The following is a 115,343-nucleotide window of genomic DNA, read 5'->3' as shown; positions in this document are numbered from 1 at the left end:
CGATATCGAAACAGATCACTTTAAGATGAATACAAAAACACGTGAAGCTTATTTAAATAAAGCACCAATCGAAGGTTTGACACCGAAAGAGTTTGATCTACTATTTACACTAGCTAAAAAACCACGCCAAGTATTTTCTCGGGAACAATTACTGGAATTAGTGTGGGATTATCAATACTTTGGTGATGAACGAACGGTTGATGCGCATATCAAAAAGCTTCGACAAAAAATCGAAAAGGTTGGACCACAAGTCATTCAAACGGTTTGGGGCGTAGGTTATAAATTTGATGATTCTGGTGTGGCCTAATGCGCTATCTTTACCAGCAGTTATTAGCCTTTTGCGGAATGATCGCGATGATCATTTTGATCGTAGGTGTTTCTTTTACGCAACTGACTAAGCAAACCATTGAAGAAAATAATTACCAACAACTTTTTGGCTATGCAGAATCTGTCGAGAAGACAACACAGACATACACAGACACGTTTCCTCAATTAAGCCAAGATCAAGCGTTTCAAAATGCATTATTATTAACGGAACAAGTCTTATCAGAACAAAATGTCAATTTTATTTTTATCGATAAGAACGAACGGGTCATTTATCCTACTGATAATGTGGTATTGAACTTTACGATTAAAGCGGAACAATGGGATAATCTGCGTCATGGAAGACAAGTAAAATTTACCTCCAACAAAAATATACTAGGACAAAATCAAGCGACGTCTTATGCCTTAGTACCTTTTAATTTAAATCATGAATTTTATGGTGGCTTGGTTGTTAGTCAACCGGCTAAAAATATCGATAATAGTGTTCGGTCGGTCACATTGAATCTGTTTAAAGGTTTTATTTTTTCAAGTATTGTTGCTATATTAGCGAGTTATGCGTTTGCTGCTTTTCAGGTTAAAAGGATCAATCGTTTACGTAATGCAACGAAAGAAGTCACGAATGGAAATTTTGATGTCCAATTGCCAGTTCATGATAAAGATGAATTTGATGAATTAGCGGATGACTTCAACAAAATGACGAATTCTTTAAAAGAATCTCAGGCTGAAATCGAAGAGCAAGAAAACCGCCGAAGACAATTTATGGCAGATGCTTCTCACGAAATGCGTACGCCGCTAACCACAATCAACGGGTTACTTGAAGGTCTAAAATATAATGCAATTCCTGAAGACCAAAGAGAAAATGCGATCAACTTGATGAAAAATGAAACAGAACGACTGATACGCTTAGTTAACGAAAATCTAGACTATGAAAAAATCAGAACCAATCAAATCAGTATGGTTATTAAAAGATTCAATGGTACAGAAACATTGAAAAATATTGTGGCACAGCTTGAAACAAAAGCAGAAGCTGCAGGGAATGTTTTAGTTTTACAAGCAGAAGACGATGTGGAAGTGTATGCAGACTATGACCGATTTGTGCAAATCATGGTGAATATCATCCAAAATGCGATTCAATTTACAGAAAATGGAACGATCACGATCTCTTTAGAAAAAGGTTATCTAGAAACGATTATCCGAATTAAGGATACAGGTATCGGAATGACTGAACAACAAATGAAGAGTATTTGGGACCGTTATTATAAAGTTGATCCCTCAAGAAAGAATACAAAATACGGGGAATCAGGTCTAGGACTTCCAATCGTTCAACAGCTAGTTCGGCTTCATAAAGGAAAACTGGAAGTAGAAAGCGAACTGGGGACAGGAACAACATTTACAGTTAAATTACCAGATGTAGAAATAAAATAAACAAAGAGACTGATCCGAAAATTGGTTCAGTCTCTTTTAGTATCCCTAAAAACGAATAAACGGCGTTCAAGAAGCAATTCCTCAACAATAAGCGCTTCTTTCACAGCCTCTTGCTAAACGGCGTTCAAGAAACAACTCCTCAACAATTAAGAGAGGAGCTAAATAGTGTTCAAAGAGCTGATCTTCGGCAATAAGGATGAAACTCTCAAAACATAGGAAGCTGTGAGTTTCATCCTTATTACATAGGTTGAGTTGCTCTTTCCACGACCTCTTTTTATCGTTCATCATAGATTTGGTCGACATACTGACTATGAGCAATGGTTTCATCATGAGTCAGTAATAGAATGGCGATTTTTTTGTTTTTGACTAGATAATCAAATAGATCAAGAATTTCTTGTGCTTCAATTACTTTAAGTTCATCCAGCACTTCTTCAATGATGAGTTTGTCTTTTTTAGCAAGTAACGCATGCAACAATTGAAGTTTGATTTTATCAAAAAGAGAGAGTTGATCAGGTTCTCTGTTAAGAAGTGCTGGATCAATCTTGAGCATTTCTTGAAAAGATAAACGTTCTTTTTTATTTTCAGATAAATTCAGTAGTACTTGATCTTTGGTTTTTAAATAAGGGAAGAGAGGCCAATCTTTTTGGACGATAAGTAATTGTTTGGGACTCGATACAATCGCTTGCTCTTTTAGCGCTGTTAATAGTTCTTCTTGTTTTGCTTTTGGGCAAAGAATAACAGCTAATTCTCCTAAAGACATTATTGGCTTACATGTATTCATGAAAGATCACCTTACCTTTTTTTAAACGTTGATAGAAAATCGTAAATTGTAAGAGACTAATGCATAGACTGATGGAGATAAGAAGGCCAACCGTTTGTAGGAAACTCTTAAACGTATCGAAGAAAAAAGCATCGTTTACAAAATCAATTTTAAAAAAAGTTTGTTGATCCATCGGTATGGCTAATGGTCGAGTAGTCGATATAAGTGAATGGGTGTCAGGCAATTCAAATAATCTTAGACTCCAAAAATTAAGATGTTGTAACAGTGCTTGATAAATGTTTTGAAAAAGCACAATTCCAATAAATAAGAGTGTGCAACAGATCAGTAATGGTAAGATCATTTGCCAGATGATCAAAAGAAAAATTCTAGTTTTCGATAAACCAGCTAAACGCCAGTTGATCAATTCACGTTGGTCTTGTTTTAATGTTCGCTGAAAGAAAAAGATAAATGCGCCAACAAACAAGAACAGTAACAACAAGATCAGCTCGACATAAAATTGTTTCACTGATAGAAAAGACGGAAAGTGTACTTTTAAGGACGTCGTGTCCAAGAAACTAAGACGATCTTCAATTTGTGCATAAAGTGTTGATTGTAAATGATATAAGTTACACACAAGCATCAATAAAAAAGCAGTGACACTTGTAAATAAGCAACTAAAGAGTGTCTGTTTTTTATAATAACGCATTCTTGCAACTGAATAGCGGAGTATTCTCATCACTTTCACCTCATTTTAAATTATAGAAAATGAATATGAATAAAGTATGAAATTCATATAGTAAAATCAGGAAATCCCTATTTTTTAATAAACGAAAATGACGATAAATCAACTGTTCCGCTATATTTTGTGAATAAAATCCAATGTTCATGGATGGTTCTAATACGTGAGTTTAAGCTCTATTTTCTAGAAAAACGCCAGAGTAACTCAAATTAAAGTGCATGAAAAAAGCTAAGAATTAACGAAAAACAAGAATTGGTTTTCGTCAATCTTAGCTTTTATAATCATTACTTCTATGGGCACGTAATCCTTTTGAAAGAAAGGCTAGCTATTTATCAGATTCAGAAGAAGGAACTGAATCACTCGTCTGTGTCCCATTTATTTGTTGGTAAGTTTTGGTTTCATATAGATCTTTTGTTGATTGGTTATTGTTTTGACTAAAGACACTTGTTGATTTGTCACCTAGTTCTTTTTCTTTTTCAAGCAACTGTTTCATGCCGTTTTTGTAATCAAATTGACTTGCTTCAATTGGGTCTAACCCAGTATCTGTAGAAAAGCGGAGTAAGTCACCATTGTTGATTTGATCTGAAACAGCTAACTGTTTATTCGCTTTTTCTTTCAATGCATCAATTTCATTTTGAACTTCTTGAGTCGGTTCTGTAATGGCTTGTCCGGTTTTGTTATCGTAAATCGTTCCGCCATAATAAGTGTATTTAGGAGTAATAAAATCACCATCACGGAAAGTAACAAGTTGATCATGTTGCTTAGAAAAGAGATCTTGTCCTAGCTGATTGTAATTTTTGGTATCTACTCCTAACAGATGGAGTAGAGTAGGTAATGCATCCACTTGTCCGCCATAGGTATGATTGATTCCACCATTTGTTTGTCCAGGAAGATGGATCATGTAGGGAACTCGTTGCATTTGTGCATTGTCAAAGTTGGTCCATGTATCACTGGTTTTACCCACTAGTTCCGCTAACGATTTATTTCTAGAGTTAGAAATTCCGTAGTGATCACCATAAAGGACGATGACAGAATTATCATAAAGACCACTAGCTTTCAAATAGTTGAAAAATTCTTCAACTGCTGTATCGAGATAATTCGCTGTTGCAAAGTATCCGTTGATCGTTTCATCATTTGTCGTAGCTAGCGGGAAGCCTGCTTCTTCGTTTGTGAACTTAGAATAAGGATAATGATTAGATACCGCAATAAATTTAGAATAAAAAGGTTGTTGTAAATGTTCTAAATATTGTACTGATTGTTGGAAGAACGGTTTATCATGCAATCCATATTGGAATGAATTGTCGTCATTGACATCATAATAAGAAGCATCAAAGAAATAGTTGTAACCTAATTTTTTATAGGTCTCATTACGATTCCAGAATGTACCAGCGTTACCATGGAAGGCAGCACTCGTATAACCTTGTGTCTGACTCAAAATATCAGGAGCAGCTTGGAAGGTATTCTTTCCACCTAATTGAGTGAATAACGATCCTTGATTTAAACCAAATAGTGAATTTTCAAATAAGGTTTCAGCATCACTGGTTTTACCTGCTTTAACTTGATGGAAGAAATTGTCAAAGCTAAATGTACTGTTACTATGATATAAACTATTCAGAAATGGCGTTACTTCATGTTCTACACCATTGGCATCTTTTAGTTTATAGTCGATCAAGAATTGTTGGAAACTTTCTAAATGGATATAAATCACATTTTTTCCTTTAGCAATACCAAATGTTTCATCATTTGGTTCAGCATAGTGATCTTTGATATAACTTTCTACTTCTTTCAGATCATTAGGACTTGCTTCTGCTCGTACTTGGTTCGTTTGGTAAGTCTGGATACCATCATAGACGGTAAACGCATTGATACCTAAATATTTGACTAAATAATCTCTAGAAAAAGTACGAGTCAATAATTCTGGGCGATCGGCTTCTGCTAAAAATAAATTTCCAGAAAAAATCATGACTGACAAAGTCGAGATCGCAAAAGCCATTCGTGCACGAATCGGTTGTGGATCCATTTTGATTTTTTTGGTTATCAATAATGCAGCGACAATGATAAAGTCGATCCAATAAAGGACGTCATATGGTCTAAATAAGCGAATAGCACTTTCTCCAAGCCCGCTAGCTACTTTTCCTGCCCCCAAGATGGTATTGATCGTAATAAAATCCGTAAACTCACGATAATAAGTTACGTTGGAGAACACCAGTAAAGTCAATAGGAAATAAATGACCATCATTGTAATATAAGACGCTTTCGTCCGTCTCACATATAACGCAATCCCCATTAACAACAACGTGGTAGCGATCGGATTGATAAACAGTATAAAGTATTGTATGCCACTTTCGATGCCTAAATTGAAATCAAACAAATAGGCAAAAATTGTTTTTAGCCAAAGTAAAACAGCTAATAAAGAAAAAAATCCGAGCCTTTTATTCAAAAAGGCGGGTGTTTTTATTCGTCTCAATGTAATCTCCCTTTCCCCACTCTTCTCATTTACAGAGTGTTATGAAGTTATGATTGCTCAAACTACATATTCCATCCTATTTTACTAGTACGCAAATCCAGTGTCAATCGAAACCAAACGCTTACACCGGTGATTAAGGATTTCTTATTCTTTTGTGAACGCTAGCACTAAGACAGCCTGCTTAATATTTGGTATACTGATTAATGATAAAGGTAAAGTAGGTGAGTCAATGAAAGTACAAATTAAGAAAAAAGCAGGAAATCGTATCAAGAACGGTTATCCATTGATTCAAAAGGAAGATTTGGTTCAGTCGTACAATGAAACCACGCAGTGGATCGAATTGGTTGATCAACAAGATAATTTCTTAGCTAAGGGCTATTTAGGTAAACAAAACAAAGGAATCGGTTGGGTTTTGAGTCAACAAAATGAAACGTTTGACCAGGCATTTTTTGAGAAAAAGTTTTCTGAAGCTAAAGCAAAAAGACAAGCTTTTTTCATAGATGAACAAACAACAGCATTTCGTTTATTTAACGGAGAAGGGGATGGCATCGGAGGTCTGATCATTGATTATTATGAACATTATGCAGTATTTTCTTGGTATAATGAAACTCTTTATACTTACCGCCATTTGCTCTTCTCAGCGTTTCAACAAGTTTATCCTGAGATAAAGGGTGCTTACGAAAAAATCCGTTTTGAAACAAATGAATTTCCTGAAAGTCAGTATGTTTATGGAGAAACAGCTCCTGAACCTTTAATCATCAAAGAAAATGGCGTCTCTTACGCCACTTATTTGAATGAAGGGCTGATGACAGGCATCTTTTTAGATCAAAAAGAAGTCAGAGGAGCTTTGATCGATGGACTTGGTCTAGGAAAGTCTGTTTTGAATATGTTTAGCTATACTGGGGCTTTTTCAGTTGCGGCAGCAATGGGTGGTGCTTTGGAGACCACGAGTGTTGACTTAGCAAAGCGAAGTTTGAAAAAAACACAGGAACAATTTGAAATCAACGGTTTGGATCTTCAGACACAAAAAATCATTGTGATGGATGTTTTTGCCTATTTTAAATATGCTAAAAGAAAGCAGCTGACCTATGATCTCATTGTGCTTGACCCTCCAAGTTTTGCGAGAAACAAAAAGAAAGTGTTCCGAGTAGCCAAAGATTATGGCGAATTGGTTAAAGATAGCTTGGCTATTTTATCGGACGAGGGAACGCTTATCGCTTCAACGAACGCAGCTAACGTGAGTACCGATCAGTTCAAAAAAATGATTGAAAATGAACTAATGCTAGCCAATGTTGAATATGAAGAAATCACTCGTTTTCGATTACCACAAGATTTCCAAACCATTGAAGCCTTTCCAGAAGGGGATTATTTAAAAGTATTTATCTATCAAATTAGGAAATAAGGGGGGGAGGACAGATGGTGCAAGTGAAAGGACTAAACTTAGGAAAAGGACATCCTAAAATTTGTGCGCCAATGATCGGAGACACTCGTGAAGAACTTTTGCGAGAAGCAATTTTAGCCAAAGAAGCTGGTGCTGATTTAGTGGAGTGGCGAATTGATTATTATGAAGATGTCTTTCAATATGAAAAAGTCACAGAAACGTTGGTACTGATCCATGAGATGCTCGACGGGTTACCGGTGCTTTTCACTTTTAGAACAATAGCAGAAGGTGGCAAACGAGATATAACGATCCGAGCATATCACGAGTTGTACCTACAGATGATCCGCTCTGGTTTAGTCGATATGGTTGATTTAGAATTAGACAAAATTGAAAGCCTTGAAAAAGAGTTGTTAGCAGAAATCAAACAGCGCAACATCCCGATGATTATCAGCAGTCATAATTTTAAAGAGACCCCAGCTGATCCAGTCTTATTGTATCAATTGAATATGATGGAACATCTTGGTGCAGATATCGGTAAAATAGCGGTAATGCCCCATAACGAACGAGATGTGTTACGTTTGATGGAGCTAACGAGACGGGCAGGAGCGTTTGTGTCCATGCCTCTGATTACAATGTCAATGGGACAGCTCGGAATGATTTCGCGCTTATCGGGAAATTTGACTGGTTCGGTCATGACCTTTGGTGCGTTAACCTCTGAAAAAGCATCAGCACCTGGACAAATCACTGTAAAGGAACTAAAATCAATAATCAAATTATTAAATTGAAACAATCTAATTTGAAGGTGAAAATGTTGGCAAAGAAAAAACAAGTGAAAACAAATGCGATCCGCTTAGTAGAACAAAAGAAAATCAAGTATACTGAACATGAGTATGCTTGGGATGAAGCACATTTAAGTGCATCTTCTGTCGCTGAGCAACTTTCTGAAAGTGAACACCGCATTTATAAAACACTCGTAGCGGTTGGAAACAAAACAGGAACGATCGTAGCGGTCATTCCTGGTAATCGAGAGTTAGATCTAAAAAAATTAGCAAGAGTATCTGGAAACAAAAAAGTAGAAATGTTACATCTGAAAGACTTAGAAGCTACCACTGGTTATATTCGTGGTGGTTGCTCGCCAATTGGGATGAAGAAATTATTTCCTACTTATTTAGAACAAACAGCACAATCACAAGAAACGATCATTGTATCAGCAGGAAAAAGAGGACACCAAATGGAGCTAGCACCTCAAGCCATTTGTGATTTAACTAAAGGGACTTTTGCTGATCTTGTACTGTGATGCAGTCGGCAATTCATCAGTTTATCAACTAAAAAAAGAAAAAACAGTAACGAAAAGAGTAAGACATCTTCTACTCCCTTCGTTACTGTTTTCGTTTAATCAGCTAAGAAAAGCGGCATTCATTCCTGCTACATGTCCAGTTGCAAAAGCCGCAGTAATATTGAAACCACCAGTATACCCATTAACATCTAACAGTTCACCAGCAAAAAATAATCCATTGACCAATTTGCTTTCTAATGTTTTTGGATTGATCTCTTTTAGTGAAACGCCACCACCAGTCACAAAAGACTTTTCGATGGCAAAAGTTTTGGTTATTTTGAAAGAAAAACTTTTGCAAAGCTCCGCAAATTGTTGGATCTCTTTTTCTGTCGTTTGACTACCAGTTTGTTCCGTTAATCCACTTTTTTCAAGGAAAAAGAGAAGCAAGCGTTCAGGTAAAAAGCCATGCCAAGCATTACTCAATGTTTTCTTCGATTGTTGGCTTTTAGCAGTCAATTCGTTGATCAATTCTTGAAGCGAACGATTCGGAAAACAGTCTAAGACGACCGTGACAGGTTCTCCAGTCGTTTGCAACTCTTGATTGATGAAACTTGAACATCTCAATGCCGCAGGTCCAGAAATCCCAAAATGCGTGAAAAGCAAGTCCATAACATGTTCGGTGATGACTTTACCTTTCTTGTTTAATACGCTTAAAGAAATATCTTGTAAAGATAATCCTTGCAAGGTTTTATCCTTGATAAAAGTTTCTTCAGAAACCAGTGGAGATTCTGTTGCATACAAGGGAGTGACAGTGTGACCGACTTTTTTAACGATTTTATAGCCATCACCTGTAGAACCAGTCGACGGATAGGTTCGCCCCCCAGTAGTTAATACGACACAAGAGGATTGAAATTCTTCAAATTCCGTTCGTACGCCATAGATTTTTCCGTCGCTATGCACTAATTTTTCGACTCGAGTGCCAAAGAGCATCGTAACATTTAATTCATTTAAACGATGGATCAAGGCTTCGATAATCGTTTTTGACTTATTCGTCACAGGGAACATCCGACCATGATCTTCTTCTTTTAGATGAACACCTTGAGATTCGAAAAATTCCATGATATCAAAATTATTCCATTGGGAAAATGTACTGTATAAAAATTTGCCATTTCCAGGAATATGAGCAATCAAATCATCAACTGGACGGTTATTCGTGACATTACATCTTCCGCCACCTGTCATTAATAATTTTTTTCCAGCTTTTTTATTTTTTTCAATTAAGAGAACCTTTGCGCCATATTCAGCCGCACTAATTGCAGCCATCATACCACTAGTTCCAGCACCGACTACAATCACATCATAGGTTGTTTCCATTTCCTCACCTCAGAGAAAGTGTAGCATATTTATGAAAAGAAAGCAGGAAATGTTTTGAGCATCTAATAAAAATAGGCTAAAATAAAAGAAGATTATAAAAGGAGTGTGAAACAATGACAAACGCAACAGAATACGTCCAACGAATTCAAAATAATATTCATCAAAAAGACACAGGACAAGTCGAATTTTTACAAGCCATTGATGAATTTATGCCTTCAGCTACTCAATTTTTAGAAAAACATCCTGAATACATCAAACGTAATATTTTAGGATTGTTGTCAGAACCAGAAAGAATCATTCAATTTCGCGTGCCGTGGCAAGATGACGAAGGAAACTGGCAAGTCAATCGTGGATACCGCATTCAGTACAATTCAGCAATCGGCCCTTATAAAGGTGGGTTGAGATTCCATCCGAGTGTGAATTTAAGTATTCTTAAATTCCTAGCTTTTGAACAAATTTTCAAAAATAGTCTAACTGGTCTACCAATCGGTGGAGGAAAAGGCGGAAGTGACTTTGATCCAAAAGGAAAATCAGACGATGAAATCATGCGTTTTTGTCAAAGTTTCATGCTGGAGCTATCCAAGCATATCGGTCCATCCATCGATGTACCTGCTGGAGATATCGGAGTCGGTGCCAGAGAAATCGGTTATTTGTTTGGAGAATATAAACGATTAAAACAATATGATGCCGGTGTCCTTACTGGAAAACCATTAGATTTTTGGGGAAGTAAGATTCGTACGGAAGCAACTGGTTACGGATTGGTTTATTATGTCAAACATCTTTTACAAGCAGAAAAAGACTCTTTTGAAGGAAAAACAGTTCTGGTATCTGGTAGCGGAAACGTTGCCATCTATGCTATTGAAAAAGTTCAAGAATTAGGTGGAAAAGTCATCACATGTTCTGATTCCAGTGGGTTTATCTATGATCCAGAAGGAATCGACCTGGCACTATTAAAAGAAGTCAAAGAAGAAAAAAGGGAACGGTTGACCGCTTATGCAGAAAAACGTGATTCTGCTGTCTATCATGCTGGTCAATCTGTCTGGACTTTGAAAGAAACTGCAGATATCGCTCTTCCTTGCGCTACTCAAAACGAGATAGACGAAACGCTTGCTAACAACTTGGTTGAATGTGGAGTGAAAATCATCGCAGAAGGCGCAAACATGCCATGTACTCTTGAAGCTGTCAATGTTTTTGAAAAAGCCAATGTGTGGTATTGTCCTGGGAAAGCAGCTAATGCCGGCGGTGTCGCTGTCTCAGCATTAGAAATGAGTCAAAATGCTCAACGATTGTCTTGGGAAAGTGAACAAGTGGATCGCCAATTAGATGAAATCATGAAAAATATTTATCAAACGTGTCGCCAAACGGCAGCAGCTTATGGCAATGAAAAAAATCTATTGCTAGGAGCAAATGTTGCAGGTTTTGAAAAAGTAGCGAAAGTGATGTATGCGCAAGGATTAGTTTAGTGTTTGAAATTTTCTTGTAAATATTAGCTTCAATTCATTTATTTGCTTGAAAAATTATAAAAAAAAACGTAAAGTATAAGCTGTATATTGATCTTTTAAAGGAGGAATAAAAAATGGCACATATTCATTTTGATTATTCAAAAGTAGCACCATTTGTTAATGAACATGAGTTAGGTTACATGCAAAGCCAAGTATCAATGGCAGATAAAGTATTACGTGAAGGTACAGGCGCAGGAAGTGATTTCCGTGGTTGGATCGATCTACCTACTAATTACGACAAAGAAGAATTTGCTCGTATCAAAGAAGCAGCGAAAAAAATCCAATCTGATTCTGAAGTTTTAGTAGTTATCGGAATCGGTGGTTCTTACCTAGGCGCTCGTGCAGCAATCGATTTCTTAAACCACACTTTCTTCAATTTATTAGATGGTGAACAACGTAAAGCACCACAAATTTTCTTTGCAGGAAACTCAATCAGCTCAACTTATATCGCTGATTTGATTGAAGTAATCGGAGATCGTGACTTCTCAGTAAACGTGATTTCAAAATCAGGTACAACGACTGAACCAGCTATCGCATTCCGTGTCTTCAAAGAATTACTTGTTAAAAAATATGGTCAAGAAGAAGCGAATAAACGTATTTATGCAACAACTGATAAAGCAAAAGGTGCAGTTAAAGTAGAAGCCGACGCAGAAGGTTGGGAAACATTCGTGATTCCTGATGACATCGGTGGACGATTCTCTGTCTTAACAGCAGTAGGATTACTACCAATCGCTGTTAGTGGAGCAGATATCGATGCGTTGATGCAAGGAGCTGCAGATGCAAGCAAAGCTTATTCAAGTGATAAACTAGAAGAAAACGAAGCTTATCAATATGCAGCAATGCGTAACATCCTTTACCGTAAAGGGAAAGTAACTGAATTATTGATCAACTATGAACCAGGAATGCAATATTTCTCTGAATGGTGGAAACAATTATACGGTGAATCAGAAGGTAAAGACCAAAAAGGAATCTACCCTTCAAGTGCGAACTTCTCAACTGACTTACATTCACTAGGTCAATATATTCAAGAAGGACGCCGTAACATCTTTGAAACGATCGTTAAAGTTGAAAAACCACGTAAATCAATTACAATTCCAGAACAAGCTGAAGACCTAGATGGTTTAGGATACTTGGAAGGAAAAGAAGTAGATTTCGTCAATACAAAAGCTTTTGAAGGAACTTTATTGGCTCATACAGATGGCGACGTACCAAACTTATTAGTTAAAATTCCAGAAATGGATGCTTACACATTAGGTTATACAATGTACTTCTTTGAAATTGCTGTAGGTATTTCAGGTTACTTAAATGGAATTAACCCATTTGACCAACCTGGTGTTGAAGCATATAAGAAAAACATGTTCGCACTTCTAGGCAAACCAGGCTTTGAAGACCTTGCCAAAGAATTGAACGAACGTCTTTAAGATAAGGAGTTTTAGGTAATTATTAAAAATAATTATCCAAAACAATTTGCCTTTAAAATGAAAAATGATACTCATTGAGGTATTTATAAAAAAGGAAGGCTAATTATAGCCATCCTTTTTTGGTTTGTTGGCAGAGAAATATTTTGTCCAGAAAATTTTCGTTGTTGATTATTGATATAGTCATTGGACTTATCGAAGTTCGTTCAATACTTTCATATGACACTTGATCATATAGTTGAATAATAGAGATATCTTTATGACTTATATCTTCATGCTTCATGCCAACTTTTCGGTTAGGCACTGCTTACACATATCTACCATTATGGACAGTTAGGAGAGAGATGGGCACGTTTGTCAATTCTGTGGGCAATAGTATTCACAGTTTAAATTTTTTAAATCAATCAAGCTTACTTTGCTCGGTTGGTCAGAGATTGTGAGCATACATCAAATGTGATTTTTATGTCGTCTGTAATGATTAAATCTTTGTTCAGATCTTTTTAATAGCTTTTATCCGTGCACGAATACTATCATTGACAAATATATCATTATTTTGATAAAATAATTATTGTTATTTAATAGCCGTTTGTTTTGATTTGTAATTAGCTGAAACATAGGTAAATCCAATTATAATAGTTTTACGACCAAATTTTAATAAAGTGAATGGAGAAATGATATGGATCAAAAAGCGTTTATTGAATCGATTGATTCTACAATTAATAAATTAAAAAAAGATATTCAATCGTATAATAGAATCATTGGCATAGGGAATATTATAAAAATCGTATTATCTGCTGCTATCCCTATTTTAATTCACGAGGCATCTGATCATAAGTCTTTGTTATTAGTCGTTTCGATTGCTTCCGCAATCATAACGATTATTCAAAGTGGAATGTCTGCGTTTAATTATCAAAACAAAGTACAAACCGCAACACAGGTTCTAATGAAAATAGAAAACGAGAAGCTACTTTATGTAACAAAAACATCCCCATATGATAAAACGGATGAAGAAAATTTTCATTTGATTGTTTCGACACTTCAAACGGAGTTGAATGATATCATTTCTGACTTTAATCAAGTAAGCAATTAACCATATCATCCGTTTAAAGATAGAAAGGTACTAAAGAGATAGGAACAACAAGTAATCCTAGAACAGCATTTATGTATAAATAAAAAATAAACCTAATTTTGCTGATTTAAAAAGGTATCCAAACCTACTCGCTGAGACAGATGGATACCTTTTTTCTTTTACAAAAAAGTTCTGATTTTTTTAGACGGGAGTTATATACTTCAAAACCAATTTTTATTTTTTACCAATAAATTCTTTCTTGATTTTTTTAAAATCAATCAGTATTTTCGTGGGACCGAGCACATGATATTCTTTGACGACCAATTGGTTTCTTTGATTATAATAGCCACTGATTACTAATTTCATTCCTTCATCTACTTCAGCAAGAAAGTTTAAACCATGACCAGCGATTAAACAGTTCGTATCATTCAAGCTAAATCTTATCAAGGGACGAGCCCCAATTTGTAGTATTTTTATTTTTGTTACTGTGCCATATTTCTTAATCATTGTGGACTCTCCCTTATGAGCGATTTCGAGGATGCCAATCCATAAATATTCTTTAATAGCATTGTACGAACAAACGTTCTTTTTGTAAAGGAGAAACGCAAAAAAATTTATGGTATTTAAGCTAATATCCGACTATTAATATCAGGGGAATGGCTGTAAAAATTTTCTGTTTTTTTGTATGACCATGCTTAAGTAAAGTTAGGAGAGACCGAACACCGGAAATGTTCACAATAAAAATAAATTAGGGAGATAAATCTTATTTTGTGCTTTGAAAATGGATAAACGGTGTTCAAAGAGCTGACCTTCGGCGATAAGTCAAAAAATCTCAAAACATGAGGAGCTGTTTCGAGATTTTCATCCTTAACGCTCAGGTCAAAACGCTCTTTTCACAACCTCTGATTCACGGTGTTCAAGCATTAACTCCTTGAAATAAGCCTAAATTTTTCAAAATATGAGAAACTATTTCAAAAAATTTTTTCTTATTGTCATAGGAGCTCCCCGATGTTTTCACAACCTCTTGCTCTAAACGGTGTTCAAAGAGCTGACCTTCGGCGATAAGTCAAAAAATCTCAAAACATGAGGAGCTGTTTCGAGATTTTCATCCTTAATGCTCCTGCGATTACTCGTCGCAGTTTTTACTTGGTGAGCGCTCAGGTCAAAACGCTCTTTTCACAACCTCTGATTCACGGTGTTCAAGCATCAACTCCTTGAAATAAGCCGGAGAGTCCAAAATAGTAGAGACTATTTTCGGATTCTCCGGCTTAGTTATCAGAGCTAGACATTGCTGTCACAGTTCATTTTATTATTTTAGATTAACCTCGCTTACACAACGTATATCCACGTGCTTGGGCCTCTTGCAGCGAGATAGCTACGACAGAATTTGCGTTGTTAAGTCCCGAACAGTTCGGATTTAAATGATATTTTGTACCATGATCTGGAGCAATATAAACCGTTTGTTCGTTGTTTTGTTGCGGTGTTTGTGCTGCTGCAACTTGATTGGCTTGTTCTTGTGCGGCCGCAGCTTGCCGTTGTCGTTCTGCTTCAGCTGCCTCATTTGCTTTGATCGTTGCATCTACTGTAGCTAGTCGAGCAGATAAGTGTTGATTGCCGTTTGGAATAGCCTGGATTAAAGTAGCTGCTGAGTTATAGTTTTCTCTAGTTGGATGAGCTTCAGCTTGTGATAGTGCTGTTGTTGCTTCATTTTCAGCTTGTTTTTGACGTTCTTCCTGTGCTTTACGCTCAGCTTCAATTTTCTGTTTTTCTTCTTCTTGTTTTTTGCGCTCAGCCTCAAGTTTCTGTCTTTCTTCTTCTTGTTTTTTGCGCTCAGCCTCAAGTTTTTGTTTTTCTTCTTCTTGTTTCTTACGCTCAGCCTCAAGTTTTTGTTTTTCTTTTTCTTTACGTTCAGCTTTTTGTTTCAGCTGCTCTTCACTAGAAGTACTTGATGTTCTTTTCGTTTCGATCTTTTTTTCAGATTGTGTGCTTGCTTTTGAACTATCGGAATGACTGGTAGGAGAGATAGACGCTCCGAAAATCATAAGAATAAATGCTGTTCCTATAATAATAAAGTTTCGTTTTTTATTCCCTTTTTTGAAAAATGATCGAATCAGTCCTACTAACCCCCAACAAATACCAATTAAACCTACTAACACTAAAAAAGTTCCCATTTTTTTCCTCCAAAAATAAAAATATTTTCCTTCCATGTAGGAATGAAAGAAATAAACCTCCTAATAAAAAAATATATCATTCTGTAATACTTGTCTAAAGATATACAAAGTTGTTTTTTATCTAAAAATTAAATTACAAAATAAAAAATGTGAATTTTTAATCACCTATTGATAAAAATAGATATATAAAGGAAATGATTTGCACAACAGCAGATTACGATAGTTACAAAGTGGAAAAGATCAGTCATTAAGTTAGTACAGTATAATTCTTGTTTTTAACGCTTAGAACCTGCTAAAAAAGCAATCAAACAAGTTAATAAGAATCTTTTAAGGTTAATATCAATGAAATGAATTTTTGCTATACTTATTAGAGGCTTATTGAATAAGGAGTTGAGTGAATTGGTTAAAAATAAATTATCAAATATGATTAGTATCAAGAAGAAAGGCGGAGGAAAGGTTAGGGTACATGGATAGAGTAAAGGAAATGCTTCAGTATGTTAGGCAAAAACAACTTTATTTTATTTGTGGTATCGCTCTAATTCTTACACTAATACGTCTTTATCTCTATTACAAAGCGACTTACAGCATCGATATGACAGCTAGCTATGATGACCAGCTTTTTATTCATTATGCCCGTAACTTAGTGGACGGGCAGTGGTTAGGAGAGTACAATGCTAAAACTTTATCAAAAGGTATTTCTTATAGCTTATTTTTAGCTTTTGCCAATAAAATTCAGCTACCATACTCGCTATTATTAGGTGGGTTTAATATTTTAGCTAGCGTGCTGATTACACTGAGTGTAAAGCCGATCGTTAAAAAGAATAGTATCTTGTTTTTTATCTATGTCTTTTTTTTATTTTCACCAATCGGTTTTACCCATGAATATTCGACACGTATTTATCGAAACGCCATTGTAATTCCATCTGTCGTAATTATCGTTGCTTGTTTATTAGCTATTTATTATCGTAAATATCGTGCAACAAAAACTATTTTACCTTGGTTTTTCTTGTTGTCTCTAATCTTTCCATTTTACTGGTATATTCGCGAAGATTCACTCTGGTTGTTGCCGTTTGTTCTGGCAGCCTTAATCATTAGTTTTGTTCAGATTTTATTAGGAGTGGATTTTAGACCAACGAAAACTGTTGAAAAGTTTCTTTCACAAATTACCTTTGATCGAAGAAAACTGATCAAGCTCAGTTTGTTTTTTCTTCCTATGATCAGCTTTATCGTGACAAACCAAATGATTAAGCATAAAAATGAAGAAGTCTATCATCTTGCAGTAGTCAATGATCGTACGAGCGGAGAGTTTGCTCAATTGATGAAGAACTTGATTCGAATAGATGATGGAACGAACATAAACAAAGAGAACAGTAGGATTTGGGTTTCTCATGAAGCGTTAAATAAAGCATTAGCTGTGTCACCTGCTTTTGCTAAAGAAGCTGCTAGAATCAAAGAATTATATACGACACATGCTTGGACTCAGGCAGGAAAAGTAAAGGAATTAAAGGGAGACATTATTTTTTGGGCACTGCGAGATGTGTTGAATGAGTCTGGCTACTATCAAAATAACGCAAAAGAAACCAATGAATTTTGGAAACAAGTCAATCAAGAGTTAAGGGCTGCTTATCGTAAGGGAGATTTGAAGAAGAAACGTGAAGTCTACTTAATGAGTACAGGAGATGGGAAGATTGCCGAGGATATTCCAGTACTCTTAGATTTTTTTAGGACAGCTTATAGTGACAATTTATTTTACAAAGATTTTCATCAAGGAGGGAATTACAGTTTTGGAACCCATGCGGATGTAGAAGCAGCGCAAAACTTTTTGCGAGTTCCTTTATTGAATAATTGGATTAATAGTGAAGATCCACAACCGCCAATTTTAGTTTTATCAAAAACAGCGAAAATCTCTAATATTATGATTGCGATTTATCAAAAGACAAGTGGTGTTGTTCTATGTTTAGCGATTTTAGGATTTTTATTTTTGATCTTAGGTTCAATCTATGCAAAAAAAGATCGAGGTTTTTATTGTTCTGCACTGGTCATTACTAGTGGTTTGATATTGACCCAGTTTTTATTTTTATTTGGGGTTTCATGGTTTTGTTCCTACTCGCCAGAGCAAAAAGATTATTTTCTAAGTGTGTATACGGGGGCAGGAGTACCAATCATGCAAATTGCGATGGTTCTAATCTTTCTGGGAATCAGCAAAATTTCATGGGGGAAAATAAAGCACAAACTCGAATTGAATAAATAATAAAAGACGTTTGCTAACTGTATTAGTTGCAAACGTCTTTATTCTTTTTTCGATCCCGAGTTGTTTTCGGTCATTAGAAATGATTCACTCCTTATTTGGATTCATTTAATGCACGGACAGCTTGTTCAATCGTGATACCAAATGCTACGTTGTTTTCATTTGTAGCATCAATTGCCATAAATTGATTAGATACAGTATCAAATGCAACTCGGTATTCAATATTTGTTTTAGTAAATGTCATGTAAGTCACCTCTTTTTTTATTAATGTAAATTGTGGTTGGAATTTTCTGTTAAATTTTCCTTCCTGTAATCAGTGTAGCACCCTTATTTTTTTTTCGCAATTAATTGCTATGTCAACAAGGGATTCTTAATTTTCTGTGAGTCCAATAAGCAATCCAATCAATAACAGGATAAATACAGTAGCTTGAATAACAATCATGAAATTCCCTCCTCACAGAATAGTTTAGATGCTTTTTCGGAGGTTTACACGAACAAAAGGCTAACAGTTTCAAACAAATCTGTCACTTATAAATTACAATTATATCTTGGTATTAGTTATGTGAGAAAAAGGGGAAACTAGATTGAAATCGTGTAATTCTAAGAAAAAATATAAAAAAATTCAATAAATCGTTTTCAAATCTTCTTTTTTTTGTTATTATAAATTAAAGATTAACAAAATAAAGGAGGGAATTGAGAAATGTTAAAATTAGAAATAGGCAAGTCATACATATGCAAACCGATTGGAGTGAACTATGAAGTGATTGGTTGCGTGGAACGTACATATACTAATACGGCTGTTATTTTTGTAGAAAGCTATGATCAGAGAGATCGGTTGGCTGTTTACGATAGTAAGTTTCGTCTACTAGTTAAACTGGACGAAATTTATACAGTAGCAGAATCTGCTTTGGTTTCATAAACACTTTTTTTGAGAAATATCGTAAACTTCTCTATAATTAGAGGAGAGAGAAGGGAGCGAAAAAACATGCAAAAAAGAAAGAGTTCAGGTAAAATGGGCATTATCTTAGCAGTTATTTCTGCTATTCCGGCAATCTTAGCAGTGGTTCGTGCGGTGAAAAGCGCGAGAGAAAGATAAAGTAATTGAAAAAGAACCCCATGGATTCAATCCATGGGGCTCTTTTTTTAACCAACACCTAAAACGAAATTCAATAATTTATCTGAATAGGTGATCTCTTCATCCATTGCTTTGATATTTTCATTTAAGATAGTCATTTGATCAGTAATGATCCCATCAACACCATAAAACATCATACGACTGATTCCATCTGAGTCGTTAACCGTCCAGACATACACTTTTTTACCATCTTGATGAGCTGAATCAATAAAATTCCGATTGATCGTACTATACTCCATCGTCAAAAAGTCGGCCGGAGTAACTGGTGGTCCAACAATATTGAATGGTAGGATGTAGCCTACATAAAAATTAGGATTGGCATTTTTCAGATCAGATACCGTCTGATACGTAAGACTTTGTAGAATATGCTGATGAGTTAAAATGTTTTCTTCATATTTTTTGACAAAGCGATCAACGATATCTTTAGAATCATTTTTTGAATTTTTGATTTCGATTAAAAGTTTTTGATTTAATTCATTGGCTCTCTTTAAATAAGTATCAAAGGAAACGACAGGTTCTTTCGCACCGTTTTCAGTTACTTTTAACTTTTCTAATTCTTTCAAGGTTAGATCTTGTGGTGCTTTATTTATCCCTGTTAATTTTTTTAAGTTAAAATCATGCATGACAACGAATTGACCATCTTTGGTTTCTTGTACATCCATCTCCACATAATCAGGATGGTAGGTACGACTTGTTTTTTCTAAAGCAGCTAAAGTATTTTGGGCACTGTTACCTCCACTGACACCACGATGAGAAATCGTTACAGGTTTCGTTTGAGAAGCAGAAGTCAAATAATCCATATTGTAGAGACAAACACCTACACCAAAAAATACAGCAAATAAAACTAAGCTTGTATTTTTAAGAACAGAAAAACGTTTGTTAGGAGATTCTAAACGAAACCAGTTAGGAGTCTCAGGAAGAAAACCTTCATCATCCATGAAATCAATAATAATGTAAAAAATTCCGACTGTTGACATAACGATGTTGAATAAAAGGATAGCTTGAAGAATCGTCATTGCAAAAACAGCGCTAATCAATGAATAATTAGGGAAAAATTGTTCTACAATTATTTGTGCGAGGAGCACAATTAAATAGCCGGCAAATGAAATGAGTAAAATACTACCACCAATAATGATGAACTGTCCAAGGATTGCAAAAAAACGTGATTTGGTTAAATACCAACTTTCTTTAACCGCTTGTTTAAATGGTCGATCACGTAGAATCATTTCTGGTAAGGCAAAAATGAGACGGATACCAATGTAAGCTAAAAAGATATAAAACAGAATGAAGCTGCTAACCACGATCCAACGATTAGTAAAAATAAAATCCATGATAAAAGCTGGGATTTTAACTTTAGATAGTAAATCAGAATTAAAACTTAACCCACTAATCGGTAAAATAAGTACGAAATAAGCTAAGAAAAAAAGAAAAGTCAATGGGCGTATTTTTTTTAATTGACGAAACGTTGCTTGAAGTAACTGTTTCAACGAGATAGGTGTTTGTTTCTTAATAAAGTAAACACTCATCAATAAAAAAGTAAACTCAAAATAAACTAGGAGTAAGATAGTTAATAAGACAGCAGTCAAAGACAATAAGACACCTGGGTGCTGTGAAAGGATCGTAGAGATATTATCACTAGATATATAATCAATGGCTCCTCGATTCAAGATGAATCTGGTCGTACTATTCAATAAGGGTAAACAAATAAATAAAATAAATAAATGCATAATCAAAACATCACGAAAATATGCTTGAGTTCCTTTAAGAAAGTCCCAAGCATTTCCTAAACTTCTTTTTAAATAAATTAACATTCAATCACCTACCATAAATATTATAACGTAAAAATAAAAATAAGTGGACAGATTGCGCAAATACTTAACGCAGTACGCCCACTTATAATAAACTATCCTAGTAATCCACTTAAGAAATGTCCACCATAAATCAAAGCCATGCTGTATAAGAAAATCGAGAGGGGTTTCGCCAATAAAATGATCCAAGTATATTTTTTTACAGAAATATTTGTTAGACCAGCCATTAAACAAAGCGCATCATCAGGGGCCACTGGTAGAAAAATTGCTAAAGCAAATAACTTTTCAAAGCGATTCTGGTTATCGAGCCAACCAACATACTTGTTATACGTCTTGTCACTGACCATAGATAAAATAAATGGTTTACCATACCGCCGACCAAGTAAAAAGATGATGATCGAACCGATACAAATCCCTACATAATTATAAATAAAACCAGCATAAGGTCCAAAAATTAATACACCGGCTGCTGTACTTATCCCTCCAGGAATGATTGGAATAACAACTTGCAGGATTTGGATTAAGATGAAAATAATAGGACCTAAGATAATTGAATCTCCAACTAATCCTCTTAAAGAATTTAAATCTTTAAATACACCCAAATTGATAAAATAAATCGTTAAGGCTATCGAAATTACTAATCCAATGATAGATATAAAATTGATCAATTTCCGTGATGCCGCAATGTTCAACGTCTATCAACTCCTTTGATACGTTTTCTTATATTACTAATGTACTTTATTAGTGACTCTTTGTGCCACTATTTTAAATGACAGTTATCAAACAATTTTGTAAGTTGTAATAAGTATAATTTAAAAACGATTCAAAAACATCCAACTAAAGATGTATTTGAAGTATTATTTTTGTGCCTGTAGTTTTAGGAAAAATATCCTCTATTAAATGAAAAATCGGCGTTCAAGTATTAAATCTTTAAAATAAGCTGAGGAAACTAAAAGAAGAAGTTTTTGCTTTACCTCTGATGCGTTTCTAGCTTACTTACGTGGATAGAATACTCTGAACGCCATAACTATATGAAAGCTAAAGGGAATATCTCAGGGGAGTGAAAATCAGTGTCTCATTTTGTCTTTTCACTAAGCCTGTTGAATCAAAGGATTCGTCTAAATACTTTTATATTTAAGATGGGAAGTTCGTACATGAGTTCCACATCATCAATCAGACTTCCAAGTAATCGGAAATCTGATTGATCCAGAAAAACATTTCCAAGCTCTTGGTAATATAGATCCATAGTAGGATTTCTTGGTTCATTGAGCATTTCCGCTAACTCATGCAAATCAGAAGGAGGAGAATAACAAGTTCCTTGAATTTCAATATATAATCCTTCGGGTGTTGATTCTAGCCCAATCCTTATTTCAGTGATCTCGTGAGAATAAAGATAGGTTAAAAATTCACTAATGATTCTTTTTGATAATTCTTTTTCCAATGCCATCCTTTTCCTTTCTGCCAACAGTCAGGCTGTCTAAGATCGGTACAAGAAAACCTGCAACGAATCCAGTTGAAAATCCACTATTATATAGGCTTAATCCGCCATGTAATGCACTGACGTTATGGACTAAGACAATATGCAAAAATCCAGCTAAAATACCAAAAATACTACCATAAAAACCACTAATAGGAGCAAGTGCAGTACCAAATATCGCTGCTACGATCATTGTTGTTTGAGAGGCATCATGGATAGTAGCCAGATATGAAGCAAGATAAATCCCTATAAGTATGGGGAAACTGTTCTTTAGATGACAACCGAAGGCACTGAATCCAACTGAAGATAGGATTGCCCCAATAATCGGGCCGTTGAATTCACCACCAATAAGAAGAACATAGATGGAAAGCATTAGCCCTACTAACCCCATGTTTAGTAAGGTGGCACCGATACTTGAGATCGCCATAAAATCAGTAGTTACTTTTCCTGAAGTTTGAAAAATGTCATGTAAACCAGTGAGCTTCCATGAATTAATAAAAAAACCAAATAGCGTAGTTAAACTAAAAAAAAGAAAAATGACTAATGTAAGTTCTTGATGGTAGCCTGTTGAAACGAACGATTGAACTTCAATTGAAAAATCAAATAACCGAAGGATACCAGCCACGACCATGGCGATCAATCCAGAAGTAAAACCAATATTATACAAATTGAATCCACGATGAAAAATAAGGGTATGCGATGCCAAAGGAGGGAGTAAAAAACCAACGAGTATACCAGTCAGATTACCAAATAAAATACCTAAGCCCAATGGTAAGTTCATACCGAAAGTGATATAACTAACTACAGGTGACAAGGCGCTAGCAAATAAGCCAACCATAATATACTGTGAAAATGGTTTATGTACAAAACGTGCATAGAGATAGACACCCAAAATAATGGAAAGAGAGTTATACAGATTTTTTCCAAAAAAAGAAAAGCCTGTGATGGTTAATACAGAAGCAAAGATTAGTCCATTTAGATAGACTTTATGATGATAGCAAAGAAGTACGGACAACAAAGTCAGAACACCAACATTGATAAATGCGCTTCCAAAACCACCTATTGCCAAATAATCGGTCATCAGATTACTAGGAGAAGTGAGGATATTGTTGAGTCCCTCAATAGTTTCAACCGGATGTCCAGAAACAAGCCCGATTATTAGAAAAAACAAGCCAGTAAATGTTAAATAAAAATACTTATTTTTTTGAGATGGCTTTTTTTTGATGGGGTGAATATAAATAACGTCGTTTTTATTAACCATTACATACCTTCTTTGTCGTTTTCTTTAACTATAACGTGAAAGAAATCTTTTGGTCAACTAACAGTTACAGAAAAATCAATTTTTGTAAGGGGAAACAGTATTTTTGTTTATTCTTAAATAATATTGTATCATTGTTAAAAATAAATAAGAAAAAAACTTAAAATATAACGTTTTGAGTAAATTATTTGCCAAAAACTGTGTATATCGGTTACAATAAAACAACATATACTGCAGTAAGAAGTGGGGGAGTTTTAATGAGAAGAAAAGTCTATACTAAAGATCAAATTCTAAAAGCTGCTTATGATGTTGTTGCAAAGGAAGGTTTTAAAGGGTTTACTGCGAGAAATATTGCTAAAAAAATGGGTATATCCACACAACCTATTTATTTAGAGTTCAAAAACATGGAGGATCTAAAAAATACTTTATTAGACTCAATTTTTGAACAACTCAAAGAAAATGTTTTTCCAGTTGAACGTACTGGAGATAAAATTATTGACCTAGGATTAAACTATATCTACTTTGCAAAAAAACATCATAGTCTTTACATGGCATTATATATCGACGAACATGGCGACGGACAAAAAATGCATGATTTTTCTTATAACTATTTCCGTGAAATCGTCAAACAAGATCATCGATACAACCAGTTGTCAGATGAATACGTTGATGCATTACACACTGGAACCTGGGTTGCAGTTACCGGAATTGCATCTTTAATGTCTTCAAACATCATGCACCCAACTGAAGAACAAATTATTTCGTTCATCAAGCGAACGATTGATTCTATTCTTTCTTTAGAAAATCCTGAAACAATTAGTTAGATCTACTTATGAAGTGTGATAACACAAGGTTCATTCCAATACTCTTTCTTACTTCAAATTGGGCACTATTTAAGAAGGAGCAGAAAATGATTCTTGTGTTTTTTTGTCTCCTCATAAAATAAATATGCCGGTTTTTGATTTCTATCGGGAAATAGGCTTGACTTTTTACTAAAAAAAGTTTAAAAATAATAGGTATGGAAGGTTGGCAGAGTGGTAATGCACCGGACTCGAAATCCGGCGAACCGGCTAATACCGGCGCGCAGGTTCAAATCCTGTACCTTCCTTTATACCAACAGTTAGACACGATTTAGGTCGTGTCTTTTTTGTTGTGTTTTTTAATCTGAATTATTTTTTGACTCCCCCGAAAGACTATTCTGATGGTGCGACATTAAACCCACACTTTACTCAAAAAATAAATCAATAGTGTTTAAGCTGCAGCTTCTTAGAATAAGCTTGAATTTTTCAAACATGGAAAGATGTTTAAAAAATTCTTTCTTATTGTCATTGGAGCTACCCAAAGTTTTCATAACCTCTTTTTGTATTCCGAATTTCCGTCAGATGCCTATCGATAGTTATTGTAACTTTTGTCTCTTCATGAACGATATCATTTAGAATGGAGAATTTATGAATGTTTCAAAAATTATGCGGTGTTATTTGTTTGGAGTACTTATTTTTCTTGTAAAGTTTTATTAACAAGTAATGAATCTTCTTTTAGCCGAATATGGTTGATCAAACGCTTTGGAAAACCAATGAATGAAACCTGTTAATTGTTATGTTTATTTTTGATAAAGTGACCATTTTATTCATTATTTAAAAATAAAAGGATGAAAAAAATATAGGAAACAGAAGCCTCTGTGTTATAATTGCTGGGATAAATTATAAAAAGGAGTTTAATAATGTACTGGAATAAAAAAAGAATTAATAAAGAATTATTTTTTTTGCTTTTAGTTATTTGGCTTGTTTTTTTATTTTTCAATCTATATATGCCATCATTTAGAGCAGACGATTTAGTTTACTCAAATAGATTAGACCAACTAGGGTATTTAGGAGCTTCGATCGAACATTATAAAACTTGGAGTTCGAGAATTATCATAGAGCTGTTTATGATGTTTTTCTCTAAACATTTTCTGCTGTGGAAATTTATCAATTCAATCATCATGTTGGGCACGGTCCTGATGATTTGTAAGTATGTTTTTGAAAAATTGGATGGTAAGAACGTGTTGCTAGTTACATCTGTCTACTGCTTAGTCCCACTTACCGTGATGGGGGAAACAGGCTGGGAGTCGACAACTTTGAATTATCAATGGTCCGTTTCATTTTGCTTATTCGCTTTTTTCCCATTCTTCCAACGCTTGAAAGGAAGAGCTATCACTCCTAGTATTTATTGGTTTAGTTTGCCTTTCCTGATATTTGCTGCTAACCAAGAACAAGTGAATGCGTGCTTTTTTACTTTAACGGCCATTATAACTGGCTATTTATTATATAAAAGAGCATATCATCGCTTATTGATTCTCCCATTGCTCATAAGTTTTATTGAGTTACTATTTTCGTTGACAACACCGGGGAATGCCATCAGGACATCTCAAGAAATTAGTAAGTGGTTTCCTCAATATGATCAATTTGGGTTTATTACTAAATTGGATTTGGGTATTTCTTCTTTTGGAAAGCCTTTTTTTCTAGATACAAATGTATTGTTCTTAATTTTGTTCTTATTTGTTTTTTTACTTTCTTATAACAAGTGCAAAAATTATTATGGCCGCTTATTATCTGCTATACCTTTTTTCTTGAATCTGATTATCTACCTAGGGAATACGATGGGTGAAAGTTTTATACACATACGTGGCAATAGTCGTGCACAAATATGGGATAGCAGTCACTTAACAAAGCTATTTACCGATACTGGAACGAATCTGTCACTTACTCGTCCTGGATCATGGATAGCGACTTTACTTGTTTTAGGTTTATTGGCTTGTTTACTCCTAGGGATTTACTTAAGTTTTGAAAATAAAAAAACAGCATCTTTTCTTATGTTGTTAATGATGATGGGCGCTTGTTCAAGAATAATTATGGGATTTTCTCCTACGATCTGGGCTTCAGGAATGAGAACTTATTATATTTTATATATTGTTGTAGGAATTTTAGTGTTAATGCTGGTAAAAGAATTGTTGAAAACCTGGAATCCGCAAAAAGCAGAACTCGTACAATTTAGTTTGACTATGCTGGGGATTGGGACCATTGTTTTGACCATCATAAATAGATGAAAATAAAAAAAGACTCAAGTTGTAGGAAATCCAACAGTTAGATCACTAACTATTGAGATCGTTACAACTTGAGTTTTTTTATTTCTCGCTTTGATAGTTTTTTGGATTAATTTTTTCAGTCTCTCTGATAATATACACTGGACGTTGTTTGGTTTCTAAAAAGATTTTTCCAATGTATTTGCCAATTATTCCAAGACACAATAATTGGATACCTCCGATAAACAAGAAAATCGAGACCATGGAAGGCCAGCCAGCTGTAGGATCACCATACAACAGGGCACGTAAAATAATAAATAAAATAGCAAGACCTGAACCAATACATGATAATGCCCCCACGAATGAAGCAATTGTTAATGGTGCATCTGAAAAGTTGACGATTCCATCAATAGAGTAATTAAATAATTTCCAAAAAGACCAAGAGGTTTCACCAGCTACTCGTTCACGGTTTTCAAAGGAAATATACTTGGTTTTAAAACCAACCCAACTGAACAAGCCTTTCGAAAAGCGGTTGTATTCAGTTAATTCCAAGATAGCATCAACCATTTGGCGAGTCATTAAACGGAAATCTCTCGCTCCGTCAACCATTTCAGTATCACTGATTTTATTGATTAGCTGATAAAATTTCTTAGCAAAAAAACTACGGATCGGTGGTTCACCGTCACGAGTCGAACGACGAGTACCGACGCAATCAATATCAGATTGCATAATTGTTTCAATCATTTCTGGTAATAGATCAGGTGGATCTTGTAGATCAACATCCATTACAGAGACAAGGTCGCCAGTAGAAGCTTGTAAACCAGCATATAAAGCAGCTTCTTTCCCAAAATTTCGAGAAAAGGAAATAAAGCGTACATATTCATGGTCATTAGCTAATGCTTTGATTGCTTGTAATGTATTATCTCTTGAACCATCATCAATAAACAAATATTCAAATTCATGTATTCCCTTAAATTTTTCGACCTCGTTAAAAAAAAGAGGAACTGTTTTTTCTTCGTTATAGCATGGAACCACAATTGATACTTTCATAACATTACCCTTTCCAATAAAGATCCTTCATAATAATAACATGAATGAATCAAAAAAAATATAGTTTTAGAGATAAGTAAACGAACAAAGTCTTCTTAGCTATGTTCGAAGAAATAGAAAAGAAAATATAAACCAGATACTATGCGAGATGAGGTCAGATCTAGTTAGGTTTATTTGTAAGTGGAAAATATATTCTTGTTTTTAAACGAGATTGTTCCAACGGAATTTCTTTCACGACAAGAAGGTTTAAGAGTAAAATCAAACAAGTCTTATTGGAAATCGCTCGTAACTTAATTAGAGCGGATTATTTAGTAAGGACTAAATTTTGATTGGTTAAATGATAGAGATGATTAAATAATAATGAATATTTTTCAAGTCTTTGCTAAACAAAATAGCTTCCTTAGTCAAAACATGTTAAATTAATTAATAGGACTACTTTTTTTATAGTAGAACTCAAAAATATTCACTGTTATTTCATGTGACGAAACTGTAAGAGAGCTATTATTTCAAGATTTAATAGCCTCTATGATAAGATGCTTATGGACGAAACAAAGTAATAGTAATTATTATCTAGGATGTGAAAAATAAAATGTGTGGAATTGTAGGATTTATTAACGACAAAGACAATAAAAAAGCAATCGTAAACGACATGATGGATCGAATCGTTCATCGGGGACCGAATAGTTCGGGTGATTATATTGACCAGCATGTTGCTTTAGGATTTAGAAGATTAAGTATTATCGACTTAGAGGGTGGAAAACAACCTATCTATAATGAAGATCGAACAAAAGTCATCATTTTTAATGGGGAAATCTATAATTACCAACCTCTTAGAGAAGAGCTGATTGCAGCTGGACATATTTTTCAAACACATGCGGATACAGAAGTATTGTTGCATGGTTATGAAGAATGGGGAACTGATCTATTACAAAAGGTTCGGGGTATGTTTGCCTTTGCAATCTGGGACAATAAACGCAATGAATTATTTGGTGCTCGGGATCATTTTGGAATCAAACCATATTATTATGCGGAAATGAACGGCACATTTATGTTCGGATCAGAAATCAAAAGCTTTTTACCACATCCAGATTTTCATAAAGAATTGAATAAAGAAGCCTTGAAACCTTATATGACATTTCAATATTCACCATTAAATGGAGAAACCTTTTTTAAAGGGGTTCACCGTTTGCCAGAAGGTCATTATTTCACTTACAAAGATAATAAGTTAGCGATTCATCAATATTGGGATGCTAATTTTGAAGAAAAACAAAACTATTCACGGAAAGAATGGATCGATAAGATTGATGAAACAGTTGAAGCATCGATTAAAGCACATACGATCAGCGATGTAGAAGTTGGCTCATTCTTATCTAGTGGGGTAGATTCAAGCTATGTGACTTCTGTATTAAAACCTGATCATTCTTTTTCAATTGGGTTTGATGATAAAACATATAATGAAGCTATTGAAGCTAGAAAGTTAACAGAACTTTTGGACTTAGATAATACAGCAGCTGTCATCGATGGAGATATGTCATTTAAAGCTTTTCCTTTGATTCAATACCATTTGGATGAGCCAGATTCGAATCCTTCATGTGTCCCACTTTATTTCTTAGCAAACTTGGCTTCGCAAAGTGTTCGAGTTGTCCAATCAGGTGAAGGGGCAGATGAACTATTTGCGGGATACCAAACTTATGGGTTCCATACGAATTCAAAAGTTATTCGTGTCATTGCTCAAGGGTTGAAGAAACTACCAAAAGGAACACGTTATAACTTGGGACGAAAAATTGGCAAGATGAAAAACTTCCACGGTAGAATCCACTTATATGAATCTTTAGCTCCTGCGAAAGAATATTTTATTGGTCATGCCCGAGTGTTTGAAGAAAACGAAGCGTCAGATATTTTAAAACAAGAATACCAAAAGGCTCCTTCCGTTCAGGAGATTATGGCAGTCCATTATGCTAAAACTGAAAAAATCGAAGATGAAGTGAACAAAATGCAATACGTTGACCTTCATCAATGGATGCCAAAAGATATTTTATTAAAAGCGGATAAATTATCAATGGCCAGCTCACTTGAAGTACGCGTACCGTTACTTGACATCGAAGTGATGAGATTGGCAGAACAGATCCCAAGTAAGTATCTGTTAAATCAAAATAATACCAAAGATATTTTCCGACAAGCAGCAAATAAACATTTGCCAGAAGAATGGTCTAACCGTGTAAAACTTGGTTTCCCAGTACCAATCAAAGCTTGGTTGAAAGAAGACCATGGCTATCAACAAGTCAAAGAATTATTTGAGGCTGATTTTGCCAAAGAATTCTTTGATCAAGAAAAAATTATGAAGTTGTTAAATGACCATCATGAAGGGCGTCATGAAGAACAACGAAAAATTTGGACGATTTTCAGCTTTTTAACTTGGTATAAAGTTTTCTTCGTTGACGAAGAAATCCCTAAGGCTGAAGCAATCGATTATGTAACAGTCTAAAAAGTAATCAGTTAGCGAAGCAAAAGAACATCCCGCTTCGAGTGGATTGATTTTATTCCTTTTTAACAGTGAACAACTCCTCCTTTATTGTGGAGGAGTTGTTTTTTATTAATAGTTTATTTCTCTTTCTTTCGTTCCGTCTTTTTTGTAGATAATTAATGATGTGTTTTTGTTTTGAGCAATTTCTTTCCCTTTTTCAATCGCTTTTTCTTTCGTATCAAAATGATTACTTGCTTTTTTAGCTCCTTCTGATTGGACAATCCACTTATCTTCTTCAAATTTTACGATCACGTTGGCTGTCAATAATTTAGAAGCTCTTGGATTTGTGTCGTGAGAATCATGCTTTGTTGGATTTTTTTCTTGAGAAAACTCTTTTTTTTCAGTAGAAGTAGCATCTTCTGACCATTCTTTGGCTTGTTTGATAGCAATCGGAATAGCACGATCATCAGGATAGCCTTCTGCAAGCAAGGCGTTACCGATATCGATTGCTTTCTTTCGTGTTAACTCTTCTAAATTTTTCATTGCAGGCGGATAATCTTTCATATTCCAAGGCATAAAATCTTCCTCCTCAAAAATTATTTATATTTCAAGTGTAAGCGCAATAGTTGGAAAAGGAAAAGATTTTGTTTAGCAAGTAGTTATTTAGATAACTTTCGTCAAGTAGTTTTACTTAACAAATTTTGTAAAAAGGCTAGCAATCTAGTGGAAATCATGGTAAGATAATCAAGTCTGAGAGTCATCTTAGAGGATTCTAGTAAAAAATGGGAGGGAAAAACATGCGCGTAAACATTACTTTAGAGTGTACTTCTTGTAAAGAACGTAACTACCTAACAAGCAAAAACAAACGTAACAACCCTGATCGTTTGGAAAAACAAAAATATTGCCCACGCGAACGTAAAGTTACTTTACACCGTGAAACTAAATAATTAGTTCAGCGTAAGTCTAGAATCCTTTTTAGGAAGCTAGACTTTTTTTAATAGTGAAGGTTGAATGAAACCATAAACCTGACAAGCGACTCTTTTTCTTGTAACAGGGTCGTTTTTCTTGTATGATTGAAATCGTTTGTTCAAATTCAGTTTGAGAGGATGAAACACATGTTTATTTCAATGTGGGCACAAGACAAGAATGGTTTGATTGGAAAAGATGGCCTGCTTCCTTGGAGGTTACCAAACGATATGCGTTTTTTTCGGGAACATACGATGGATAAAATATTAGTGATGGGGAGAAAGACATATGAAGGCATGGGCAAATTGTCTCTTCCTTATCGGCATATCATTGTGTTAACTACTCAAAAAGATTTTAAAGTAGAAAAAAATGCGGAAGTCCTTCATTCGATTGATGAACTTTTGGCATATGCCAAGGATATACCTGAAGATATCTATGTGTCAGGAGGAAGTCGAATTTTTCAAGCTTTGTTACCAGAAACAAAAATCATCTGGCGAACATTAATTGATGCAGAGTTTGAGGGGGATACATTTATTGGAGAAATCGATTTTACAAGTTTTGAATTAGTGGAAGAACATGAAGGAATTGTCAACCAAGAAAATCAATACCCTCATCGATTTCAGAAATGGCAAAAAATGAGCAAAGTGGTTTAGCACATAGTTAAATAAAAAAAGACGTTCACTCCAATTTGTAAAGAAAGGAAGGTGAACGTCTATTCTTGTTCAGATGATTTATTTCAAATTATTTTTGATATCATTGACCATATTTTGACTAGCTATTGGACCATTATAGAGCCAACTAGATTCAGGACCAAATTCTAAGACATGATTTTCTTTGACCGCTTTTAAATTTTGCCAAGTTGCTTCATTAAACATCGCAGCTTTTTCATCACTGTTGACTAAGATGAGATAGTCTGCATCTAACTCTGCTAATTTTTCTGCAGAGACAGCTGACCAATCTGAAGTTGCACTTTTAGAGATTTCAGTAACTAGATTTGGCACACCAAATTTTAGATCACCGTAAATGATTCTTCCACTTGAACGTGTTTCACTAACCATAAATGCTGAGTTATTCGTTACCCATAAAACAGCAGCCGTTTTGCCGTTGATTTTATCTGCGAGTTCTTGTCTAGTGGCTTTCACCTTTTTTTGGTAATCAGTAATGATTTTTTCTGCTGCTTGTTCTTTATTTAATGCTTTTCCGATATCTTTTAGTTGGGTTTCCCAAGTGACATCATTCCCATTTTTTACGACATAGGTTGGCGCAATTTTGTTGTATTGCTCGTATTTACCTCCTTCAACTGTAGCCGAAGAAGAGATCAATAAAAGATCGGGTTCATAACTTAAGACTTTTTCATACGGAAGATCATAAGAGATCGTGGGAACATCTTTTAATTCTTTTTGTAAATAATGTTGAATCGATCCACTACCAACTGTCCATTGAGCAACAGGTTTTTCACCTAAAGCGATAAGATAGTCTTCGAGGTAACTCCCGATGATTCGTTTTGGTTGATTAGGGATCTCGACTTTATGACCCAAGGCATCAGTCACTAGGTGAGTTTTTGCAGTTGTTTCATTACCTGCTGTGTCAGTTGAATTGGATGAATTATTTGAAGAAGAGCAGGCGCTAAGTAAACCAAGCAGCAACACTGTGGCCCCAATGGTAAAGATATTCTTTTTTAGTTTCATTTTTTCCTCCTGTAGGGATTTTCATTGATAATCATTCTCAATTGATATTATTCCTGACAATAGTGGTCATGTCAACTATTTTCGGGAATGAGCCATTTAGAGTAAAACTTGACGAATTTGTGAAGGAGCTTCATAATTGAGAATGATTTTCAGGGAAAGGATGAAAAATTTGACGACGATTGAAGCTGTTGATATTACAACGGGTTACTTAAATAAACAAGTGATTGAAAAAATGTCTATCAAGATACCAGAAGGAAAAGTGACAAGTTTGATTGGTCCTAATGGCAGTGGTAAATCAACTTTATTAAAAAGTTTTACTCGACTGTTACCTGTCAAAGAAGGAAAGATTATCGTAGATGGATCTGAAATTTCTACATATAGTCCTAAGATGTTAGCGCAAAAAATTGCACTGTTAGCCCAAAGTAGTGAACACCCTTTAGGCATGACTGTCGAAGAGGTGGTCTCTTATGGTCGTTATCCTTATCAAAAATTTTTTAGTGGATTAAATGAAGAAGATCTACATGCTATCCAATGGGCGTTGGAAGCGACGCAACTAACTAAGTTGAAAGAAAGAGAGCTTTCGAGTCTATCAGGTGGACAAGCGCAACGAGTTTGGATTGCGATGGCTTTAGCCCAAGAAGCGGATATTTTGATTTTAGATGAGCCAACCACTTTTTTAGATCCTGCGCATCAATTGGAAATCTTACATTTACTGAAAGAGATCAATCATATCAAACAGACAACCATTTTAATGTCGATCCATGACATCAATCACGCTTCTCGCTTTTCTGACTATTTAATTGGGATGAAAGCAGGACAAATAGTGGTTCAAGGCACACCTGATGAAGTAATCACAACGTCATGGATGAGGGAAATCTATGAAATTGAAGCGCAGATCATCGAATTGCCTGAAACGAATAAACCCGTTGTTTTGTCTTACGATTTAATCAATGATCGTAAGGAGGATGAACAATGAAGACAAAGAGGAAACGAATGATTCTTTCCCTATTGTTGCTAGGAGTAGTTAGTATATTTTTCTTTGCGTTAGCCAATGGAGCGGCGGTTGTCGACTTTTCTAATTTGTGGCAAGCGATTTTTAAATTTGACGACTCAGTTCAATCGCAGTTGATTATCCGAACGATTCGGTTGCCTCGAGTGCTGGGGGCTTTCTTAGTCGGAAGCTGTTTTGCTCTTAGTGGCGCATTGATGCAAGGGGTGACGCGGAATCCTTTAGCTGATTCAGGGTTATTAGGAATTAATGCAGGAGCATCACTTGCAATGGCTCTTTGTTTTGCGTTTTGGCCACATGCTTCTGCTTTTTCTGTTTTTTTACTGTCATTACTTGGTTCGTTGGTAGTTACATTATTTGTTTTTGGTTTCTTACGTTTTTCAAAAATGGGGATGAATCCACTTCAATTGATTTTAGCAGGTGTTGCGATCAGTACTTTTTTTACAGCTATTAGTCAAGCGCTGACACAACTATTCAATTTGCAACAAGACTTGGCGTTTTGGTTCGTGGGAGGCGCTGCGAACGTCACATGGCATCAATTGGAAATTTTGGCTCCAATTTACCTGTTGACAGTTAGTGGCTCCTTTTTGTTAGGTCGCTCCATCTCGTTGGTCAACTTAAGTGAGTCACATGCCTTGGCATTAGGAGGCAACCCTGGACGGATCAGATTTTTTGCATTTGTATTAGTGGCGGGGTTAGCTGCAATGGCGGTGTCGTTAGTTGGACCAGTTTCATTTATTGGATTGATGGTTCCACCAATCGTCCGAGGAATTATTGGTTCCGATTATCGGTATGTTTTACCAGCCTCTTTTTTAGCAGGTGGAGGATTAGTGATGTTGGCGGATTATGTTGCACGAATGATCAATCCGCCATTTGAAACGCCATTCGGCTTAATAATTTCCTTGATCGGTGTACCGTTTTTACTACTCCAAGTAAGGAGGGAACAAGGATGAAAAGAAGTTACCAATCACTAGTTGTTTTATTTCTTTTATTAGTTGTTAGTATAGTTGCAAGTTTAATGATTGGCACACCATTTATTCCATTTGATCAATTAGCTGAGGTGTTTCAAGGGAATGGTTCGGCAATCCAAGAGTTGATTGTTTATGAATTTCGTGCCCCTCGTCTATTAATCAGTCTTCTTGCTGGTATGTGTTTAGGTATTTCAGGCTTTATCTTGCAGGGAGTTACCAGAAATAGACTAGCTGATGCTGGCATATTGGGCATTAACGCTGGAGCAGGTTTTTTCGTTATGATTTATTTGGGCTTTTATGCCAACCAAACTTTTCCGTTTTTACTATTGATCGTGGCTTTTCTAGGCGGCTTGCTTGCAGCTTTACTTGTGTACTTGTTTGCTTATACGAGAAATAGTTTTTTAGGGATGAACCGGCTTTTACTATCAGGAATTGCAGTCAATGCTGGATTGTCGGCATTGATGCTTTTATTTACGATTAAATTGTCGAAAGAAAACTATGGTTTTGTTAATGCCTGGTTAGCAGGTTCACTTTGGGGAGCTAGTTGGCCATATGTTTTCTCATTGTTACCTTGGGCAGTCATTTTGCTTCCTTTCGTGCTGATTTACAGTCGACGAATTGGTTTATTATCTTTTGGTCAAGAAAGAGCGCAAAGTCTAGGATTAGACGTGCAGAAAAGTCAAAAAATCCTATTGATACTCGCTGTTGCTTTAGCCTGCGGAAGCGTTGCGGTAGCTGGCAGCTTATCTTTTGTCGGTTTGTTAGCTCCTCATTTGGCTAAATTTGTCGTCAGAAGAGAAAATCAACTGTCCTTGATCTTGAGTGGATTATTTGGGGCATTTTTTGTAACGATTGCAGATGTTCTTACACGAGTGATTCTACCAAGTGGTGAGATTCCTACTGGGATTTTAATTGCGGTCCTAGGAGCTCCATATTTCTTATATTTATTATTTTCCAAACAAACGATTGCTTAGAAAATAAATACGGGGAAGAAACGATTGTGTTGAGTAAGCAGTGTTTCCCAAAGTAGTTTCTCGTTATTTTGAGACTACGATTATTCTGTCTATTCAAATGAAAAGAGTGAATCAGAGGTCGTGAAGGCATCGGAAAGCTCCAATGACAATAAGAAAGAATTTTTTTTAACAGCTTCTCATGTTTTGAAAAATTCAGGCTTATTTCAAAGAGCTGATGCGTGAACACCGTTTACTCGTTTTTAGAATAAAGAGTGAGAGTGATGTCTTAAATTCTGTTTATAAAACTCTTTTTATTTAAAAAGTTAAATTGCTATTTTTACTATTTTCCGCTACCATTTTAACGAGAGGTGGGTTGATACGTTTGAGTCATATTAAAGAAAAACTTAGAAAACTTGGCATTGAAAATTTACAAAAGATTGCTAGAAGTGAACAGAAGCAGCAAAAAGAGCAAAAAATTTACCAACAACTCTTTCAAAGTAATGAATGGCAGCAAGCAAAAGTGGTTGGTTTGACGATGGCAAATGAGATAGAAGTGGCTACGACCCCAATTATTGAAAAGGCATGGGAAGAGGGTAAAACCATACTTGTTCCTAAGACATTGCCTGAACGTCAAATGTGTTTTTTTAAAATTGATCCGGATACCCGATTTGAACGCACCGCTTTTGGCGTACTGGAGCCATTATCTGATCATTCTTTTTCACCGGACGCTATCGATTTGCTGATCGTTCCAGGGGTTGTTTATCATCAAAATGGTTATCGGATTGGTTTTGGTGGAGGCTACTATGATCGCTATCTAGCCAATTATCCGAACCAGACATGTAGTCTGGTTTTTCAAGAACAAATAAACAATCAATGGGTACCAGAAAGTTTTGATAAAAAAGTGCAACACTTGTTTATCGATAAATAATAAGGAGGGTTACATGAATTATCAACAGAAATTAAAATTAAACGCTTGGCTAAGAAGACCAATTTTGACTTATTTGTTTTTAGCGATACAAACCATCGTGTTTGCAATGATGGAGTTCTTTCCATTTTTAAATATTCCAGCATATTTAGGCATGTTTGGGCCGTCTATTGTAGTTGGAAATGAATGGTGGCGGTTTATTACACCGATTTTCATTCACTTTGGACTGGTGCATTTTGTCATGAATTCTTTGATTTTATATTTTATGGGAGACCAAATTGAAACACTCTACGGTCATTGGCGTTTTTTCTTGATCTACTTGTTTAGTGGTATCCTTGGGAATGCAGCGAGTTTTGCATTCAACGATCTTGGCGTTCTATCTGGTGGAGCAAGTACTTCTTTGTTTGGTTTGTTTGGTGCGTTATTCGTTCTTGGATTTCATTTCAAAAATAACTCTCAGGTTCGCCAATTGATTCGTCATTACATGTTGTTTATTGTTATCAGTTTTGTATTTGGTTTGACGGATACCTCAGTCGATATCTGGGGGCATCTCGGTGGGATTGTTGGTGGCTTGCTTATAGGAAATATCATCGGCCTACCACAGAAAGTGACCAATTACTCGATTCATCAAAAAATCCTATCTACGCTTGTTTTTGGATTTCTTTTGATAATATGTGTTTTATTGGGTTTAAAAAACTACGGATTACTTGTATAATGTGAAGGAAGTGCTTTGAGATGGAGAGCTTATATGACGTGCAACAACTGCTCAAACGATTTGGCATCTTTGTCTATGTTGGGTCACGTATCTATGATATTGAATTAATGACGATTGAATTGAAGAATCTTCATGACAGTCGTTTGATCGATCATGATACATACATGACAGCGTGGCGCATACTAAAACGAGAGCACCGAGTGGAAGAAAGCCGAAAGAAAGGAAACTTGTAATGGACAAAAAAATTATTGGGATTGATTTAGGTGGAACAACAGCAAAATTTGCAATTCTAACACCAGAAGGAGAGATTCAACAAAAATGGAGCATCGATACCAATATATTGGATGACGGTAAACATATTATTCCGGAAATTATCGAGTCAGTAAATCATCGTATCAAATTATATAACATGAATGCTGAAAATTTCATCGGAATCGGTATGGGAACACCAGGAAGTGTCGATAGTGAAGCAGGTACAGTGATCGGAGCCTACAATTTAAATTGGACTGAACTTCAATACGTAAAAAAACAAATTGAAGAAGGAACTGGAATCAAATTTGCTATTGATAACGATGCGAACGTTGCTGCTTTAGGTGAGCGCTGGAAAGGTGCAGGGGAAAATGATCCTGACGTTATTTTTGTTACCTTAGGAACGGGTGTCGGTGGCGGAATCGTTGCTGCTGGGAACTTGATCCACGGCGTTGCTGGTGCAGGTGGCGAGATTGGACACATTACAGTGGACCCAGAAGGTTTTGAATGTACATGCGGTAAAAGAGGGTGCTTAGAAACAGTTTCAAGTGCAACAGGTGTAGTTCGCTTAGCACGTTTCTTAGCAGAAGAGTATGCCGGAGATTCAAAATTAAAAGCAATGCTTGACAATGGAGAAGAAGTAACAAGTAAAGATATTTTTGAAATGGCACAAGCAGACGATCCATTTGGTCTGATGGTCGTTGATCGTGTTTGTTTCTACTTAGGATTAGCTTGCGGTAATCTAGGGAACACTATGAACCCATCAAGTATTGTTTTAGGCGGCGGAGTATCTGCTGCCGGGGAATTTTTACGTAGTCGTGTTGAAAAATATTTCAACCAATTTACGTTCCCTCAAGTACAACAATCAACAAAAATCAAATTAGCAGAATTAGGAAATGAAGCTGGCGTGATCGGTGCTGCTTCATTAGCCTTGAAATTTGCGGAATAACGTGGAGGAATGACATGGTTTTATGGGTAATTAACATCATTTTGCTATTGATTATTCTTGCTATTGTGTTTTGGGAAGTTTATCTACGAGTAATGGCAAAACGTTCTGCAAAAACACTGGAAGAAGAAGAATTTCGTGATGGGATGCGTAAGGCACAAGTCATTGATGTTCGTGAAAAAGACGTGTTTGATGCAGGACATATTTTAGGGGCAAGAAATATCCCTTATACTGTTTTAAAAGATTCATTAGGATCTATCCGAAAAGATCAACCGGTGTATATCTACGACCAAAAGAAAAGCTTAAGTATTCGTACAGCGAATAAGTTAAGAAAAGCTGGCTACCAAGATATCTATATCTTAAAAGGTGGATATGATGGCTGGTCTGGCAAGATTAAAAGTAAAAAAGTATAGAACGTCATGACGTCATATTATCGGTCAATCCTGATGAGTCGTGTAAAGTCAAATCTGGGTCAGAATGAACCTCATTCTGTCTCAGATTTTTTGTTATTTCAATTGGAAGGAAAATGGGGCTGAAGGATCAACTTTGATTCTGTAGTAACCCCCAGAAGTTAGATTTTGGTCTTACTTTTTGGGATTGATACATTCATCAGTTCCACAAATGATAGAGCCAATTTATCAGAAGTTTTTGTATATAAAGTAACAGATACTTTTTAGAAAATTGCATGACTGATTATTCGATTAGGCAACGGGAATAAAAAGGATTCATTAGATCGCACAAGATAAAATACTAAATTTTATTCTTTCCAGAAATAAAAGTTCTATCTCCATTGCGTACGTCATGTATGATGATGATTCAATGATAAATCAAACAATGGGGGAGAAAAGGCAATGCCAGAAATATCTAATGAAACTTTCACTGAGCAACAACCTGCAGGAATAGTAAAAAAAGAAGAAATAACAGAAAAAAGAAAAAAGGAACTTGATAAACTTGTTGGAACGATTGAGGTTTCACTAGCTGGTAAATTAAAAGGAAAGACATATGAGGAGATCGTTGAATCGGTTGTGTCTAAGATTATAAATAAGAAGGTAAAGCAATCTGAACTTGGGAGAGTATTATACTCACTAGATCTTTCTGCCCAATTATATCAGCAGGTCGTAAAGGACTATAACATAAAACGCTTAATCAGCCATGATGGTCCAAGCCAAAGTAAAGTCTCTATAACCAATTCTGTGGTTATAGAAAATATAGAAAGCGCAATAGATTCTCCACAAATAATAATAGAAGATCAATCGGTCGAACAAAAAGATAGTTCAAAACCAGAAAACATTCAAGAACAAAAAACAAGTAAGTTGACAACTGAAAAGCTAACGTTCAGGAAAAGGATTAAGAAGTGGGGTCAATCGTTAAACATTTTCAGAAAGAGTAACACAGATAAACCAGAGAATATAACAAATCGTCAAGGAATTGAAATGGATAAGGGTGGGGTACCTTTAAAAAAAATATTGAGACGACAATCGAGCGAAACTAATGATGCTTGTCATAATAATAATCAATGCCAACACATTGTTCCTCTAGAAAAGGGAGATAGGAATCACTAGCAAGTATCCATAGAGCGTGCAAAATTGAAATTTAGTATTTAAGGAGTACTAACAGAAATCAAGCCACGATTTTTTGCTATGACATAATCAAAGGAGAATCTAATCATTTATGCTATGATCAATGTATAAGCAATGAAAGAAGTGGAGAAAATGATCAAACTGAAAAGAGTGTACAGTGCGCGCGAAAAGGGTGATGGCTTTAGAATTTTAGTTGATCGAATATGGCCAAGAGGGATATCAAAGGAAAAAGCACAGATTGATCTATGGTTAAAGGAGATTGCACCAAGTACTGAGTTGAGAAAATTCTTTGGACATCTTCCTGAGCGTTTTCCTGTTTTTGAAGAAAAATACCTAGAAGAGTTAATGACAGATCAAGAAAAGCAATTGGCAGTCAAGCAGTTAGCTGAACTCTGTCAAAACTATCCAATCGTGACCTTAGTTTATGGTGCAAAGAATGAACAGCAAAATCAAGCCGTGGTGCTAAAAGCGTTGATGGAAAGGAAGCTGAATCGATGATTATTGGCATTGTTGGGGCAGGCCCCAGAGGACTAAGCATGGTAGAACGATTGATCCGAAACAATCGGGAAAACCAACATATCCAGATCTGTTTATTCGATCCTGATGGGCCTGGTGGTCGAGTCTGGCGGCTCGATCAACCAACAGAGTTATTGATGAACTCAGTCTCTCAGCAAGTTACGCTTTTTACAGATGAAACATTAACAAGTGGCGGAGAGATTTCACCGGGGCCTAATTTATATCAATGGAGCCAAACAGAGGCGAAAAAGTATATCGAAAAGCAACAGTTTGTGAATAAAGAATTTTTTTTGGCAGAAGCCGAGCGCTTACGTGCCAATGAACCAGCTACCAGATGTTTTTATGGCTTGTACCAACAGTGGTTTTATGAACAATTAAAAAAATTAGCACCGCATTCATTCACTATCGTTCGATCCTTAGTGAAAGAGATTGATAAGATAAAGACAGGTTTTTACTTGAAAACAAACGAACAGCATTTAGTAGTAGATCAGTTAGTGATGACTACGGGACATTGGGAAAATAAAGTATCCAAAGACGAGAAAAGGTTTTATGACTATGCTGAAAAAGAGCAATTGTTCTACCAACCGCCAGCAAATCCAGCTGATGTTTCCGTAGAAACTATTCCGCCAAAAGCCACAGTGATTCTTAGAGGATTAGGTCTAAGTTTTTTTGATTATGTAGGTTTACTTACCGAGAATAGAGGAGGTAAGTTTGAAAAACAAGGAGAGAAATTGGTATATTTGCCGTCTGGACGTGAGCCGATCGTATACTGCGGGTCTAGAAAAGGGTTACCCTATTTTCCTCGAGGAAAAAATGAAAAACGGGGAGGAGCAATGGCTGTTCCTAAATTGATCACCAAAGAAAATTTAGTGAAGCTTTATCAAAATCAACAACTAACTGGGAAACTGTTTTTCGACTTGCTAAAAAAAGATGTCGAACTTTTTTATTATAAGAAATTAATTGAGGAAAAACATCTAGCTATTTCACCAGTATTATTTGAACAAATCTTTTTAACACGTGATCAAAGTGATTGGCAAAAACAATTTCCTGAATTACAGCCTTATCAATGGGAGTGGGATTTTTTTGAAACGCCTATCTATCATGAGAAGCATGACTTTCAAAAAGAAAGTCGAAGGTTTATTGATTATCAAATCAATGAATCAATGAAAGGAAATTGTACTGGGGCGCTTGCTTCAGCTTTTGATGCGTTAAAAGATTGGCGTGATCCTGTCCATCTGGTCATTGAATGGGGCATCTTCACTGCCAAAGAATACAGAGAAGTATTATGGGGTTGGTTTACTAAGCTCAATGCTTTTCTCACGATCGGTCCGCCAGTTGTTCGGACAAGAGAATTAGCCGCTCTGATTGATGCGGGTATTTTCACAATCGTTTCCCCACCGCTGGAAATCAAAACAGAGGCCGGTTTCTTTATCGTAGAAAACGAGGGACAACGGATTGAAAGTCGCTACTTGATTGAAGCCCGACTCCCGCAGACTGATTTGACACAAACAAAAAACCCAGCATTAAATAGCTTGAAAAAACATCAGCTGATTCGTCCTTTTACTTATCAGGACACGACTGGCGTGTATGAAACTGGTGCAATTGATATCAAACTAAGCACCAATCAAGTCTGGAACAAACAGGGAGAGCTAGAAGAAAATTTATATTGTTTAGGGATTCCGGTCGAAGGTGTGGATTGGTTGACAGCTACAGTCTCACGACCATATACCGATGCTTGGAATTTGAGGCAAATCGATAAAGTGGCACAGCTGATTCTTGGAAGGACAACCAATTGAAGCAAAAAACACAACCGACTCTAAAGGCTAGATCATTCATCTAACTTTTAAGATCGGTTGTGTTTTACTAATTAATAATGATTCTTTGGGTTATAAAAGGGATGATTTTCTTGAATCGTTTAAAGATTAGCGAGCTACACGTTTACGCATCGCTTTTTTACGATTTTCTTCGATCATTGTTTCTTTTTCATCAATGGGATCGATTACTGTTTTTTTAACTCAAGCTACCAATCCAGCAACAGCTGCCGCTGTTGCAAGACTACCGACTAAAATTCCAGATACAAATTTTTTCATTAAATCCACCTCGTTTATTAGTTGTTGCTTCTATTATGTAACAAATTGAAAAAAAAGGCTAGTCTGACGTCTATTTATTGGAAACCTTTACAAATTTTCCTTGAAAATATTTACTAAATGTTTTATTATAAATTTACTAAATAAATAGCAAAGGCAACAGAAACAAAAGGGTCATAGTTTCAAACGATTCAAAACGTACTTTTTGCTGCTTTTGTAAAAAAAGGAGTGTTTTCATGGCAATCTTGGTATTGGGTGGCGCAGGTTATATCGGTTCACATGCTGTTGATCGGTTGATCAATCAAAACTATCAAGTGGTAGTAGTGGATAATTTATTAACGGGGCATCAAGCAGCAATTCATCCTAAAGCACAATTTTACAAAGGTGACATTCGGGATAAATCTTTTTTACAGTCTGTTTTTGAAAAAGAAACGATCGAAGGAGTCCTTCATTTTGCAGCTAGTTCATTAGTGGGAGAGTCTGTTGAGAAACCATTGAAGTATTTTAATAACAATGTCTATGGTATGCAAATATTGTTAGAAGTGATGCATGAATATCATGTGAAGAATATTGTCTTTTCATCTACAGCAGCCACTTATGGTGAACCTACAGAATCACCAATTACCGAAGCAACTCCTACGAATCCAAAAAATCCGTACGGTGAAAGCAAATTGATGATGGAAAAAATGATGAAATGGTGTGACCAAGCCTATGGCATGCGATATGTAGCATTGCGTTATTTCAATGTAGCAGGTGCAAAAGCAGATGCATCGATTGGGGAAGATCACACACCAGAAACGCATTTAGTTCCTATTATTCTCCAAGTAGCTCTAGGTCAACGTGATTCTTTGGCGATTTACGGTGATGATTACGATACACCCGATGGAACATGCATCCGAGATTATGTTCAAGTGGAAGATTTGGCTGATGCCCATATCTTAGCTTTAGAATATTTAAGCGCGGGGAATGAAAGTAACTTCTTTAATCTAGGGAGCAATCAAGGCTACTCCGTCAAAGAAATGCTTGAAGCGGCTAGAGAAGTAACAAATCGAGAAATTCCAGCTAAGGTGGCACCACGTAGAGCCGGAGATCCAAGCCGGTTGGTCGCTTCCAGTGCTAAAGCTGAAGAAATCTTAGGTTGGCGACCAGCTTACACAGATGTAAAAGAAATCATTAAAACAGCCTGGGTTTGGCATGTGAGTCATCCCCATGGTTATGAGGAGTAGAGAGAAGATGACAATCAGTCAAACGATTTGTGATTTTACGACACTAGCAATTGAAGCTGGTGGCTGGATGGAAATGGATCGAATTTATTTACAAAATCGAATTTTGGGAATGATCGGCGAAGAGGCTTTGGAAAACACTGAAGTGCGCCCTGTTTCAGAAGAATCGGTGGTGTTACTTGATCGGTTAGTCGAACAAGCCAAAAAAAATGAAGTGGTTACTGATTTACCTGCTGAAATCGAAATCTTTGAAGCACAATTAATGGATTTTTTAACACCACCACCATCAGTAGTCAATGCGTTTTTTGCACAACATTACGCAACAAATCCAGAAGAAGCAACAGACTACTTTTATCAATTGAGTAAAAGAAATGATTATATCAAAACCAGAGCGATTGCGAAAAATATCAGGTATACGTATCCTTCAGAATATGGCGAATTAGAGATTACGATCAACTTATCCAAACCTGAAAAAGATCCTAAGCAAATTGCTGCCGAAAAACATGCCAAAAAAGTTGATTATCCTGAGTGTATGCTTTGTATGAACAATGAAGGCTATAAAGGACGTTTAAATTATCCAGCTCGCACCAATCATCGAATCATCAGAATGAATCTTGATGGGGAAAGTTGGGGATTTCAGTATTCTCCATATGCTTATTACAATGAACATTCGATCATCTTGTCAGAAGAGCATCGTCCTATGAAGATTACGAAAGAAACATTTTCACGTTTATTAAAAATCACAGAGGTTTTACCACACTACTTTGTTGGTTCAAATGCAGATCTGCCAATTGTTGGAGGATCGATTCTGTCACATGATCATTACCAAGCAGGGCGCCATGAATTTCCAATGGCTAAAGCTCCAATCGAACGATTAATCAAATTATCGGATTATCCTCAAGTAATCGCAGGTGTTGTCAAATGGCCGATGTCTGTCATTCGTCTGCAAGCGACGGGGAAAGAAATCCTAGTGGAAGCTGCTAATAGTATTTTAGAAAAATGGCATCAATATTCAGATCCCGCGGTAGCAGTGACGGCATTTTCTAAAGATGGTACGCCCCATCATACGATTACACCAATTGCTAGAAAACGCGAAAATTATTTTGAACTCGATTTAGTGTTACGAGATAACAATGTCTCTGACGAACATCCAGAAGGGATTTTCCATCCTCACCGAGATATCCAGCATATTAAAAAAGAAAATATCGGTTTGATCGAAGTCATGGGATTAGCTGTTTTACCACCTCGTTTAAAATCAGAAATGGCAGAAGTAGAAAAGTATTTGCTTGGACAAGAAAATAAGATAGCTGAGTATCACATGGAATGGGCGAAGGGCTTGAAAGCCGACCATCCAAATGTGACAACTGAAACAGTAACAGAGATCGTTCAGCAAGCTATTGGTAAAGTTTTTGCTCGTGTGTTGGAAGATTCAGGGGTATTCAAACGCGATACAAAAGGTCAAGAAGCTTTCCAACGCTTTACTGCAACGCTTTAAGAAGAATGCCCGAGTGGAATAGATAGGAGGAGAAACAAGTGGCAACGATTAAAGATATTGCAAAGTTGGCAGGGGTTTCTCCTGCTACTGTGTCAAGAGTCTTAAATGATGATCAGGAGTTATCAGTTAGCCTAGCAACGAAAAGAAAAATTTTTGAGGCTGCTGAAGAGCTGAATTACACGAAGCATCATAGAAACACATCGTTGAATCAAAAGTCGTTGCGTTTGATCCAATGGTACAATGATCAAGAAGAATTAGAGGATCTCTATTATCTTGCTATTCGTTTGGGAATAGAGAAAAAGGCAGAGGAATCAAATGTGACTTTGCTAAAGGAAACGTGGGACGCTATCAGTGATAGACCGACAAATGGAACGATTGCTCTGGGAAAATTCGATGAGCAGCAGTTGATTGAATTGAAGCAGACACAAAGCAATCTGTTATTAGTTGATTTTGATGGAACACCCTATAACATTAATTCATTAATCGTTGATTTTCAAACAAGTATCCAAAAAGTGATTGATTATTTTTTTAACCAGGATAAAAAAGCGATTGCAATGCTTGCTGGTAGGGAATACACCAAAAAAGGACATCAACGGATTGATGACCCAAGGATTGCCGCCTACCAACAAATCATGGCTGGTAAAGGATTGACTACAACGATCATTGAAGCAGATTTTTCAGTTGAATCTGGCTATCGGAAAGTCAAAGAATACTTAGATAGTGGACAGTATTCGTTTGAGGCGCTGTTTGCAGCAAATGATACACTAGCAATCGGCGCATTGAAGGCAATTAACGAAAAAGGTCTGAAAGTACCTGAGGATATCTCATTGATCGGATTCAATGATATTAGTGTAGCAAAATATGTTTCCCCAGCTCTTTCGACAGTCAAAGTTCACACGGAATGGATGGGGGAACTGGCGGTAGAGACCGTGTTACAAATGATGAATGAAAAAGCACCTGTTTCGAGAAAAATCATTGTAGAAACGGATCTTATCTTGCGTGAGTCTACAAAAAACTAAAGAACAAATCAAGAGAAAGTTGCGAATGATTGCAACTTTTTTTCTTTTTTTCTGAAATGAATTGTCTTTTTCTTAGCAAGAAGTATGCTACAATATAAAACGATAGAAGTTAGTAGAAAGGATGCATCAAAATGATTACATTAGGGATAGACACCGCTAATCAAACTTTAGCGATCGGCGTGATTGAAGATGATACTGTCTTAGGGCAAATCCAAATCAATAAACAGAAAAATCATAGCGTTAGTTTGATGCCGGCTATCGATCAATTATTCTCAGCACTCGGATTAGCACCAACCGCTATCGATCGAATTGCTGTTTCCGATGGACCAGGTTCATACACCGGTCTAAGAATCGGTGTAACTACTGCAAAAACACTTGCATATACATTGGGTAAAGAACTTGTGGGGATTTCAAGTTTACAAGCAATTGCTGCTAATTGCCGGAACGTAAATGGGTTGATCGTGCCTTTATTTGATGCAAGAAGAAAAAATGTTTATGCTGGTGTGTACCGAAGACAAAATGGAAAATTAGAAACAGTTCTTGAAGATGTACATATTTCAATTGAAGAACTGCTTAAGCAACTGTCTCAGTTCGATGAACCTATCTTATTTGTCGGAACAGATACGCAAAAATTTACGAATGAAATAAAGGAAGTATTACATGAAGCAGAAATAAATAAGGTGCTTGAATGGGATCTTCCTAATGGCTGTACGATTGCAACATTAGGGGCCAATCGTGAACCAGTAAGAGATTTAACCAATTTTGTACCACGTTATTTGAAAAAAGTAGAAGCAGAGGAAAAGTGGTTGGAAACCCACACTCCTGGAGACGAAAGATATGTTGAAAAAATTTAAAGCATATGCTAGAAGTTTATTCTATGAAAAAAAAGAATTTGCTACTAAGATAATTGAAAATCAAGGGAAAAGCTATCGAATAAAAGAGCTGATACCTCGAGATATCAAAGATTTATTATCGATTGAACGCCAGGTATACAATGGCGAATTACCATGGACAAAAAGTGCCTTCCTTTCTGAATTAAATTCACCTTTTCAAAATTTATACTTAGGAATACTAGACGGTGAACAGTTAATTGGATTTATAGGTGCGAGAATTTTTGGCTTGGATTGCCATATTACAAATATTGCGGTTATTCCTGTGTACCAACGAAGAAATATCGGTACATTGTTAATTGACGAAATTGAAAAATTTGCTATAATGAATCGCTGTGACACACTCTCTTTAGAGGTGAGAATGAGTAATCAAGATGCCCAAAGACTCTATCGGAAATTAGGATTTCAATCGAACAAAGTAAAAAAAGGGTATTATACCCAAACAAATGAAGATGGATTAGAAATGATCAAATATTTAGAAAAATGAGAGGTACAATTGATTTATACTAAGAATGACTTTGAAGATGAACAGTTAGCGTCTTGTTTATGGGCGCTTTGTGAGGAAGCATATGAACATGGTTCTCCTTGGACCAAAGACCAATTTTTAATGGATATCCAACAACCACATACGCAATATTACTTATTGGTGGAAAATTCGCTACTCCAAGGATTCATTGGTTATTCGAAAGTTATCGATGAGACGGAGATCACGAATATTGCTGTGGCAAAAAAACTGCAAAAAAAAGGGTATGCACGTCAGTTATTACGCTTTTTATTAGACCGAGAAAAACAAGCAGGAACATATAATGTTTATTTAGAAGTACGAACGTCTAACCTAGCAGCTCGTCATCTTTACCAATCAGAGAAATTTAGAGAACTAGGGAAACGAAAATCTTATTATCATGATCCAGTAGAAGATGCGATCATTATGAGTACAAAGTTAAAAACGGAGACGATGAAATGAAAGAAGAATTGATTCTGGCAATTGAATCAAGTTGCGATGAAACGAGTGTCGCAGTTGTGAAAAATGGTGATGAGATTTTAGCCAATGTCATTGCTTCACAGATTAACAGCCATAAAAGATTTGGCGGTGTTGTTCCAGAGGTAGCAAGTCGCCATCATGTAGAGCAAATCACCTTATGTATCGAAGATGCTTTGGCGGAGGCAGGCACTTCTGTTGAACAACTGAGTGCTGTAGCGGTTACTTATGGTCCTGGTTTAGTTGGTTCGTTACTGATTGGGATTTCTGCCGCTAAAGCTTTTGCTTGGGCGAACAATTTGCCTTTGATACCTGTGAACCATATGGCAGGTCATATTTACGCTGCACGCTTTCAAAAGCCTTTTGAATTTCCGCTACTAGCATTGCTTGTCAGTGGTGGACATACAGAGTTGGTCTATATGAAGGAAGACGGGAACTATCAAATCATCGGTGAAACGAGAGACGATGCCGCTGGAGAAGCTTATGACAAAGTTGGTCGTGTCTTAGGTTTGAGTTATCCAAGCGGAAAAGAAATCGATCAGTTAGCGCATCGTGGTGAAGATACCTACCATTTTCCAAGAGCCATGATTCATGAAAGTAATTATGATTTTAGCTTTAGTGGTTTAAAAAGCGCCTTTATCAATTTAGTACACAATGCCCAACAACGTGGAGAAACTCTTGATACAAATAATTTAGCTGCTAGTTTTCAAGCGAGCGTTGTGGACGTTTTAGTCAATAAAACTCTTCGTGCTTGTAACGAATACCCAGTCAAACAATTGATTGTAGCAGGTGGAGTTGCAGCCAATCAAGGATTGCGTGAAACACTCGAAGAGGCATTGAAAAAAGAACATCCAGAAATTGAACTGCTGATCCCTCCATTAAAACTTTGTGGTGATAATGCAGCAATGATTGGAGCAGCTGCGCATGTAGAGTTGAAACAAGCCAATTTCGCTGATCTTCGTTTAAATGCGAAACCTAGTGTGGTATTGAATCAAGGAGGAAATGAGTAAAATTCACCTTATTTTCGTATACATGGCAAGAGCGGTTGAGAAAAACTTACTTTGTAGTAAGTGAAATCGATTAATTAATGAAATATGAAAGTTAGAATATCATTTTTATTTTTACATCTATTAAAAAGTTTGGGACAATCTTTTATTTGTACCAAGCTTTTTTTGACTTAAAATTTCTAAATTTGGAAATTTTTGTTCTATTGTTCAAATCGTTATATTAATAAGAGATCTCGCGATAATATGGATTAGAGATTAAGAATACAAATGACGTAAATACTATGTTCTCAGTAAAATCGCTTATTATAATAACTATTTCTAAATAGTAATTGTTATTTCACAAGTAGTGATTTTATTACGATGGTTATTTGTTTTGAAGGCATTTATTTAATTGTCTTAAGAAATAACATATGCTAATATGGATGGTAGAAATGCTTTTATGTGTTATTTTTTAATGGTTGTTTAATTATTTTGATAGGAAAAGGAGAGTTAGAAGATGAAATATGTGTTACAGAGTATGGTTTTAATTTTATGTAGTTTCTTTTTTACGTCTTATGTTGATGCTGCCGGGGCGATTTCGCAAGATGAGCAAATGATCATCCAAGAATTGACTCAACCTATTTTAATTCAAGGCAAAGAATTTCAAATGCCTCAAACATATATTACACAAACTGAAAATTATTTAAAACAAAATGATTTATCCAAGTCACAAGTGGATACAGCAGTAAAAAATATCCAAAATGTGAAGCAAAAACTGACTAATTTAGACATTGATTTGTCATCGGTTCATACGATAAATGATTTAATAAAAATTATCCCTAGGGAAACAATTTTGGAAATTCAGCAATTGATTTCATCAACAGCGGATGCTTTAGGATTAGTCGTTTTAAGTTGGAATAAAGGGTATGTTGAGCTAGGCACACAAAACTCTGATGGCTCGATTTCAGCAGTGTTCAACTCGAAACAACCGATTAAACAAACGGGAACATTCCCTATCTCAAGCATTCTTGCAATTGGATGTTTAATGATGACTGCGACAGGTGCATTCATCGTAGGAAAGAAAGTCAAACTTGCATAAAAAAAAGAAAAAATTAAAAAGAATAGGCGGAATGATTTTTACCCCTATCTTTTTTTTAATCATGGGTTATTCGCTAATGTATATTATTGGGCGACCTGTCATTCAGTTTACGACTTCTTCCTTGCGATTGTTTCTGCTTTCGGATATTCCAAAATATGAAAAAAAGACACAACCATCAGCTAAAGGTATGTCAACTAGTGAGTTAGAAGAAAAACGGAAAACAATTGAGTTGGAAGGAGAGAACATTCCCTCCAGTAAAATCAATTATCCAAGAAGCGGGTATCAATATGGACAGGTTGATGTTGCTTCTGTAAATTTGAATGTGCCCTTATATTATGGAGACTCAGATGATATTTTACGAGAGGGTGCTGGACAATACATGGGGTCTGTGTATCCAGGTGAACATGGGACTACATTGATTGGTGGGCATAATAGTAGTGAATTTGGAAAATTAAGTGCTGTCAAAATTACGGATAAGATTAACATTTCCACTAGTTATGGTGAGTATGTTTACCAAGTATACGAAACAAAGATTTTAGATAAAAATGCGAAATTGATTAGTCAACTTCTAGTTCAAAAACAGCAAGGGAAACTGATTTTGTATACTTGTTATCCAGTCGATAGTATTGGAATGACGGATCAAAGATTATTTATTCTAGGCGATCTCATTAAGGGGCCAATGATCCAACCAGATAAATAATGAATTGAAAAATTGCGCTACTAATATGTTAAGCAAAACGCTTTGAAAAGAGGTGGATTTACCAAAAAAGAATCAAATGATCAATCGAATAATCGCTTGTTTGGCTCACTAAAAATGAAGTTAGTGGATAAAAAATTTCGAAGTGGGGCAATTTAAGCTGCAATGAGTTTGTGAAATTTTATGGTCTTTTCTTACATTTGGTAAAAATAGTTATGAAAAAAAGAAAACAATGGCGAAAAGTGCCAAAAATGATTCTTGCTTTTATCTGTTCGCTTAGTTTATTTGCAATTTTTGTCTTGGGCATTCTTAAGATTACTTTATTCAATCAAAATTTTATGATCCGTGCAGTGGAATCCTCACATTATGGGGAAACGATCACTAAAGAGATCAATCACACAATTGCTGATGTAGGAAGAGGTGCCAATATCTCCCAAAAATGGTTGAATCAGACAGTTTCAGAAAGCTTAGTAAATGATAATATCAAACAATATATTCATAGTATCTATGCTGGCTCAACCTTTCAATTAGAAGGGGAGAAGCAAATAGAAGAGACAGTCCAAAGCCAATTAGAAAGTTATGGAAAAGAAAAGAATTACCCAAGAAATGCAGAATTTGAAACCACAGTAAATAAACTAAAAAAAGTGAGTATTGAAACAGTTCGGCGTGATATCGAAATCCCTTATTTTGCGTTATACGGCAAAAAAATAATGGCTTATACATCCACCCTTAACCTGTTGCTCATTTTTGCAGTCGCTTTTTTTGGAATCTTATTTTCCGCAATCATTTCGCTTAACAAACCTTTCTTTCATTTAATTATACGTTACCTTGCTTATGTGATCGGTGGAGCTGGATTAATGGTAGGGGCTTTACCGACCTATTTGTATGTAACTCGATTGATTGAACGATTGGGTATTCATTCTGAAGCTCTATACTTATTTTTAACGACTTATTTGAAAAATTTTCTCTTTATGTTTATGAAATTTGGTCTTTTCAGTATCCTGTTGAGCTTGTTCCTATTTGGCGTAAGTGAGTTTTTCAGAAAGAAAATAGTTCGACGTGAAAAATAGAATAGAAAGGGGCGAAAAGATGGAAGCGGTTATTAATTTGAATGAGATACTAAGCTGGTTAAAAAAGCGGATACTGTTGATCATTTGTTCATTGATCGGCGGTTTCGCCGTTGCGACTGGAATAACTTATTTTGTTATTACACCAACATACAGTTCATCGGCTGAATTGATCGTTCAATCGAAAAACGAAATCGTCAACCATAATTTACAATCAGAAGTACATGCAAATGTACTCTTGATTAATACATATAAAGACATGATTTTAGGAGATATCGTACTTAATGAAGCAACCGAATACTTAGAAAATAAATTTGCTTATTACTTAACGAAAGATCAATTGAGAAAGAATATTCAGATTATTCAATCTTCAGATTCACAAATGTTCCATATCAAGGTGATGTCAGATGAAGCTGAAAAAGCTGCGAATATAGCAAATGTTCTTGCTTATACTTTTGAAGAAAAAGTAAAAGAAGTTTTAGACGTAAATAAAGTAACGATCACATCAATTGCGCAAGCAAATCAGCTACCGGTTTCACCCAATAAACGGTTGAATCTTTTTCTTGGTGCATTTTTAGGTTTACTTCTAGGGATCGGGATGGCTGTCTTGTTAGAAATATTGGATAAAACAGTAAAGGATGAGCATTTTCTCGCAACAATGGGGTATCCAGTCTTAGGGATAATTAGTGAAATGAGTAATAAGGAAATTGAAAGTGGGCAATCGATTCAACTCACAACATACTCTCGACAAGGAACTCATACACATAGACAACGAGCGCGTACACATCTAAGCAGAGAAAATCGGTTCACACGAAAATAGATGAGGAGACTAATACGTGAAAAATAATATGAAAAAAAAGGGTGTTCCTCTGATTAGTGCTAGTAAACAATCGTCCATGATCTCTGAACAGTATCGAACGGTTCGATCAAATATCCAATTTAGCTCATTTGATCAGGATATAAAGACAATCGTCGTTACTTCAGCAGGTCCAGAGGAAGGGAAGTCAACTGTTTCAGCGAATCTAGCGATTGTTTTTGCAAATAGCGGGAAGAAAACACTCCTAATTGATGCAGATTTAAGAAAGCCAAGTGTAGAAAGTACATTTCGTTCAACCTCGAACAGTGACGGACTAACTAACCTGTTAAAAAAAAGAAATGAATCAGCTTTCGTATTCATTCATGAAACAAATATTGCACATTTGTGGACAATGACCAGTGGACCAAAACCTCCCAATCCTTCTGAATTACTCGAGTCAAGCCGAATGAATGAAATCATTGATGAATTAAGCGTAAATTTTGATTTGATCATTTTTGATTTACCGCCTGTTGTGCCTGTGACGGATGCACAGATACTAGCTTCAAAAACAGATGGTACAATCATTGTCGTGAGAGAACGAAAAACGCTAAAGCAAGAATTGTTCAAAGCAAAGGAACTATTGACGATCGCTCAGGCAAATATCTTAGGGATTGTCTATAATGGAGTAAAGAAGTCGAAAGATATCAACTACTATTATTGAGGTAGTAGATGGTGTGTTAAAATGATTGAAAGAAAATGTTGATCAAGATCGTGCATATCAAGTACTAAAGAAGGTGATTTATTGATTAAACCAACTAGAAAAATCAAAGCGATTAGTTTGGTGCTACTCGATAGTTTTCTGATCATACTTGCTAATTACATCAGTTTTATATTTATGGTTCCATTTGTTATCATCAATAGAGATTATTTGGCAATAACACTCATTTCATCAGTTGTTTGTTATCTGTTCTATGGTGGAATCTTTAAAGTATTTACAAGAATCAATCGTTATACGAATCTTAATGAGTTGTTAGGGATCTTTGCGGCACTCACTTTTATGTTATTTTCAATTTTTCCTTTGTTTTACTTGTTTAACCAGGAGCTCATGTACCAGATTAGTTTGCGATTAGTTGTTTTTTCTTACATAATGGCACTTTTATTGATTGCTAGTAGTCGGTTAGGCTGGCGGGTCTGGGTTGAATTGAAAAATAAAAATGGTCGTTCGAATGAAAAAAAAGTACGAATCTTGATCATTGGTGCTGGAGAGGGTGGACAATTACTGTATCAAAGTTTTTTAGGTTCTCAAATTGTGAATAATATTGAAGTTGTGGGCTTTGTCGATGATGATTGTAACAAATGGGGAACTTATCTTTTAGGTAAAAAAGTACTGGGAAATACCCGTGAAATAAATCAATTGATCCAGACATTCCGTATCAATATGGTTACGATAGCGATTCCTTCGTTACCAAAAAAAAAGATCCAACAGCTTGTTCAATCCATTGAAAATAAGAATATCAAGGTAAATATGGTTCCCTCTTTTGAAGAAGTAGCTACCGGAAAAATCAATGTTTCGCAATTAAAAGAAGTAGATGTGATCGATCTATTAGGAAGAGAGGAAGTTTCCCTTGACCTAGAAAGTATCAGCTATCAATTAAAAGGACAAACGATTTTAGTAACTGGGGCTGGGGGCTCGATTGGTTCAGAGATTTGTCGGCAAGTTTTGGCATTTGAACCAGCAAAGTTGATTTTACTTGGACATGGAGAAAATTCGATTTATTCGATTCATCGAGAACTAACTACATTAGATCCTCAGAGGAAAGTAGAGATTCTACCAATCATTGCTGATATTCAAGATAGAGAACGCATCTTTTATTTGATGGAAAAATACCATCCCACGATTGTTTATCATGCAGCCGCACATAAGCACGTTCCGCTGATGGAATATAATCCCACAGAAGCAATTAAGAATAATATTAACGGAACAAAAAATGTGGCGGAAGCAGCTAAAAAAAATCATGTTAAGAACTTTGTGATGATTTCTTCTGATAAAGCAAATCGCCCACCAAATGTGATGGGAGCAACAAAAAGAATCGCAGAAATGTTAATCACAAGTCTGAACCAATCTGGTGAGACCAAGTTTTCGGCTGTCCGTTTCGGGAATGTACTTGGGTCTAGAGGTAGTGTTATTCCACTGTTTAAAGAACAGATTTTAAGAGGGGGACCGATCACTGTCACCGATTTTCGGATGACCCGCTACTTCATGACGATCCCTGAAGCGAGCAGATTAGTTATTCAATCAGGTGCATTGGCTAAGGGAGGAGAAATTTTTGTTTTGGATATGGATAAGCCGATCAAGATCGTGGATCTAGCTAAGAATATGATCCATTTGAGTGGTTATACAGAAGAAGATATCGAGATTGTTGAAACAGAGATACGTCCTGGGGAAAAATTATATGAAGAATTGCTATTAGAAAAAGAAAAGAAAGAAACGCAAATTTTTGAGAAGATTTTTGTTGGGGACATTAAAGGCTTTTCTTTAAAAGAAGTCACCCAGCTAATTGAACAGTTACCAGAAGATGAAAGCGAAGCAGCCAAGAAAGTTATAGCGTTTGCAAATGCTTCTAATGAATGAAGAAAAGATAGAAATGATGATTGGAAAAATAAATCAATCAGTGAATTTTTGCTGTTAAAGGCACACGGGGAGATAGAAAATGAAAACAATTGAAGCACATGGGTACTCATCAATTGATGAATTAACGAAAAGCAACCAAAAAATTTTAGGAAGGTTATTTTACCTATTGGGATTTACACTCTGTATTTCGCGTGTTTTTTTCGGGATCAATATGTCAATAAGTGATGTATTTATGGTGCTATTAGTTGGCTACCTTCTACTAATGAAAAAAGTGGTGTTCAGTAAACAATTAGTACTATTTTTTATTGGGGTTATTTGTTGGCGGTTATTGTCCACGATATTGTTAAGTTCATGGGTGGATACTTCTGTTTCGCTTTTTTCAGTCATCATGACGGGACAAAAATTTTTCGTCAATCTCCTTTATTTGATTCTAACGATCTCGATCCTTCATATAAATCCAGTGTTGAAAAAAGATTTTTTATCTGGGGTAAAAGTCGGAACACTTTTTTTTGGCTGTCTTAGTATGTTCATTTTTCTAGTAGCTCCAGCAAGTTTGAAATCATTTGTTTTGTTCGGTGATCTACGTTTGAAAGGATTCATGAATGATCCTAATTATTTTGCTTATCTTCAAACATGTGGCTACTGTATCTGGTACTTAAGACCATTTAAAGGTAAGTGGAAGAACCTGATTGCATTCATGGGTTATACATTCTGTATTTTGTTATCTGCTTCCAAAACAGGGGTTGTAGCGTTTTTAGTAATCAATTTGTTATTTCTAATTCAAAAATTATTTAGGAAAAATATCAACGTCAAACATCTTGTAATGACAATCATGACAGCGAGTGTATTGATTATCGGTACGCATTTTCTTTTTGCTGATTATGTAAGTAATTTAATTGCACGTTTTCTTTCCATTCCGCAATTTGTCCGATTTGAGGGAGTCTTCACTAATTTTTATGGCGCAATCGTTGCTGGAGGTTCCGGTAGAACAGAAGCTTGGAAAACAGCACAACTTTTGTTAACGCGGACTCATTTCATGGGTATCGGTTTCGTTGACTACTCTTCAGTTGCTTTATCAGTTAGTGGAAGCCCGACGATTGCTCATAATACTTTTTTACAAATAGCTGTTGAATGGGGAATAGTCCCAGCAATGATGGGAATGTTGTTGGTATTTGGTCAGTTTGTCAGAAAATTATTGCTGAAAAAATGGTTGCTGTGTCTCTTAATATTAGCGAATATTATTTTTTCTTTTAGTATTTCTTTACAAAATTCACGATTACTATGGATCTTAGTAGGTTTACTCGTTGTGAAAGAACAGGGATCTCTAGTAAATGGAAAAAAGGAGCAGTCAAATGATTAGTGTGATTATTCCCACTTTCAATGCAGAAAAATCGATTGAGCGAGCAGTCAATTCTGTACTAAGACAAAGCTATCAAGATTTTGAAATCATTATTGTCGATGATCGATCAACAGATCATACTTGGGAACTTTTAACGAAATTAAAAAAACAAGATCAACGTATCAGAATCTATCAAAACGCTAGAAATTCTAAAAGTGCTTATACTCGCAACCAGGCAATCAAACATGCACGGGGGAACTACATTATGCAACTAGATGACGATGATTATTGTCACGTGGAACGTATGGCAAAGCAAGTAGCGTTTTTGGAGGCTCATCCAGAATTTGGTTTTGTTGGCAGTAATGCCTATTTATGGGATCAAGAGGGTGTCTATGGTGAACGGATGGTCAAAGAACGACCTGAAATAAAAGATCTCTTGAAAACGAGTCCGTTCATCAATCCATCGGCTATGTTTAGAAAACACATCTTAGAATCTGTAGCGGGTTATCGAGTTTCAAAAGATACTGTTAGAGGACAAGATTATGACCTATATATGCGGTTATATGCGAAGGGACACAAAGGTTATAATTTACAAGAAAACTTAGTTTATTACTATCAAGATAAAGAGTATTATAAAAAAATTTCCTGGAAAAATCGCCTTGGGGAAAGTCGGTTGAAATATCGTAATTTCAAAGAATTACAGGTTGCTAAAGTTCATTATCTGTATGTCTTGAAACCACTAATAGCGATAATGATTCCTAGACACCTCCTATTTTGGCATCAGCACCGCAAACAAGGATGAAAAGGTTTCTTTGTCTCCTTTACAAATAAATCAGGCTTAGACAAAAAATAAAACATACTAAGATAAGGGCAGCCTCATCTTAGTATGTTTTTTTATTCTCTTAAAGCAGGCGTCACAGCAGTTTTACAAAAAGTAAACCGTTTCTTTTGGTAATCTAATAAACCAGAATCTTTTAACTGTTTGATTACTTGTCCAGCAGTCTCTCTCGTTGTCCCACTATTAACCGCTAATTCTTTTAGTGTGATAGGGTATGGAATTTCGACATGGCCATCTGTGGTTGGTATGCCAAGCTCTTCTTTTAAAATGAATAAGTTTTGTTTCACTCGATCAAAAGCGCTAGAAGTTAAACCGATCTGTATCCGCAGTTCGTGCATCGCTACTACTTTTGAGATTTTATGGATCATATAGAGTAATTGTTTTGGATTGTTTTTCGCAATTTTTTCATAACAAGATACTGGGAAAGAGAAAGTTTCGATGTCTGTCATTGCTTGAGCAGTGTATGAATAAATTCCTTCTTCAAAAATACCAGACATTGGGAAAAGGTTATTTGGATTGACATAATCATAATAATAATAAGTAGCACTTTCATCATATCGTTCTAGACGAACCAATCCTGATGTTAAAATGTAGAGACGTTGTCGTTCATCTCCTTCATCAAATAAAATTTGTCCTTTTTTATAAGAACGAAGGATCGTATGCTCTTTAATGAGCTCAAATTCCTCGTCAGTAAAGTTTTCAAAATCAGGTTGATAGCGTAACTTTGAAAAATGATAATCAATTCTATTTATACGCATAAAACTCCCACTCCTTACTTTCAGCTACATACTATATTGTGACTGGTTTTGGCTTAAATGTAAAGTTTTAACCTAGAAGAAAAATCATGGTTAAAAAAGCAATTTTATTCTTTGTGATCAGTCTTTTTTGTTATTATGAATAATTTATACAGATAGATTGCATAATTCTTTTTAATGATTGGTATTTTTGTATAAAAAACACAATTATTACATAAAGCAAGCGCTATCAACCTTGTGAAATATCGAAAAAGAAAATATTCAAAAATAATTTTTTAATGAATAAATATTTTTTTGAGAGAGTTTTCAGTATAAAAAAAGTGATAAAAGTTAATAAAAAATGTAAAAACGTTTATTTATTTAATTGTCTTCTAATAATGTGAAATTGCTCTCGTTTTAGATGAGAAGAAATTATGAAAGTGGTTACAAAAAGGCGGTATTCTATGTATGTAATCAAAACGAAGGAGGCAACACAACATGGATAAACCTATTCACGTTTTCTCTGAGATAGGGAAGTTAAAGACAGTTTTATTGAAACGACCTGGACAAGAAGTGGAAAATTTAACACCAGATATTATGGACCGTCTGTTGTTTGATGATATTCCATATCTGCCAATCGCACAAGAAGAGCATGACTATTTTGCAAAGACATTGCAAGATGAAGGCGTCGAAACTTTATATCTAGAAAAATTAGCTGCAGAAGCAATTGATGCCGGCAATGTCAAAGAACAATTTTTAAATAAAATGTTAGACGAATCCCACATTGCATCTTCTGCTGTAAGAGATGGTCTTCATGAGTTCCTTCTATCAATGGAAACCCAAGAAATGGTAGATAAAATTATGGCGGGTGTCCGCACGAAAGATATTTCAGTTCGTTCAAACAGTCTGTATGATCTTTCTTCAGATGACGACTATCCATTCTATATGGACCCAATGCCAAACCTTTACTTTACACGTGATCCTTCCGCATCAATGGGAAATGGGATGACTGTTAACATGATGACATTTGAAGCACGTCGTCGTGAATCAATGTTTACTGAATACATCTTGAAACATCACCCACGTTTTGCGAACAAAGGGGTTGAAGTATGGTTAGATCGTGAAAACCCTGATCACATCGAAGGTGGAGATGAATTAATCCTAAGTGACAAAGTCGTCGCTGTAGGTATCTCACAACGAACAAGCGCTAAAGCAATCGAAAAATTAGCACGTAATTTATTTGCTAAACATGCAGGCTTTGAAAAAGTCCTAGCAATCAAGATTCCTAACAATCGAGCAATGATGCATTTAGATACTGTGTTTACCATGGTTGATCATGATAAATTCACGATCCATCCAGCAATCCAAAGTAAAGAAGGAAAAATGGATGTCTTTACGATCGAACAAGCAGGCGATGACATCAAGATCGCCCATTCTGATGACTTACAAGCGTCATTAAAAGCTGCGTTAGGTTTGGATGATTTAGTCTTGATCCCAACTGGTAATGGTGATGCGATCGTTGCTCCTCGTGAACAATGGAATGATGGTTCTAACACCCTAGCAATCGCACCAGGTGTTGTCGTAACGTACAACCGTAACTATGTATCAAATGAATTATTACGTAGCTATGGCATCAAAGTATTGGAAATCAATTCAAGTGAGTTGTCACGCGGTCGTGGTGGTCCACGCTGCATGAGCCAACCATTAGTACGTGAAGATTTAAAATAATATGAATGCTAGTGGCAGTCTAACTGTCAGCTGCCACTAGATTTCCTCTTTAAAACAAAAACAAACAACCTAAAGGAGAATTTTAGTTATGAAAGAGTCAGTATTTCAAGGAAGAAGTTTATTAGCAGAAAAAGATTTTACAAAAGAAGAATTACAATATCTAATCGATTTTTCTGAGCACTTAAAAGATTTGAAAAAACGTGGCATTCCACATCACTACTTAGAAGGTAAAAACATTGCACTTTTATTTGAAAAAACGTCTACTCGTACACGTGCAGCTTTTACAACTGCAGCAATCGATTTAGGTGCGCATCCTGAATATCTAGGTGCCAATGATATCCAATTAGGTAAAAAAGAATCAACAGAAGATACAGCTAAAGTATTAGGTCGAATGTTTGACGGAATTGAGTTCCGCGGCTTTAGCCAAAAAATGGTGGAAGAACTAGCAGAATTTTCTGGTGTTCCAGTATGGAATGGTTTAACAGACGAATGGCATCCAACACAAATGATCGCAGATTTCTTAACAATCCAAGAAAACTTTGGAACAGTTGAAGGAATCACAGTGGCATATTGTGGTGACGGACGTAACAACATGGCGAACTCTTTACTTGTGACTGGGGCTATTTTAGGTGCAAACATGCGTATCGTAGCACCAAAAGAATTACAACCAGAAGAAGAAATCGTCAAAATGGCAGAAGAATTTGCTGCTAAATCTGGTGCACAATTAATGATCACTGATGACGTGGATAAAGGTGTTGACGGTGCTGACGTACTTTATTCAGATGTTTGGGTATCAATGGGTGAAGAAGATAAATTTGAAGAACGAATCAAATTGTTGAAACCTTACCAAATCAACATGGAAATGATCGAAAAAACGCACAATACTGACCGTTTGATTTTCTTACATTGCTTACCAGCATTCCATGATACTAACACAATCTATGGTGAACAAATGAAAGAACGCTTCGGCATTACTGAGATGGAAGTTACTGATGAAGTCTTCCGCAGTAAATATGCACGTCAATTCGACCAAGCAGAAAACCGCATGCACTCAATCAAAGCGATCATGGCAGCAACACTTGGTAACTTGTTTATTCCTCGTGTGTAACGGTTAATCACATTCATCTCAAGAACAAAACGAGTCAGCTTTAATGGACCTCATCATGGGCTGGCTTGTTTTGTCATTGAGAAAATTCAGAACTCTCTGGAGAAAGGAAGACAAATATGGCAAATCGTAAAGTAGTTGTCGCATTAGGTGGTAATGCGATTTTATCAACAGATGCAAGTGCAAAAGCACAACAAGAGGCATTGATGGAAACAGCAAAATACTTAGTAAAATTCATTGAACAAGGGGATGAGTTGATCATTTCTCACGGGAATGGACCACAAGTAGGGAATTTGCTGATCCAACAACAAGCAGCTGACTCAGAAAAGACACCAGCGATGCCTTTAGATACTTGTGTTGCAATGACAGAAGGATCAATTGGGTACTGGTTACAAAATGCAATGGGTGAAGTGTTGAAAGAAAAAGGCATTGATAAAGATGTGGTTTCACTTGTTACGCAAGTCATCGTTGATGAAAACGATCCATCATTTAAAAACCCAAGCAAACCAGTAGGACCATTCTATACCGAAGAAGAAGCCAATGAACAAATGAAAGCTGATTCAACAGTAACCTTTAAAGAAGATGCTGGTCGTGGCTGGCGTAAAGTAGTGGCTTCTCCTAAACCAATTTCAATTAAAGAAGCACGAGTGATTGAAACGCTAGTAGAACAAGGCGTGATTACAGTCTCTGTTGGTGGTGGTGGAATTCCTGTTGTGGAAACGGCAACTGGTTTAGAAGGTAGAGAAGCGGTCATCGATAAAGATTTTGCTTCTGAAAAATTAGCGGAAATCATCGATGCAGATCTATTGATCGTTTTAACTGGAGTAGATAATGTTTATGTAAATTATCAAAAACCAGATCAAAAGAAACTAGAAACTGTTTCAGTTTCAGAAATGAAGCAATACATTGATGAAAATCAATTTGCACCAGGAAGTATGCTGCCAAAAGTCGAAGCGGCAATTGCCTTTGTTGAGGCAAAACCAAAAGCTAAAGCGATTATTACTTCTTTAGAAAATATCGAGAACCTTCTCGCATCTGAAGAAGGAACGATCATCGTAGCGGATAACTAAGAATTCTTTTTCTTAGGAAATGAACTATGTTAAAAAGTGTCCAGTTGGTATTTCTTCTCCTTTAGACCTTCTGGACATTTTTTATAAGAAATCCCTAGCCAGCAGTTTTTTTTTCTGCTATAATTCAATTAATATAATAATTTCATAGTTTGTTGAACAAGAGAGTAATTGTATTTACTTGATCAAAGCGAGTTTGGGTGTGGTGAAAGCCAAACGAGAGGATACAATGAAGCGCACTTGGAGAACTCTGTCTAAGACAGACGGCTATCAACCGATATCAGATGAAGCTGGTCCTAGCAAATAGGACAACTGGAGTGGTACCGCGGGATATCTCGTCTCTAGTGATCATAGTTATCTATGATCACTAGAGATTTTTTTGTTTTCAGCAAACAAAAGTATTTATAGGAGGAATGTAAATGAATAACAAAGATATTGTATCAAAAGCGATCTATGACGTTGTCAAAGACGATCTTACAATGGAACAAGTAGAAAAACTATTAGAAAATCCAAAATCTGCAGACCATGGGGATGTAGCCTTTCCTGCCTTTTCATTAGCGAAAATCTATCGAAAAGCCCCTCAACAAATTGCAGCTGACCTAGCAGAAAAAATCGATTCAACAAACTTTGAAAAAATCGAAGTGGTTGGTCCTTACTTAAACTTCTTTATGAATAAAGCGATGATCAGTAAAGAAGTTTTGGCTTCTGTCGTGAAAGAAAAAGAACATTATGGCGACAGCTCCATCGGAAATAACGGAAACGTACCAATCGATATGTCTTCTCCTAATATTGCAAAGCCGATTTCAATGGGGCATTTGCGTTCTACAGTTATCGGGAACTCCATCGGATTTATCATGGAAAAATTAGGCTACAACCCGATTCGTATCAATCATTTAGGAGATTGGGGCACACAGTTTGGGAAACTGATTGTGGCTTATAAAAAATGGGGTTCAGAAGAAGCAGTACGTTCTGAACCAATCAATGAATTGTTGCGTCTGTATGTTCAATTCCATGAAGTGGCTGAAACAGAACCAGAATTGAATGATGAAGCACGTTCATGGTTTAAACGTTTGGAGGAAGGCGACAAAGAAGCCATTGAATTATGGCAATGGTTCCGCGACGAATCTATGAAAGAGTTCAATAAAATCTACGATCTATTAGAAGTTCGTTTTGATTCTTTAAATGGTGAAGCTTTCTATAACGATAAAATGGATGAAATCGTAGAACTTTTAGAAGAAAAACATTTATTGCAAGCAGATAAAGGTGCTGAAATCGTTGACTTATCAGCTTATGATTTGAACCCAGCGTTGATCAAGAAATCAGATGGTGCAACACTTTATATCACTCGTGATTTAGCAGCAGCTCTTTACCGCAAACGCACCTATGATTTTAAACAATCATTGTATGTTGTCGGAAACGAACAAAGTTATCACTTCAAACAATTGAAAGCTGTTCTTAAAGAATTAGGCTTTGATTGGTCAGATGATATGCATCACATCCCATTCGGATTGATTACTCAAGGTGGTAAAAAACTATCAACACGTAAAGGGAAAATTGTTTTACTTGAAGAAGTGCTAAATGAAGCCATTGACTCTGCTAAAGAACAGATCAGTGAGAAAAATCCTGATTTAGAAAATAAAGATGTGGTAGCTAAACAAGTCGGTGTTGGCGCAGTTATCTTCCATGATTTAAAAAACGATCGCCTAAATACATTTGACTTTAATTTAGAAGAAGTTGTACGTTTCGAAGGTGAAACAGGACCTTATGTACAATATACACATGCTCGTGCTGTCAGCTTGTTAGCAAAAGCCGATTTTACGCCATCGACAGATCAAGAATACGCCTTGAATGATGAAAACAGCTGGGAAGTTGTAAAATTGATTCAAAAATACCCAGAAACTGTTTTACAAGCAGGTGAAAAATACGAACCGTCTATTATTGCGAAACATGCAATCAAGTTAGCCCAAGCATTTAATAAATATTATGCACATACTAAAATTTTAGTTGAAGATGACCAAAAAGAAGCGCGTTTAGCATTAGTTTATGCTGTAACAGTCTTGTTAAAAGAAGATTTACGTTTGCTTGGCTTACACGCACCAGATAAAATGTAAGAAAAGTAACGTACACAAATAAACCGTCCCTTACGAAAGGCTTACTTATAATAGTAGCTTTCGTGAGGGGCGGTTTATTTTATATAGAAGTGATTGGGACAGATATCATCCATTCATTGATTCATGCTGCGTTGATTAAATTTAGTTGGCTTAAAAAAGTGTTGTTTCTTTGGGAGCATGTAAGAAGGCTTCCACCAATTTTGCTTCTTCTTCATCTTTGGAAATGATAATGGTTGTATCGAACCCGGCAATCGTACTGACGATATGAGGTGGTTTGATATCGTCTAAAACGGCAGCGAAAAGATGTGCGTTGTCTGGTAAGGTATGGACGACCGTCAGAAAATGGACCCGTTCCACTTTTAACACGATGTCTTCGATCATTTGGACTAACCGTTTTTCATCATCTGTTTTTGCTTCGAGTCCTTTTTTTCCTTGAAAAAGAACAAAATGGGAAACGCCATTTTCATCTGGTACTTTTACGATTTTTAAGTCACGAATATCTCTGGAAATCGTAGCTTGTGTCGCTGTTACACCATAATTCTCCAGTTTGGCCAAGAGTTCTTCTTGTGTACGGATCGTAAATTCCCCGATCACTTGTTTAATAAGTAAATGTCGCTCAGATTTACGCATATTCTTTCTCCTTTACGAAAGATTTCACATGTATCATATCAAAAAAAAATCGAGTTGCCCAATATTATTCTGATTTATGAGATAACTCTAGGAATTATGATCATTTGTTAATGAGAGAGTAAAGCATAAAAGATGAGAATAAATGCAGAGGCAACTAGAGATTTCTCTTGATATTTACTAGCAAGTCAGGTAAAATATTGAATGTTGAGCAAGAATGTCACCTTAGCTATTGCTATACAGGTAGGTTACTTGTATAATGTTTAAAGATGCTTTTTGCATCAACAAATCCACATTCCTGTTGGATCGTTGATAGGTGCTTGAAAAAGTTTGTCAGCGAGGTGAAAGACAGGGAGAGGAAAAATAAAAACCAAATCGGAGGAAACAAAAATGGCAGTAATTTCAATGAAACAATTACTAGAAGCCGGCGTACATTTTGGTCACCAAACTCGTCGCTGGAACCCAAAAATGAAGAAATATATCTTCACAGAAAGAAACGGAATCTACATCATCGACTTACAAAAAACTGTTAAGTTAGTAGATGCAGCTTATGACTACATGAAGAGCGTTGCAGAAGAAGGCGGCGTAGCTTTATTCGTAGGTACGAAAAAACAAGCACAAGAAGCAATCAAAGATGAAGCAACACGTGCTGGACAATACTTTGTAAACCATCGTTGGTTAGGTGGAACATTGACTAACTGGGATACAATCCAAAAACGTATCAGCCGTTTGAAACAAATCAATGCAATGGAAGAAGATGGAACTTTTGAAGTTCTACCTAAAAAAGAAGTTGCTGGTTTGAACAAACAACGTGAACGTCTTGAAAAATTCTTGGGTGGTATCGCTGATATGCCAAGAATTCCAGATGTAATGTACATCGTTGACCCACGTAAAGAGCGCATTGCTGTTCAAGAAGCGCATAAATTAAATATCCCAATCGTAGCTATGGTTGATACAAACTGCGACCCAGACGAAATCGACGTAGTTATCCCTTCAAATGACGATGCAATCCGTGCCGTTAAATTGATTACTTCAAAAATGGCTGATGCATTTATCGAAGGTAACCAAGGGGAAGACCAAGTAGTTGAAGAAGACTTTGTAGTAGAAAACAATGCTACTTCAATCGAAGAAATCGTTGACGTTGTAGAAGGCGACAACACTTCAGCAGAATAATTTTTAAATGATGGAGCTGTTTCAAAGGCTAGGCGACAAGCCTCACTCTCCTTTGAAACAGCTTTTTTTAAAAAGAAACTATAGGAGGATACAATAATGGCAGATGTAACAGCTAAAATGGTAAAAGAACTACGCGAAATGACAGGCGTAGGTATGATGGATGCGAAAAAAGCATTAGTTGAAGTAGAAGGCGATATGGAAAAAGCAGTAGATCTTTTACGTGAAAAAGGAATGGCTAAAGCAGCTAAGAAAAATGATCGTATTGCAGCTGAAGGATTAGCTTCAGTAGCAATCAAAGGAAATACTGCAGCAATCGTTGAAGTTAACTCAGAAACAGACTTTGTTTCTAAAAACGAAATGTTCCAAGATCTAGTGAAAGAAATCGCTGAACTTGTTGCGGAAAACAAACCTGCAGACATGGAAGCTGCAATGAAGATCAAAACAGAAAAAGGTACGATCGAATCTGACTTGATCGAAGCAACACAAGTAATCGGAGAAAAAATCAGCTTCCGTCGTTTTGAAGTAGTTGAAAAAGAAGATAACGCTGCTTTCGGTGGTTACTTACACATGGGCGGACGTATCGCTGTATTGACTGTTTTAGATGGAACAACTGATGAATCTGTAGCAAGAGACGTTGCTATGCACGTAGCTGCAATCAATCCTCGCTATGTAAACGAAACTCAAATTCCTGAAGCTGAATTAGAACATGAAAAAACTGTTCTTACAGAACAAGCTTTAAACGAAGGTAAGCCTGCTAATATCGTTGAAAAAATGGTAGAAGGACGCTTGAAGAAATTTAAAGCAGAAATCGCTTTGGTTGACCAACCATTCGTTAAAGATCCTGATATGACTGTTGAAAAATATGTTGCTTCTAAAGGTGCTACAGTGAAAACTTTTGTACGCTTTGAAGTTGGCGAAGGAATCGAAAAACGCGAAGACAACTTTGTTGAAGAAGTTATGAACCAAGTGAAAAAATAATTCTGAAAATCGAGTATATGTTATCTAATGTTGATTCATTTTGCGAGTCACTTTTTAAATGTTGGATCAACATTAGATAGTATGCTTATTTGGAATTAAAAAGGAGCAGCGACGTATGTCACAGCTCTTTTTTTTAGGCATAGGTACAAATGGTTAGACTTTTAGTGGCTAAATTACCTGAATATGGTAAAATAGCAATAGAAAATATTGGAGGAATGAACATGGTCACACCGAAATATCAGCGTGTTGTCTTAAAATTAAGTGGAGAAGCTTTAGCTGGGAATGAAGGCTTTGGAATCAAACCGCCTGTTATTAAAGAAATCATCCAAGAAATCAAAGAAGTGCACGAATTAGGCGTTGAAATGGCAATCGTGGTAGGCGGCGGCAATATTTGGCGCGGACAAATCGGTGCTCAGATGGGAATGGAACGTGCTCAAGCTGATTACATGGGGATGCTGGCAACTGTAATGAATGCTTTAGCGTTGCAAGATACTTTGGAAAATGTTGGTGTGCCAACACGTGTCCAAACATCAATCGAAATGCGACAAATTGCTGAACCATATATTCGCAGAAAAGCAGAACGTCATTTAGAAAAAGGCCGAATCGTGATTTTTGCAGGTGGAACTGGGAATCCATACTTTTCAACAGACACTACTGCAGCATTACGCGCAGCTGAGATTGGCGCTGATGTTATTTTAATGGCTAAAAACAATGTTGATGGTGTTTATTCAGCTGATCCAAAATTAGATTCAAATGCTGTGAAATTTGAAGAATTGACTCATTTAGAAGTGATTGCAAAAGGGTTGCAAGTAATGGACTCTACCGCTAGCTCACTAAGCATGGACAATGACATCCCATTGCTTGTCTTTAATTTAAATGAACATGGAAATATCCGTCGTGCAATCTTAGGCGAAAATATCGGAACAACTGTAAGGGGGAAATAAAAAATGGCAGATGCAATTATGACAGAAGCAAAAGAAAAGATGCAAAAAGCAGCACAAAATTTACAACGTGAGCTTGGACAAATTCGTGCAGGACGTGCCAATGCAAGTTTACTTGATCGAATCACAGTTAATTATTATGGTGCACCAACACCTTTGAACCAAATGGCTTCAATCCAAATCCCGGAAGCACGTGTTTTAATGATCACTCCATTTGATAAGAGCATTTTACAAGATGTTGAAAAAGCAATTATGGCAAGTGATATTGGAATCAGTCCAACCAATGATGGGAATGTCATTCGTTTAATTATTCCTCAATTAACTGAAGAACGTCGTAAAGAATTAGCAAAAGATGTAAAAAAAGAAGCAGAAAATGCAAAAATCGCTGTTCGTAACATTCGTCGTGATGCAATTGATGAATACAAAAAACAACAAAAAAATGGCGATATCACAGAAGATGATCTACGTGGATTAGAAAAAGAAGTACAAAAACTAACCGATGAAAGCATCAAAGAAGTAGATAAAATCGCTAGTGACAAAGAACAAGAATTACTGGAAGTTTAATCATAAAGCTTGGTAGAATCAGTCTTTTATCAATGCCGTTTATGTATTTTTACACCTACTAAAAAGCCTTGGACGATTTCTTGTCCTAGGCTTTTTTTATAGCAAAAGTTAAAAAATAAGAAAAAAGTCGTAGAAATAACTAAAAAAAGTAATCCAGCATAGGAAATCACGTGATAAATTGATATAATACTAAAGATAGTGGTAACTTTTAAGTATAGGAGGAAAAAGAATGTTACGTTTTTTTCCGCAAAAAAACAAGTATATTCAAGAAAAAAGTGATTTTCATTTTGCGGCTGAAGGTCCCATTCCTCAGCATATCGCAATCATTATGGACGGAAATGGTCGTTGGGCCCAAAATCGACGTTTACCTCGAGTTGCTGGGCATAAAGAAGGGATGGAGACAGTTAAAAAAGTAACCAAACAAGCTTCTCGTTTAGGTGTGAAAGTTTTAACCCTCTATGCTTTTTCAACAGAAAATTGGAAACGACCAAAAGATGAAGTCCGTTTTTTGATGCAACTTCCAGTGGATTTTTTTGATACATTTGTTCCAGAATTGATCAAAGAAAACGTTCAGGTTCGTGTCATGGGCTATGAAGAAGTATTACCTGAACATACACAAGATGCTGTTCGTCGAGCAATTGAGCAAACAAAAGATAATACTGGAATGATCCTTAACTTTGCTTTGAATTATGGAAGCAGAGCAGAGATTGTGACAGCAGTCAAAAAAATTGCTGAAGAAGTCAAAAATGAAGAAACTGCGATTGAAGCTATTGACGAAGAACTGATTGCAGATCATCTCATGACTGGTTTTTTGCCAACCGAATGGCGGGATCCTGAATTGGTTATTCGAACAAGTGGGGAAGAAAGAATTAGTAACTTCTTGCTTTGGCAACTTGCATACAGCGAATTGTATTTCACAAAAGCTTTGTGGCCTGATTTTGATGGGGCGCATCTAGAAGAAGCAATCGCAGCATTTCAAAACAGAGACCGTCGTTTCGGTGGCGTGAAGAAAACAGAGAAAGAAGGAGATCAGTCATGAAGCAACGAGTGATCACAGCTGCTATTGCCCTGGTCCTATTTATACCAATTATATGGATCGGTGGAATCACAATCGAATTTGTAGCAGCTTTGTTAGCAGTCGTCGGTGTCTATGAGTTATTCCGTATGAAGGGCTTGACGTTGTTAAGTTTTGAAGGAATATTATCAGCGATTGGAGCAGTTATTTTAGTTCTACCAAAAGAACGTTGGTTTTTCTTTTTACCGGAGAAGACAAGCACGTTTATGCTCTTTTACTTGATCGTCATGATCTTGTTAGGGACATCAGTTATTTCAAAGAATACCTATACGATTGATGAAGCGGGGTTCCCGGTAATTACTAGTTTATATGTAGGTATTGGATTTCAAAATTTCGTCAATGCAAGAACAGAAGGTTTGGCAGTCTTGCTCTTTGGATTATTTGTCGTTTGGGCAACTGATATCGGTGCTTATATGGTTGGAAGACAATACGGAAAACATAAGTTAAGTCCAGATGTTTCACCAAATAAAACAATCGAAGGAGCATTAGGTGGTATTGCTAGTGCATTAGTCGTTGCTTTGTTGTACTTCTTGTTCTATCCAGCCAAAGAATTATTTGGACATGGGCTGTTCTTCATGCTCCTTGTAACGATGCTCTTATCGATCGTGGGACAATTTGGTGATCTCGTTGAATCTTCGATCAAACGTCACTACGATGTCAAAGATTCTGGGAATATCTTACCAGGGCATGGCGGGATACTAGATCGTTTTGATAGTTTGCTTTTTGTCTTTCCAATCATGCATTTATTTGGATTGATTTAGTGATCATCAAAGACTTGAATGAGCACTTGCCTAATCGTCTACTCATTTATAAATAACAATAGTTTAATAGGATGTCAATGAGTTGTTAACTAAATATGGGTATGGGAATGAAGCATTATCTTTTTTCAAATCAATATGCGAGCTTTATGTTCACATCTTACTCAAAAAAGAATACGTGGTGTCTTAGAAGTTGTTCGTTCAGAAAATAAGCCGAATAATCCAGAAGAAAAATAGTTTTGGATTATTCGGCTTATTTCTAAAAATTGATTATTTCCAGCGCCACCTCTTTTCTTTAAAAAAACTAGGGCTATTGGTGAATAGCTATTAATATGGTAAAATTAAGATGTTTTATTTAACCTAAAAAAAAGTAAAGGAGAATGTAAAATGAAAACAATTATTACATTTATTATTGTTTTTGGCATTTTGGTCATTGTTCATGAATTTGGACACTTCTTCTTTGCGAAACGATCAGGAATTCTCGTTCGAGAGTTTGCAATTGGTATGGGACCCAAAATTTATGGGCATCAAGCTAAGGACGGAACTACCTATACACTACGTTTATTGCCAATCGGAGGTTATGTGAGGATGGCAGGAAACGGGGACGATGAAACAGAGATGGCTCCGGGAATGCCGTTATCTCTTTTATTAAATTCTGATGGTATCGTAGAGAAAATCAATTTAAGTAAAAAAGTACAGCTTACAAATAGTATCCCGATGGAATTGATTCGTTATGATCTTGAAGAAGAATTAACGATTACTGGCTATGTCAATGGCGAGGAAGAACAAGAAGTGACTTATTCTGTCGCGCATGATGCTTCGATCATTGAAGCCGATGGCACAGAACTTCGAATCGCTCCAAAAGACGTGCAGTTCCAATCAGCCAAATTATGGCAACGGATGTTGACGAATTTCGCAGGACCAATGAATAATTTCTTGTTAGCTATTTTGTTATTTATTCTGCTTGCTTTTATGCATGGCGGAGTTCAAGTCACTAACACGAATCAAATTGGCGAAGTCTTACCTAATGGTGCAGCACAAACTGCTGGTTTAAAAGAAAATGATAAAATCTTGGAGATCAATGGTAATGCCATTCATTCTTGGGGAGATCTAACGGCTACGATCACCGAGAATCCTGGGAAAAAACTCAATGTTGAAGTCGAGCGCAATGGTCAGAAACAAACCCTTTCAGTAACACCAGGCGTGGTAGAATCGAATGGAAAAAAATATGGGCAATTAGGAATCAAAGCACCAATGAAAACGGGATTTTTTGACAAAATCATTGGAGGAACACAACAAGCTTTCAGTAGTTCATTAGAAATTTTTAAAGCACTAGGCTCATTATTTACAAACTTTAGTTTAAATAAATTGGGCGGTCCTGTAATGATGTTCCAATTATCTTCAGAAGCTGCAGATCAAGGAATATTAACGGTCATTAGCTTGATGGCCATTCTTTCGATGAATTTGGGAATCGTTAACTTATTACCAATTCCAGCGCTTGACGGAGGAAAGCTTGTCTTGAACGTCGTGGAAGGGATTCGTGGAAAACCAATCAGCCAAGAAAAAGAAGGCTTTATCACATTAGCAGGCTTCGGTTTATTGATGCTTTTAATGGTATTAGTCACATGGAATGATATCCAACGATTCTTTTTCTAGAAAAAGTTTATAAATAGGGTATAATTACAAACGATAAATGATTATATGAGAAATGAAGGAGTATATAGAATGAGACAATCAAAAATGTTGATTCCAACATTACGAGAAGTTCCAAATGATGCAGAAGTACTAAGTCATCAAATTTTATTAAGAGCAGGGTATATTCGCCAAGTTTCAGCTGGTATTTATTCTTATTTGCCTCTTGCTAATCGTGTATTGGAAAAATTAAAAACGATCATGCGTGAAGAATTTGAAAAGATTGGCGCTGTCGAAATGTTGATGCCAGCTCTCTTACCTGCGGAATTGTGGGAAGAATCTGGTCGTTATGAAACTTACGGCCCCAATTTATATCGTCTCAATGATCGTAATGATCGCAAAATGATCTTAGGTCCAACTCATGAAGAAACATTTACTGAATTGATTCGCAATGAAGTCAATTCCTATAAAAAATTGCCGTTGAACCTTTACCAAATCCAGACAAAATATCGTGATGAAAAACGTCCACGGTTTGGGTTATTACGTGGCAGAGAATTTATTATGAAAGATGCTTACTCTTTCCATTCATCAGAAGAAAGTTTAGATGAAGCGTATAAAGATTATGAAAAAGCATATACTGAGATTTTCAAACGTTGTGGGTTAGATTTCCGAGCAATCATTGGTGATGGTGGCGCAATGGGTGGTAAAGATTCAAAAGAATTCATGGCGATCTCAGAAATCGGTGAAGATACGATCTGTTACTCAACAGAAAGCGATTATGCCGCTAACTTAGAAATGGCGACAAGTTATTATGTCCCTAAAAAATCACATGAAACACAACTTGAATTAGAAAAAATTGCGACACCAGATGTAAAAACGATTGAAGAAGTAGCGAACTTCTTTGAAACTGAGCCACAAAAAATCATCAAATCTGTTTTATTTATGGCAGACGAAAACCCAGTATTGGTATTAGTACGTGGGGATCACGATGTCAATGATGTGAAACTGAAAAACTTTTTAGCGGTTGATTTCTTAGAAGAAGCAACAGAAGAAGATGCTCAAAAATACCTAGGAGCAGATTTCGGCTCTGTTGGTCCAATCGGTGTAGCAGAAGAAGTAAAAGTCTACGCTGATCGTCATGTCCAAGACTTAGCGAACGCTATTACTGGAGCGAATGAAACTGGGTTCCATTATGTGAATGTCAACCCAGAACGAGATTTTGAAGTGATCTCATATGAAGACCTTCGCTTTGTTCAAGAAGGAGATCCATCACCTGATAATAATGGTGTATTGGCATTTACACGTGGAATCGAAATCGGACATATCTTTAAATTAGGCACACGCTATAGTGAATCAATGGGCGCAACCGTATTAGATGAAAATGGACGTGAAAAATTTGTCATTATGGGTTGTTACGGAATTGGCGTAAGTCGTCTGCTTTCAGCAATCGTTGAACAAAATTCAGATGAAAATGGCATTAACTGGCCTAAAGGAATCGCGCCTTTTGATTTACATGTTGTTCAAATGAATCTAAAAGACGAAAACCAAACGAACTTAACCGAAGAAGTTGAACAAACGATGTTGGCTGCTGGTTATCAAGTACTCGTTGACGATCGTAATGAGCGTGCAGGTGTGAAATTTGCAGATTCTGACTTAATTGGCTGTCCAATTAGAATTACAGTAGGTAAAAAAGCGGTGGATGGTATCGTTGAAGTCAAAATTAAGAAAACTGGGGAAATGGTTGAAGTTCGCAAAGAAGAGCTAGCAAATACGTTACCCATTCTTTTAAATCAATAAAATACAGTCAAGAAAGAAAATTCTTGCTTGAAATGAAAGACAAGCCTAACAAATAGTTGGGCTTGTCTTTTTTCTAATGAGACTGAGGCAAGTTTTGGCTCGGTATCCTTCGTTTTTTGTTTCTCACATTTGTTCGAATGAAAAATCATACTGGCTCTTTAGTAAGAAGAAATTGATTTGTGTTACAAAATCGTTCTTAATAAATCGTTGGCACCAATCCTCCATCAAGTCGCAAGGCAGCGCCAGAAAAAGAAGTTGCATAGGGGCTAGAAACAAATGTAACAAATCGCCCGATTTCTTCTGGTCGGATCAAGCGTTGGATCTGTGAGAGTGGACGATGATTTTTCATAAAATCTTGTTCCCATTCATATTCAGGCAATTGGCTGTCTGCGTACATTGTTGTTAACATTTCTTGAACGCCCTCTGTCAAGGTGGAGCCAGGCATGATCGTGTTGACGGTCACTTGAGAGCCAACAGTCAATTTGGATAAACTTTTTGCTAAAGAAAGATTCATCGTTTTGGTCATACTGTATTGAGCCATTTCACCTGAAGGCATCACTGCTTCTTCACTCGCAATAAAAAGGATACGACCAAAATCTTGCTTCAACATTTTAGGTAAATAATTTTTGGCTAATGCATTTCCAGCAAGAACATTGACATGGAAAAAATGTTCCCAAATATCATCTGTGATAGCTAAATAATCCATCGGTTCAAAAATCCCCATATTATTGATCAAAATATCTACTGTAGGAAATTGCGTAAACAGTTCTTGCCGTGCTTCTGGATCTGCTAAATCAAATGGCGCACGCTGAGGGTTAGTTTGGGGGAATTTTTCTTTTAATTCAGTGACCACTTGATCAACAAGCGGCGCGTGACGACCATTGATGATGACATCTGCACCTTCTTTTGCCAATTCAATCGCAATGGCCTTTCCGATGCCTTTTGTTGAGCCAGTGACTAACGCAACCTTATGAGATAAACCTAGTTCCATCTTACATCTTCCTCCTTTATTTAAAATCGAATGTATCAGGATTTGGTCCTACCCGAAAATGCTCGTTCAGTGCATTCAAAACCGTCATTTCATCTTCAGAAAGAACGAAATCAAAAATGTCAGCATTACTTTTCATTCGTTCGGGCTTAACTGACTTGACCACTAATAAGATGTCTTGCTGGACATCCCAACGTAAGATTACTTGGGCTGGAGTAATATGATGCGCTTCAGCAATCTCTACTATAGTTGGGTGATTCAATAGTTTCCCTTGCATCAAAGGGGACCACGCTTGGATCTTTATTGCATGTTTTGCGCAGAAATTGCGTAGTTCAGTTTGAGATAACTTTGGATGTAGTTCCACTTGGTTGAGAACGGGAATGACATTCGCATGTGTCAATAATTTTTCTAAATGAGTGATTTGAAAATTGCTAACACCAATCGCTTTGATTTTCCCCGCTTGATATAATTTTTCCAAAGCACGCCATGACTCTAAAAATGCATCTTCGCCAGGCCAATGGATTAAATAAAGATCTAGATAGTCTAGTCCTAGACGTGCTAAACTGGTTTCAAAAGCTTGGATTGTTTCGTCATAGGTTAAATGATCGTTCCAGACTTTGGAGGTTACGAATAGTTCTTCTCGAGAAATTCCAGCAGCTTTCAGCCCTTCTTTGATTCCGATTCCTGTACCAATTTCATTATCATATATTTGAGCAGTATCAATCAACCGATAGCCCTTTACAATGCCTTCTTTGACTACTTCAGCAGTTTGGGTATCAGGGATTTGAAAGACACCAAGTCCTATCCCTGGAATTTCTATTTGGTTATTTAACATGATTCGATCATTCAATGAATGGATCATCTATACTCCTCCTTTAATTTTCAATAGATATAATGTATACTAGATAGGCTCTAATAGATAGTACCTACTTTATTGTGCTATAGTGTCTAAAAAGTAACTATTGGATAGTAAAAGGATTTTAGGAGGGAAATATGATTGAAAAAACGTATAATATTGGTGTAGAAGCCACGATGGATGTTATCGGTGGGAAATGGAAACCGATTATTTTATGCAACCTGCGTCACAGTCCGCTTCGTCCCAGCGACTTAAAACGAAAAATTCCTAATCTTAGCCAAAAGATGTTGACTCAACAATTGCGTGAATTAGAAGCAGACGGTATTGTTGTACGAACCTCATATCATCAGGTTCCACCAAAAGTTGTTTATTCCTTAAGTGAATATGGTCAAACATTAAGTAGTGTGTTAGATGCGTTATGTGATTGGGGCGAACTGCATGTTACTACGTTGCAAGAGCAAGGAGTACCAATCAGCTTACGTTGTGAGGATTCATTTAGCTAAGTAATCAACGATTTAGAACGAGAAAGAAAATTCTTTGTCGTTTTTTTAATGTAAATCCATGTAAAAACGGGTATACTAAATAGTACTGAAAGAAGAAGAGGTTCAAATGAAATAGCATTGATTTGTCCTCGTCAGAAAGGGCGTATGGTTTTGTCAGAAAAACGAGAGTTATTTGAAAAATTGTTGGAACAAATCCAACTAGAAGAAGTGGAAAAAAATCATCCACTAATCTCTGCTGGCGAAATGGAGCGTGTAGTGGTTCACCGCAAATCAAGATTGTGGGAGTTTACCCTACACTTTACTCAAATTTTACCGATCATGCTTTATCGATCATTGCTCCAAAATTTGACACTGGCATTTAAAGATATTGCACAGATCAGATTAACTATCAAAGCTGATGATCAGCAGTTTGATGAAAAATTATTACAAGATTATTGGGCACAAGCTTTAGAAAGCCAACAATGCGATACGCCGTTGGCTCAACAAGTTTTAAAAACACAAGTCCCTATATTGAAGGAAAAGAAAATTGTCTTGCCAGTCGATAGTAATGGCGCTATTAATTATTTAAAGCAACAATATCTACCTTTAGTTGAAACGCTGTTTGTCAGCTACGGGTTCCCTAAATTTCGTATCGAACCTGAAATTGATGAAGAACAAGCAGAACGTGTGCTAAAACTGTTTGAAGAGCGGAAGCAAGAACAAGCAGAAGCGTTCATGAAGCAAGCTGCGGAAAGTTTGATTGTCCATGAACAAAAGAAAAAAGAAAGAAAAGAGCAACTTCCTGTACTAGATGGACCGATCCAGTTAGGTCGTAATATTCCAGCAGATGAACCGACAATACCAATGATCAATATCGTTGAAGAAGAACGTCGTGTGACCTTGGAAGGCTATGTATTTGATAAAGAAGTGCGTGAGCTACGTTCAAAACGTAAGATTCTAACGTTAAAAATCACCGATTATACTTCTTCTTTTATTGTTAAGAAATTTTCAAATAATGAAAAAGATGAACAAATCTTTGATGCAATCAGCGTAGGAAGCTGGTTAAAAGTTAGAGGAAGTATCCAAGAAGATACATTTGTGCGAGACCTGGTGATGAATGCACAAGATATCATTGAGGTGAAGCATGCACCTCGTAAAGACTATGCTCCTGACGATGAGAAACGAGTGGAATTACATGTTCATAGTAATATGAGTACGATGGATGCAACCAATAGTATCTCTGACCTTGTAGCTCAAGCTGGAAAATGGGGACACAAAGCGATTGCGATCACGGATCATGGAGGGGCACAAGCATTTCCTGAAGCGCATAGTGCCGGTAAAAAAGCAGGCGTGAAAATTCTTTATGGGGTTGAAGCCAATGTCGTAGATGATGGTGTGCCGATTGCTTACAATGATGAACATGTTTCTTTGAATGAAGGAACATATGTCGTATTTGACGTGGAAACCACTGGACTATCTGCTGTTTATGATACGATCATCGAATTAGCTGCGGTCAAGATGTATAAAGGGAATGTCATTGAAAGCTTTGATGAATTTATTGATCCCGGACACCCACTTTCCCGCACAACGATTGATCTAACTGGGATCACAGATGAAATGGTACGAGGATCTAAATCAGAAGAAGAAGTCCTACGTTTGTTTCTCGAGTTTTCAAAAGATTCGATTCTGGTCGCCCATAATGCCGCGTTTGATATGGGATTCTTGAATACAAGTTATGCAAAATATGGAATCCCAGAGGCGACGAATCCAGTCATCGATACGCTGGAATTAGCCAGATATCTGTATCCTCAATTTAAACGATTTGGTCTAGGTGTGTTATCTAAAAAATTTGGTGTCAGTCTTGAACAGCATCACCGAGCGATTTACGATGCTGAAGCGACAGGTCATTTAGCATGGATTTTCGTTAAAGAAGCAATGGAAAACCATGAGATGCTCTACCATGATCAACTCAATGCTCATGTGGGAGAAGGCGATTCATATAAACGAGCAAGGCCATTTCATGTGACGATCTTAGCGAAAAATCAAGCTGGATTAAAAGATTTATTCAAATTAATCTCGATGTCGAATGTGGAATATTTTGAACGTGTCCCACGTATTCCTCGTTCACAACTGAAGAAATTACGTGAGAATCTTTTCATTGGCTCTGCTTGTGATAAAGGTGAGATTTTCGAAGCAATGATGCAAAAAGGAATTGAAGAAGCTAGAAATCGAGCAAAATTTTATGATTATATTGAAGTGATGCCAAAAGCGGTCTATGCACCATTGCTTGAGCAAGAACTAGTCAAAAATGAACATGATTTAGAAGAAATCATCAAAAATCTAGTTGAAATCGGAAAGTCATTGGACAAAATCGTCGTTGCTACTGGGAATGTGCATTACCTTAATGAAGAAGATGCAATCTATCGGAAGATTTTGATTAATTCAATGGGTGGGGCTAATCCGTTGAACCGACATAGTTTGCCTGATGTGCATTTTAGAACAACAGATGAGATGTTGACTGCTTTTAACTTTTTAGGAAAAGATCTAGCGAAAGAAATCGTCGTTGACAATACGAATAAGATTGCTGACCTTTGTGAAGAGGTCATTCCGGTGAAAGATGATTTGTATACGCCAAAAATTCCTGGATCTGAAGAAGAGATTTCTGATTTGAGTTATACCAGAGCTAAACAGTTGTACGGTGATCCATTACCAGAAATCATTGAAAAACGATTAGAAAAAGAATTGAATTCGATCAACGGGAATGGGTTTTCTGTGATCTATTTGATTGCGCAAAAACTGGTGCATAAAAGTAACGAAGATGGTTATTTAGTTGGTTCACGTGGATCAGTTGGTTCTAGTTTTGTTGCGACAATGACTGGGATCACTGAAGTAAATCCATTAGCCCCTCACTATTATTGTCCTGATTGCCAGTATTCAGAATTCTTTGAAGATGGTACTTACGGTTCGGGGTTTGATATGCCTGAAAAAAAATGTCCGAAATGTGGCGCACGATTAAATAAAGATGGCCATGATATTCCTTTTGAAACGTTCTTAGGGTTCCATGGAGACAAAGTACCAGATATCGATTTGAACTTTTCAGGTGATTACCAAGCAGAAGCGCACAACTATACGAAAGTTTTGTTTGGGGAAGAATATGTTTATCGAGCAGGAACAATCGGTACAGTTGCCGATAAAACAGCTTATGGCTTTGTTAAAGGTTATGAGCGAGATCATAATTTACAATTTCGCAGTGCTGAAGTTGATCGATTAGCCAAAGGTGCGACTGGCGTGAAGCGAACGACTGGACAACATCCAGGGGGGATCATCGTTATTCCCGATTACATGGACGTATATGATTTTACACCGATCCAATATCCAGCAGATGATCAAAATTCAGAATGGAAAACAACGCATTTTGATTTCCATTCTATCCATGATAATGTACTGAAGCTTGATATTCTGGGACATGATGATCCGACAGTAATCCGTATGTTGCAGGATTTATCGGGAATCGATCCACAAACGATCCCAACTGACGATCCAGAAGTAATGAGAATTTTTGCCGGTCCAGATGTCTTGAACGTTACCAGTGAACAGATTTATTCTAAAACAGGGACACTAGGTATCCCAGAGTTTGGGACACGCTTTGTTCGGGGAATGTTGGAAGAAACACATCCAACGACTTTTGCTGAACTCTTACAGATTTCTGGATTATCACATGGGACCGATGTGTGGTTAGGCAATGCAGAAGAATTGATCAAACGTGGGGATGCAACTTTGGCTGAAGTAATTGGTTGTCGGGATGATATCATGGTTTACTTAATCCATGCTGGATTAGATAGTGGGATGGCTTTTAAGATTATGGAAACCGTTCGTAAAGGGCTATGGAACAAGATCCCTGATGAATTACGAGAAACCTATCTATCCGCCATGAAAGAAAACAATGTTCCAGATTGGTACATTGATTCTTGTTCTAAAATCAAATATATGTTCCCAAAAGCCCATGCAGCGGCTTACGTTTTGATGGCCTTACGTGTAGCTTATTTTAAAGTCTATTTCCCTATTTTATACTATTGTGCCTATTTCTCAGTTCGAGCGGATGATTTTAATCTTGTGGCTATGTGTAAAGGGAAAGATGCGGTAAAACAAGCGATGAAAGAAATCACAGATAAAGGTTTGGATGCCTCAGTCAAAGAGAAAAATCAGTTGACCGTCCTTGAATTAGCGAATGAAATGTTGGAAAGAGGCTTCCATTTTGGCATGATCGATCTATATAAATCAGATGCCGTGAACTTCGTGATCGAAGGAGACACATTGATCGCACCATTTAGAGCTGTCCCAAGTTTAGGAACAAACGTTGCAAAACAAATCGTTGAAGCACGAAAAGATGGACCATTCTTATCAAAAGAAGATCTTGCTACACGAGGAAAAGTTTCTAAAACGTTGATTGAGTATATGAACGACAACGGGGTATTGAAAGACCTTCCAGATGAAAACCAACTTTCCTTGTTTGATATGTTCTAATCAAGGGTTAGCGTGGAAGCTTGTCATTTTAAATGAAATATGGTATAGTTATTTATAGGTAATGATACTAACTGTGAGTGAGCGGAATTTTCGCTCACTCTTTTTAATGGAATTACGGAAGCAATTTTAAGGAGGCGAACTTTTTGAGTAGCGTCGTTGAAACAGTCACAGCAATGGTGACTCCGATTTTAGAGGAACAAAATTTTGAACTTGTCGAAGTAGAATTTGTGAAGGAAGGCAAAAGTTGGTTCTTACGAGTATTCATTGACAAAGATGGCGGAATCGATATCGAAGAATGTGCATGGGTTAGCGAAAAACTTAGCGAAAAACTTGATGCAGCAGATCCAGATCCTATCCCACAAGCTTATTTTCTAGAGGTATCATCTCCAGGGGCAGAACGCCCATTAAAAAAAGAGAAAGATTACGAAAAAGCGCTTGGAGAATATATCCATGTTTCTCTTTATCAACCAGTTGATGGAGAAAAACAATATGAAGGATTTCTCCAATCAGTTGATGCTGAACAGCTGATATTGAAAATACGCATAAAAACACGGGAAAAAGAATTAATTCTTGACCGAAAAAATATTGCCAAAGCTCGCTTAGCGATCCAATTTTAATCACGGAGAGGAAACAGAAAAATGAGTAAAGAAATGCTAAACGCATTAGATGCATTAGAAGCTGAAAAAGGGATTTCAAAAGAAATCGTGATCGACGCTTTAGAAGCTGCTTTAGTTTCTGCATACAAACGCCATTATGGTCAAGCTCAAAATGTTGAAGTTGAATTTGATCAAAAGAAAGGGAAAATTCACGTCTATGCTGTGAAAGAAGTTACTGAAGAAGTAATGGATTCACAATTAGAAGTATCATTAAAAGATGCGCTTTTGATTAATCCGGCATATGAGATTGGTGATACCATCCGTTTTGAAGTGACACCAAAAGACTTTGGACGAATTGCTGCACAAACAGCAAAACAAGTTATTTTACAACGTGTCAGAGAAGCAGAAAGAACCATCATTTACAATGAGTTCAGCGCGTATGAAAAAGACATTATGCAAGGTATCGTTGAACGTCAAGATAAACGATATATCTATGTAAATCTTGGAAAGATCGAAGCTGTTTTATCGAAACAAGATCAAATGCCTAATGAATTTTATCAACCGCATGATCGTATCAAAGTGTACGTTTCTCGTGTAGAAAATACGTCAAAAGGTCCACAAGTCTTCGTTAGCCGTAGCCATCCAGATCTATTACGCCGTTTATTCGAACAAGAAGTGCCAGAAGTTTACGATGGGATCGTTGAAATCGTAAGCATTGCTAGAGAAGCGGGCGATCGCTCAAAAGTAGCCGTTCGTTCAAATGATGAAAATATTGATGCAGTTGGAACTTGTGTTGGACCAAAAGGCCAGCGTGTGCAAGCGATCGTGAATGAATTAAAGGGTGAAAACATGGATATCGTTGAGTGGAACGAAGATCCAGCGGTATTTATCACGAATGCTCTGAATCCAGCGCAAGTGATCGATGTGATTTTTGATGAAGAAAATCCTAAAGCTTGTACCGTTGTCGTTCCAGATTACCAATTATCCTTAGCGATTGGTAAACGTGGACAAAATGCACGTTTGGCTGCCAAACTAACAAATCACAAAATCGATATCAAGTCAGAATCAGATATGGCTGAATATTATGAAAAACAAGCGCAAGATCAAGAAGTAGCTTCTGAAGAAGTCGCTCATGATGAAGTGATCGTTCAATCTGATTATACAGATGATGAATATGAAACGATTGCTTTCAACGATGAAACAGTTGAAAATACGGATCAAGATGCTTAACAATTAGCTTAGGAGGCGAAGAGATGAAACAAAGGAAGATTCCTTTACGCAAATCTGTGGTTTCAGGTGAAATGAAACCCAAAAAAGAGATGATTCGAATTACCCGTTCCAAAGAAGGGGAAGTATCGATTGATCCCACTGGGAAAATGCCAGGCCGTGGTGCGTATGTCTCACTTGAGCCAGCTGAAGTACAACAAGCTTGGGATAAGAAGATTCTTGATCGGGCGTTAGAAACGACTTTGACAGATGAATTCTACCAAGAGTTACTCGATTATGTAACCCATCAAAAAGCACGAAAAGAGCTATTCGGTAAATGAATGAAGGAAATCGGCAAAAAGCCATGAATCTCATTGGGTTAGCGATGCGCGCTGGTAAGTTGATTACCGGCGAGGAGTTGACCATTGCAGACATTCGTAAACAGAAAGCAAAGATCGTGTTTGTAGCAAATGATGCGAGTGAGAATACGAAGAAAAAAGTGAAAGATAAGAGTTCATATTATGAAGTTCCTTGCTTTGAACTATTTTCCGAAGCTGAAATCACGCAGATGATTGGGAAGCCTCGCAAAGTATTTGGAATCGTAGATAACGGTTTTGCGAAGAAAACCAAGGAGCTAATTGAAGGTTAGGAAGGTGATTGCATGAGCAACAAACGAATTTATGAACTAGCAAAAGAATTAAATCAGCCTAGTAAAGACGTTGTGGAAAAGGCGCAGCAACTTGGGATTAATGTGAAGAATCACATGGGAGCAATCACAACTGGTGATGAAAAGAAGTTGCAACAAGCGTTCAAAAAACCACAGACGAATGAAAAACCAGCACAGCAAGCCAGCCAAAAGCCAGCCACAAACCAGCCGAATGAACAAAAGAAACAAGAAACAAAAACGAAACAACAAAAAAATAACCGCAACTATCAAGATCGCGGTCAAGGGAGCGGTCAAGTGAATCAAGGAAAAAACCAATCAACAAACCAAAACCGAAGTAATAATGGAGGCGGAAATAACCAAAACCGTCAAGGAGCAACACAAAGTGGCAATCAAAACCGCCAAGGATCAACACAAGGCGGAAACCAAAATCGCCAAGGATCAAACCAAGGTGGTAACCAAAACCGTAACAACAATAATAATCGTGGTAAATTTAACAATAACAACCGCAATCGTTTTAACAAAAAAGGGAAAAAAGGAAAACAACAAACTTCCAATAAACCTGCTGTACCACCACGTAAATTCCGTGAGTTACCAGAAGTATTAGAGTATACTGAAGGCATGAACGTTGCGGATATTGCAAAGAAAATCCATCGTGAACCAGCAGAGATCATCAAAAAATTATTTATGCTTGGCGTAATGGTCAACCAAAACCAAGCACTAGATAAAGATACGATTGAACTCTTAGCAACAGATTATGGGATGGAACCACAAGAAAAAATCCAAGTAGATATCGCAGATATCGACAAATTCTTTGAACCAGAAGAATTAAATCCTGATACATTGGTTTCTCGTCCACCAGTTGTAACAATCATGGGACACGTCGACCACGGGAAAACAACATTACTTGATACATTACGTCATTCACGAGTAACAAGTGGCGAAGCTGGTGGGATTACACAACATATCGGTGCCTACCAAATCGATATCGATGGCAAACCAATCACATTCTTAGACACACCTGGGCATGCTGCATTTACAAGTATGCGTGCGCGAGGAGCAAGTATCACTGATATCACGATCTTAGTTGTAGCAGCAGATGACGGTGTTATGCCACAAACAGTCGAAGCAATCAACCATGCGAAAGCAGCTGGCGTACCAATTATCGTTGCTGTTAATAAGATTGATAAACCAGGGGCAAATCCTCAACACGTGATGCAAGAATTAAGTGAATATGAATTGATTCCAGAAGCTTGGGGTGGAGAAACGATTTTCGTTGAAATCTCTGCTAAATTTGGTCAAAATATTGACGAATTGCTGGAAATGATCTTGCTAGTTGCGGAAGTAGAGGATCTAAAAGCAGATCCTAAACAACGAGCAATTGGTACAGTAATTGAAGCACGTCTAGACAAAGGAAAAGGACCTGTTACAACATTACTTGTTCAACAAGGGACTTTAAACGTAGGTGACCCAATTGTAGTAGGAAATACCTATGGACGTGTGCGTGTGATGGTCAACGACTTAGGTCGTCGTGAAAAATCTGCTGGACCAGCAACACCAGTTGAGATCACTGGGTTAAACGATGTGCCACAAGCAGGTGACCGCTTTGTTGTCTTTGAAGATGAAAAAACTGCTCGTGCAGCCGGTGAAGAACGTGCCAAACGTGCGTTGTTAGAACATCGTGCGATCACTAGTCGGGTAACATTGGACAACTTGTTTGAAAGCTTAAAAGAAGGCGAATTAAAAGAAGTAAATGTTATCATTAAAGCTGATGTACAAGGTTCTGCAGAAGCATTGGCTGCTTCATTGCAAAAGATCGATGTAGAAGGCGTACGTGTGAAAATCGTCCATTCTGCAGTTGGTGCCATCAATGAAAGTGATGTAACCCTTGCAGCAGCAAGTAATGCGATCATCATTGGGTTCAATGTTCGTCCTACACCACAAGCTAAAATTCAAGCGGATAATGAAGAAGTGGACATTCGTTTACACCGAATCATTTATAAAGCAATCGAAGAAATCGAAACAGCGATGAAAGGGATGCTAGATCCAGAGTTTGAAGAAAAAATCACTGGTCAAATGATCGTTCGAGAAACATTCAAAGTATCAAAAGTTGGAACGATCGCTGGGGCTTATGTCACAGAAGGATACATTCGACGTGATAGTGGCGTTCGCGTGATCCGTGATGGTATCGTCATTTACGAAGGACAACTAGCTAGCTTGAAACGTTTCAAAGACGATGTAAAAGAAGTTAAAATGGGTTATGAATGTGGTGCAATGATCGAAAAATTCAATGACATCAAAGTCGATGACGTCATCGAAGGCTTCATTATGGAAGAAATCAAAACAAATTAATTTTAGGAGGCCGCTCAATATGGCAAACTATCGAGACCGCCGAGTCGGTCAAGAAATTTTAAAAGAAGTAAATGATATTTTACGCAAAAAAGTTCGTGATCCTCGTGTAGAAAACGTGACAATCACTGATGTCCACGTTACGGGAGATCTACAACAAGCAACCATCTATTATAGTATTTTATCTGACTTAGCTTCAGATAAGAAAAAAGCACAGGAAGGCCTAGCAAAAGCAAGTGGACTGATTCGCCGTGAATTAGGACACAACTTAAGCATCTATAAAACGCCTGAATTAACTTTTGAATTAGATGAGTCAGTGGGGTATGGTAACCACATTGATGAGTTGCTTCGTAATTTAAATAAAGATTAAAACAAAAAGAGCTATAAACCTTAAGAAGTGGGGTTATAGCTCTTTTTTAGTAGTTTTTTTAGTTTTAGCTTTTTATAAAGCAGAGATACCGCAGTTACACCATCATCCAATTTTTTAGAAAAAAAGTTCAAACTACACAATGCAAGTAGTTTAAAATGACAAACGCACAGTACCATAATTTTACTGTACAGAATACATGAGAAAAAAATGAGCAATTTGTACGTGTCTCGAACAGGTTGTGAAAGAAGCGGTCAACTCCAAACGAATAAGAGAGAATCTTTTAAAATAGCTTTTCTTATTTTGAAAAATTCTCTCTTATTTTTAAGAAGTGGCTTCTTGGACACCGTTTATTAAGAGTTAGATTTATACTTCAGACTCTTTTCGAGATTCGTATATGACCCTCAGTTTTTTGTTTTGGGGAAGACTAGGATCATTTATTCCTTAAAAGCTGCGACTCGTTTTAATCAAAGGCTGCAAATGAAGGATTCAAGCTTGCCTTTGTCTAAGAGAATAACATGAATTGTATTTACAGGTTTGTGAAGTTTTATTACAAGTTTGTTGCCAAATAATAAAAACGTAGCGAAAAAAGGTAAAATCGTCACATTATTGTGGGATGTGTTATAATGACAAAGTTGATATTTTATTGGATAGGGAGAAAAAACATGGATGGATTATTACCTTTGTGGAAAGAACGTGGCATGACAAGTCATGATTGTGTATTTAAATTAAGAAAAATCTTACATATGAAAAAAATTGGTCATGGTGGTACGTTAGACCCTGATGTTGATGGTGTGTTACCGATTTGCCTTGGAAAAGCGACTAAAGTTATCGAATATTTAAGCGATGCAGGAAAAGTATACCAAGGAGAGATTACATTAGGATTTAGTACAACGACAGAAGACAAATCTGGTGAGGTCGTCGAAAGTAAAACAGTTGATCGATTAATCAGTGATGAAGAAATTGATGAAACGATGAAAAGTTTTATCGGGGAAATCACTCAGATACCACCGATGTATTCAGCTGTCAAAGTGAACGGCAAACGTCTTTATGAGTATGCCAGAAACAATGAAACAGTTACACGTCCCGTGCGTAAAGCGCAGATTGAACGTTTTGAAAGAACAAGTGACGTGCATTGGGACCAAGAGAAGGGGTTGCTATCTTGGCGTTTTGAGGTAGTATGCGGGAAAGGGACTTATGTACGAACGCTTGCTGTTGATACTGGGAAAAAATTAGGCTATCCTGCTCACATGTCCGATCTAACTCGAACAGCTAGTGGAGGAATGAAGAAGGAGCAGGCAATCACTTTACAGCAAGTAGCAGATTATATGCTTGCAGGAACCTTTGAAGAACATTTATTGCCACTAGAAGCTGGTGTTGCTCGTTTTAAGAGAGTAGACATTAGTGATCGTGTTTGGGAAAAAGTTAAAAATGGTATGCGCTTAGATTATCAGGTATTTAACTTAGCAGAAATGCCGACAGAAGAGATCGCACTTTTTTACCAAGACAAAGTAGTAAGTATTTACCAGCCAAATCCAAAAGAAAAAAATAAATTAAAACCAAGCAAAGTGTTGAGGAATGAGGTATAAAAATGAAAATTATCAAAATTAGACATCCTTATCAAGCAGATCAGATCCCACCAGAAGACGTTGTACTTGTTTTAGGCTTTTTTGACGGGGTACATCTAGGCCATCAACGTGTTATCAATCGGGGAAAAGAAATTGCTAAAAAAGAAGGATTGAAATTAGCTTTGATGACTTTCAACCAACATCCTTCAATCGTCTTCAAAAAAATAAATCCAAGTCAAGTAAAATATTTGACTACTCTGGAACAAAAAGAAGAAAAAATGGCCCTATTAGGTGTTGATTATTTATACGAAATCGATTTTACGTCATCGTTTGCTCATTTAGCTCCACAAGAATTTGTTGATCAATATATCGTAGGACTTCATGCAAAATATGCTGTTTCTGGTTTTGACTATACTTACGGACCTAAAGAAATTGCAGATGTAGCGCACTTACCAAGTTATGCAAAAAATCGATTTGAAATCATCACTGTACCAAAAGAAGAAGACAGTGGCGAGAAGATTAGTTCGACACGGATACGTGAATTATTAAACGCAGGAGAAATAAATGAAGTAACACGTTTATTGGGGGCTGCTTACGAGGTCGAAGGGGTGGTAGTCCATGGCGATGCTCGTGGCCGCCTGCTAGGATTCCCAACAGCTAACATCAAAGTTAAAAGTACTGTTCATCTTCCAAAAGAAGGTGTCTATGTTTCAGAGATCAAAGTTGGTGAAACGTGGTATCAAGCAATGGGATCAATAGGTCATAATGATACCTTTGGTGATGATCGTGAACTTACCGTTGAATTATATATTTTAAATTTTGCTCAAGATATCTATGGAGAGCATGTAAAAGTCCGTTGGCATCATTTTTTGAGAAACCAAGTGAAATTTCCAAACGTTGAATCATTGATTGAACAACTGAAAGCAGACGAAAAAGCGACAGCGGACTATTTTAAATAAAAGTATTGAATTTAACTGAAGACAATAAAAAAGCCTTTTTTGGTGAAATCATTCGAGTCAGCAAGTAGCATGCTGACTCTTTTATTATAGAAAAAAGTAAATCGATCGAATAAGCGTATCGTTTGCCTAAAAGACAGGGTGCTATTGTACACTTGATATAGGAAGTATGCAGTAGGTGAAAAAGAAGGGTGGAAAGTATATGTATAAAGATCTAACAAATAAGGTGGCAGTAGTAACTGGAGGATCAAAAGGGATCGGTAAAGCAATCTGTGAACGCTTTGGTAAAGAAAAAATGTGTGTGGTTGTCAACTATCATTCGGATGAAGAAGGGGCACAAGAAGCAGTAGCCGAGATCGAAAAAAATGGTGGCAAAGCAGTAGCTGTCGAAGCGGATGTCAGTACAGAAGAAGGGATGGATCGTCTGCTCAAAGCAGCAATCGAAACATTCGGAAGTTTAGATATCTGGGTTAATAATGCTGGTATGGAAACGCAAAAACCAACCCATGAGCTGGAATTAGAAGATTGGGAGAAAGTGTTAAAGGTGAACCTAACAGGCGTATTTTTAGGGACAAAAACAGCGTTGAATTATTTTAAAACTCATCAGATCAAAGGTAATATTATCAATATGTCCTCCGTTCACGAACAAATCCCTTGGCCGACATTTGCTCATTACGCAGCATCAAAAGGCGGTGTCAAGCTGTTTACAGAAACAGTAGCCATGGAGTACGCACCAGAAAATATTCGAATCAACAGTATTGGACCAGGGGCGATCAAAACTCCGATTAATGCAGAAAAATTTGAAGATCCAAAAGAAAAAGAAATTCTAGAAAGCATGATACCAATGGAACGAGTGGGTAAACCCGAGGAAGTCGCCGCTGCTGCTGCTTGGCTCGCTTCTAATGAATCCAGTTATGTGACAGGAATTACTTTATTTGTAGATGGTGGCATGAAACTATATCCATCCTTTCAAGGTGGTAAGGGTTAAAGCTACTTACCATTATTATAGAAACAAGAAATATGGGAAATAATAAATTCAGAATCTAAAAAAACAGTAAACGACATTCAAAGAGCTGACCTTTGCCAATAAGACAAAAATCCACAAAACATGGGGAGCTGTTTCGAGATTTTTATCTTGATTGCTCCTACGTTTATTCGTCTTAGTTTTTACTTGGTGAGTATTCAGGTCAAACGCTCTTTTCGCAATCTCTTATGCACGGTGCTTATGCATCCAGTTCTTGAAATAAGCCTGAATTTTTTGAAACATGGGAAGCTGTTTCAAAAAATTCAGGCTTATTGTCATCAGAGCAAATCGCTTCTTTCACAGTCTCTTTTTCCAAATAAAAAACTAATTCTTTTTTAGTGAAATGGATGTTTGTTTTTGTAGTTGTTCATAGATCCATGACCCGAAATTAGTGACATAATTAAAGTTACCACCAATTAAGATATCATATTCATTTTCTTTGAAATGCGTGTATTGGATCAATCGATCATTTTTATTAGCATAAACCTCTGAATGATAGTTAAAAAGTTGCTCTTTAAAGGCATCCATTTCGTGAAAATCATCTGTTACAAGAGATAATTTTAATGTGACAGGGACATCAAGCGTCACTTGATAATCTTTTTGGATCATTAGATTTTCCTTGTCACCGTAAAGGAAATCAAACAAATTTTGTTCAGAAAACTTCCATTTTCCTCCAACTTTTGTTCCCTTTAATTTCCCTTCGTGCAGATAGTTTCGAATTGAACGAGTCGTCACACCAAGTTGGTCGGCTAATTCTTGTACTGAATAATAACCTTTCAATATATCCCTCCTAAAAATTAAACCACTTATTTAAACACCGTGGTATCGAATTAAAATAAAGTCCTTATGACCCAAAAGTTAGTTTCAGATTGATGAGGAATTAAATATACTTTATAGATTGTAATTATACTAAAATTCTTATGAAAAAAATAGATTTGTTCGTTAAATAATCGTTATGTTTAGAATAAAATAAACAGATAAAGCAGTGTTTTTCAAATTTAAACTTAAAAAATCGTTATTTAAAATAACTTAATGGAAATTTATGATCACTATGGAAATTTGAGGTGATGAAATAAAATAAAAACAAATTTACTTATAGATAGTAATGAATCCAATCAAATAAGTCAGAAGAACAAATCAACGTGTCTTAGAAATTTTAGCGTTATATAAAAGAAACGCATAAATTGTTTAATTTTTTTTATTTTATAACTAAGGTTTTAATAATTTTTCTCTCGAACCGTCATTGACAATATTTTCATTCAAAGTTTATACTATATTTAGGAAAAAAAATGAATATTATCGTGCTTTTTCCTAAAAGTTCAGAAAGGAGACTTGTTATGTTTACGAAACCTGTACTAAAAAAAATCTCTGGCAATGTTTTGTCCCCATGTTCTTGTGGGTTATTGATTGGTAACGGTTCTTAATCTAGTCTTCCGATGTCCATTTTTAATTGGAAAATAAAGTTGCCCTACAAAACTCCCCTGTTAAAAAGGCGACTTTATTTTCCTATTTAATATAGTCAAAATGTTATTATTCGTTTGTGATGCTAATAAAAGAGGTGAGTGATCTATGAAAATCAAGGAAAATTTATACGCTTATCCTTTTCTTGATGAAGTGATTCTCCATAATGTTCTAAGAAGCAGCTGGCTAGTGATTTCTAAAGAAGAGTTAGAGTTGGTGAAGCTACGAAAGTATTCATCGTTATCCGAGTCTACGCAAAAAAAACTAAAAATCTTTCAGCTTCTATTAGATGAGCCATTAAAAGTAAAAAAAAATGAAGTCACCATTCCTGAAACCGCTTATTTGGCGTTGACACATCAATGTAATTTAAAATGTGTGTATTGTTACGCAGAAGCAGATATGACCAAGAACTATCCGGATCAATTGTCTTTTATTGAATGGTTCCAACTATTAGATCAATTAAAAGACTGTGGTGTAAAAAAAGTCATTTTTACTAGTGGAGAAATAGGACTGAATCATGATTCTTTAAAATATATCGATTATGCTTATCAACTAGGCTTATCGGTTGGTTTGATCACTAATGGAACCTTGATTGGAAAAAAAAGGAATGCACAATTCTTGGCAGATCGATGCGAATCAATGACCATCAGCTTGGATTCGATTGATAAAGAAGAGAATGACAAGAACCGTGGTAGAGGTTGTTATGAAATAGCAATGAGAGGTATCCGTAATCTTTTAGATATCGGTTTCCATAATATTTACGTTAATGCAACCGTTACCAACTATAACTTAAAATCAGTTGATCAAACGATTGAGTTTTTTAAAGAGAATGGAATCGCCTATAAATTAGGTGGATTTAGCGAATTAGGAAGAGGTAGTATGGCAGATATTTCATTATCTTTTGAAGAAAGAAAAGAAATCGAGTGCAAAGAAAAAAGTGCTCAACGATCTGCATTTTTAAAGCCATTTACAATTAAAGAATCTTGTGGTTTGGGTTTGGGAGAGTTAGTTATCAATCCAGTTGGGGATATTTTTGCATGTAAATTATTGGAGACAGATGACTATAAATTAGGTAATATCAGAAAAAACAAATTAGCTGATATTTATAACCATAAAGAGATAGAATTGCTTGAATCTCAAAATATCCATCATTTATCTGGTTGTCAAACTTGTTCTTTTCGCTATTTATGCGGTGGTGGTTGTCGTGCGCAACATTATTATCATACCAATGATATTCATGGAGTGGATCGCTCTGAATGTCAATTATTGCAAGAGTTAATAAAAAATCAAATGTATCGTATCTGGAAACAGACAGAAATGACCTGAAGGAGCGTGATTAGGTGAGACTGAACGGCGAATTGGCCTATGAGAAATTAGGGAACGACCTCTATCTTTCCTTGAATGATGAAATCTATCTTTTAGATAATGAAGTATCGATCTATATATTTGAATTATTAAAAACAAATGTAGCACTTAGTCATGTAAAAGAAAAAGTATTAATACGATTTGCTGATTCTGGTGACTATTCTAATGAAGAAAAAGAAAAATATATCACAGAGTTTATCTCAGATCTGATCAACAATCAAATTCTCTTACAAGATCAGGTCAATCAATGAAAACTAGTAAAAGAACAATGTGTTTATCAAAAGATAATCAACATTGTTCTTTTTTGCTTCTTTCTTCTGGCTTCACTCAAATTATCAAATGAAGCGTCATATTTCGGTAAAACTTCTCTTTGTCCGTTACAAGACTCAATTAGATAGAGAAGGGTCTAACTCAGTTCTTTGTTTAAAAATTAAACAATACAGTACGCCTATGATAAAGCCACTGATTGCTGGTAGGATAAAACCAACACCACTGGAAGCAAATGGAATCGTATGAACATACCAATTGGTTAAATTTGTTGTCAAATGATTTTGAATAGGTAATGCTTTGATACCATCAAATAAAGCAGGTATGGCTGTAAAGATTGTCGTCAATTGATAAACGATTCTGCGATTTTGGAAAAAGGCAGAGCAAAGTGCTGGGATGATCATTGCCATGGAAAGAGGATAAAGAATCATTAAAAATGGCATGGTCCAAGCAATAATGGTGTCAAGTCCAAAGTTTGCGGTAATAAAAGAAAGTAATGTAGTGATTCGAAGCCATCCTTTATAGCCGATCTTAGGGAAGCGGACAGAGAAATCTTGGGCAAATGAGGCAATCAATCCCATCGCAGAAGTGAAAACTGCTAACAGCGTCATCAAGGCCATAAAAATCAATCCCACTTTACCAAAATAGGATTGGACGATTTGAGTTAATGCAATCCCTCCGTTTTCGGAGATACCAAAGCGATTTAAAGACATCGTACCTAATGCAATAATCCCCAAATAGATACCACCACATAAAACCATCGTTAATAGACCAGATTTTACAGTATTTTTAGCAATCTGATCTTCATCATGAATCCCCATTCCTTGAAGCGCACGAATGATCGTAATTCCAAAAGCTAATGAGGCTAATGCGTCCATTGTATTATATCCTTCGATAAAGCCGTTGGTAGTTGCTGCTTGTTGGTAATCCAGTACAGGCTTGGCATCCAATGGTCCTAAGGGAAGAATCAAAGCGACGATAAACACAGCGAATAGTAAAATTAAAAATAATGGGTTTAAATATTTTCCAATGATTTTTAATAAATTTGATTCACGAGTTGATAAATAATAGGCTAAGCCAAAGAAAATAACCGAAAAGATAAATAAGCCAATCGTTGTATACTTTTCTGGTAAAATCATTCCTAAACTAAATTGATATCCTAATGCAGCAGTTCTGGGAGTGGCGAATAAAGGTCCTAAGGCCATATGGTTCATAATAAGAAATAAGGTACCATACCACGCAGCCACTGGTTTAGCAAAATCGTACAACCCGCTTGAGCGTGTTTTACTTAAGGCAATCAGTGCAGCTAAAGGTAATAAAGTAGAGGAGATCAAAAAACCAATCCCAGCAGATAACCAATGACTACCTGCAAGTTGACCTAAATGAGCAGGGAAAATAAGGTTACCTGCTCCAAAAAGCATTCCGAAAATGAGTGAAGCTAATAAAAATAATTTCTTTGTTGATAATTTTTCCATCATAAATAACTCCTTAATCGTTTAGTTAACATAAATGAAATGAAGCTAAACGTCTGACTCGTCTTTGTCTAAAAATTTGCATATATCTTTTCCTTTCTTTGGTGAAAAACACAAAAAGCCCGTTGGAATAATTATTCCAACGGGCAATTGACATTGCGGTACCACCGTTTTTTTTTGTTTATGAATAAACAATCTCTTAGCGACTCACTAATAGTGAAGCGCATTATCCGATAACGGGGATCACCGGCACAAACTTCTAACGTCACTTGTGCATCTCCAGAGTTACTTTCACAAATAATAGACCTACGATTTTCCACCAACCAATCGCTCTCTAAAATGCTTATTATTCGTTACTCTCTCTATCAATGATTTTTGTTCATTATAGAAGCAATGATGGACAGTGTCAAGACAAAAAAAGTAAAAAATTGAATTTTCTGTCAATAGATTTGGATGAAACGTTCACCATTGATTTTTTTCTTTCTTCTTAATTATGGTCAATTTTTATTGCTGTAAGAGTCTTCGTTAAGGACAGAAGCGTAGTTAAGTGTCTACATAATAAATAGTGAAACGAATACTTAATGGCTTGAAAAATGTGGGGAATATTCTTTGAGATTGTTAGAAACAGCCAACGATTGTTAGCAAAGTATTTATTTGACTATCTCTACAACAATTTTGAAATTTGATCGATCACACCGATTTGTTATCAGTTAGTCGTTCGATTCATCTTTTAAGACAAAAAAAGCAAAAATTGCAAGGTTAAACGGTTTCAAACGCCTTTTTTTAGAATGAATATAAGTAAAATAGGATTTACCCAATTGAGCGAAGATTAAAAAAAGGAGGTTTTGTTACATTTGCTGTAAAGAGAAAGGTGAGGGTAAGTGGATGAGAAAGATGACGATTGTTTTCTTTTTGTTCCTTATTTTTTTGACCATTGAGGCATATACGCGAACAATGATTGTCTACGCTGAATCTGTACAAAGCACAGCGGGGATCCGCTTTGTACCAAATCCTTCAAATGCATCATCAGAAGATCTGGCAAAAGAGAAAGACGGGCAGACAAAAAGAATGATGCAAAGAAAGCTCCCAAAAACAATTGATCAGCAGAGTAGTTCTTTGATGATCTGTGGTGGACTCATTGTAACAGCAGCAGGAGGTTTCCTCTTACTGAGAAAAGGAAAGAAGGAAAAAAATGAAAAAAGTAGTTTTAACAATCGCACTATTTAGCACATTCGTTATTAGTGCGAAAGCAACAACCGTTTATGCAGAAATAGCCGATGATACTCATGGCACAAGTATCGCTAAAGTTGGGTTAGAGAAACAAGATGAAACGGATGAACCAACGGATCCAATTGATCCACCAGATGTACCAGGTACGTATATTCCAACAGGAAACACCGGTGCTTTACGTATTGACTATATCTCAAATATTGACTTCGGTACACAAAAAATCGCTAGTGAAACAAAAAACTATACAGCTGGGAATTCAGATGAATTTGTTGAAACACAAATATCTGATCTACGAGGAAATGGTGCAGGTTGGAACTTACAAGTTAGCTATGATAGTGAAAAAGCAGGATTTTATACTGAAAATGGTGTTGCGTTAGCTGGGGCTGAACTAAGCTTGCCAGCAGGGACAGCAAAAACGGTGACAGAGAATCAATCTCCGGCAGCTGAAACGGCAACGGTAACAGTAAATAAAGATGCGCAAAATATTATGTTTGCTGCCGCAACAACCGGTCTAGGGACTTGGGAAGATCAGATGTCAGCAGAAGCTGTTTCATTAAAAGTACCTTCTGGTAACTTGGCGGGAACTTATTCTGCCACACTTGTTTGGACATTAACAGACGCACCAGCTTAATCTAAAGGAGAAGAAACATGAAAAAAAATATTCTAGCAACTACATTATTAAGTGTGTTAGCCATTAATACCATGAGTATGACCATCTATGCAGAAGAAATGAGTGATTCAGCAACTTCAACAGCAAAGATCACATTCGAAGGGAATGATACCCATTCCAACAAACCAGTGAATCCAGATAATCCAGATGATCCAATCGACAAACCAGACGAAGTAGATCCAGATGATCCTAACAATCATGGAACTGGCGATCAAGGACCACTTTCAATTGACTATGTGTCCAATATCAGTTTTGGTACACAAGAAATTTCACAAAATAAAAAAGTCTATGTCGCAGCAAATGCAAAACCATTTGTTCAAATTACAGATAAACGAGGAGTAGCTGGTGGCTGGTCACTAACTGCGACTGCTTCAAAATTTTCAGCAGCTGACAGCACTGAATTAAAAGGAGCAATCCTATCATTTGCGAATGGAGATACTCGAACGACTTCTGATAACATCAGCGGCAAACCTGATGCTTTTGATTTCACTTTTAACAATCATGAAGCTCAACCAGTTATGACGGCAAAAAGTCTGAATGGTCAGGGAACTTGGTTAGATGTATTTGAAGGAGAAGAAGGAAACAATACAAATGTTCAATTGACTGTTCCTGCTGGTTCTGCTCAAGCAAAAGAGTATACCGCAACGATTACTTGGACCCTTACTGCAGGTCCAACTGATGCACAATGATGCATAAACGTCATCATCGTTTTATTTGTTTAGTCACAGGCATCATCGGATTTTGGGGAATCCTTGATGTCAATTCGCTTACCTCATATGCAGATTCAGCTGAATCTGCATATAGTGTAAGTGCAAATATACCTGAAGAACAAACAAATAAAGATGTATCTTATTTTGATTTAACTGAAGCACCAAATGAAACGCGCGACCTATCCATTCATTTATCCAATGTCGGAGAAAAAGAAAGTGTCTTTGAAATAGAGATCAACAATGCAGCGACCAACACAAACGGTGTGATCGATTATAATCAACGAACAGTTAAAAAGGATGCCTCTGCCAAATACCAAGTCAGTGATTGCTTAACCACTGATGCAAAGGAAGTAACAATTCCAGCTGGAGAAGCAAAAGAAGTGCACTTTCAATTGAAAATGCCAAAAGAATCATTTGACGGGATTCTTTTAGGAGGTATCCATGTAACGAAAAAAGAGAACCAAAGTGAAAAAGTTTCTGGAACAGCGATTCGAAATAAGTATGCTTATGTTATTGGGGTTGAGCTTAGGAACAACAGTAAACCTGTCTCACCAGATTTGAAATTGATTTCTGTAAGAACTGGGTTACAAAATTCGTATGCAACGATTTTTGCACATTTACAAAATCCTACATCAACGATCATCAGTCAAGTTCATACGGAAGCGACGATCACTAAAAAAGGCTCATCAAAAGTGTTGTATACAGCAAACAAAGATCATATGTCGATCGCACCCAATACGAACTTTGATTTTCCGATCAGTGTCAACAAGAAGAAAATCGATCCGGGAACTTATATGTTAACAGTGGATGCGACAACAGAAAATAATCAAAAGAAATGGCATTTAGCAAAAACATTTACGATCAAACCAGAAAATGCCAAAAAAATCAATGATGAAGCAATTACAGAAGAAAAAGCAGAAGTATCTTATCTGCCGATGATTATTGGGATAGGCGGCTTACTATTAGGGATCATTGTGTTCTTAAGTTACAAACTGTTCCAACAAAAAGGTAGGTGAGGAAGGAAATGAAAAAGCAAAAAGTGAATAAAAAATTATTATTTCTAGTCGCCTATTTTGCTTTGTTCAGTCTCTTTCAGCTAGCCTTCTCTACTAAGTCAGTTGTTGCGGATTCATGGCCTGATGGACAATCAGAAGCTGACATCTATGGTGGACATATCCATGCTAAAATCACCTATGTAAAAGATGGGAATCCAAATTATACAGCGATTGGGGATACGATAACAGTTACAACAGTTTTAGAAAAAAAAGATGATACAAACCTTGAAGAAGAGTATAAGCAATCAACGTTAGTGACGGTTTTTCCTGATAAAGAGCAAGGGTTGGAATTATTAGGAGAACCCGAACTTGTTTATAAACATGGTGGTGTAACAGGTAACGGAAATTTGATGACTCCATCTAAGGAAGTTGCCTATGACATCATAACGGCTTATAACTTTTATGGACATACAGAATTTGGAGATTCCAAGTCCTATGATGGGCGGATTACAGAAATATTGCCGCTCGCTTCAGACGGTATCTCTGATGGTCCTTATAGTGACAATTACTCGGTTTATCGATTATTGGAAAAAACGGGTGATTCAATGACGATCACCTATCGTGCCAAAGTCACAGAAAAAGCAGTCACTAAGGATAAATTTGTCTTGCGTGCATCTGTTTGGGATAGTATGAAAAAAGATATTGGATTTACTCATTTTTTATCTGCTGAAATGCCAAGCTTTCAATCAGAAAAGTTAGCCTTATCTTTTGATGATACGAGCAAAAATCTAGAATTAGATTCCGAGCAGATCGCGCTAACAGGTAAATGGAGTGGTCCTTTGGACGATCTCACAGCTTACTTAACAATCAATGGGATGATAATGAACACTGATGAACTATTGTCTTGCTTCAAGAGTGATGGCACATTTCGTGTACCTGTTGACCTGAGTCAGCTACCATCAGTTTCAGAAGTGAATAATGTGACTTTGATGATTCAAAAAAGTAATGGTGAGTCAGCACAAGATTCAACGGTCTTAAGAATGACCAAACCTGCTTCACCTCCTACGATTGAACTGGCAAATAATCTTGCTAATCAAACGCTCGTTCTTTACCCGGGGGATCAAGGGTTTACCTTAAGTGGCAAGTGGAAAGCCGATAGTGGTTCGTGGATCAATATTTATTATAAGTTAAATGGTGTTGAAAAAAAGCTGAATGATTCAGATTCGATTGCGAATACACAACCTGGAAATATGGTTGATTTTTCAAAGAATTTCACACTTGCAGACTTAGCAGCAGGAGAAAATCAATTTGAAGTTTATGTTAAAAATGAAAAACAACAACAATCAAATATTGAAACATTTAAGGTGATCAAAGAAGCGGGGGTTGTGAGATTTGTAAACGTACCAGATCTTCTGACTTTCATGGCAATCCCCGTTGCTAGTCATACGATTCAAACAAATTTGACACAGGCAGCCAATCTTTTAGTAGAAGATACAACTGGAAAACCGATGAATTGGAAACTTAATGTGTCACAAACTGAAGAGTTTAAAGATGGTAAACAAGTATTACCAGCCACTCTTTTTTATCAAAATGGTGATACGGCACAAGTCATCGAAAAAGAACATCCGATCACACTTCCTATGACTGAAGTAACAACTAATAATAAAGTCCGGAATTACAGCATTCTACAAAATTCAGAAAACTATTTTTATCTAAATGTTCAACCCGGTGGATATGCTGGGGAATATTCATCACAGGTGGAATGGACAATTGTCAATGCCCCTTAGTTACTTTTATTGATAAAATATAGTGGAGCTGGTTAACAGGGATATTCAAATGATTGAAATCCAGATGTTTAATATTGAAATTAGCGAAATAAGCCAAAGATAGCCAAAATTACTTTTTGTATTTAAGCTATCTTTGGCTTATTTTTTGTATTGTTTTATTAAGGATGGTGCAAATGCTGATCAAAGAAGACTGTTCATTGGTTGAAATAGTGGAAATAGTTTGGATAGTTCTATGCTAGTAAAAAATGATGATTAAATGAAACTTGGATTTCTATCTAATTGAGAAGGTTAAGGTAACGTGAGATTCAGTTTTACAGTTAAGCTCTAAGGTGGTTAAATAAAAATTAAATTTTTCAAATATTCTAAATATGCTTGCGATTTTTCTAGTATTTTTTATTATTCATGTTATCTTATAACAGTAATGTTATTGGTTGTCAAAAGGGGAGGCACCAATTAATGAAAAAGTGGTATGTTTGAAAATGATAAACTGGTTTGCTTAGGGGGATGGGTTAATGGAAGTGATTATTTATATTATAGTGGTTCATCTTAATTTTGCACTGATAGGTCTCATTTTATTTGCAAAAAAAAGGATTTTTATGGATTGCTTCATTCGTTTGGGATTAACGCTACTTAATATATGGCTGATTGAATGGACGCCAGTATTTTTGGTTTTACTTTATTTTTATAATGGAAAATATATTTTTCAGGAAACAAGAAATCTATTTATTGTTTTTTTATTAAATACTTTTTGTGTAAATTTTATCGGTATTTCTGTTTTTTTGACAATTGAAGTGCCACGATTTTTAGAAAATTATGACTTGTTAGCGAATGCGATCCTAGAAATTTTGCTTTTAGTGGCAATCCTAATTGTAATGAAAGAATTAGATAAAAAGTTTCGAATTAGTAATTATCTATACGCATATAAAAAAAATCGTCTGTTTTCGACATTTTTGATTATATGTATGTTCATGTCACTTTTGTGGTATCATTTGCTTTTTTCGATGGATTCATTGGATTTCCTTTTAACCTCTTTTATTTTAGTTGCTAGTAATTCCTTTTATGGACTACTTATGCTTTTGATTTTATTGAATGAAAAAAAGGAAGAATACTATCAGATCTATTTGGAAAGCATGAAAAAAAATGAAGAATATTATCAAAAGCTAGAAGAATTTCGTCATGATTATAAAAATTATGTTGGTGTGATGGAAGATCTTGTACAGAATAAACAAATTCATAACGAAATAGAGGCCATCGTAGGGGAAGAAAAAGAGTTTTTTGAAACGCAACTCAACGATGCTTTACACATGAAGTTACAAAAAATTTATGATCCACTGTTGCAAGGAGTTTTTGTCAAATTTGTTAAGCGGGCAGAAGAGCTTCGGATACCTTATAAAATCCAAGTTAATCATATCATACCCAAGCTTTCAATGAATTCCTATGACATGATTCGCTTATTTACAAATATTATCGAAAATGCGTTTGTTCATTATGATCAAACGATGGCGAAAGAAAAAAAAGAAATCACGATCATCGTTGAACATTTGTGGGATTGTTTTTATTTTGAATTTAGTAATCCCAGCAAAAACACTGGAAAAAATCTAACTGAATTGTTTCAAAAAGGAACAACCAGTCAGAAAAGTAGTAAGGGAATTGGGTTATACAGTGTCAAAAAAATCGTAGAAGAGAATGAGAATCTTGCATTGAATTTAAAGTATGACAAACAAGAGCAACGTTTTTACTGTATCTTAACTTTGAAAAAAGAAACAGTCCATTAAAAAAAGCCACTCGCCTATTTACTGAATAGGCAAGTGGCTTTTTGTTGTACGTATGGGACTAATGAACTAAATGATTTTCATTTTTCAGATGTTCCATAAAATCCACTAATTTTTTTATGCTTCGACGGCTAAGGATTAAGGTATCATCATTTTTAAACACAATTTCATTGTTTTTTTTATCTACTAATTTAATGTTAGCTGGGTTGATGGAGTAACTCTTCAAATCATTGAAAAAATGAAAGTTTTGAAACGTTTGTTTTAGTTCTTCAATTTTTCCATGAATCAAAAAAAATTCTGTTTGACAGAAAAATTCAATGGTCGAACGAGAACCTGTGATTTTACTTAAGTAATTGACTTCTTTAGGGTCGATTAAATAGATTTTAGAAAGTGATTCGATTTTAATGAGTTTACTTTGTCCTTGTTGCAAATTCGAATGGTTGAATAATAATTCTTCCAAGCCATTTACAGCTTCCATGATGTCTTTTTTACTATAGTATTTATCTGCTCGAATATTTTGATTGATAATCTCCATCCCTTTAGTTGTGTCATTCGTCAAAAACAGGATGTAACAAGAATGATTTCTCTGACGAATTTTTTTGCTAAAATCAATCCCAGAATGAAAACGGTTCAATTCAATATCAACAATAAAAATATCTGAGTCTTGGATAGGCATAAAATCAAGGTCAGCATAGAATTTTTCTAATTGAGAAGGCAAGGGGATGGTTAACGAAATTGCTGCTAAATTAGCACTACGATTATATTGTTTACGAAATTCTTCTTGATGGAATACATTATCTTCAATATAGTACACTTTCACACACATCACCTCCAACTTTCAATCGTTCTTAGTATAGCAAGAATCAATGTGTGGATAAAGAGAATAAAAGAATAAATTATTAGACTTTTTTTATTTAATATTTAAATAATTGAAAGGAAATATAGATGTTGAAGTAAAATTTGAACGAAAGAGTCAGAGAGAAAACGGTTATTTTGTAAGTCTAAAAATCATCTGGAAATAGTCTACAGGCAAAAGCTGGGATACCTTTTTTAAAAGTTGAATCAATGCGTACTGTTTTGTTCGTAAAAAGAAAGAACATCCTATATTAGTTGGTCATATGAAGAAAAGCAAGAATGAGCAAAGAGAAAAATTAATTGAAATAGCCGTTACAAGAAAACGCTTTTATGTTAAGGTAGATACGTAAAATAGTACATTGGTTAGGGAGGGTATTCAAATGACAAGGGAAGAAAAAATATATGATGTAGCATCACAGATCATTTATGTAGTCATAAACAATCTTTTTTTTATTGTTGTAAATTTACCGCTGTTTAGTTACCTTTATTTGATGATTTATCAAGGAGTTACTTTATATTTAATCTTAATGGGTCTCTTTATGATTCTGTTTGCTATTTCATTGATCGCACTATTTGAATCGCTGCATCAGTTTATTATTAAGAAACAGGAAAGCAATCTCCGATTTTTTTGGCGGAGCATCGCTAAGGCATGTTCTTGGGATAGTTTACCTGTCTATTTGTTCATCAGTCTGATTGCTTCAATAGGATTTCTCTTTTTTATGGTTGAACTTTCTCCAATTTTTTCTATATTTGTCATTATTTATGCTATTTTAGCGGTCTACGGGATGTTGATCCTTCCTTTTGCTATCATGGAAACGATCCTTTTCCAAAACACATTTTTAAAAACGTTGTTGAATGCGATGATTTTATCTTTCCAGAAATGGCAATTACAGCTTTTTACGATTGCCTATCTGTTATTTGTTCTTTTATTGTTTCCACGCTCGCCAGCTATCTTCTTTTTTGTCGGTTTTAGTGGCTACTGCTACTTGTTTTTAACTTTTTATACACCATTTTTACAAACTCGGATAGCGAGTATTAAGGGATTGGATCAGAGAAATGACTAAAAGCATGACGAGGATTAAACATAACCTTTTGAAACACGCTTTTTATCGTTACATGTTGTGGATGAGTGTTAGTTTATTAGTATTATTCTTTATTATTTATCTCATCACAGTTTCTTTCCATCAAAAAAGAGATGAAAATCTAAAGGAAATCAACTTAAATTTTTATACAGAAATTATGATGATGAAAAATGCAACAGATAATATGTTGGCGCTTTTGTATGCGGAACAACCTGATTTGGAAGATTTGAGGCAAATTACTAATTTATCACTCGCAGAATACTACGAATACAAAACGACTACTTACATGAAACATGCCGGTTCAAAGTATAATGGAACCCAAAATTTTGTTAATCAGTCCTTTAAAATGAATGATTATTTGTCAACGGTAGTTATTTATCATGCGCAGACGAAACGTAGCGTAGTCTTTCAAAAAGATCAGACAACCACGATGAAAAAAGTGGATGAATTTCATCTAGCAGACCCAAACGATATCGAAAAGACAAAAAAGCAAATTTTTAAGATAAATAAGAATAGAAATCTGATTGGATTTCACAAAGAATTACATAAAGAAACAGATTTAAGTTACGCAGCAGATGTCTATTTTTATTATGATATTTCTCCATTATTTGAAAAGATTCATTATCAAGTGTTAAGAAACAACGGCAATATTCAAGTTTTCTACAAAAACAACCCTATTCCACCGGAGATAAAACCAAAATATGTTCTAGACCAACGTCAAGCAGAACATTACGTGGTTACAGCCACGACAAAGTATGCCAATGTTTTTACAGAATATTCTTTGATCTATACTGTCTACTCTTTTTTTGCCATCCTTGTGTTTTTAGGTTTTTTCCCATTTCTATTTCAGTATTTGCAAAAAATAGAGGGAAGACTCTCTCAACTAACTCAAAAAATTACCAAAGTAAAAACAGGGAATTTTGACCCTGAAAAGTTCGCTCAATCAGACGACTATAAAAGTGATGATGCGATTTCTTTGATCTCTTCTAGTATTGATGAATTAGCGTATCAGTTAAATGACCAGATTCATCAAGTTTATAAAAGTAAGATTAAACAAAAGGATTATCAGATCCAAAGTATTCGGTCCCAGATCAATCCACACTTTCTTTACAATACGTTAGAAGCAATTCGAATGAAAGCAGAACTAAATGAAGATCACGCAGTGGCAGGAATGCTCTTAAATGCTGCAACATTATACCGTAAATTGATCAAGGGGAAAGATGTCATTTGTTTAGCGGAAGAATTGGAATATTGTGATGCTTATCTTAGTCTTTTTGAAATACGTTTTGAAGATGCACTATTTTATGATATTGTTTGTGATCCAAGTCTTGAATCTTTGCTGATTGAGAAATTTACGATCCAACCAATCATCGAAAATTTTATTCATCACGGGATTGATTCGCAACGCCAGGATAATTTCATCGAGATCCATTGTTTTGAAAAGGATGATCGGTTGTACATTGAAGTAGTAAATAACGGAAAGCCAATTCCAAAAGTAGAAAAACAAAGAATCCAAAAACAACTTGCTCAAAACAGCCATGATCTGGAGATGACTGCCCCTACTGGCTTATTTGGGGTAGATTATCGAATCAAACAACGCTTTGGTCATCAGTATGGCGTAACATTTACTACGCAAGAAGATTATGTGAAATTTCAAATCACCATGCCTAAAAAAAGAGGAGGGGAGATCGTGTGAATGTTTTACTAGTTGATGATGAACCGTTAATCACAGAAGGAATTGAGAAACTGCTAAAAAAAACAACCGGTAACACAAAAAATTTCACGACATTTAAAACAACTTCCGGTATTGAAGCATTGAAAATCCTAAATGAGGTAGCTATTGATATTTTATTAACAGATATCAGAATGCCTGATACTGATGGATTGGCACTTGCTAAAAAGGCACGTTGTGTACAAAAACAAATAAAAATCATCTTTATCAGTAGTTATGATGATTTTAGTTATCTGAAACAAGCCATTCTCATTGGAAGCAGTGATTATCTTTTAAAACCAGTCGATCCTATTGAGTTAGCCACTACTTTTGGGAAGTTGACAAGAGAAATAAAAGAAGAAAAACTCTTTCAGCATTTGAAGAACAATCAACAGATTGATGTGTTTCGTGTCAATTTGTTGCGGAAATTGCTGCATCAAGAAATTTCGTCAACGGAATTAGCAAAATGGCAGGACATCCTTGAACCAATCACGGATTGGCAAAATTATACCATCACTTACCTAGAAGGTGCTTTTTATAATGATAAACTTTTTGAACGTGTTTCTGAGCAGTTATCGGTATTATTCGTCCAACCTTATAGCCTTTTATTGGAACCGAATAAACTTCTTTTGTTTTTTTCTCCTAAAGAAGAACAACATTATCGGTTAAGTATTCAATATTTATGTGAGACATTTGATTTATTTGCGGTCATCGGCAGTGGCTGCCATTCATTAATTGAGATCACGCATTCTTATCGAAGTATTGAACCATTTATGGAAAGTAAAAATATCTTGGAAAACCCATTAGTCATTGATCTATTTCCTAAAACTACATTGATCAACGAATACCAACTAACGCAGAAAATTTATTTTAAAAGTTTAGCTTATCTTGAAAACCAATCGATTGAAGCATTCCAACAATTAGCTATTGCCAATATTGATCAATGGAAAGACCATCCGATTCAGTCGTTAGTATGTCATTACTTGCTGATCGCACTTCACAAAGGGATTGCTACTCTGGAAAAACAAGAACAAGCTTATCAAGAGTTACAACCATTGATCTACGCATTAAAGACAGCAGACAAATCAGTTTTTAAGAAAAAGATAGGTACGATCTGTTCAAAACTGACTGAAATAAGTTGTACCACAAAAAGTCATTCTCCAGTGATTGACCAAATCTTATATCTAGTCAATCAGGATTTCACGAAACGCTACTCTTTAAAATCATTAGCTGAGCGGTTTCATATGAATCCAGCCTATCTTGGACAGCTTTTTTTAAAAGAATTGAATATGAGTTTTAGTGAATATGATAAAAAAATTCGTATGAGAGAAGCCAATCAGCGAATCAAAGAGAGTACGGAAAGAATTACTGTGATCGCAAAAGCCTTAGGATATGATGATATCAGTTTATTTTATCGTCATTATAAAAAAGAATACGGAATAACCCCCAATAAAGCACGCAAGTTCGAAAATGAAAGAGAGCCGTTGAACCTAAAATGAAAAATCATTCTTTTATCATTTTTTATGACTAAGAAAGGTGTTGCAAAACCAATAATGAAATCATGAATCATTTTTCGAGAAGAGTGATATTCCAGACTCTTCTTTTTTGTGTCTTTATTACACACAAAAAATATTGTCTATAATTTTGCCAATAAATCTATAAAATCGCAAATTGAGAAAGCGCTTTATTTACTTTATGATAAACGTAGATAAGGAGTTGAACAGGATGGAAGAAAATTTAGCAGCAACATTTGTCAAAAAGAAGCAGGAAAATCGTGTGTTAAAAACATTTAAAAAAAAACGACCTTTATTTTTCCTTTCTTTACCAGGAATCATTTGGTTTGCGATATTTTCCTATTTTCCACTTTTTGCGATTTTAGTGGCGTTTAAAGATTTTCGATTAAGTGGTAATTTTTTTGAGAGTTTTATGAAGAGTGATTGGGTCGCTTTTAAAAACTTTGAATTTATTTTTAAAAGTGGGAATGCTAGCCTGATTATTCGCAACACGGTTGGTTATAATGTGCTGTTCATTGTTATGGGAATCATCGTGCCATTGATCCTTGCATTATTGTTAAATGAAATTTTCAGTAAGCGACTATCAAAATTGTATCAAAGTGTCATGTTTATTCCTTACTTTCTTTCGATGGTCGTTGTCAGTTATATCGTATTTGCATTTTTGGACCCGACAAATGGGTTTATCAATCAGTTTTTGATAAGTATTGGGAAAGAGCCGATCCAATTTTATATGCAAGCAAAGTATTGGCCTTATATTTTAGTCGTTGTACAAATGTGGAAAACGATGGGCTACAATATGATTATTTTTTTAGCCGCAATATGCGGGTTTGATAAATCTTATTACGAAGCAGCTAATCTTGATGGAGCAACAAAATTCCAACAAATCTGGTATGTCACGATTCCTATGTTGAAACCGGTGATCATTATGTTGACGATTTTAGCAGTAGGGGGGATCTTTCGGACAGACTTCGGATTGTTTTATCAAGTGCCAAAAGATTCAGGGGCGCTTATCAATGTGACACAAACCATTGACACTTATATCTATCGCGGATTGTCGTCTATGGGAGATATCGGTTTATCGGCTGCTGGTGGACTGTTGCAGTCAGTAGTTGGCTTCTTTTTAGTGTTAGGAACCAACATGATCGTCAAAAAAATCGATAAAACACAAGGAATCTTTTAAGGGAGGAAAAAGAGTGGAAGCAAAAAAAACACTAGGTGAATCTTTGAACCGATTTGGACGAATCAGTAAAAAAAATAACCTTTTGATTAGTCTGGGTTTAGGGATATTGACCTTTTTAACTGCTGTTCCTTTTATTTTAGTTTGTATTATCGCCTTTACTGATTCAGAATCGATCCAACGAAACGGGTACCGACTGCTACCTGAAAAATGGAGCCTAGCAGCTTTTCAAGCAATTTTTGAAGAAGGAGCGATTTTTTCCGCTTTCGGTACAACGATTTTCATTACGATCATTGGGACCGTCATCGGTGTGTTTTTAATGTCGACCTTTGCGTATACCCTTTCTCGAAAGACTTACGCTTATCGAGGGTTTTTATCAAGGTATTCTTTGATACCCATGTTGTTTAGCGGTGGGATGATTGGTAATTACATTGTGATTGTGAATGTTTTAGGGTTGAGGAACTCTATCTGGGCATTGATTTTACCTTTGTGTATGTCCACGTTTTCAATCATGGTTTTGAAAACGTTTTATCAAATGTCTGTCCCAGAAGCATTGATTGAATCAGCATATATCGATGGTGCCAGTGAGTGGTTGATTTATTTTAAAATCGTACTTCCGTTATCGTTGCCAGGTATCGCAACCATTGCCTTATTCTTAACCTTAGGCTATTGGAATGATTGGTTTTCAGCATTACTTTATACCGATAATAATCAATTGGTACCGTTACAGTATTTGTTGATGAAGATGGAGAATAATATTGAATTTATTGCAAACAATGCTGGAAAAATGGGGATGACCCAAACCGGTGCTTTACCCACTGAAACGATCAAAATGGCGGTGGTAGTAGTAGCTACTTTACCGATCTTGATTGCATATCCTTTTTTTCAAAAATATTTTATTGGTGGTTTAACTGTTGGCGCAGTGAAAGAATAGTATAGGAGGAAAAATAATGAAAAAATTTGTATTGCTAGGAGCTGCATTATTAGCAGGAGGTCTTTTAACAGGATGTTCAAGTAACAAAACCAGTAATGCGAGTGAGTCTGATACGGTGGATCTTACTTGGTACATAACGGGTATTCCACAAAAAGATGTGGCAAAAGTGAATGAGGCGGTCAATAAGTATACAAAGGACAAATATAATGTCACAGTGTCTCTTAATCAAATTGACTGGGGTGAATATGACCAAAAGATGAGCGCACTGGTCAATGCCGGAGAAAGCTTTGATCTCGCATTTACTGCTTCTTGGCTAGGAGGATTTAATTATTTAACCAATGCTCGAAAGGGCGCATTGTACGATATCACAGAATTACTTGATAATGAAAACCAAGGATTAAAAGCTGAAATCTACGAGAATTTTTGGAAAGGTTCCACCATTGATGGAAAGATATATGGGGTACCAGCGCAAAAAGAAATCGCTGCTACGGAATATTTTGTCTTCAATAAAGAACTAGTTGATAAATATGATGTTCCGTATGAATCAATCAAAACCTATGATGAACTTGAACCATGGCTCAAAACGATCAAGGAAAAAGAAGGAATCAATCCTTGGTACATGTCTGAAGGTTACCGAAACCCTTATAAATTCGATGAATTATCAACATCCGTTGGGATCAACCTTGAAGGAGATGAAGGGAAGATCGTCAATTATTATTTTGAGAAACCATACGTTGAACGGGTTGAAAAAGTGAGAGATTTTATGAAAAAAGGCTATGTCAATAAAGATGCAGCACTGGCAAAACAAACCGATATTGTTGGGAAAGAATGGTTTGTTACTTCAACCGTGATGGGACCACTTGATACAGCAACAGTCAAAGACCAAGTGAAAAAAGATGTAGTGGTAACGCCTATGGTAGATTCAATTGTGACGAATGCTTCAGCAATGGGTGGCGGTACGGTGATCAGTGCGAACTCGAAACATCCAAAAGAAGCGATGAAGCTATTAGAAGCTGTAAATACCGACGAAAAATTGATGAATCTCTTATCCTATGGTATTGAAGGAACACATTATGAAAAAACTGGGGAGAAGACAATCAAATGGTTAGATGCTCATAGCAATTATACGATGCCATTTTATATGTTTGGGAATTACTTCAATCTTTATCACCAAGAAGGTGCACCAACAGACGAATGGGAAGTGTTGAAATCTTATAATGAGCAAGCAGAAGCATCCCCAGCACTTGGATTCAACTTTGATACGAAAGATGTGACAACGCAACTTGCTGCTTTGAATAACGTACAAGAAGAATTTAAAGCATTGATCAACACTGGCTCAGTTGAAACACAAGAGAATTTGAATAATATGAAGAAAAAAATGAATGCGGCTGGACTAGATGAAATTATCACGGAAATGCAAACACAATATGATAGTTGGAAAAAAGAACAAAAATAATACAGATAGTACAAGCCAGGAGCTCAATTTTTTTAGTTGTTTCCTGGCTTTTCACTAGAAAAGAGGAATAGTGTGAAAAAATTACTAGAATTTGAACGTGTGCAACGAATCATCATAGAGTTAAAAAAGAACATGATCAAAACTGCGATACCTGTTGAGAATTTAGTTTTTCATTCTGAAACGGGGACAAAAGAATTTGAAAGAGGTGCTTATTTTGGCGAAAAAAATCAGTACTATACAATTGCAGGAGAACTCTGTTTACCAAATGAATTTCAAAATCAAACAGTCGATTTAGCAATATTTTCTTCACTAACTGAATGGGATTCAACGACAAACCCTCAAATAAAAGTGTATTTTGATGATCAGCTGATCCAAGGGTTAGATGTTAACCATACGACTTTGCGGTTACCCAAAGAATATACCTCAAGAGATCGGATTCCATTGCAAATCGAGGTTTTTTCAGGTCGGGAGGAAAAAAAATATCCTTTGACGGTTGAGCTAAGGTTGATCGATCCTTTGACTTATGAACTCTATTACGATTTGTTCGTGATATTGGATAGTTGGCGATCGCTAAACGAGCATGACTCGAATTATATCTATTATGAAAGAGAATTAGGACAAGTAGTTGATCAATTGAATTTTTATAAACCTTATAGCTCAGAATATTATCAAGGATTAATGAAAGCAAAAGAACACTTAGAACATGCATTTTATCAAACAGGCTTAGTTGAAAATGCTCCTCGTGCCTTGGTTGTTGGTCATACACATATCGATTTGGCTTGGTTATGGACAGTGATGCAGGCGGTTGAAAAGGGAGAACGTAGTTTTTCGACTGTATTGAAATTAATGGAGGAATATGATGAACTGACTTTCATTCAGAGTCAACCACAAATGTATCAATTGATCAAAGATACCTATCCGCAACTATATGAGAAAATCAAAGAAAAAATTGTTGCAGGCAAGTGGATTCCAGAAGGGGCTATGTGGGTAGAAGCAGATTGTAATCTTGCTTCAGGTGAATCATTGGTCCGTCAATTTCTTTATGGGAAACAATTTATACGCGAAGAGTTTGGTCAAGAAAGTCAAATTTTGTGGTTACCAGATGTTTTTGGCTATTCTGCAGCTTTACCGCAAATTTTGAAAAAAACAAACACGCCCTATTTCATGACAACAAAACTTTCTTGGAATCAATTCAATCAGATCCCTTATGACAGCTTTTTTTGGCAAGGAATCGATGGTAGCCGAGCGCTAACTCATTTTATTACGACAATCAGTGACGGTTATAGCCCGACACCTTATTATACGACTTACAATGGACTACTCGATCCTTATACGGTGAAAGGAAGTTGGGAACGCTACTTAGATAAGGATGTCAATGACAGTATTCTGATCGCTTACGGTTATGGAGACGGTGGTGGAGGACCAACACGAGACATGTTGGAAACGTTGAAGCGTATGAAAAAAGGTTTGCCGAGTATGCCCCAAGTCATTGAAAGCACAGCGATTGATTTTTTTGAAGAACTCTCCAAAAAAATGGTCAAGCATCAGGAAAAAGAGTGGCTCGGAGAACTGTATTTTGAATACCATCGGGGAACGTATACCTCCATCGGGAAAAACAAGCGCAACAATCGATTTGGTGAAACGTTATTACAGACAGTTGAAAAATTATATAGTATCTTTGCCCGAGAAAAATATCCAGCTGAAATGTTGGAAAAATCATGGAAACAATTATTGTTAAATCAATTCCATGATATTCTTCCAGGAAGCGGAATCAAAGAAGTTTATGATCAGACAGATATTGATTATCACGAACTTTTCACTGAAATGAACCAATTAATTGACACAGTGTTGCCAAGTCACGATGCAGGACAGTTTCTTTATCTGTTCAACCCTAGCGGAGTAAGTGAACAAGTCATCGTTCCATTACCACTGGAATCAGGAGAATGTCTGGAACATCAAGGTCAGTCGATTGTCAGCCAAAAAACGTATGATGGACAATTCTTAGGACGATTCGATCATTTACCTGCTCTCGGTGGGAGTTATTACACTATTGTAAAATCAGATCGTGAAGTCACGACTAAAACGGAAACCACTCCTTTAACTAAGCAATACGAGACACAAGACTTTAGTCTTTTATTCGACGAACACTATCGTATGATCAGTGCATTCGATAAAAAGAACCAACGAGAAATCGCTGGTAAGAAAGCAGTGAACGAACTACTGGTTTACGAAGATCTGCCTTTAAATTATGATGCATGGGACATTGACTTTTACTATAAAAATAAACCAACAATCATCACCGATATTCAAGAAGCATTGATTGTTGATCAAGGTCCGATTCGGGATACGTTGAAAATCGTTAGAAAGTTTTATGATTCGACTATTACACAATACATCCATTTGATTCACGGAAAAGCACGAATCGATTTTGAAACGAAGGTTGATTGGCAGCAAAATCATAGTCTCCTTCGAGCAGAGTTTCCAGTGCCTGTCAATGCCTATCAAGCGACTTATGATATCCAGTTTGGCAATCTACAACGACCGGCGCATAAAAATACTTCTTGGGACAAAGCAAAGTTTGAAGTATGTGGTCATAAATGGGTAGATCTATCCGATGATGGCTATGGGATTTCATTATTGACAGATTCAAAGTATGGCTTTGATGCTCAATACCAACATTTAGGAGTCTCATTGATCAAATCTGCCACAGACCCTTATGAAACAGCAGATCAAGGAAATCATCAGTTCACCTACTCGCTTTATTGCCATGCTCAAACGTGGAAGGAAGCGAAGACCCAAGAAGAAGCTCGTCAATTAAATATCCCTTGTTTGGCTGTTCGTCAAGAACAGAAAACTTTACCAGAAGGTTCGTGGGTGAACTGTCAAGAACGAAACATTTGTCTGGAAACCTTAAAGAAAGCTGAAACGGATGGATCCATCATTATGCGGGCTTATGAATTTGAAAATCGCCAAACAACAACGGTCTTAAAATTTTCTCAGCCAATTCAACATGTACAGATTTGCGATCTATTAGAAAATCCAATTGAAACGGTCGCTTTAGATAATGATCATGAAGTTACTGTGGTGTTCAAACCTTACGAGATCCATACCTTCAAAATCCAATTAAAGGAGCAGAACGATGGGTGATTTGCAAAAATTGTTGCAAAAAATGACACTAAAAGAAAAAGTTGGACAATTGAATCAACGATTGTATGGCTGGCAAGTCTACGAAAAAAAAGATGGAAAGCTTTTTTTGACGGACTATTTCAAAAATGAAGTGAAAAAATATGGCACAGTCGGTGTCATTTATGGGGTATTTCGTGCCGATCCTTGGTCTGAAAGAAATGAGCTGACTGGTTTAACAACCAGTGAGGCACAAGAAGTCAGTCAAATGATCCAACAATACATGAAAAAAGAATCCCGTTTAAAAATCCCGGTCTTATTATCCGAAGAATGTCCCCATGGGCATCAAGCCTTAGAATCCACCACACTGCCAACGAATTTTTCAGTAGGATGTAGTTGGAATCCCGAACTTTATCAACAATTGCAGGAAATCGTGGCTGCTGAGTTACAAGAAAAAGGAGCTCATCTTGGACTAATTTCGACTTTAGATCTATTAAGAGATCCACGCTGGGGCAGAACAGAAGAATGTTTTAGTGAAGATCCGTATCTAACAGCAGCCTTTACCCAAGCAGCTGTAACTGGTTTACAAAAAGAACAAAAAATTAAAGCTGTGTTAAAACATTTGGCTGGTCAAGGAAACGTCATGGGAGGACATAATTCTGGTCCAGTGGCAATCGGAGAGCGTGAGTTAAGGGAAATCCATTTACCCGCCATTCGAGCAGGAATTAAAGCTGGCGCAAAAGGCTGTATGGCAGCGTATAACGATATTGATGGTGTGTTTTGTCACACGAATCCCCATTTGTTACAAGAAATTTTACGAAAAGAATATGGGTTTTCTGGAATCGTCATGGCCGATGGTTGTGCATTAGATCGAGTGGCAGAAACTTGTGGCGATCCATCAATGGCTGCAGCCAAAGCCATCTCTAGTGGAGTTGATCTTAGCTTATGGGACGAGGTGTTTCCTTATCTAGAACAAGCAGTGGCTATTGGGCTGGTAAGTGAAGAAGTGATTGATCGTTCTGTTTTAAGAATTCTTGAGTTGAAAAGCGAATTAGGTCTTTTCTCTAGCCAAAGTTCACCGAAAGTTTCTTTTACTTCGGCACAAAAAGAAACGTTGTGTACAGCTTTGGCAGAAGACAGTCTAGTATTGTTGAAAAATGACAATATATTACCTTTGAAAAAAGAGAAATTAAATCAAATTGGAGTTGTAGGACCTCATGCGAATAATATCTATCATCTATTAGGTGATTACACGCCTTTTAAAAAAATAGCATCATGTTGCAATCTATTGCAGGGGATCGAAGAGCACACGGCAAATTCAACTACCCAATTGGCTTTTGCTCAAGGCTGTCAGATCACAACTGATTTACCTCAAGGACTAGACGAAGCAAATCAAGTAGCTGAAAATGCAGATGTCATTGTCGTGACTTTAGGTGGGTCCAGTGCCAGAGATTTTTCAACGGCTTTTGCTAAAAATGGCGCTGCATTACAGGGATCACAAGAAATGACTAGTGGGGAAAATATTGACCTAGCCTCGATCGAACTACCGGAATGCCAAATTAAACTAGTCAAGGAATTAGCAAAACATGGAAAACCAGTCATTGCCGTTTTGATTGAAGGCCGACCTCATAGTATCTCAGCGATTGAACCATATGTTTCAGCGATTCTTTTCGCTGGCTATCCAGGACAATACGGAGGAAAAGCGATCGCGAATGTTCTTTTTGGAAAAAATCCGAATGGTAGATTAGCGTTTACGATTCCCGAGCATTCAGGTCAATTACCCGTTTATTATAACTATCGAAATACTCAATTTAAAGAAA

Annotated in this window: 101 protein-coding genes, 1 tRNA gene, 1 pseudogene and 2 other annotated features (2 of these 105 only partly in view); of the genes and pseudogenes, 81 read left to right on the top strand and 22 right to left on the bottom strand. The window is 36.2% G+C overall.

The features are described 5' to 3' along the window. Both IGK21_RS08360 and IGK21_RS08355 read left to right on the top strand, forming a co-directional pair. Positions 1-307, top strand: the 3' end of a protein-coding gene (locus IGK21_RS08360; RefSeq protein WP_010718417.1) for a response regulator transcription factor. 410 nt of this gene lie to the left of the window's left edge; 307 of the gene's 717 nt are visible here — the last part of the coding sequence; the start codon falls outside the window, past its left edge; its stop codon occupies positions 305-307. Beyond that, positions 307-1,749 (top strand): sensor histidine kinase, encoded by a 1,443-nt coding sequence (locus IGK21_RS08355; RefSeq protein WP_010718416.1) that lies wholly within the window; start codon positions 307-309, stop codon positions 1,747-1,749. Before IGK21_RS08360 ends, IGK21_RS08355 begins: the two co-directional genes overlap by 1 nt. Before the next feature lie 274 nt (positions 1,750-2,023). Here the strand turns inward: IGK21_RS08355 and IGK21_RS08350 are convergent, their stop codons facing one another. The 3 genes from IGK21_RS08350 to IGK21_RS08340 all read right to left on the bottom strand — a co-directional run bounded on the left by IGK21_RS08350 (position 2,024) and on the right by IGK21_RS08340 (position 5,715). Continuing rightward, positions 2,024-2,530, bottom strand: a complete 507-nt coding sequence (locus tag IGK21_RS08350) for a hypothetical protein (protein ID WP_010718415.1) — start codon at positions 2,528-2,530, stop codon at positions 2,024-2,026. Next, complete coding sequence (locus tag IGK21_RS08345) at positions 2,517-3,245, bottom strand: hypothetical protein (RefSeq protein WP_010737848.1); 729 nt, start codon at positions 3,243-3,245, stop codon at positions 2,517-2,519. The genes IGK21_RS08350 and IGK21_RS08345 overlap by 14 nt, the downstream gene beginning before the upstream one ends. 328 nt (positions 3,246-3,573) lie before the next feature. Further along, positions 3,574-5,715: an LTA synthase family protein gene (locus IGK21_RS08340; RefSeq protein ID WP_010718413.1), complete on the bottom strand. Its 2,142-nt coding sequence runs from the start codon at positions 5,713-5,715 to the stop codon at positions 3,574-3,576. 229 nt (positions 5,716-5,944) lie between these two features. Here IGK21_RS08340 and IGK21_RS08335 point away from each other — a divergent pair, with 229 nt between their 5' ends. The 3 genes from IGK21_RS08335 to ybaK are packed head-to-tail and all read left to right on the top strand — an operon-like array spanning position 5,945 to position 8,393. Beyond that, the gene (locus IGK21_RS08335; protein WP_010737846.1) at positions 5,945-7,117 is read left to right on the top strand and encodes a class I SAM-dependent rRNA methyltransferase; all 1,173 of its coding nucleotides are present in this window, start codon (positions 5,945-5,947) and stop codon (positions 7,115-7,117) included. 14 nt (positions 7,118-7,131) lie between these two features. Continuing rightward, positions 7,132-7,881, top strand: coding sequence for a type I 3-dehydroquinate dehydratase (aroD, locus tag IGK21_RS08330; protein ID WP_010737845.1), 750 nt, complete (start codon positions 7,132-7,134; stop codon positions 7,879-7,881). Positions 7,882-7,907: 26 nt separating this feature from the next. Further along, the gene (gene ybaK / locus IGK21_RS08325; protein ID WP_025480513.1) at positions 7,908-8,393 is read left to right on the top strand and encodes a Cys-tRNA(Pro) deacylase; all 486 of its coding nucleotides are present in this window, start codon (positions 7,908-7,910) and stop codon (positions 8,391-8,393) included. A 99-nt stretch (positions 8,394-8,492) separates the two neighbouring features. Here the strand turns inward: ybaK and IGK21_RS08320 are convergent, their stop codons facing one another. Next, a complete protein-coding gene (locus IGK21_RS08320; RefSeq protein WP_034698501.1) occupies positions 8,493-9,746 on the bottom strand; it encodes an NAD(P)/FAD-dependent oxidoreductase in 1,254 nt (417 codons plus the stop codon). Between the two features lie 113 nt (positions 9,747-9,859). Between IGK21_RS08320 and gdhA the strand changes: the two genes are divergently transcribed. From gdhA to IGK21_RS08305, 3 genes are all read left to right on the top strand, one after another. Further along, positions 9,860-11,209, top strand: a complete 1,350-nt coding sequence (gene gdhA, locus IGK21_RS08315) for an NADP-specific glutamate dehydrogenase (RefSeq protein ID WP_010718408.1) — start codon at positions 9,860-9,862, stop codon at positions 11,207-11,209. Positions 11,210-11,322: 113 nt separating this feature from the next. Continuing rightward, entirely contained in the window at positions 11,323-12,669 is a 1,347-nt protein-coding gene (locus IGK21_RS08310; RefSeq protein ID WP_010718407.1) for a glucose-6-phosphate isomerase, read from the top strand. A gap of 673 nt (positions 12,670-13,342) precedes the next feature. Continuing rightward, positions 13,343-13,756, top strand: coding sequence for a DUF4231 domain-containing protein (locus tag IGK21_RS08305; protein ID WP_010718761.1), 414 nt, complete (start codon positions 13,343-13,345; stop codon positions 13,754-13,756). Between the two features lie 213 nt (positions 13,757-13,969). Here IGK21_RS08305 and IGK21_RS08300 read toward each other — a convergent pair whose 3' ends face one another. Both IGK21_RS08300 and IGK21_RS08295 read right to left on the bottom strand, forming a co-directional pair. Next, positions 13,970-14,242, bottom strand: coding sequence for a hypothetical protein (locus IGK21_RS08300; protein WP_010737819.1), 273 nt, complete (start codon positions 14,240-14,242; stop codon positions 13,970-13,972). Positions 14,243-15,054: 812 nt separating this feature from the next. Further along, positions 15,055-15,906: a hypothetical protein gene (locus tag IGK21_RS08295; RefSeq protein ID WP_034698561.1), complete on the bottom strand. Its 852-nt coding sequence runs from the start codon at positions 15,904-15,906 to the stop codon at positions 15,055-15,057. 466 nt (positions 15,907-16,372) lie between these two features. Here IGK21_RS08295 and IGK21_RS08290 point away from each other — a divergent pair, with 466 nt between their 5' ends. Further along, a complete protein-coding gene (locus tag IGK21_RS08290) occupies positions 16,373-18,157 on the top strand; it encodes a hypothetical protein (RefSeq protein WP_034698408.1) in 1,785 nt (594 codons plus the stop codon). A 91-nt stretch (positions 18,158-18,248) separates the two neighbouring features. Here IGK21_RS08290 and IGK21_RS08285 read toward each other — a convergent pair whose 3' ends face one another. Then, positions 18,249-18,398: a hypothetical protein gene (locus tag IGK21_RS08285; protein ID WP_010718765.1), complete on the bottom strand. Its 150-nt coding sequence runs from the start codon at positions 18,396-18,398 to the stop codon at positions 18,249-18,251. Between the two features lie 456 nt (positions 18,399-18,854). On the opposite strand from IGK21_RS08285, the gene IGK21_RS08280 reads away from it, so the two are divergent. Further along, positions 18,855-19,073 carry a hypothetical protein gene (locus tag IGK21_RS08280; protein ID WP_010737815.1) on the top strand — a complete coding sequence of 73 codons (219 nt, stop codon included), beginning with the start codon at positions 18,855-18,857 and terminating at the stop codon, positions 19,071-19,073. Positions 19,074-19,297: 224 nt separating this feature from the next. On the opposite strand, the gene IGK21_RS08275 is transcribed toward IGK21_RS08280, so the two are convergent. The 4 genes from IGK21_RS08275 to IGK21_RS08260 all read right to left on the bottom strand — a co-directional run bounded on the left by IGK21_RS08275 (position 19,298) and on the right by IGK21_RS08260 (position 23,835). Then, positions 19,298-21,100 carry a glycerophosphoryl diester phosphodiesterase membrane domain-containing protein gene (locus tag IGK21_RS08275; RefSeq protein WP_034698405.1) on the bottom strand — a complete coding sequence of 601 codons (1,803 nt, stop codon included), beginning with the start codon at positions 21,098-21,100 and terminating at the stop codon, positions 19,298-19,300. 92 nt (positions 21,101-21,192) lie between these two features. Beyond that, positions 21,193-21,789: a TVP38/TMEM64 family protein gene (locus tag IGK21_RS08270; RefSeq protein ID WP_034698402.1), complete on the bottom strand. Its 597-nt coding sequence runs from the start codon at positions 21,787-21,789 to the stop codon at positions 21,193-21,195. 413 nt (positions 21,790-22,202) lie between these two features. Beyond that, a complete protein-coding gene (locus tag IGK21_RS08265; RefSeq protein WP_025480148.1) occupies positions 22,203-22,538 on the bottom strand; it encodes a hypothetical protein in 336 nt (111 codons plus the stop codon). Further along, positions 22,507-23,835 (bottom strand): DUF1576 domain-containing protein, encoded by a 1,329-nt coding sequence (locus IGK21_RS08260; RefSeq protein WP_034698395.1) that lies wholly within the window; start codon positions 23,833-23,835, stop codon positions 22,507-22,509. The genes IGK21_RS08265 and IGK21_RS08260 overlap by 32 nt, the downstream gene beginning before the upstream one ends. Before the next feature lie 254 nt (positions 23,836-24,089). Between IGK21_RS08260 and IGK21_RS08255 the strand changes: the two genes are divergently transcribed. The 3 genes from IGK21_RS08255 to IGK21_RS08245 all read left to right on the top strand — a co-directional run bounded on the left by IGK21_RS08255 (position 24,090) and on the right by IGK21_RS08245 (position 26,917). Then, positions 24,090-24,656: a TetR/AcrR family transcriptional regulator gene (locus IGK21_RS08255; protein WP_010737811.1), complete on the top strand. Its 567-nt coding sequence runs from the start codon at positions 24,090-24,092 to the stop codon at positions 24,654-24,656. A gap of 196 nt (positions 24,657-24,852) precedes the next feature. After that, a tRNA-Ser gene (locus IGK21_RS08250) sits at positions 24,853-24,940 on the top strand. A gap of 612 nt (positions 24,941-25,552) precedes the next feature. Then, complete coding sequence (locus IGK21_RS08245; RefSeq protein WP_034698384.1) at positions 25,553-26,917, top strand: DUF6056 family protein; 1,365 nt, start codon at positions 25,553-25,555, stop codon at positions 26,915-26,917. A gap of 78 nt (positions 26,918-26,995) precedes the next feature. Here IGK21_RS08245 and IGK21_RS08240 read toward each other — a convergent pair whose 3' ends face one another. Further along, a complete protein-coding gene (locus IGK21_RS08240) occupies positions 26,996-27,943 on the bottom strand; it encodes a glycosyltransferase family 2 protein (protein WP_010718832.1) in 948 nt (315 codons plus the stop codon). A gap of 589 nt (positions 27,944-28,532) precedes the next feature. On the opposite strand from IGK21_RS08240, the gene asnB reads away from it, so the two are divergent. Then, positions 28,533-30,428, top strand: coding sequence for an asparagine synthase (glutamine-hydrolyzing) (asnB, locus tag IGK21_RS08235; protein WP_034698382.1), 1,896 nt, complete (start codon positions 28,533-28,535; stop codon positions 30,426-30,428). A 108-nt stretch (positions 30,429-30,536) separates the two neighbouring features. Here the strand turns inward: asnB and IGK21_RS08230 are convergent, their stop codons facing one another. Then, entirely contained in the window at positions 30,537-30,983 is a 447-nt protein-coding gene (locus IGK21_RS08230; RefSeq protein ID WP_034698380.1) for a DUF2188 domain-containing protein, read from the bottom strand. Between the two features lie 206 nt (positions 30,984-31,189). On the opposite strand from IGK21_RS08230, the gene rpmG reads away from it, so the two are divergent. Together rpmG and IGK21_RS08220 are read left to right on the top strand one after the other, a co-directional pair. Further along, positions 31,190-31,354, top strand: a complete 165-nt coding sequence (gene rpmG / locus IGK21_RS08225) for a 50S ribosomal protein L33 (protein WP_002320810.1) — start codon at positions 31,190-31,192, stop codon at positions 31,352-31,354. Between the two features lie 168 nt (positions 31,355-31,522). Further along, positions 31,523-32,026: a dihydrofolate reductase gene (locus IGK21_RS08220; RefSeq protein ID WP_010737807.1), complete on the top strand. Its 504-nt coding sequence runs from the start codon at positions 31,523-31,525 to the stop codon at positions 32,024-32,026. A 78-nt stretch (positions 32,027-32,104) separates the two neighbouring features. Here IGK21_RS08220 and IGK21_RS08215 read toward each other — a convergent pair whose 3' ends face one another. Continuing rightward, on the bottom strand, positions 32,105-33,061 hold the full coding sequence (locus IGK21_RS08215; protein ID WP_034698376.1) for an ABC transporter substrate-binding protein: 957 nt from the start codon (positions 33,059-33,061) through the stop codon (positions 32,105-32,107). Positions 33,062-33,203: 142 nt separating this feature from the next. On the opposite strand from IGK21_RS08215, the gene IGK21_RS08210 reads away from it, so the two are divergent. From IGK21_RS08210 to IGK21_RS08160, 11 genes are all read left to right on the top strand, one after another. Further along, a complete protein-coding gene (locus IGK21_RS08210) occupies positions 33,204-34,037 on the top strand; it encodes an ABC transporter ATP-binding protein (RefSeq protein ID WP_172595703.1) in 834 nt (277 codons plus the stop codon). Further along, positions 34,034-35,023, top strand: coding sequence for a FecCD family ABC transporter permease (locus tag IGK21_RS08205; RefSeq protein WP_034698373.1), 990 nt, complete (start codon positions 34,034-34,036; stop codon positions 35,021-35,023). The genes IGK21_RS08210 and IGK21_RS08205 overlap by 4 nt, the downstream gene beginning before the upstream one ends. Beyond that, a complete protein-coding gene (locus IGK21_RS08200; RefSeq protein ID WP_034698369.1) occupies positions 35,020-36,015 on the top strand; it encodes a FecCD family ABC transporter permease in 996 nt (331 codons plus the stop codon). Before IGK21_RS08205 ends, IGK21_RS08200 begins: the two co-directional genes overlap by 4 nt. Before the next feature lie 361 nt (positions 36,016-36,376). Further along, positions 36,377-36,922, top strand: coding sequence for a 5-formyltetrahydrofolate cyclo-ligase (locus IGK21_RS08195; RefSeq protein ID WP_010737802.1), 546 nt, complete (start codon positions 36,377-36,379; stop codon positions 36,920-36,922). A gap of 13 nt (positions 36,923-36,935) precedes the next feature. Further along, positions 36,936-37,634 carry a rhomboid family intramembrane serine protease gene (locus IGK21_RS08190; RefSeq protein ID WP_010737801.1) on the top strand — a complete coding sequence of 233 codons (699 nt, stop codon included), beginning with the start codon at positions 36,936-36,938 and terminating at the stop codon, positions 37,632-37,634. A gap of 20 nt (positions 37,635-37,654) precedes the next feature. After that, positions 37,655-37,867: a YqgQ family protein gene (locus tag IGK21_RS08185; RefSeq protein WP_010718842.1), complete on the top strand. Its 213-nt coding sequence runs from the start codon at positions 37,655-37,657 to the stop codon at positions 37,865-37,867. Beyond that, a complete protein-coding gene (locus IGK21_RS08180) occupies positions 37,867-38,832 on the top strand; it encodes an ROK family glucokinase (protein ID WP_010718843.1) in 966 nt (321 codons plus the stop codon). Before IGK21_RS08185 ends, IGK21_RS08180 begins: the two co-directional genes overlap by 1 nt. Positions 38,833-38,846: 14 nt before the next feature. After that, positions 38,847-39,242 (top strand): rhodanese-like domain-containing protein, encoded by a 396-nt coding sequence (locus IGK21_RS08175; protein ID WP_010737800.1) that lies wholly within the window; start codon positions 38,847-38,849, stop codon positions 39,240-39,242. Positions 39,243-39,680: 438 nt separating this feature from the next. Beyond that, positions 39,681-40,391, top strand: coding sequence for a hypothetical protein (locus tag IGK21_RS08170; protein WP_034698366.1), 711 nt, complete (start codon positions 39,681-39,683; stop codon positions 40,389-40,391). A 150-nt stretch (positions 40,392-40,541) separates the two neighbouring features. Further along, positions 40,542-40,907, top strand: coding sequence for a DUF488 domain-containing protein (locus IGK21_RS08165; protein ID WP_010737798.1), 366 nt, complete (start codon positions 40,542-40,544; stop codon positions 40,905-40,907). Next, a complete protein-coding gene (locus IGK21_RS08160; RefSeq protein WP_034698363.1) occupies positions 40,904-42,721 on the top strand; it encodes an FAD/NAD(P)-binding protein in 1,818 nt (605 codons plus the stop codon). Before IGK21_RS08165 ends, IGK21_RS08160 begins: the two co-directional genes overlap by 4 nt. A gap of 126 nt (positions 42,722-42,847) precedes the next feature. On the opposite strand, the pseudogene IGK21_RS08155 reads toward IGK21_RS08160, so the two are convergent. Beyond that, positions 42,848-43,015: pseudogene (locus IGK21_RS08155) on the bottom strand (DUF3042 family protein). A 233-nt stretch (positions 43,016-43,248) separates the two neighbouring features. Here IGK21_RS08155 and galE point away from each other — a divergent pair. From galE to IGK21_RS08080, 15 genes are all read left to right on the top strand, one after another. After that, a complete protein-coding gene (gene galE / locus IGK21_RS08150; protein WP_181915054.1) occupies positions 43,249-44,238 on the top strand; it encodes a UDP-glucose 4-epimerase GalE in 990 nt (329 codons plus the stop codon). Between the two features lie 7 nt (positions 44,239-44,245). Beyond that, positions 44,246-45,730: a UDP-glucose--hexose-1-phosphate uridylyltransferase gene (gene galT, locus IGK21_RS08145; RefSeq protein WP_034698357.1), complete on the top strand. Its 1,485-nt coding sequence runs from the start codon at positions 44,246-44,248 to the stop codon at positions 45,728-45,730. 38 nt (positions 45,731-45,768) lie between these two features. Continuing rightward, entirely contained in the window at positions 45,769-46,749 is a 981-nt protein-coding gene (locus IGK21_RS08140) for a LacI family DNA-binding transcriptional regulator (protein WP_010718851.1), read from the top strand. Between the two features lie 131 nt (positions 46,750-46,880). Next, on the top strand, positions 46,881-47,603 hold the full coding sequence (tsaB, locus tag IGK21_RS08135) for a tRNA (adenosine(37)-N6)-threonylcarbamoyltransferase complex dimerization subunit type 1 TsaB (RefSeq protein ID WP_010718852.1): 723 nt from the start codon (positions 46,881-46,883) through the stop codon (positions 47,601-47,603). Further along, complete coding sequence (gene rimI / locus IGK21_RS08130; RefSeq protein WP_010737793.1) at positions 47,587-48,126, top strand: ribosomal protein S18-alanine N-acetyltransferase; 540 nt, start codon at positions 47,587-47,589, stop codon at positions 48,124-48,126. Before tsaB ends, rimI (IGK21_RS08130) begins: the two co-directional genes overlap by 17 nt. A 9-nt stretch (positions 48,127-48,135) precedes the next feature. Then, complete coding sequence (gene rimI / locus IGK21_RS08125; RefSeq protein ID WP_063627253.1) at positions 48,136-48,603, top strand: ribosomal protein S18-alanine N-acetyltransferase; 468 nt, start codon at positions 48,136-48,138, stop codon at positions 48,601-48,603. Continuing rightward, entirely contained in the window at positions 48,600-49,628 is a 1,029-nt protein-coding gene (gene tsaD / locus IGK21_RS08120; RefSeq protein WP_010718855.1) for a tRNA (adenosine(37)-N6)-threonylcarbamoyltransferase complex transferase subunit TsaD, read from the top strand. Before rimI (IGK21_RS08125) ends, tsaD begins: the two co-directional genes overlap by 4 nt. Positions 49,629-50,121: 493 nt before the next feature. Then, positions 50,122-50,703, top strand: a complete 582-nt coding sequence (locus IGK21_RS08115; RefSeq protein ID WP_010718856.1) for a hypothetical protein — start codon at positions 50,122-50,124, stop codon at positions 50,701-50,703. A 31-nt stretch (positions 50,704-50,734) separates the two neighbouring features. Beyond that, a complete protein-coding gene (locus tag IGK21_RS08110; RefSeq protein ID WP_034698559.1) occupies positions 50,735-51,403 on the top strand; it encodes a class D sortase in 669 nt (222 codons plus the stop codon). A 212-nt stretch (positions 51,404-51,615) separates the two neighbouring features. Next, a complete protein-coding gene (locus IGK21_RS08105; protein ID WP_051641758.1) occupies positions 51,616-52,470 on the top strand; it encodes a hypothetical protein in 855 nt (284 codons plus the stop codon). Between the two features lie 19 nt (positions 52,471-52,489). After that, positions 52,490-53,287, top strand: a complete 798-nt coding sequence (locus IGK21_RS08100; protein ID WP_034698350.1) for a YveK family protein — start codon at positions 52,490-52,492, stop codon at positions 53,285-53,287. A 28-nt stretch (positions 53,288-53,315) separates the two neighbouring features. After that, entirely contained in the window at positions 53,316-53,984 is a 669-nt protein-coding gene (locus IGK21_RS08095) for a CpsD/CapB family tyrosine-protein kinase (protein ID WP_025480509.1), read from the top strand. Between the two features lie 81 nt (positions 53,985-54,065). Then, positions 54,066-55,895 carry a polysaccharide biosynthesis protein gene (locus tag IGK21_RS08090; RefSeq protein ID WP_438719191.1) on the top strand — a complete coding sequence of 610 codons (1,830 nt, stop codon included), beginning with the start codon at positions 54,066-54,068 and terminating at the stop codon, positions 55,893-55,895. Positions 55,896-55,974: 79 nt separating this feature from the next. After that, positions 55,975-57,255, top strand: coding sequence for an O-antigen ligase family protein (locus IGK21_RS08085; RefSeq protein ID WP_034698344.1), 1,281 nt, complete (start codon positions 55,975-55,977; stop codon positions 57,253-57,255). Beyond that, positions 57,248-58,036: a glycosyltransferase family 2 protein gene (locus tag IGK21_RS08080; RefSeq protein ID WP_034698341.1), complete on the top strand. Its 789-nt coding sequence runs from the start codon at positions 57,248-57,250 to the stop codon at positions 58,034-58,036. Before IGK21_RS08085 ends, IGK21_RS08080 begins: the two co-directional genes overlap by 8 nt. Positions 58,037-58,128: 92 nt before the next feature. On the opposite strand, the gene IGK21_RS08075 is transcribed toward IGK21_RS08080, so the two are convergent. Next, entirely contained in the window at positions 58,129-58,830 is a 702-nt protein-coding gene (locus IGK21_RS08075; protein WP_010718864.1) for a Crp/Fnr family transcriptional regulator, read from the bottom strand. A gap of 474 nt (positions 58,831-59,304) precedes the next feature. Here IGK21_RS08075 and arcA point away from each other — a divergent pair, with 474 nt between their 5' ends. The 4 genes from arcA (at position 59,305) to argS (ending at position 64,817) form a co-directional block, all read left to right on the top strand. Beyond that, complete coding sequence (arcA, locus tag IGK21_RS08070) at positions 59,305-60,534, top strand: arginine deiminase (RefSeq protein ID WP_010718865.1); 1,230 nt, start codon at positions 59,305-59,307, stop codon at positions 60,532-60,534. Positions 60,535-60,622: 88 nt separating this feature from the next. Next, the gene (argF, locus tag IGK21_RS08065; protein ID WP_010718866.1) at positions 60,623-61,642 is read left to right on the top strand and encodes an ornithine carbamoyltransferase; all 1,020 of its coding nucleotides are present in this window, start codon (positions 60,623-60,625) and stop codon (positions 61,640-61,642) included. A gap of 116 nt (positions 61,643-61,758) precedes the next feature. Next, positions 61,759-62,709 (top strand): carbamate kinase, encoded by a 951-nt coding sequence (arcC, locus tag IGK21_RS08060; RefSeq protein ID WP_010718867.1) that lies wholly within the window; start codon positions 61,759-61,761, stop codon positions 62,707-62,709. A gap of 143 nt (positions 62,710-62,852) precedes the next feature. After that, positions 62,853-63,052 (top strand) — a binding site (T-box leader). A 73-nt stretch (positions 63,053-63,125) separates the two neighbouring features. Then, positions 63,126-64,817 carry an arginine--tRNA ligase gene (gene argS / locus IGK21_RS08055; protein WP_034698338.1) on the top strand — a complete coding sequence of 564 codons (1,692 nt, stop codon included), beginning with the start codon at positions 63,126-63,128 and terminating at the stop codon, positions 64,815-64,817. 150 nt (positions 64,818-64,967) lie between these two features. On the opposite strand, the gene IGK21_RS08050 is transcribed toward argS, so the two are convergent. Continuing rightward, positions 64,968-65,447: an arginine repressor gene (locus tag IGK21_RS08050; RefSeq protein ID WP_010737782.1), complete on the bottom strand. Its 480-nt coding sequence runs from the start codon at positions 65,445-65,447 to the stop codon at positions 64,968-64,970. A gap of 387 nt (positions 65,448-65,834) precedes the next feature. Between IGK21_RS08050 and rpsB the strand changes: the two genes are divergently transcribed. From rpsB to IGK21_RS08010, 8 genes are all read left to right on the top strand, one after another. Next, entirely contained in the window at positions 65,835-66,617 is a 783-nt protein-coding gene (gene rpsB / locus IGK21_RS08045; RefSeq protein WP_010718870.1) for a 30S ribosomal protein S2, read from the top strand. 96 nt (positions 66,618-66,713) lie between these two features. Beyond that, complete coding sequence (tsf, locus tag IGK21_RS08040; RefSeq protein WP_010718871.1) at positions 66,714-67,595, top strand: translation elongation factor Ts; 882 nt, start codon at positions 66,714-66,716, stop codon at positions 67,593-67,595. 221 nt (positions 67,596-67,816) lie between these two features. Continuing rightward, positions 67,817-68,539, top strand: coding sequence for a UMP kinase (gene pyrH / locus IGK21_RS08035; RefSeq protein ID WP_010718872.1), 723 nt, complete (start codon positions 67,817-67,819; stop codon positions 68,537-68,539). A gap of 3 nt (positions 68,540-68,542) precedes the next feature. Continuing rightward, a complete protein-coding gene (frr, locus tag IGK21_RS08030; RefSeq protein WP_010718873.1) occupies positions 68,543-69,100 on the top strand; it encodes a ribosome recycling factor in 558 nt (185 codons plus the stop codon). A 229-nt stretch (positions 69,101-69,329) separates the two neighbouring features. Further along, positions 69,330-70,139: an isoprenyl transferase gene (locus IGK21_RS08025; RefSeq protein ID WP_010718874.1), complete on the top strand. Its 810-nt coding sequence runs from the start codon at positions 69,330-69,332 to the stop codon at positions 70,137-70,139. Continuing rightward, entirely contained in the window at positions 70,136-70,936 is an 801-nt protein-coding gene (locus tag IGK21_RS08020; protein WP_010718875.1) for a phosphatidate cytidylyltransferase, read from the top strand. The genes IGK21_RS08025 and IGK21_RS08020 overlap by 4 nt, the downstream gene beginning before the upstream one ends. 384 nt (positions 70,937-71,320) lie before the next feature. Further along, on the top strand, positions 71,321-72,589 hold the full coding sequence (gene rseP, locus IGK21_RS08015; protein ID WP_010718876.1) for an RIP metalloprotease RseP: 1,269 nt from the start codon (positions 71,321-71,323) through the stop codon (positions 72,587-72,589). A gap of 69 nt (positions 72,590-72,658) precedes the next feature. Continuing rightward, on the top strand, positions 72,659-74,362 hold the full coding sequence (locus IGK21_RS08010; RefSeq protein WP_010718877.1) for a proline--tRNA ligase: 1,704 nt from the start codon (positions 72,659-72,661) through the stop codon (positions 74,360-74,362). A gap of 196 nt (positions 74,363-74,558) precedes the next feature. Here IGK21_RS08010 and IGK21_RS08005 read toward each other — a convergent pair whose 3' ends face one another. Further along, positions 74,559-75,353 carry an SDR family NAD(P)-dependent oxidoreductase gene (locus IGK21_RS08005; protein ID WP_034698335.1) on the bottom strand — a complete coding sequence of 265 codons (795 nt, stop codon included), beginning with the start codon at positions 75,351-75,353 and terminating at the stop codon, positions 74,559-74,561. Between the two features lie 16 nt (positions 75,354-75,369). Beyond that, the gene (locus IGK21_RS08000) at positions 75,370-76,212 is read right to left on the bottom strand and encodes an aldo/keto reductase (protein ID WP_034698333.1); all 843 of its coding nucleotides are present in this window, start codon (positions 76,210-76,212) and stop codon (positions 75,370-75,372) included. Between the two features lie 131 nt (positions 76,213-76,343). Between IGK21_RS08000 and IGK21_RS07995 the strand changes: the two genes are divergently transcribed. The 11 genes from IGK21_RS07995 to IGK21_RS07945 all read left to right on the top strand — a co-directional run bounded on the left by IGK21_RS07995 (position 76,344) and on the right by IGK21_RS07945 (position 89,906). Continuing rightward, the gene (locus IGK21_RS07995) at positions 76,344-76,709 is read left to right on the top strand and encodes a winged helix-turn-helix transcriptional regulator (RefSeq protein WP_010737776.1); all 366 of its coding nucleotides are present in this window, start codon (positions 76,344-76,346) and stop codon (positions 76,707-76,709) included. A gap of 150 nt (positions 76,710-76,859) precedes the next feature. Further along, positions 76,860-81,212: a PolC-type DNA polymerase III gene (locus IGK21_RS07990; protein WP_034698557.1), complete on the top strand. Its 4,353-nt coding sequence runs from the start codon at positions 76,860-76,862 to the stop codon at positions 81,210-81,212. A gap of 143 nt (positions 81,213-81,355) precedes the next feature. After that, a complete protein-coding gene (gene rimP, locus IGK21_RS07985) occupies positions 81,356-81,829 on the top strand; it encodes a ribosome maturation factor RimP (protein WP_010718882.1) in 474 nt (157 codons plus the stop codon). Positions 81,830-81,850: 21 nt separating this feature from the next. Continuing rightward, entirely contained in the window at positions 81,851-83,038 is a 1,188-nt protein-coding gene (gene nusA / locus IGK21_RS07980) for a transcription termination factor NusA (RefSeq protein ID WP_034698331.1), read from the top strand. 23 nt (positions 83,039-83,061) lie between these two features. Next, a complete protein-coding gene (rnpM, locus tag IGK21_RS07975) occupies positions 83,062-83,355 on the top strand; it encodes an RNase P modulator RnpM (RefSeq protein ID WP_010718884.1) in 294 nt (97 codons plus the stop codon). Next, positions 83,352-83,663 carry a YlxQ-related RNA-binding protein gene (locus IGK21_RS07970; protein WP_010718885.1) on the top strand — a complete coding sequence of 104 codons (312 nt, stop codon included), beginning with the start codon at positions 83,352-83,354 and terminating at the stop codon, positions 83,661-83,663. Before rnpM ends, IGK21_RS07970 begins: the two co-directional genes overlap by 4 nt. A gap of 12 nt (positions 83,664-83,675) precedes the next feature. Beyond that, positions 83,676-86,030, top strand: coding sequence for a translation initiation factor IF-2 (infB, locus tag IGK21_RS07965; protein WP_034698328.1), 2,355 nt, complete (start codon positions 83,676-83,678; stop codon positions 86,028-86,030). 19 nt (positions 86,031-86,049) lie between these two features. Continuing rightward, positions 86,050-86,397 carry a 30S ribosome-binding factor RbfA gene (rbfA, locus tag IGK21_RS07960; RefSeq protein ID WP_010718887.1) on the top strand — a complete coding sequence of 116 codons (348 nt, stop codon included), beginning with the start codon at positions 86,050-86,052 and terminating at the stop codon, positions 86,395-86,397. A 662-nt stretch (positions 86,398-87,059) separates the two neighbouring features. Beyond that, a complete protein-coding gene (truB, locus tag IGK21_RS07955) occupies positions 87,060-87,983 on the top strand; it encodes a tRNA pseudouridine(55) synthase TruB (RefSeq protein WP_010718888.1) in 924 nt (307 codons plus the stop codon). A gap of 2 nt (positions 87,984-87,985) precedes the next feature. Next, positions 87,986-88,921 carry a riboflavin biosynthesis protein RibF gene (gene ribF / locus IGK21_RS07950; protein WP_010718889.1) on the top strand — a complete coding sequence of 312 codons (936 nt, stop codon included), beginning with the start codon at positions 87,986-87,988 and terminating at the stop codon, positions 88,919-88,921. A gap of 199 nt (positions 88,922-89,120) precedes the next feature. After that, the gene (locus IGK21_RS07945) at positions 89,121-89,906 is read left to right on the top strand and encodes a glucose-1-dehydrogenase (RefSeq protein ID WP_034698325.1); all 786 of its coding nucleotides are present in this window, start codon (positions 89,121-89,123) and stop codon (positions 89,904-89,906) included. Positions 89,907-90,266: 360 nt separating this feature from the next. Here IGK21_RS07945 and IGK21_RS07940 read toward each other — a convergent pair whose 3' ends face one another. Then, positions 90,267-90,722: a helix-turn-helix domain-containing protein gene (locus IGK21_RS07940; protein ID WP_010718891.1), complete on the bottom strand. Its 456-nt coding sequence runs from the start codon at positions 90,720-90,722 to the stop codon at positions 90,267-90,269. Positions 90,723-91,511: 789 nt separating this feature from the next. Here IGK21_RS07940 and IGK21_RS07935 point away from each other — a divergent pair. Both IGK21_RS07935 and IGK21_RS07930 read left to right on the top strand, forming a co-directional pair. Further along, positions 91,512-92,729, top strand: a complete 1,218-nt coding sequence (locus tag IGK21_RS07935; protein WP_181915053.1) for a radical SAM/SPASM domain-containing protein — start codon at positions 91,512-91,514, stop codon at positions 92,727-92,729. A gap of 14 nt (positions 92,730-92,743) precedes the next feature. Beyond that, the gene (locus tag IGK21_RS07930) at positions 92,744-93,019 is read left to right on the top strand and encodes a hypothetical protein (RefSeq protein ID WP_010737768.1); all 276 of its coding nucleotides are present in this window, start codon (positions 92,744-92,746) and stop codon (positions 93,017-93,019) included. Positions 93,020-93,154: 135 nt separating this feature from the next. Here IGK21_RS07930 and brnQ read toward each other — a convergent pair whose 3' ends face one another. After that, positions 93,155-94,513: a branched-chain amino acid transport system II carrier protein gene (brnQ, locus tag IGK21_RS07925; RefSeq protein ID WP_034698322.1), complete on the bottom strand. Its 1,359-nt coding sequence runs from the start codon at positions 94,511-94,513 to the stop codon at positions 93,155-93,157. A 133-nt stretch (positions 94,514-94,646) separates the two neighbouring features. Then, positions 94,647-94,885: a binding site (T-box leader), on the bottom strand. A gap of 507 nt (positions 94,886-95,392) precedes the next feature. On the opposite strand from brnQ, the gene IGK21_RS07920 reads away from it, so the two are divergent. From IGK21_RS07920 to IGK21_RS07895, 6 genes are all read left to right on the top strand, one after another. Further along, complete coding sequence (locus IGK21_RS07920; RefSeq protein WP_010737766.1) at positions 95,393-95,734, top strand: LPXTG cell wall anchor domain-containing protein; 342 nt, start codon at positions 95,393-95,395, stop codon at positions 95,732-95,734. Continuing rightward, a complete protein-coding gene (locus IGK21_RS07915; RefSeq protein ID WP_010718897.1) occupies positions 95,700-96,368 on the top strand; it encodes a WxL domain-containing protein in 669 nt (222 codons plus the stop codon). The genes IGK21_RS07920 and IGK21_RS07915 overlap by 35 nt, the downstream gene beginning before the upstream one ends. 17 nt (positions 96,369-96,385) lie before the next feature. Next, positions 96,386-97,096: a WxL domain-containing protein gene (locus IGK21_RS07910; protein WP_010737764.1), complete on the top strand. Its 711-nt coding sequence runs from the start codon at positions 96,386-96,388 to the stop codon at positions 97,094-97,096. After that, complete coding sequence (locus IGK21_RS07905; RefSeq protein WP_034698318.1) at positions 97,093-98,133, top strand: DUF916 and DUF3324 domain-containing protein; 1,041 nt, start codon at positions 97,093-97,095, stop codon at positions 98,131-98,133. Before IGK21_RS07910 ends, IGK21_RS07905 begins: the two co-directional genes overlap by 4 nt. Before the next feature lie 8 nt (positions 98,134-98,141). Next, positions 98,142-99,899, top strand: coding sequence for a hypothetical protein (locus IGK21_RS07900; protein WP_034698315.1), 1,758 nt, complete (start codon positions 98,142-98,144; stop codon positions 99,897-99,899). A 512-nt stretch (positions 99,900-100,411) separates the two neighbouring features. After that, complete coding sequence (locus IGK21_RS07895) at positions 100,412-101,674, top strand: GHKL domain-containing protein (RefSeq protein ID WP_010737761.1); 1,263 nt, start codon at positions 100,412-100,414, stop codon at positions 101,672-101,674. A 58-nt stretch (positions 101,675-101,732) separates the two neighbouring features. Here the strand turns inward: IGK21_RS07895 and IGK21_RS07890 are convergent, their stop codons facing one another. Continuing rightward, positions 101,733-102,497: a LytTR family transcriptional regulator DNA-binding domain-containing protein gene (locus IGK21_RS07890; protein ID WP_192924244.1), complete on the bottom strand. Its 765-nt coding sequence runs from the start codon at positions 102,495-102,497 to the stop codon at positions 101,733-101,735. A 409-nt stretch (positions 102,498-102,906) separates the two neighbouring features. On the opposite strand from IGK21_RS07890, the gene IGK21_RS07885 reads away from it, so the two are divergent. The 8 genes from IGK21_RS07885 to IGK21_RS07850 all read left to right on the top strand — a co-directional run. After that, the gene (locus IGK21_RS07885; RefSeq protein ID WP_181915051.1) at positions 102,907-103,590 is read left to right on the top strand and encodes a hypothetical protein; all 684 of its coding nucleotides are present in this window, start codon (positions 102,907-102,909) and stop codon (positions 103,588-103,590) included. Next, a complete protein-coding gene (locus tag IGK21_RS07880; protein ID WP_034698309.1) occupies positions 103,583-105,304 on the top strand; it encodes a sensor histidine kinase in 1,722 nt (573 codons plus the stop codon). Before IGK21_RS07885 ends, IGK21_RS07880 begins: the two co-directional genes overlap by 8 nt. Further along, the gene (locus IGK21_RS07875; protein WP_438719177.1) at positions 105,301-106,818 is read left to right on the top strand and encodes a response regulator transcription factor; all 1,518 of its coding nucleotides are present in this window, start codon (positions 105,301-105,303) and stop codon (positions 106,816-106,818) included. The genes IGK21_RS07880 and IGK21_RS07875 overlap by 4 nt, the downstream gene beginning before the upstream one ends. 226 nt (positions 106,819-107,044) lie before the next feature. Further along, a complete protein-coding gene (locus IGK21_RS07870) occupies positions 107,045-108,013 on the top strand; it encodes an ABC transporter permease (RefSeq protein WP_438719176.1) in 969 nt (322 codons plus the stop codon). A 13-nt stretch (positions 108,014-108,026) separates the two neighbouring features. Next, positions 108,027-108,944 (top strand): carbohydrate ABC transporter permease, encoded by a 918-nt coding sequence (locus IGK21_RS07865; protein WP_080704589.1) that lies wholly within the window; start codon positions 108,027-108,029, stop codon positions 108,942-108,944. Between the two features lie 16 nt (positions 108,945-108,960). Continuing rightward, positions 108,961-110,400 carry an ABC transporter substrate-binding protein gene (locus IGK21_RS07860; RefSeq protein WP_034698299.1) on the top strand — a complete coding sequence of 480 codons (1,440 nt, stop codon included), beginning with the start codon at positions 108,961-108,963 and terminating at the stop codon, positions 110,398-110,400. A gap of 72 nt (positions 110,401-110,472) precedes the next feature. Beyond that, entirely contained in the window at positions 110,473-113,547 is a 3,075-nt protein-coding gene (locus IGK21_RS07855) for an alpha-mannosidase (protein ID WP_034698297.1), read from the top strand. After that, positions 113,540-115,343, top strand: the 5' portion of a protein-coding gene (locus IGK21_RS07850) for a glycoside hydrolase family 3 N-terminal domain-containing protein (protein WP_034698294.1). It continues 434 nt past the right edge of the window; 1,804 of the gene's 2,238 nt are visible here — the first part of the coding sequence; its start codon is at positions 113,540-113,542; its stop codon lies beyond the right edge, outside the window. The genes IGK21_RS07855 and IGK21_RS07850 overlap by 8 nt, the downstream gene beginning before the upstream one ends.

It is taken from the genome of Enterococcus sp. DIV1421a (genome assembly GCF_051711025.1).
Lineage (GTDB): Bacteria > Bacillota > Bacilli > Lactobacillales > Enterococcaceae > Enterococcus_B > Enterococcus_B hirae.
This window is presented reverse-complemented; position numbering and strand designations above follow the sequence as displayed.

Coding starts and splice junctions, on each gene's coding strand:
- IGK21_RS08355 (WP_010718416.1), top strand. CDS start 307: ATGCGCTATCTTTACCAGCAGTTATTAGCCTTTTGCGGAATGATCGCG.
- IGK21_RS08350 (WP_010718415.1), bottom strand. CDS start 2,530: ATGAATACATGTAAGCCAATAATGTCTTTAGGAGAATTAGCTGTTATT.
- IGK21_RS08345 (WP_010737848.1), bottom strand. CDS start 3,245: ATGAGAATACTCCGCTATTCAGTTGCAAGAATGCGTTATTATAAAAAA.
- IGK21_RS08335 (WP_010737846.1), top strand. CDS start 5,945: ATGAAAGTACAAATTAAGAAAAAAGCAGGAAATCGTATCAAGAACGGT.
- aroD (WP_010737845.1), top strand. CDS start 7,132: ATGGTGCAAGTGAAAGGACTAAACTTAGGAAAAGGACATCCTAAAATT.
- IGK21_RS08320 (WP_034698501.1), bottom strand. CDS start 9,746: ATGGAAACAACCTATGATGTGATTGTAGTCGGTGCTGGAACTAGTGGT.
- gdhA (WP_010718408.1), top strand. CDS start 9,860: ATGACAAACGCAACAGAATACGTCCAACGAATTCAAAATAATATTCAT.
- IGK21_RS08310 (WP_010718407.1), top strand. CDS start 11,323: ATGGCACATATTCATTTTGATTATTCAAAAGTAGCACCATTTGTTAAT.
- IGK21_RS08305 (WP_010718761.1), top strand. CDS start 13,343: ATGGATCAAAAAGCGTTTATTGAATCGATTGATTCTACAATTAATAAA.
- IGK21_RS08300 (WP_010737819.1), bottom strand. CDS start 14,242: ATGATTAAGAAATATGGCACAGTAACAAAAATAAAAATACTACAAATT.
- IGK21_RS08295 (WP_034698561.1), bottom strand. CDS start 15,906: ATGGGAACTTTTTTAGTGTTAGTAGGTTTAATTGGTATTTGTTGGGGG.
- IGK21_RS08290 (WP_034698408.1), top strand. CDS start 16,373: ATGGATAGAGTAAAGGAAATGCTTCAGTATGTTAGGCAAAAACAACTT.
- IGK21_RS08285 (WP_010718765.1), bottom strand. CDS start 18,398: ATGACATTTACTAAAACAAATATTGAATACCGAGTTGCATTTGATACT.
- IGK21_RS08280 (WP_010737815.1), top strand. CDS start 18,855: ATGTTAAAATTAGAAATAGGCAAGTCATACATATGCAAACCGATTGGA.
- IGK21_RS08275 (WP_034698405.1), bottom strand. CDS start 21,100: ATGTTAATTTATTTAAAAAGAAGTTTAGGAAATGCTTGGGACTTTCTT.
- IGK21_RS08260 (WP_034698395.1), bottom strand. CDS start 23,835: ATGGTTAATAAAAACGACGTTATTTATATTCACCCCATCAAAAAAAAG.
- IGK21_RS08255 (WP_010737811.1), top strand. CDS start 24,090: ATGAGAAGAAAAGTCTATACTAAAGATCAAATTCTAAAAGCTGCTTAT.
- IGK21_RS08245 (WP_034698384.1), top strand. CDS start 25,553: ATGTACTGGAATAAAAAAAGAATTAATAAAGAATTATTTTTTTTGCTT.
- IGK21_RS08240 (WP_010718832.1), bottom strand. CDS start 27,943: ATGAAAGTATCAATTGTGGTTCCATGCTATAACGAAGAAAAAACAGTT.
- asnB (WP_034698382.1), top strand. CDS start 28,533: ATGTGTGGAATTGTAGGATTTATTAACGACAAAGACAATAAAAAAGCA.
- IGK21_RS08230 (WP_034698380.1), bottom strand. CDS start 30,983: ATGCCTTGGAATATGAAAGATTATCCGCCTGCAATGAAAAATTTAGAA.
- rpmG (WP_002320810.1), top strand. CDS start 31,190: ATGGGAGGGAAAAACATGCGCGTAAACATTACTTTAGAGTGTACTTCT.
- IGK21_RS08220 (WP_010737807.1), top strand. CDS start 31,523: ATGTTTATTTCAATGTGGGCACAAGACAAGAATGGTTTGATTGGAAAA.
- IGK21_RS08215 (WP_034698376.1), bottom strand. CDS start 33,061: ATGAAACTAAAAAAGAATATCTTTACCATTGGGGCCACAGTGTTGCTG.
- IGK21_RS08210 (WP_172595703.1), top strand. CDS start 33,204: ATGATTTTCAGGGAAAGGATGAAAAATTTGACGACGATTGAAGCTGTT.
- IGK21_RS08205 (WP_034698373.1), top strand. CDS start 34,034: ATGAAGACAAAGAGGAAACGAATGATTCTTTCCCTATTGTTGCTAGGA.
- IGK21_RS08200 (WP_034698369.1), top strand. CDS start 35,020: ATGAAAAGAAGTTACCAATCACTAGTTGTTTTATTTCTTTTATTAGTT.
- IGK21_RS08190 (WP_010737801.1), top strand. CDS start 36,936: ATGAATTATCAACAGAAATTAAAATTAAACGCTTGGCTAAGAAGACCA.
- IGK21_RS08185 (WP_010718842.1), top strand. CDS start 37,655: ATGGAGAGCTTATATGACGTGCAACAACTGCTCAAACGATTTGGCATC.
- IGK21_RS08180 (WP_010718843.1), top strand. CDS start 37,867: ATGGACAAAAAAATTATTGGGATTGATTTAGGTGGAACAACAGCAAAA.
- IGK21_RS08175 (WP_010737800.1), top strand. CDS start 38,847: ATGGTTTTATGGGTAATTAACATCATTTTGCTATTGATTATTCTTGCT.
- IGK21_RS08170 (WP_034698366.1), top strand. CDS start 39,681: ATGCCAGAAATATCTAATGAAACTTTCACTGAGCAACAACCTGCAGGA.
- IGK21_RS08165 (WP_010737798.1), top strand. CDS start 40,542: ATGATCAAACTGAAAAGAGTGTACAGTGCGCGCGAAAAGGGTGATGGC.
- IGK21_RS08160 (WP_034698363.1), top strand. CDS start 40,904: ATGATTATTGGCATTGTTGGGGCAGGCCCCAGAGGACTAAGCATGGTA.
- galE (WP_181915054.1), top strand. CDS start 43,249: ATGGCAATCTTGGTATTGGGTGGCGCAGGTTATATCGGTTCACATGCT.
- galT (WP_034698357.1), top strand. CDS start 44,246: ATGACAATCAGTCAAACGATTTGTGATTTTACGACACTAGCAATTGAA.
- tsaB (WP_010718852.1), top strand. CDS start 46,881: ATGATTACATTAGGGATAGACACCGCTAATCAAACTTTAGCGATCGGC.
- rimI (WP_010737793.1), top strand. CDS start 47,587: ATGTTGAAAAAATTTAAAGCATATGCTAGAAGTTTATTCTATGAAAAA.
- tsaD (WP_010718855.1), top strand. CDS start 48,600: ATGAAAGAAGAATTGATTCTGGCAATTGAATCAAGTTGCGATGAAACG.
- IGK21_RS08115 (WP_010718856.1), top strand. CDS start 50,122: ATGAAATATGTGTTACAGAGTATGGTTTTAATTTTATGTAGTTTCTTT.
- IGK21_RS08110 (WP_034698559.1), top strand. CDS start 50,735: ATGATTTTTACCCCTATCTTTTTTTTAATCATGGGTTATTCGCTAATG.
- IGK21_RS08105 (WP_051641758.1), top strand. CDS start 51,616: ATGAAAAAAAGAAAACAATGGCGAAAAGTGCCAAAAATGATTCTTGCT.
- IGK21_RS08100 (WP_034698350.1), top strand. CDS start 52,490: ATGGAAGCGGTTATTAATTTGAATGAGATACTAAGCTGGTTAAAAAAG.
- IGK21_RS08095 (WP_025480509.1), top strand. CDS start 53,316: ATGAAAAAAAAGGGTGTTCCTCTGATTAGTGCTAGTAAACAATCGTCC.
- IGK21_RS08085 (WP_034698344.1), top strand. CDS start 55,975: ATGAAAACAATTGAAGCACATGGGTACTCATCAATTGATGAATTAACG.
- IGK21_RS08080 (WP_034698341.1), top strand. CDS start 57,248: ATGATTAGTGTGATTATTCCCACTTTCAATGCAGAAAAATCGATTGAG.
- IGK21_RS08075 (WP_010718864.1), bottom strand. CDS start 58,830: ATGCGTATAAATAGAATTGATTATCATTTTTCAAAGTTACGCTATCAA.
- arcA (WP_010718865.1), top strand. CDS start 59,305: ATGGATAAACCTATTCACGTTTTCTCTGAGATAGGGAAGTTAAAGACA.
- argF (WP_010718866.1), top strand. CDS start 60,623: ATGAAAGAGTCAGTATTTCAAGGAAGAAGTTTATTAGCAGAAAAAGAT.
- arcC (WP_010718867.1), top strand. CDS start 61,759: ATGGCAAATCGTAAAGTAGTTGTCGCATTAGGTGGTAATGCGATTTTA.
- argS (WP_034698338.1), top strand. CDS start 63,126: ATGAATAACAAAGATATTGTATCAAAAGCGATCTATGACGTTGTCAAA.
- IGK21_RS08050 (WP_010737782.1), bottom strand. CDS start 65,447: ATGCGTAAATCTGAGCGACATTTACTTATTAAACAAGTGATCGGGGAA.
- rpsB (WP_010718870.1), top strand. CDS start 65,835: ATGGCAGTAATTTCAATGAAACAATTACTAGAAGCCGGCGTACATTTT.
- tsf (WP_010718871.1), top strand. CDS start 66,714: ATGGCAGATGTAACAGCTAAAATGGTAAAAGAACTACGCGAAATGACA.
- pyrH (WP_010718872.1), top strand. CDS start 67,817: ATGGTCACACCGAAATATCAGCGTGTTGTCTTAAAATTAAGTGGAGAA.
- frr (WP_010718873.1), top strand. CDS start 68,543: ATGGCAGATGCAATTATGACAGAAGCAAAAGAAAAGATGCAAAAAGCA.
- IGK21_RS08025 (WP_010718874.1), top strand. CDS start 69,330: ATGTTACGTTTTTTTCCGCAAAAAAACAAGTATATTCAAGAAAAAAGT.
- IGK21_RS08020 (WP_010718875.1), top strand. CDS start 70,136: ATGAAGCAACGAGTGATCACAGCTGCTATTGCCCTGGTCCTATTTATA.
- rseP (WP_010718876.1), top strand. CDS start 71,321: ATGAAAACAATTATTACATTTATTATTGTTTTTGGCATTTTGGTCATT.
- IGK21_RS08010 (WP_010718877.1), top strand. CDS start 72,659: ATGAGACAATCAAAAATGTTGATTCCAACATTACGAGAAGTTCCAAAT.
- IGK21_RS08005 (WP_034698335.1), bottom strand. CDS start 75,353: ATGGAACTAGGTTTATCTCATAAGGTTGCGTTAGTCACTGGCTCAACA.
- IGK21_RS08000 (WP_034698333.1), bottom strand. CDS start 76,212: ATGATCCATTCATTGAATGATCGAATCATGTTAAATAACCAAATAGAA.
- IGK21_RS07995 (WP_010737776.1), top strand. CDS start 76,344: ATGATTGAAAAAACGTATAATATTGGTGTAGAAGCCACGATGGATGTT.
- nusA (WP_034698331.1), top strand. CDS start 81,851: ATGAGTAAAGAAATGCTAAACGCATTAGATGCATTAGAAGCTGAAAAA.
- rnpM (WP_010718884.1), top strand. CDS start 83,062: ATGAAACAAAGGAAGATTCCTTTACGCAAATCTGTGGTTTCAGGTGAA.
- IGK21_RS07970 (WP_010718885.1), top strand. CDS start 83,352: ATGAATGAAGGAAATCGGCAAAAAGCCATGAATCTCATTGGGTTAGCG.
- infB (WP_034698328.1), top strand. CDS start 83,676: ATGAGCAACAAACGAATTTATGAACTAGCAAAAGAATTAAATCAGCCT.
- rbfA (WP_010718887.1), top strand. CDS start 86,050: ATGGCAAACTATCGAGACCGCCGAGTCGGTCAAGAAATTTTAAAAGAA.
- truB (WP_010718888.1), top strand. CDS start 87,060: ATGGATGGATTATTACCTTTGTGGAAAGAACGTGGCATGACAAGTCAT.
- ribF (WP_010718889.1), top strand. CDS start 87,986: ATGAAAATTATCAAAATTAGACATCCTTATCAAGCAGATCAGATCCCA.
- IGK21_RS07945 (WP_034698325.1), top strand. CDS start 89,121: ATGTATAAAGATCTAACAAATAAGGTGGCAGTAGTAACTGGAGGATCA.
- IGK21_RS07935 (WP_181915053.1), top strand. CDS start 91,512: ATGAAAATCAAGGAAAATTTATACGCTTATCCTTTTCTTGATGAAGTG.
- brnQ (WP_034698322.1), bottom strand. CDS start 94,513: ATGATGGAAAAATTATCAACAAAGAAATTATTTTTATTAGCTTCACTC.
- IGK21_RS07920 (WP_010737766.1), top strand. CDS start 95,393: ATGAGAAAGATGACGATTGTTTTCTTTTTGTTCCTTATTTTTTTGACC.
- IGK21_RS07915 (WP_010718897.1), top strand. CDS start 95,700: ATGAAAAAAGTAGTTTTAACAATCGCACTATTTAGCACATTCGTTATT.
- IGK21_RS07910 (WP_010737764.1), top strand. CDS start 96,386: ATGAAAAAAAATATTCTAGCAACTACATTATTAAGTGTGTTAGCCATT.
- IGK21_RS07905 (WP_034698318.1), top strand. CDS start 97,093: ATGATGCATAAACGTCATCATCGTTTTATTTGTTTAGTCACAGGCATC.
- IGK21_RS07900 (WP_034698315.1), top strand. CDS start 98,142: ATGAAAAAGCAAAAAGTGAATAAAAAATTATTATTTCTAGTCGCCTAT.
- IGK21_RS07895 (WP_010737761.1), top strand. CDS start 100,412: ATGGAAGTGATTATTTATATTATAGTGGTTCATCTTAATTTTGCACTG.
- IGK21_RS07890 (WP_192924244.1), bottom strand. CDS start 102,497: ATGTGTGTGAAAGTGTACTATATTGAAGATAATGTATTCCATCAAGAA.
- IGK21_RS07885 (WP_181915051.1), top strand. CDS start 102,907: ATGACAAGGGAAGAAAAAATATATGATGTAGCATCACAGATCATTTAT.
- IGK21_RS07880 (WP_034698309.1), top strand. CDS start 103,583: ATGACTAAAAGCATGACGAGGATTAAACATAACCTTTTGAAACACGCT.
- IGK21_RS07870 (WP_438719176.1), top strand. CDS start 107,045: ATGGAAGAAAATTTAGCAGCAACATTTGTCAAAAAGAAGCAGGAAAAT.
- IGK21_RS07860 (WP_034698299.1), top strand. CDS start 108,961: ATGAAAAAATTTGTATTGCTAGGAGCTGCATTATTAGCAGGAGGTCTT.